The organism is Achromobacter insolitus, from assembly GCF_002209555.1.
Taxonomy (GTDB): Bacteria; Pseudomonadota; Gammaproteobacteria; order Burkholderiales; family Burkholderiaceae_B; genus Achromobacter; species Achromobacter insolitus.
This window is the reverse complement of sequence record NZ_NJIF01000001.1, coordinates 113,504-226,654: the sequence shown is the minus strand read 5'-3', so window position 1 is coordinate 226,654 and position 113,151 is coordinate 113,504. Positions and strand designations below refer to the sequence as shown.

109 protein-coding genes and 1 tRNA gene (2 of these 110 only partly in view) are annotated in these 113,151 nt (G+C 64.7%); 72 read left to right on the top strand and 38 right to left on the bottom strand.

Annotated elements, in window-relative coordinates; translation table 11 throughout:
* The 3 genes from polA to CEY08_RS01065 form a co-directional block, all read left to right on the top strand.
* Positions 1-640: the 3' portion of a DNA polymerase I gene (gene polA, locus CEY08_RS01075; RefSeq protein WP_076815629.1), read on the top strand. 2,078 nt of this gene lie to the left of the window's left edge; 640 of the gene's 2,718 nt are visible here — the last part of the coding sequence; the start codon falls outside the window, past its left edge; its stop codon occupies positions 638-640.
* Positions 641-750: 110 nt separating this feature from the next.
* The gene (locus CEY08_RS01070) at positions 751-1,590 is read left to right on the top strand and encodes a ZIP family metal transporter (protein WP_042792596.1); all 840 of its coding nucleotides are present in this window, start codon (positions 751-753) and stop codon (positions 1,588-1,590) included.
* Positions 1,591-1,661: 71 nt separating this feature from the next.
* Positions 1,662-2,450 carry a dienelactone hydrolase family protein gene (locus CEY08_RS01065; RefSeq protein WP_076817929.1) on the top strand — a complete coding sequence of 263 codons (789 nt, stop codon included), beginning with the start codon at positions 1,662-1,664 and terminating at the stop codon, positions 2,448-2,450.
* A 77-nt stretch (positions 2,451-2,527) separates the two neighbouring features.
* Here CEY08_RS01065 and CEY08_RS01060 read toward each other — a convergent pair whose 3' ends face one another.
* Positions 2,528-4,189 (bottom strand): Na/Pi cotransporter family protein, encoded by a 1,662-nt coding sequence (locus CEY08_RS01060; protein ID WP_042792597.1) that lies wholly within the window; start codon positions 4,187-4,189, stop codon positions 2,528-2,530.
* A gap of 182 nt (positions 4,190-4,371) precedes the next feature.
* Between CEY08_RS01060 and CEY08_RS01055 the strand changes: the two genes are divergently transcribed.
* Positions 4,372-5,763 carry an L-serine ammonia-lyase gene (locus tag CEY08_RS01055; protein WP_042792598.1) on the top strand — a complete coding sequence of 464 codons (1,392 nt, stop codon included), beginning with the start codon at positions 4,372-4,374 and terminating at the stop codon, positions 5,761-5,763.
* A gap of 64 nt (positions 5,764-5,827) precedes the next feature.
* Here the strand turns inward: CEY08_RS01055 and htpX are convergent, their stop codons facing one another.
* On the bottom strand, positions 5,828-6,709 hold the full coding sequence (htpX, locus tag CEY08_RS01050) for a protease HtpX (RefSeq protein WP_042792599.1): 882 nt from the start codon (positions 6,707-6,709) through the stop codon (positions 5,828-5,830).
* 152 nt (positions 6,710-6,861) lie between these two features.
* On the opposite strand from htpX, the gene CEY08_RS01045 reads away from it, so the two are divergent.
* Positions 6,862-7,716, top strand: coding sequence for a DMT family transporter (locus tag CEY08_RS01045; RefSeq protein ID WP_042792601.1), 855 nt, complete (start codon positions 6,862-6,864; stop codon positions 7,714-7,716).
* 37 nt (positions 7,717-7,753) lie between these two features.
* Positions 7,754-8,605, top strand: a complete 852-nt coding sequence (locus tag CEY08_RS01040; protein ID WP_042792602.1) for a sulfurtransferase — start codon at positions 7,754-7,756, stop codon at positions 8,603-8,605.
* Positions 8,606-8,639: 34 nt separating this feature from the next.
* Here CEY08_RS01040 and CEY08_RS01035 read toward each other — a convergent pair whose 3' ends face one another.
* A complete protein-coding gene (locus tag CEY08_RS01035) occupies positions 8,640-9,566 on the bottom strand; it encodes a LysR family transcriptional regulator (protein ID WP_076815627.1) in 927 nt (308 codons plus the stop codon).
* 114 nt (positions 9,567-9,680) lie between these two features.
* Here CEY08_RS01035 and CEY08_RS01030 point away from each other — a divergent pair, with 114 nt between their 5' ends.
* On the top strand, positions 9,681-10,913 hold the full coding sequence (locus CEY08_RS01030; RefSeq protein WP_164794424.1) for an MFS transporter: 1,233 nt from the start codon (positions 9,681-9,683) through the stop codon (positions 10,911-10,913).
* On the opposite strand, the gene CEY08_RS01025 is transcribed toward CEY08_RS01030, so the two are convergent.
* Together CEY08_RS01025 and CEY08_RS01020 are read right to left on the bottom strand one after the other, a co-directional pair.
* Positions 10,891-11,460 carry a phosphonate degradation HD-domain oxygenase gene (locus CEY08_RS01025; protein WP_063961840.1) on the bottom strand — a complete coding sequence of 190 codons (570 nt, stop codon included), beginning with the start codon at positions 11,458-11,460 and terminating at the stop codon, positions 10,891-10,893. The genes CEY08_RS01030 and CEY08_RS01025 overlap by 23 nt on opposite strands.
* Before the next feature lie 38 nt (positions 11,461-11,498).
* Positions 11,499-12,362 (bottom strand): LysR family transcriptional regulator, encoded by an 864-nt coding sequence (locus tag CEY08_RS01020; protein ID WP_042796856.1) that lies wholly within the window; start codon positions 12,360-12,362, stop codon positions 11,499-11,501.
* Between the two features lie 147 nt (positions 12,363-12,509).
* Here CEY08_RS01020 and CEY08_RS01015 point away from each other — a divergent pair, with 147 nt between their 5' ends.
* From CEY08_RS01015 to CEY08_RS00995, 5 genes are all read left to right on the top strand, one after another.
* The gene (locus CEY08_RS01015; protein ID WP_063641671.1) at positions 12,510-13,583 is read left to right on the top strand and encodes a putative 2-aminoethylphosphonate ABC transporter ATP-binding protein; all 1,074 of its coding nucleotides are present in this window, start codon (positions 12,510-12,512) and stop codon (positions 13,581-13,583) included.
* Between the two features lie 7 nt (positions 13,584-13,590).
* Positions 13,591-15,351, top strand: a complete 1,761-nt coding sequence (locus tag CEY08_RS01010) for a putative 2-aminoethylphosphonate ABC transporter permease subunit (RefSeq protein ID WP_088607559.1) — start codon at positions 13,591-13,593, stop codon at positions 15,349-15,351.
* 25 nt (positions 15,352-15,376) lie between these two features.
* On the top strand, positions 15,377-16,198 hold the full coding sequence (gene phnX, locus CEY08_RS01005) for a phosphonoacetaldehyde hydrolase (protein ID WP_076815624.1): 822 nt from the start codon (positions 15,377-15,379) through the stop codon (positions 16,196-16,198).
* Between the two features lie 98 nt (positions 16,199-16,296).
* The gene (locus tag CEY08_RS01000) at positions 16,297-17,319 is read left to right on the top strand and encodes a putative 2-aminoethylphosphonate ABC transporter substrate-binding protein (protein WP_042792606.1); all 1,023 of its coding nucleotides are present in this window, start codon (positions 16,297-16,299) and stop codon (positions 17,317-17,319) included.
* An 88-nt stretch (positions 17,320-17,407) separates the two neighbouring features.
* Positions 17,408-18,538 carry a TIGR03364 family FAD-dependent oxidoreductase gene (locus CEY08_RS00995; RefSeq protein WP_076815622.1) on the top strand — a complete coding sequence of 377 codons (1,131 nt, stop codon included), beginning with the start codon at positions 17,408-17,410 and terminating at the stop codon, positions 18,536-18,538.
* A gap of 73 nt (positions 18,539-18,611) precedes the next feature.
* Here the strand turns inward: CEY08_RS00995 and CEY08_RS00990 are convergent, their stop codons facing one another.
* The 3 genes from CEY08_RS00990 to CEY08_RS00980 all read right to left on the bottom strand — a co-directional run bounded on the left by CEY08_RS00990 (position 18,612) and on the right by CEY08_RS00980 (position 22,187).
* On the bottom strand, positions 18,612-19,760 hold the full coding sequence (locus CEY08_RS00990) for an aromatic ring-hydroxylating oxygenase subunit alpha (protein WP_063641668.1): 1,149 nt from the start codon (positions 19,758-19,760) through the stop codon (positions 18,612-18,614).
* A gap of 243 nt (positions 19,761-20,003) precedes the next feature.
* Positions 20,004-21,014 carry an acyltransferase gene (locus tag CEY08_RS00985; protein ID WP_042792609.1) on the bottom strand — a complete coding sequence of 337 codons (1,011 nt, stop codon included), beginning with the start codon at positions 21,012-21,014 and terminating at the stop codon, positions 20,004-20,006.
* Positions 21,015-21,218: 204 nt separating this feature from the next.
* On the bottom strand, positions 21,219-22,187 hold the full coding sequence (locus CEY08_RS00980; protein ID WP_063641667.1) for a Bug family tripartite tricarboxylate transporter substrate binding protein: 969 nt from the start codon (positions 22,185-22,187) through the stop codon (positions 21,219-21,221).
* Positions 22,188-22,341: 154 nt separating this feature from the next.
* Here CEY08_RS00980 and CEY08_RS00975 point away from each other — a divergent pair, with 154 nt between their 5' ends.
* From CEY08_RS00975 to CEY08_RS00920, 12 genes are all read left to right on the top strand, one after another.
* Positions 22,342-23,196 (top strand): IclR family transcriptional regulator, encoded by an 855-nt coding sequence (locus CEY08_RS00975; RefSeq protein WP_042792611.1) that lies wholly within the window; start codon positions 22,342-22,344, stop codon positions 23,194-23,196.
* A 92-nt stretch (positions 23,197-23,288) separates the two neighbouring features.
* Positions 23,289-23,555 (top strand): exodeoxyribonuclease VII small subunit, encoded by a 267-nt coding sequence (locus CEY08_RS00970; RefSeq protein WP_042792612.1) that lies wholly within the window; start codon positions 23,289-23,291, stop codon positions 23,553-23,555.
* A gap of 7 nt (positions 23,556-23,562) precedes the next feature.
* Positions 23,563-24,474 carry a polyprenyl synthetase family protein gene (locus CEY08_RS00965; protein WP_042792614.1) on the top strand — a complete coding sequence of 304 codons (912 nt, stop codon included), beginning with the start codon at positions 23,563-23,565 and terminating at the stop codon, positions 24,472-24,474.
* Between the two features lie 53 nt (positions 24,475-24,527).
* Entirely contained in the window at positions 24,528-26,390 is a 1,863-nt protein-coding gene (gene dxs, locus CEY08_RS00960) for a 1-deoxy-D-xylulose-5-phosphate synthase (RefSeq protein ID WP_042792615.1), read from the top strand.
* A gap of 192 nt (positions 26,391-26,582) precedes the next feature.
* Entirely contained in the window at positions 26,583-27,380 is a 798-nt protein-coding gene (gene folE2 / locus CEY08_RS00955) for a GTP cyclohydrolase FolE2 (protein WP_063641665.1), read from the top strand.
* Positions 27,381-27,387: 7 nt separating this feature from the next.
* The gene (locus tag CEY08_RS00950) at positions 27,388-28,311 is read left to right on the top strand and encodes a DUF817 domain-containing protein (protein WP_042792617.1); all 924 of its coding nucleotides are present in this window, start codon (positions 27,388-27,390) and stop codon (positions 28,309-28,311) included.
* A gap of 210 nt (positions 28,312-28,521) precedes the next feature.
* Entirely contained in the window at positions 28,522-28,896 is a 375-nt protein-coding gene (rpsF, locus tag CEY08_RS00945) for a 30S ribosomal protein S6 (protein WP_006393715.1), read from the top strand.
* A 51-nt stretch (positions 28,897-28,947) separates the two neighbouring features.
* Positions 28,948-29,271: a primosomal replication protein N gene (gene priB, locus CEY08_RS00940; protein ID WP_042792618.1), complete on the top strand. Its 324-nt coding sequence runs from the start codon at positions 28,948-28,950 to the stop codon at positions 29,269-29,271.
* Positions 29,272-29,380: 109 nt separating this feature from the next.
* Entirely contained in the window at positions 29,381-29,653 is a 273-nt protein-coding gene (gene rpsR / locus CEY08_RS00935; protein ID WP_006218308.1) for a 30S ribosomal protein S18, read from the top strand.
* A 14-nt stretch (positions 29,654-29,667) separates the two neighbouring features.
* On the top strand, positions 29,668-30,123 hold the full coding sequence (gene rplI / locus CEY08_RS00930; RefSeq protein ID WP_042792619.1) for a 50S ribosomal protein L9: 456 nt from the start codon (positions 29,668-29,670) through the stop codon (positions 30,121-30,123).
* Positions 30,124-30,249: 126 nt separating this feature from the next.
* Complete coding sequence (locus tag CEY08_RS00925; RefSeq protein ID WP_063641664.1) at positions 30,250-31,089, top strand: RIO1 family regulatory kinase/ATPase domain-containing protein; 840 nt, start codon at positions 30,250-30,252, stop codon at positions 31,087-31,089.
* Entirely contained in the window at positions 31,086-32,468 is a 1,383-nt protein-coding gene (locus CEY08_RS00920) for a replicative DNA helicase (protein WP_042792621.1), read from the top strand. Before CEY08_RS00925 ends, CEY08_RS00920 begins: the two co-directional genes overlap by 4 nt.
* Positions 32,469-32,532: 64 nt before the next feature.
* On the opposite strand, the gene CEY08_RS00915 is transcribed toward CEY08_RS00920, so the two are convergent.
* The 5 genes from CEY08_RS00915 to CEY08_RS00895 form a co-directional block, all read right to left on the bottom strand.
* Positions 32,533-33,510 (bottom strand): bile acid:sodium symporter family protein, encoded by a 978-nt coding sequence (locus CEY08_RS00915; RefSeq protein WP_042792622.1) that lies wholly within the window; start codon positions 33,508-33,510, stop codon positions 32,533-32,535.
* A 122-nt stretch (positions 33,511-33,632) separates the two neighbouring features.
* Entirely contained in the window at positions 33,633-34,613 is a 981-nt protein-coding gene (gene pdxA / locus CEY08_RS00910; protein ID WP_084738680.1) for a 4-hydroxythreonine-4-phosphate dehydrogenase PdxA, read from the bottom strand.
* Positions 34,614-34,676: 63 nt separating this feature from the next.
* A complete protein-coding gene (locus CEY08_RS00905; RefSeq protein WP_063641661.1) occupies positions 34,677-34,985 on the bottom strand; it encodes a hypothetical protein in 309 nt (102 codons plus the stop codon).
* Positions 34,986-35,027: 42 nt separating this feature from the next.
* Entirely contained in the window at positions 35,028-35,486 is a 459-nt protein-coding gene (locus CEY08_RS00900) for an Lrp/AsnC family transcriptional regulator (protein WP_042792624.1), read from the bottom strand.
* Positions 35,487-35,590: 104 nt separating this feature from the next.
* Positions 35,591-36,196 carry a hypothetical protein gene (locus CEY08_RS00895; protein ID WP_076815618.1) on the bottom strand — a complete coding sequence of 202 codons (606 nt, stop codon included), beginning with the start codon at positions 36,194-36,196 and terminating at the stop codon, positions 35,591-35,593.
* Positions 36,197-36,380: 184 nt separating this feature from the next.
* Here CEY08_RS00895 and CEY08_RS00890 point away from each other — a divergent pair, with 184 nt between their 5' ends.
* Positions 36,381-36,626: a hypothetical protein gene (locus CEY08_RS00890; protein WP_042792626.1), complete on the top strand. Its 246-nt coding sequence runs from the start codon at positions 36,381-36,383 to the stop codon at positions 36,624-36,626.
* Between the two features lie 199 nt (positions 36,627-36,825).
* Positions 36,826-37,098 (top strand): hypothetical protein, encoded by a 273-nt coding sequence (locus CEY08_RS00885; RefSeq protein ID WP_063641659.1) that lies wholly within the window; start codon positions 36,826-36,828, stop codon positions 37,096-37,098.
* An 8-nt stretch (positions 37,099-37,106) separates the two neighbouring features.
* Here CEY08_RS00885 and CEY08_RS00880 read toward each other — a convergent pair whose 3' ends face one another.
* Entirely contained in the window at positions 37,107-37,670 is a 564-nt protein-coding gene (locus tag CEY08_RS00880) for a DedA family protein (RefSeq protein WP_063961846.1), read from the bottom strand.
* The gene (locus CEY08_RS00875) at positions 37,667-39,106 is read right to left on the bottom strand and encodes an aminotransferase-like domain-containing protein (RefSeq protein WP_076815616.1); all 1,440 of its coding nucleotides are present in this window, start codon (positions 39,104-39,106) and stop codon (positions 37,667-37,669) included. Before CEY08_RS00875 ends, CEY08_RS00880 begins: the two co-directional genes overlap by 4 nt.
* Before the next feature lie 169 nt (positions 39,107-39,275).
* On the opposite strand from CEY08_RS00875, the gene CEY08_RS00870 reads away from it, so the two are divergent.
* From CEY08_RS00870 to CEY08_RS00855, 4 genes are all read left to right on the top strand, one after another.
* Positions 39,276-39,656: a hypothetical protein gene (locus CEY08_RS00870; RefSeq protein WP_076815614.1), complete on the top strand. Its 381-nt coding sequence runs from the start codon at positions 39,276-39,278 to the stop codon at positions 39,654-39,656.
* A gap of 20 nt (positions 39,657-39,676) precedes the next feature.
* Positions 39,677-39,753: transfer RNA gene (locus CEY08_RS00865), tRNA-Met, on the top strand.
* Positions 39,754-40,014: 261 nt separating this feature from the next.
* Positions 40,015-40,359 carry a hypothetical protein gene (locus CEY08_RS00860; protein ID WP_063961848.1) on the top strand — a complete coding sequence of 115 codons (345 nt, stop codon included), beginning with the start codon at positions 40,015-40,017 and terminating at the stop codon, positions 40,357-40,359.
* 301 nt (positions 40,360-40,660) lie between these two features.
* Positions 40,661-41,932 carry a TIGR03862 family flavoprotein gene (locus tag CEY08_RS00855; protein ID WP_076815612.1) on the top strand — a complete coding sequence of 424 codons (1,272 nt, stop codon included), beginning with the start codon at positions 40,661-40,663 and terminating at the stop codon, positions 41,930-41,932.
* Between the two features lie 12 nt (positions 41,933-41,944).
* On the opposite strand, the gene CEY08_RS00850 is transcribed toward CEY08_RS00855, so the two are convergent.
* A complete protein-coding gene (locus tag CEY08_RS00850; protein ID WP_042792631.1) occupies positions 41,945-42,352 on the bottom strand; it encodes a hypothetical protein in 408 nt (135 codons plus the stop codon).
* A gap of 64 nt (positions 42,353-42,416) precedes the next feature.
* Positions 42,417-42,776, bottom strand: a complete 360-nt coding sequence (locus tag CEY08_RS00845) for a hypothetical protein (RefSeq protein ID WP_042792632.1) — start codon at positions 42,774-42,776, stop codon at positions 42,417-42,419.
* Between the two features lie 179 nt (positions 42,777-42,955).
* Here CEY08_RS00845 and CEY08_RS00840 point away from each other — a divergent pair, with 179 nt between their 5' ends.
* From CEY08_RS00840 to CEY08_RS00820, 5 genes are all read left to right on the top strand, one after another.
* Positions 42,956-43,087 (top strand): entericidin A/B family lipoprotein, encoded by a 132-nt coding sequence (locus tag CEY08_RS00840; protein WP_042792633.1) that lies wholly within the window; start codon positions 42,956-42,958, stop codon positions 43,085-43,087.
* 484 nt (positions 43,088-43,571) lie between these two features.
* A complete protein-coding gene (locus tag CEY08_RS00835; protein ID WP_042792634.1) occupies positions 43,572-44,003 on the top strand; it encodes a BPTD_2524 family lipoprotein in 432 nt (143 codons plus the stop codon).
* A 3-nt stretch (positions 44,004-44,006) separates the two neighbouring features.
* Positions 44,007-44,420: a hypothetical protein gene (locus CEY08_RS00830; RefSeq protein ID WP_042792635.1), complete on the top strand. Its 414-nt coding sequence runs from the start codon at positions 44,007-44,009 to the stop codon at positions 44,418-44,420.
* 97 nt (positions 44,421-44,517) lie between these two features.
* Complete coding sequence (locus tag CEY08_RS00825) at positions 44,518-45,810, top strand: aspartate carbamoyltransferase (RefSeq protein ID WP_063641653.1); 1,293 nt, start codon at positions 44,518-44,520, stop codon at positions 45,808-45,810.
* Positions 45,811-45,952: 142 nt separating this feature from the next.
* Positions 45,953-47,389: a diguanylate cyclase gene (locus CEY08_RS00820; RefSeq protein WP_063641652.1), complete on the top strand. Its 1,437-nt coding sequence runs from the start codon at positions 45,953-45,955 to the stop codon at positions 47,387-47,389.
* 75 nt (positions 47,390-47,464) lie between these two features.
* On the opposite strand, the gene CEY08_RS00815 is transcribed toward CEY08_RS00820, so the two are convergent.
* Positions 47,465-48,364 (bottom strand): recombination-associated protein RdgC, encoded by a 900-nt coding sequence (locus CEY08_RS00815; RefSeq protein ID WP_063641651.1) that lies wholly within the window; start codon positions 48,362-48,364, stop codon positions 47,465-47,467.
* Between the two features lie 150 nt (positions 48,365-48,514).
* On the opposite strand from CEY08_RS00815, the gene CEY08_RS00810 reads away from it, so the two are divergent.
* Complete coding sequence (locus CEY08_RS00810; protein WP_042792637.1) at positions 48,515-48,724, top strand: hypothetical protein; 210 nt, start codon at positions 48,515-48,517, stop codon at positions 48,722-48,724.
* 420 nt (positions 48,725-49,144) lie between these two features.
* Here CEY08_RS00810 and CEY08_RS00805 read toward each other — a convergent pair whose 3' ends face one another.
* The 3 genes from CEY08_RS00805 to CEY08_RS00795 all read right to left on the bottom strand — a co-directional run bounded on the left by CEY08_RS00805 (position 49,145) and on the right by CEY08_RS00795 (position 53,186).
* A complete protein-coding gene (locus CEY08_RS00805; protein WP_042792638.1) occupies positions 49,145-50,806 on the bottom strand; it encodes an MFS transporter in 1,662 nt (553 codons plus the stop codon).
* Between the two features lie 195 nt (positions 50,807-51,001).
* Positions 51,002-52,381, bottom strand: coding sequence for a sensor histidine kinase (locus tag CEY08_RS00800; RefSeq protein ID WP_088607596.1), 1,380 nt, complete (start codon positions 52,379-52,381; stop codon positions 51,002-51,004).
* A gap of 115 nt (positions 52,382-52,496) precedes the next feature.
* A complete protein-coding gene (locus CEY08_RS00795) occupies positions 52,497-53,186 on the bottom strand; it encodes a response regulator transcription factor (RefSeq protein ID WP_013392535.1) in 690 nt (229 codons plus the stop codon).
* 227 nt (positions 53,187-53,413) lie between these two features.
* Here CEY08_RS00795 and recA point away from each other — a divergent pair, with 227 nt between their 5' ends.
* Both recA and recX read left to right on the top strand, forming a co-directional pair.
* On the top strand, positions 53,414-54,478 hold the full coding sequence (recA, locus tag CEY08_RS00790; RefSeq protein ID WP_042792639.1) for a recombinase RecA: 1,065 nt from the start codon (positions 53,414-53,416) through the stop codon (positions 54,476-54,478).
* Between the two features lie 134 nt (positions 54,479-54,612).
* Complete coding sequence (gene recX / locus CEY08_RS00785) at positions 54,613-55,293, top strand: recombination regulator RecX (RefSeq protein WP_088607556.1); 681 nt, start codon at positions 54,613-54,615, stop codon at positions 55,291-55,293.
* 27 nt (positions 55,294-55,320) lie between these two features.
* Here recX and CEY08_RS00780 read toward each other — a convergent pair whose 3' ends face one another.
* A complete protein-coding gene (locus CEY08_RS00780; protein WP_042792641.1) occupies positions 55,321-56,238 on the bottom strand; it encodes a LysR family transcriptional regulator in 918 nt (305 codons plus the stop codon).
* A gap of 141 nt (positions 56,239-56,379) precedes the next feature.
* Between CEY08_RS00780 and metE the strand changes: the two genes are divergently transcribed.
* From metE to ppa, 13 genes are all read left to right on the top strand, one after another.
* Complete coding sequence (metE, locus tag CEY08_RS00775; protein WP_076812097.1) at positions 56,380-58,677, top strand: 5-methyltetrahydropteroyltriglutamate--homocysteine S-methyltransferase; 2,298 nt, start codon at positions 56,380-56,382, stop codon at positions 58,675-58,677.
* A 127-nt stretch (positions 58,678-58,804) separates the two neighbouring features.
* Entirely contained in the window at positions 58,805-62,776 is a 3,972-nt protein-coding gene (locus CEY08_RS00770; RefSeq protein ID WP_076812099.1) for a Pls/PosA family non-ribosomal peptide synthetase, read from the top strand.
* 210 nt (positions 62,777-62,986) lie between these two features.
* Positions 62,987-63,589, top strand: coding sequence for a DUF2889 domain-containing protein (locus CEY08_RS00765; RefSeq protein WP_042792643.1), 603 nt, complete (start codon positions 62,987-62,989; stop codon positions 63,587-63,589).
* Positions 63,590-63,599: 10 nt separating this feature from the next.
* On the top strand, positions 63,600-64,760 hold the full coding sequence (gene sucC, locus CEY08_RS00760; protein WP_063641647.1) for an ADP-forming succinate--CoA ligase subunit beta: 1,161 nt from the start codon (positions 63,600-63,602) through the stop codon (positions 64,758-64,760).
* A 100-nt stretch (positions 64,761-64,860) separates the two neighbouring features.
* Positions 64,861-65,742: a succinate--CoA ligase subunit alpha gene (sucD, locus tag CEY08_RS00755; protein ID WP_006388410.1), complete on the top strand. Its 882-nt coding sequence runs from the start codon at positions 64,861-64,863 to the stop codon at positions 65,740-65,742.
* Between the two features lie 355 nt (positions 65,743-66,097).
* Positions 66,098-66,796 (top strand): TerC family protein, encoded by a 699-nt coding sequence (locus CEY08_RS00750; protein WP_042792645.1) that lies wholly within the window; start codon positions 66,098-66,100, stop codon positions 66,794-66,796.
* Positions 66,797-66,908: 112 nt separating this feature from the next.
* Positions 66,909-67,628 (top strand): TerC family protein, encoded by a 720-nt coding sequence (locus CEY08_RS00745; RefSeq protein WP_042792646.1) that lies wholly within the window; start codon positions 66,909-66,911, stop codon positions 67,626-67,628.
* Complete coding sequence (locus CEY08_RS30255) at positions 67,615-67,737, top strand: hypothetical protein (protein WP_042792647.1); 123 nt, start codon at positions 67,615-67,617, stop codon at positions 67,735-67,737. The genes CEY08_RS00745 and CEY08_RS30255 overlap by 14 nt, the downstream gene beginning before the upstream one ends.
* A gap of 9 nt (positions 67,738-67,746) precedes the next feature.
* Positions 67,747-68,694 (top strand): hydroxymethylbilane synthase, encoded by a 948-nt coding sequence (gene hemC, locus CEY08_RS00740; protein WP_076812101.1) that lies wholly within the window; start codon positions 67,747-67,749, stop codon positions 68,692-68,694.
* Positions 68,694-69,512, top strand: coding sequence for a uroporphyrinogen-III synthase (locus CEY08_RS00735; protein WP_076812102.1), 819 nt, complete (start codon positions 68,694-68,696; stop codon positions 69,510-69,512). The genes hemC and CEY08_RS00735 overlap by 1 nt, the downstream gene beginning before the upstream one ends.
* Before the next feature lie 37 nt (positions 69,513-69,549).
* The gene (locus CEY08_RS00730; RefSeq protein WP_063642305.1) at positions 69,550-70,743 is read left to right on the top strand and encodes a uroporphyrinogen-III C-methyltransferase; all 1,194 of its coding nucleotides are present in this window, start codon (positions 69,550-69,552) and stop codon (positions 70,741-70,743) included.
* Positions 70,744-70,748: 5 nt separating this feature from the next.
* Positions 70,749-72,368, top strand: a complete 1,620-nt coding sequence (locus CEY08_RS00725; protein ID WP_076812105.1) for a heme biosynthesis HemY N-terminal domain-containing protein — start codon at positions 70,749-70,751, stop codon at positions 72,366-72,368.
* A 32-nt stretch (positions 72,369-72,400) separates the two neighbouring features.
* Entirely contained in the window at positions 72,401-72,931 is a 531-nt protein-coding gene (gene ppa / locus CEY08_RS00720) for an inorganic diphosphatase (RefSeq protein WP_042792650.1), read from the top strand.
* Between the two features lie 259 nt (positions 72,932-73,190).
* Here ppa and CEY08_RS00715 read toward each other — a convergent pair whose 3' ends face one another.
* The 4 genes from CEY08_RS00715 to CEY08_RS00700 form a co-directional block, all read right to left on the bottom strand.
* Complete coding sequence (locus CEY08_RS00715) at positions 73,191-74,009, bottom strand: IclR family transcriptional regulator (protein ID WP_088607555.1); 819 nt, start codon at positions 74,007-74,009, stop codon at positions 73,191-73,193.
* A 15-nt stretch (positions 74,010-74,024) separates the two neighbouring features.
* A complete protein-coding gene (locus tag CEY08_RS00710) occupies positions 74,025-74,807 on the bottom strand; it encodes an SDR family NAD(P)-dependent oxidoreductase (RefSeq protein WP_232033753.1) in 783 nt (260 codons plus the stop codon).
* On the bottom strand, positions 74,786-75,997 hold the full coding sequence (locus CEY08_RS00705; RefSeq protein ID WP_063961857.1) for an ABC transporter substrate-binding protein: 1,212 nt from the start codon (positions 75,995-75,997) through the stop codon (positions 74,786-74,788). Before CEY08_RS00705 ends, CEY08_RS00710 begins: the two co-directional genes overlap by 22 nt.
* A 67-nt stretch (positions 75,998-76,064) precedes the next feature.
* Positions 76,065-76,463 (bottom strand): cupin domain-containing protein, encoded by a 399-nt coding sequence (locus CEY08_RS00700; RefSeq protein ID WP_042792653.1) that lies wholly within the window; start codon positions 76,461-76,463, stop codon positions 76,065-76,067.
* A 173-nt stretch (positions 76,464-76,636) separates the two neighbouring features.
* Here CEY08_RS00700 and CEY08_RS00695 point away from each other — a divergent pair, with 173 nt between their 5' ends.
* From CEY08_RS00695 to CEY08_RS00665, 7 genes are all read left to right on the top strand, one after another.
* Positions 76,637-77,416 carry an SDR family NAD(P)-dependent oxidoreductase gene (locus tag CEY08_RS00695; protein WP_076812106.1) on the top strand — a complete coding sequence of 260 codons (780 nt, stop codon included), beginning with the start codon at positions 76,637-76,639 and terminating at the stop codon, positions 77,414-77,416.
* Positions 77,417-77,426: 10 nt separating this feature from the next.
* The gene (locus tag CEY08_RS00690) at positions 77,427-78,188 is read left to right on the top strand and encodes an ABC transporter ATP-binding protein (RefSeq protein ID WP_042792655.1); all 762 of its coding nucleotides are present in this window, start codon (positions 77,427-77,429) and stop codon (positions 78,186-78,188) included.
* Between the two features lies 1 nt (position 78,189).
* Entirely contained in the window at positions 78,190-78,882 is a 693-nt protein-coding gene (locus tag CEY08_RS00685; RefSeq protein ID WP_042792656.1) for an ABC transporter ATP-binding protein, read from the top strand.
* A 12-nt stretch (positions 78,883-78,894) separates the two neighbouring features.
* Positions 78,895-80,772, top strand: coding sequence for an ABC transporter permease (locus CEY08_RS00680; RefSeq protein WP_076812110.1), 1,878 nt, complete (start codon positions 78,895-78,897; stop codon positions 80,770-80,772).
* A complete protein-coding gene (locus CEY08_RS00675) occupies positions 80,772-81,074 on the top strand; it encodes a Dabb family protein (protein WP_076812113.1) in 303 nt (100 codons plus the stop codon). Before CEY08_RS00680 ends, CEY08_RS00675 begins: the two co-directional genes overlap by 1 nt.
* A gap of 177 nt (positions 81,075-81,251) precedes the next feature.
* Positions 81,252-81,947 (top strand): fumarylacetoacetate hydrolase family protein, encoded by a 696-nt coding sequence (locus tag CEY08_RS00670; RefSeq protein WP_042792659.1) that lies wholly within the window; start codon positions 81,252-81,254, stop codon positions 81,945-81,947.
* A gap of 41 nt (positions 81,948-81,988) precedes the next feature.
* Positions 81,989-82,120 (top strand): entericidin A/B family lipoprotein, encoded by a 132-nt coding sequence (locus CEY08_RS00665; protein WP_042792660.1) that lies wholly within the window; start codon positions 81,989-81,991, stop codon positions 82,118-82,120.
* Between the two features lie 65 nt (positions 82,121-82,185).
* Here CEY08_RS00665 and CEY08_RS00660 read toward each other — a convergent pair whose 3' ends face one another.
* From CEY08_RS00660 to CEY08_RS00650, 3 genes are read right to left on the bottom strand one after another with little or no spacing between them, the layout of a single operon-like run.
* Positions 82,186-83,892: a PhoH family protein gene (locus tag CEY08_RS00660; protein WP_076812116.1), complete on the bottom strand. Its 1,707-nt coding sequence runs from the start codon at positions 83,890-83,892 to the stop codon at positions 82,186-82,188.
* A 60-nt stretch (positions 83,893-83,952) separates the two neighbouring features.
* The gene (locus CEY08_RS00655; protein ID WP_042792662.1) at positions 83,953-84,417 is read right to left on the bottom strand and encodes a peroxiredoxin; all 465 of its coding nucleotides are present in this window, start codon (positions 84,415-84,417) and stop codon (positions 83,953-83,955) included.
* Positions 84,414-84,875 (bottom strand): Mth938-like domain-containing protein, encoded by a 462-nt coding sequence (locus CEY08_RS00650; RefSeq protein WP_042792663.1) that lies wholly within the window; start codon positions 84,873-84,875, stop codon positions 84,414-84,416. The genes CEY08_RS00655 and CEY08_RS00650 overlap by 4 nt, the downstream gene beginning before the upstream one ends.
* 334 nt (positions 84,876-85,209) lie before the next feature.
* Between CEY08_RS00650 and alaC the strand changes: the two genes are divergently transcribed.
* The 4 genes from alaC to CEY08_RS00630 all read left to right on the top strand — a co-directional run bounded on the left by alaC (position 85,210) and on the right by CEY08_RS00630 (position 89,809).
* The gene (gene alaC / locus CEY08_RS00645) at positions 85,210-86,397 is read left to right on the top strand and encodes an alanine transaminase (protein WP_042792664.1); all 1,188 of its coding nucleotides are present in this window, start codon (positions 85,210-85,212) and stop codon (positions 86,395-86,397) included.
* Between the two features lie 168 nt (positions 86,398-86,565).
* Positions 86,566-87,870 (top strand): homoserine dehydrogenase, encoded by a 1,305-nt coding sequence (locus CEY08_RS00640; RefSeq protein ID WP_076817557.1) that lies wholly within the window; start codon positions 86,566-86,568, stop codon positions 87,868-87,870.
* Between the two features lie 129 nt (positions 87,871-87,999).
* Positions 88,000-89,409: a threonine synthase gene (thrC, locus tag CEY08_RS00635; protein WP_076812119.1), complete on the top strand. Its 1,410-nt coding sequence runs from the start codon at positions 88,000-88,002 to the stop codon at positions 89,407-89,409.
* A 178-nt stretch (positions 89,410-89,587) separates the two neighbouring features.
* On the top strand, positions 89,588-89,809 hold the full coding sequence (locus CEY08_RS00630; protein WP_042792666.1) for a YgdI/YgdR family lipoprotein: 222 nt from the start codon (positions 89,588-89,590) through the stop codon (positions 89,807-89,809).
* A gap of 83 nt (positions 89,810-89,892) precedes the next feature.
* Here CEY08_RS00630 and CEY08_RS00625 read toward each other — a convergent pair whose 3' ends face one another.
* On the bottom strand, positions 89,893-90,915 hold the full coding sequence (locus tag CEY08_RS00625; RefSeq protein ID WP_042792667.1) for a class 1 fructose-bisphosphatase: 1,023 nt from the start codon (positions 90,913-90,915) through the stop codon (positions 89,893-89,895).
* Between the two features lie 9 nt (positions 90,916-90,924).
* Entirely contained in the window at positions 90,925-93,630 is a 2,706-nt protein-coding gene (pepN, locus tag CEY08_RS00620; RefSeq protein ID WP_076812124.1) for an aminopeptidase N, read from the bottom strand.
* A gap of 149 nt (positions 93,631-93,779) precedes the next feature.
* On the opposite strand from pepN, the gene CEY08_RS00615 reads away from it, so the two are divergent.
* A complete protein-coding gene (locus tag CEY08_RS00615) occupies positions 93,780-94,424 on the top strand; it encodes a DUF4136 domain-containing protein (protein WP_082884685.1) in 645 nt (214 codons plus the stop codon).
* A 90-nt stretch (positions 94,425-94,514) separates the two neighbouring features.
* Here the strand turns inward: CEY08_RS00615 and CEY08_RS00610 are convergent, their stop codons facing one another.
* Positions 94,515-94,898, bottom strand: coding sequence for an H-NS histone family protein (locus CEY08_RS00610; protein ID WP_076812128.1), 384 nt, complete (start codon positions 94,896-94,898; stop codon positions 94,515-94,517).
* A gap of 797 nt (positions 94,899-95,695) precedes the next feature.
* On the opposite strand from CEY08_RS00610, the gene tldD reads away from it, so the two are divergent.
* From tldD to glcF, 6 genes are all read left to right on the top strand, one after another.
* Complete coding sequence (tldD, locus tag CEY08_RS00605; RefSeq protein ID WP_013392574.1) at positions 95,696-97,156, top strand: metalloprotease TldD; 1,461 nt, start codon at positions 95,696-95,698, stop codon at positions 97,154-97,156.
* Positions 97,157-97,481: 325 nt separating this feature from the next.
* Positions 97,482-98,555 carry a 3-deoxy-7-phosphoheptulonate synthase AroG gene (aroG, locus tag CEY08_RS00600; protein ID WP_042792671.1) on the top strand — a complete coding sequence of 358 codons (1,074 nt, stop codon included), beginning with the start codon at positions 97,482-97,484 and terminating at the stop codon, positions 98,553-98,555.
* A gap of 100 nt (positions 98,556-98,655) precedes the next feature.
* Positions 98,656-100,065 carry an FAD-binding oxidoreductase gene (locus CEY08_RS00595; protein WP_076812132.1) on the top strand — a complete coding sequence of 470 codons (1,410 nt, stop codon included), beginning with the start codon at positions 98,656-98,658 and terminating at the stop codon, positions 100,063-100,065.
* A 214-nt stretch (positions 100,066-100,279) separates the two neighbouring features.
* Complete coding sequence (locus CEY08_RS00590) at positions 100,280-101,779, top strand: FAD-linked oxidase C-terminal domain-containing protein (protein WP_042792673.1); 1,500 nt, start codon at positions 100,280-100,282, stop codon at positions 101,777-101,779.
* Between the two features lie 12 nt (positions 101,780-101,791).
* Positions 101,792-102,898, top strand: a complete 1,107-nt coding sequence (gene glcE, locus CEY08_RS00585) for a glycolate oxidase subunit GlcE (RefSeq protein ID WP_076812136.1) — start codon at positions 101,792-101,794, stop codon at positions 102,896-102,898.
* A gap of 6 nt (positions 102,899-102,904) precedes the next feature.
* Positions 102,905-104,149 carry a glycolate oxidase subunit GlcF gene (glcF, locus tag CEY08_RS00580; RefSeq protein WP_076812148.1) on the top strand — a complete coding sequence of 415 codons (1,245 nt, stop codon included), beginning with the start codon at positions 102,905-102,907 and terminating at the stop codon, positions 104,147-104,149.
* A 36-nt stretch (positions 104,150-104,185) separates the two neighbouring features.
* Here the strand turns inward: glcF and CEY08_RS00575 are convergent, their stop codons facing one another.
* The 5 genes from CEY08_RS00575 to CEY08_RS00555 all read right to left on the bottom strand — a co-directional run bounded on the left by CEY08_RS00575 (position 104,186) and on the right by CEY08_RS00555 (position 109,335).
* Positions 104,186-105,625: an NAD(P)(+) transhydrogenase (Re/Si-specific) subunit beta gene (locus CEY08_RS00575; protein WP_042792676.1), complete on the bottom strand. Its 1,440-nt coding sequence runs from the start codon at positions 105,623-105,625 to the stop codon at positions 104,186-104,188.
* Positions 105,622-105,939 carry an NAD(P) transhydrogenase subunit alpha part 2 gene (locus CEY08_RS00570; RefSeq protein ID WP_042792677.1) on the bottom strand — a complete coding sequence of 106 codons (318 nt, stop codon included), beginning with the start codon at positions 105,937-105,939 and terminating at the stop codon, positions 105,622-105,624. The genes CEY08_RS00575 and CEY08_RS00570 overlap by 4 nt, the downstream gene beginning before the upstream one ends.
* A 4-nt stretch (positions 105,940-105,943) precedes the next feature.
* Positions 105,944-107,062 (bottom strand): Re/Si-specific NAD(P)(+) transhydrogenase subunit alpha, encoded by a 1,119-nt coding sequence (locus CEY08_RS00565; protein WP_042792678.1) that lies wholly within the window; start codon positions 107,060-107,062, stop codon positions 105,944-105,946.
* A 339-nt stretch (positions 107,063-107,401) separates the two neighbouring features.
* Positions 107,402-108,277, bottom strand: coding sequence for an N-formylglutamate amidohydrolase (locus tag CEY08_RS00560; protein ID WP_076812151.1), 876 nt, complete (start codon positions 108,275-108,277; stop codon positions 107,402-107,404).
* Positions 108,278-108,345: 68 nt separating this feature from the next.
* Complete coding sequence (locus CEY08_RS00555) at positions 108,346-109,335, bottom strand: Bug family tripartite tricarboxylate transporter substrate binding protein (RefSeq protein ID WP_042796860.1); 990 nt, start codon at positions 109,333-109,335, stop codon at positions 108,346-108,348.
* A 297-nt stretch (positions 109,336-109,632) separates the two neighbouring features.
* Between CEY08_RS00555 and gcvA the strand changes: the two genes are divergently transcribed.
* The 3 genes from gcvA (at position 109,633) to CEY08_RS00540 (ending at position 112,688) form a co-directional block, all read left to right on the top strand.
* Positions 109,633-110,562, top strand: coding sequence for a transcriptional regulator GcvA (gene gcvA / locus CEY08_RS00550; RefSeq protein WP_063641632.1), 930 nt, complete (start codon positions 109,633-109,635; stop codon positions 110,560-110,562).
* Positions 110,563-110,569: 7 nt separating this feature from the next.
* Positions 110,570-111,763, top strand: a complete 1,194-nt coding sequence (gene mnmA, locus CEY08_RS00545; RefSeq protein ID WP_279627089.1) for a tRNA 2-thiouridine(34) synthase MnmA — start codon at positions 110,570-110,572, stop codon at positions 111,761-111,763.
* Between the two features lie 106 nt (positions 111,764-111,869).
* On the top strand, positions 111,870-112,688 hold the full coding sequence (locus tag CEY08_RS00540; RefSeq protein WP_063641630.1) for a sulfite exporter TauE/SafE family protein: 819 nt from the start codon (positions 111,870-111,872) through the stop codon (positions 112,686-112,688).
* A gap of 163 nt (positions 112,689-112,851) precedes the next feature.
* Here the strand turns inward: CEY08_RS00540 and CEY08_RS00535 are convergent, their stop codons facing one another.
* Positions 112,852-113,151, bottom strand: partial view of a glutathione S-transferase gene (locus tag CEY08_RS00535; RefSeq protein WP_042792679.1) — the 3' portion only. 309 nt of this gene lie beyond the right edge of the window; the window shows 300 of its 609 coding nt (coding positions 310-609); its start codon lies off the right edge, out of view; it ends in the stop codon at positions 112,852-112,854.

Here is a 113,151-nt window from a genome sequence, read left to right as displayed (position 1 = left end):
CGTGTCGGACGACGCCAATCTGCAGCGCGCCTTTGCCGCCGGCGAGGACATTCACCGCGCCACGGCCTCGGAAGTGTTCGGCGTTGCGCTGGCCGATGTCTCCACCGAACAGCGCCGCGCCGCCAAGGCCATCAACTTCGGCCTCATCTACGGCATGGGCGTGTTCGGGCTGGCATCGAACCTGGGCATCACGCGCGACGCCGCGCAGGCCTACATCGACCGTTACTTCGCCCGCTATCCCGGCGTGGCGATGTACATGGAGGACACCCGCCGCCGCGCGCGCGAACAGGGATACGTGGAAACCGTCTTCGGACGCCGGTTGCAATTGCCCGAGATCCGCGGCGCATCCGGTCCGCGCCGCCAGGCAGCCGAGCGCGCGGCCATCAATGCGCCCATGCAGGGCACGGCGGCCGACCTGATCAAGATGGCCATGGTGGCGGTGCAGGACTGGCTGGAAGCCGAAAACCTGCAGACGCGCATGATCATGCAGGTGCACGATGAACTGGTGCTCGAGGCGCCGGACTCCGAACTGGAACTGGTCAAGGAAGCGTTGCCGCGCCTGATGTGCAATGTCGCCACGCTGCGCGTACCGCTGGTGGCCGAAGTGGGCATGGGCAAGAACTGGGAGCAGGCTCACTAGGCACGGGGGCCTGCCGTACAGAGGGATGGGCCGCCGCGCGCGGCCCATTTCCGTTTTTGGTATTGCAACAATATAATGTTGCGCTTCCCCGCCTTAAACACGTCCCCCAAATGTTGCTGCTCTGGGTTTTGCTCGCCACCGTCACCGGCGGGCTTATCGCCGTACTTGTCGCCAGCTGGCTGGCCTACAAGGTCTTCGCGCAATATCTGCACCACATGGTCAGCCTGTCGGTGGGCGTGCTGCTGTCCGTCGCCCTGCTGCATCTGCTGCCCGAGGCGTTCGAGACCGGCGTGGCCGATGCCCACGTGCTTTTCGGCTTGATGCTGGCGTCGCTGATCGGTTTTTTCGTGCTGGAGAAAATTGCGCTGCTGCGGCACAGCCATCATCACGAAGGCGATGGTCATCACCATCACAAGGGACATGACCGCCATGAGGCGGGCCGGGGCGGCGTGCTGATCCTGATAGGCAGCTCGCTGCACAACCTGTGCGACGGCGTGCTGGTGGCTGCGGCTTTCCTGACCGATCCGCTGCTGGGCGTATTGACTGCGGCGTCCATCATCATCCACGAAGTGCCGCACAAGCTGGGCGACTTCGTGGTGCTGCTCAATGCAGGCCTGGCGCGGCGCCGCGCGTTCTCCCTGATTCTCTTCACCAGCTTGTGTTCAGCCGTGGGCGGCATAATAGGGTACTTTGTGCTGCAGCAGGCGCAGCAATGGGTGCCGTATGTGCTGGTGGTTGCGGCAAGCAGCTTCCTGTATATCTCGGTGGCCGACCTGATGCCGCAGATGCACGAACGGGTATCCCTGGCCGACGCCGTCCCGCAGTTGCTGCTGGTCGGCGTGGGCGTGGTGCTGATCTACAGCGTCACCACGGTGATGCACCATGGGCATGACCATGGGGCCGAAGTTGGCCATGGCGCGCCGCAAGTGGAGCATACGCACCGGCATTGAGACCGGCCGGGGCCATGCAGGCGCTGGTGGGATATCCGGCTTGGTTGATCATCCCTACACAGGAGTTCTTCATGAGTTTTTCCGCCGCAGCCGGCAATGTCGCGCCCACCGTGATCCACACGGACACCCGGGGCCTGGTCCACGGGGATTTCAAACTGCCCGTGGCCGATGGTTCGATCGATGCCTATTACGCCGCGCCCGAAGGAAAGGGCGACCTGCCCATCGTGCTGGTGGTCCAGGAAATCTTCGGCGTGCACGAGCACATCAAGGATCTGTGCCGCCGGGTCGCCAAGGCGGGCTATCTCGCCGTGGCCGCCAATCTCTATGAACGCCAGGGCGATGCTTCGGTCTATACCGACATCCCGAAACTTATCGCCGAACTGGTCAGCAAGGTGCCGGATGAACAGGTCTATGCCGACCTCGATGCCAGCGTCGCCTGGGCGGCCGCGCACGGCGGCGATCCCAAGCGGGTGGCGGTGACGGGTTTCTGCTGGGGCGGCCGCCTGACCTGGATGTACGCCGCGCACAATCCCGACGTCAAAGCGGCCGTGGCCTGGTACGGCAAATTGAGCGTCGGCCACGGGCCGCTGATCAAGCGCTTCGCCTTCGACGTGGTCAATGCGTTGCATGCGCCGGTGCTGGGCCTGTATGGCGGCAAGGACGCCAGCATTCCTTTGGCCGACGTCGAGACCATGAAAGCCAAGTTGGCCGCCGGCAACGACAACGCGCGGCGTTCGGAAATCGTGGTGTATCCCGAAGCCGACCACGCCTTCCTGGCGGACTATCGCGCCAGCTACAAGGCCGAGGCCGCGCAGGATGGCTGGAAGCGCATGCTTGAGTGGTTCAAGCGTTATTTGTAGGATCCGGGGCGCAGCGAAAGCTGCCCGGGAGCGCGGTGAAAAAAGCCGACCACATAAGGTCGGCTTTTTCGTTCTGCTCAGTTCCCCGCTTCACGCAAGCGGCTGGGCAGCAGTTCGCCGTGCCGCGCCAGCAGGGGGTAGGCCGCTGCGCCGACCAGATGGGAATTGATGCCCTTCATGTCGCGCAGGATGTCCAGGTAGAGCGCGCCCACCTCGGCGGCGTCGACTTCGCCGCCCTTGATTTTCTGCAAGTGCGTGTCCGCGGCATTGGTTTCGATCGAGCGGAAGCGGGCCTTTTCACCCGCCAGCGCGCGGGCCTGGCGCAGGTCGTCGTTGACGAACAGGGCCGCGGCCGTGCGCTGGTTCGCGATCAGCTGGCCCAGCGTGTCGTCCAGGCTGGCACGCTGCTCGGGCGAGAAGACCCAGCCCTGCTTGCGCAGCTTGGCCACGTGGCTGAGCAGGCCGTGGTGGGCAATGTCGCCGGCATGGCCGATATTGCTGGTGAAGGCCAGGATGTCGTCCAGGCGCTGCACGTCTTCACGGGTCATGTTCTCCTGGTCCAGCGTGGCCAGGTAGGTCGTGATGGCGTTCTCCAGTTTGTCCAGCGCGACGTCGAGCTGCCGCGCCTGCACCATGCGGTGGCGGTTGTCGCGCTTGAAGCCGGCGCGGGCATAGAGCAGCAGGGTTTGCAGCATGTCGGCCATGCGCAATGCTTCGCGTGCGGCGTTGCCCAGGGCCACGGCGGGCACGTCGTGGGCCCACTCGTCCAGGTACTGGGGACGCGACGGGTCGTTCGGGTCGGCGCGCTTGGGCAGCCAGCGTGTCAGCAGGGCGGCATAGGGTGTCAGCAGCGGCAGGAACACCAGCGCGATGACCGCGTTGAACAGCGTGTGGAAATTGGCCACGGCGCGGGCCGGGTCCGCCGCCAGTTCGCTCATCATCGGCTGCAGATAGGGCAGCAGCATCAGGCCGGCCAGCACGCCCAGCACCCGGGTCAGGAGGTTGCCCAGCGGCAAGCGGCGGGCAGCGGGGTCATCGCCGGTTACGCCTTCGATCATGGGATTGATGGCGGTGCCCAGGTTGGCCCCCAGTACCAGGGCAAAAGCAACATGCGGGGCCACCATGTGATGGCTTGCCAGCGACATGACCAGCACCACTACGGCCACGCTGGAGTGCGCGGCCCAGGTGAAGGCAGCCGCCAGCAGCACGGTGGCCACCGGCTGGGTCGCCAGCGCGTCCAGGATCATGCCCAGCATGGGCGCGGTCTGGAAGGGCTGGAACAACTCGACCAGCTGATGCAGGGACAGCAGCAGCAGCCCCAGGCCGATGAAGACGCGGCCCAGGTCGCGCGTGCGGCCCGGCGGATAGCGGCGGAACATCCAGACCCCCACGAGGATCAGGATGGGGGCGAGCGAGGTCAAGTCAAAGGACAGCAGTTGGACGATGAGCGTGGTGCCGACATTGGCGCCCAGCATGGCGGCCAGGGCCGGCGCCAGCCCGACGACGCCACCCGCCGCGAAACCGGTGATCATCAGGCCCGTGGCGGTGCTGCTCTGCAGCGCGGCGGTAATGCCCAGCCCTGCGGCGAAGGCCCGCAGCCGGGTGCCCAGGGCCTTGCCCAATGCCGCGCCGAGCGCGGCCCCAAAGGCGCGTTGCACGCCTGTCTGGACCATGTGCACGCCCCACAGGAGCAGGGCGACGTAGCCGGCGAAGTCAAGCAGGGTAATAAGTCCGGACATCCTGGCGTGTTTCCATTCTTTTTATGACAAGAAATAATTCTGTAATGATCGCATGCGCGGCACGGGCGGGGGAACCTGTCCCTTCAATACAGCATACGCCTTACGCAACAGGAGGCTAGCTGCGCGCGGGCTGGCCTGCGCGTATCATTGCCCCATCAATCGCTGATGTACTGGAGTTTTGCGTGGCCGTTTCCGTTTTCGACCTGTTCAAGATAGGCATAGGTCCGTCTAGCTCCCATACGGTGGGGCCCATGCGGGCTGCCCTGTTGTTCGCGCAAGGCCTGGAGCGTGACGGACTCATGCCCAGTGTGGCCTCCGTGCGCGCCGAGCTCTACGGATCGCTGGGCGCCACGGGCAAGGGCCACGGCACCGACAAGGGGGTATTGCTGGGTTTGATGGGCGAAGCGCCCGACACCGTGGATCCCGCCGCCATTGCCGGCATGATCGCGTCGGTGCGCGCCAGCCGCCAATTGCCGCTGCTGGGGCGCTATCCGGTTCCTTTCGTGGAAAAGGAACACCTGATGTTCTACCGCCGCGAAGCCATGGCGGAGCATCCTAACGGCATGAAGTTTCATGCTTTTGACGCCGACGGGGCATCGCTGCGCGAAGCCCGCTATCTGTCGGTGGGCGGCGGTTTCGTAGTGACGGCTGGCGCCTCCAACAGCCAGGTCATCGCAGCGCACGATCAACTGCCGTATCCGTTCCGCATGGGCCGCGAGCTGATGGCCATGTGCAGCGAAAGCGGCCTGTCGGTGGCGCAGCTGATGATGAAGAATGAACTGACCTGGCGCGACGAGGCCGAGGTGCACGCCGGGCTGGACCGCATCTGGCAAGTCATGCAGGACTGCGTGTCGCGCGGTTGCGGCATCAATTACCCCGAAGCCGACGGCGAACTGCCCGGCCCGTTGCGCGTGCGCCGCCGCGCTCCCGAGCTGTACCGCAACCTGACCCAGCGGGCCGAACGCACCTTGTCCGATCCCTTGTCCGTCATGGACTGGGTCAATCTGTACGCCATGGCGGTCAACGAAGAAAATGCAGCCGGCGGCCGCGTGGTGACGGCGCCGACCAACGGCGCCGCCGGCATTATCCCGGCCGTGCTGCACTACTACGACCGTTTCGTGCCCGGGTCCAATCGCGACGGGGTGCGTGATTTCCTGCTGACCGCGGCCGCCGTGGGGCTGCTGTACAAGTACAACGCCTCATTGTCGGGCGCCGAAGTCGGCTGCCAGGGCGAGGTCGGCGTGGCCTGCTCGATGGCGGCGGGCGGCCTGGCGGCGGCCTTGGGCGGCACGGTCGAACAGGTCGAGAACGCGGCAGAAATCGGGATGGAGCACAATCTGGGCCTGACCTGCGACCCGGTGGGCGGGCTGGTCCAGATTCCCTGTATCGAGCGCAATGCGATGGCCTCGATCAAGGCCGTCAACGCCGCGCGGATGGCGCTGCGGGGCGATGGCCAGCACTACGTGTCGCTGGACTCCGTCATCAAGACCATGCGCGAAACCGGCGCCGACATGAAGACCAAGTACAAGGAAACCGCGCGCGGCGGCCTGGCGGTGAACATCGTCGAGTGCTGAAGGGCGCGGCTGTCTTTGCGGAGGGCGTCCAGGCAACCGGCCGCCCTGCCGCGGGCCTGGCTGGTTAGATCACGCGCGCATTCTGCAGCGCGGCGATACGGGCCGGAATCGGCGGGTGCGAGGCGAACATGGCGGCCAGGCCGCCCTTGCCGGTGATGCCCGAGGCTTCGAAGGACTTGGGCAGTTCGCCCGGCTCCAGGCCGCCCAGGCGGGCCAATGCGCGGATCATGGGTTCGCGGGCGCCCATCAGGTGGGCCGAGCCGGCGTCGGCGCGGTATTCGCGCTGGCGCGAGAACCAGGCCACGATGATCGAGGCCAGGACGCCGAAGATGATTTCACAGACCAGCACGGTGATGTAGTAGCCCGGGCCGATGCCGCGTTCGTTCTTGAACACGGCGCGGTCGATGAAGTAGCCGACCACGCGCGCGAGGAACACCACAAAGGTGTTCACCACGCCCTGGATCAGGGTCAGCGTGACCATGTCGCCATTGGCGATGTGGGCGACTTCGTGGGCCAGCACGGCGGCGACTTCTTCTTCGCTCATGCTTTCCAGCAGGCCGGTCGACACGGCGACGAGGGAGTCGTTCTTGAATGCGCCGGTGGCAAATGCGTTGGGGGCGCCTTCATAGATGGCGACCTCCGGGCGGCCGATGCCGGCGCGGTCGGCCAACTGGTGCACGGTGTCGACCAGCCAGGCTTCGCGTTGGTTGCGGGGCGAGTTCGGGTCCAGAACCTGGGCGCCGGTGCTCCATTTGGCCATGGGCTTGCTGATCAAGAGCGAGATGATCGCGCCCGTGAAACCCACCACCGCCGAAAAAATCAGCAAGGCATTCAGGTTCAGGCCATTGGCGGTGATGTAGCGGTCCACGCCCAGGATGCGCAGCGTGGCCGACAGCACGAGCATGACGGCCAGGTTGGTCAGGACGAACAAGACAATGCGTTTCATGTTTTTTGTGTTCCTCTGCGAGCAGGATATGCCGGGATTCGACATCGCGGCGGCCCGCCAGTTCCCCGACTCGCCGGCGCCGCTTCCGGTGACGGAGAGTATAGTATCGCTTTCCCTTATTCCTCCTCACTTTTCCCTTAGCGTAGACCCCCATGCAGGCACTTTGGATGTTGCTGGCGTCCGCCATGTTCGCCATCATGGGTTCGTTCGTGAAACTCGGCACCGAGCACGGCGCCTCGTTGCCGCAAGTCGTGCTTTTTCGCGGACTGCCCTCGGTCATCCTGCTGCTGATCTGGGCCCGGGCCGGCCGCCAGTCCATCATTCCCGTCAGCTGGAAACTCCACCTGTGGCGCAACCTGTCCGGCGTCACGTCCATGTGGCTGGGGTTCTTCGCCATCGCCCATCTGCCCCTTGCCACCGCCACCAGCCTGAACTACACGGCGCCGCTGTTCATCGCCTGTTGGATGCTGGGGTGGGGCGGCGCGCAGCGCGACCCCGTGCGCATCCTGGCGGTGGCATTGGGTTTCCTGGGCGTGATCGCGGTGCTGCGCCCCAGCATCAACGAGGACCAGTGGCTGGCCGCGCTGTTGGGGATGACCGCTGGCGCCATGTCCGCCATCGCCATGATGCAGATCCGCCAATTGGGCCGGGTCGGCGAACCGGAATGGCGCACGGTGCTGTTCTTCTCCGTGGCGGTTTGCGTGTCCAGCCTGGCCGGGCTGGCGTTCGAAGGGTGGGGCCAGGCCGATTGGACGGGCTACCTGTCGCTGCTGGGCGTGGGCCTGTCGGGCCTGTTCGGTCAGTTGGCCATGACGCGCGCCTTCGGCCTGGGCTCGGCGCTGCTGACGGCGGCGCTGCAGTACAGCACCATCATCTTCGCGGCCCTGCTGGGCATGGGATTCTGGGGCGAACAGCTGGACGCCCTGGCCTGGGCCGGCATGGGCCTGATCATTTTCGCGGGTCTGCTGTCGATATGGCGCACCATGCGCGACCCCAAGCCGGCCTGATCCACGGTCGCCACCTTCCCTCACAGGAGCACACCGAATGACGATGACCCTGATTTCCGCCGCCGACCTAGCCAAGCGCCTGGACGCGCCCGACGTGCGCGTGTTCGATGTGCGGCACGATCTGAGCAACCACGCCGCGGGCCGCCAAGCTTACGATGCCGGCCATATTCCCGGCGCGCGCTACCTGGACCATGAAACCGAGCTGTCCGCGGCCCGCACCGGCAAGAACGGCCGCCATCCGTTGCCCTCGCGCGCCGAACTGGCCGCGCTCATGGCTGCCCACGGCGTGACGCCCCAGACCCTGGTGGTGGCGTATGACGGCAGCGGCGGCATGTACGCGGCGCACCTGTGGTGGATGCTGCGCTGGATGGGACACGATCAGGTGGCCGTGCTGGATGGCGGCTGGCAGGCATGGACCGCGGCCGGGCTGCCCACCACGACCGTACCGGCTGCCCCCGTGCGCGCAGGCCAGCCGGTCGAACCCGGCCCCTCGCTGGCGGCTGCCGTGGATGCCCGGACGGTGCTGGAGAATATCTCCCGCCCCGCGTTTACCGTGATCGATGCGCGCGCGGCCAACCGTTACCGCGGCGAAGTCGAACCCATGGACCCGGTGGCCGGCCATATCCCTGGCGCCCTGAACCGCCCCAATGGCGAGAATCTCCAGCCCGACGGCCGTTTCAAGCCTGCCGAACAGTTGCGCGAGGAGTTCGCCAGCCTGCTGGACGGCCGAGATCCTGCGGCCATCGTGCACCAGTGCGGGTCCGGCATCACGGCTTGCCACAATCTGCTGTCCATGGAGATCGCGGGCCTTTCTGGTTCGCGGCTGTACCCGGGATCCTGGAGCGAATGGTGCAGCGACCCGTCCCGCCCGGTGGCCAAGGGCGCATAGGTCCTCAAAGCCAGGGAGCATGCCCTGGCTTTTTTTATCGGCGTCCTCGACCGCCCGGCTCGGCTCGCGCATTGCCGTCGGCGAACACCCTGGCTCCAAGAAAGTCCACCAGCGCCCGCACTTTAGGTGACGGCTGCCTGCTGGCGGGCCAGAGCATGTGAAAGACGTTAGTGCGTTCCACTTGCCCCGCCAGGACTTGCACCAGGCTGCCATCCGCCAAGGGTTCGCGGATGGCGAAGTCCGGCAGGTAGGCGATGCCCAGGCCTTGCAGCGCGAAGCAGGCGCGTGTCTCGATGTTGTTGCAGATCATGGAGACAGGCAGTTGCAGTTCGGGTTCGCCGGGTCCTTGCCGCACGCCCCAGCTCTCCAGCTTGCCGCTGCTGGGAAAGCGATAGTGCAAGCAGCTGTGATGCAGCAGGTCGGCCGGCGCCTTGGGGGCGCCCCGGCTGGCTAGATAGGCGGGCGAGGCGACCAGCAGAATTCGGAATGTGCCCAGGCGGCGTGCAGACAGGCGGGAGTCGGCGGGTTCACCCGTGCGCACCACGGCGTCGAAACCTTCTTCGATGACATCGACCATGCGGTCAGTGAAGTCCAGGTCGAGTTCGATTTCGGGATAGGCGCGCATGAACTCGCCCAGCACCGGCAGCACCAGCCCGCTGACCAGCGGCAGGCTGACGCGCAAGCGTCCTCTCGGGGCGGCGGCTGCGTGTGACAGTTCCAGTTCGGCCGCCTCGATCTCGGCCAGGATGCGGCGGCAGCGCTCCAGGAACAGGATGCCCTCGGCCGTCAGCGTGACGCTGCGCGTACTCCGGTGGAACAGGCGCACGCCCAGCTTGTCCTCGAGCCGCGCCACGCTCTTGCCAATAGCGGATGCCGACACGCCGAGAAGTCGGCCTGCGGCCACGAAGCTGCGTGTTTCTGCCACCTGTACGAACACGACAAAGCCATTGAGGCTTTCCATCTATTTCCTCGATTGCGGACATTTGGTTCAGCATAAGAAGGAAATGTAGCCTACTTTTTCTTTAATCGCGGGGCTTTTATCGTCTCGGCACCAAGCTTCAACGAGATGCCTGACATGAAGAAATCGACGAATTCACCGCGCCCGCAAACTGCGTACGCGCATCCCGCAGCCCCTCGCGACCGGCTGCCGCTGGGCTCGCTGCTGGCGCTGGCCATGGCGGGCTTCATCACCATCCTGACCGAGGCGCTGCCTGCCGGACTGCTGCCGCAGATGGCGCAGGGCCTGGCCGTATCCCAGGCCAGTATCGGCCAGACCGTGACTATCTATGCGATCGGCTCGCTGGTGGCGGCGATCCCGCTGGTCGCCGCCACCCGGGGCGTGCGGCGGCGGCCGTTGCTGCTGATGGCTATTGCCGGATTCGTGTTGGCCAATACCGTGACTGCGCTGTCATCCGGCTATGTGCTGACGCTGGCTGCACGCTTCCTGGCGGGCGTGTCGGCGGGGCTGTTGTGGGCGCTGCTGGCCGGTTACGCCGCCCGCATGGTGCCCGCGCACCAGCAGGGGCGGGCGATTGCTGTGGCGATGCTGGGGGCGCCGCTGGCGCTGTCGCTGGGCGTGCCGGCCGGAACCTTCCTGGGTGCGCTTTGGGGCTGGCGCGCGGGCTTCGGCATCATGAGCGGATTGGCGTTGATGCTGATGGTCTGGGTGCGCCTGCGGGTGCCGGATTTCGCGGGACAAGCCCGGGGCCGGCAACTGCCGCTACGACGCGTATTCCTGCTGCCCGGCGTGCGTCCGGTGCTGTTCGCGGTGCTGGCTTTCGTTCTGGCGCACAACATCCTCTATATCTACATCGCGCCGTTCCTGGCATCGCTAGGGATGGCCGCAAGCACCGAGCTGGTGCTGCTGGTGTTCGGACTGAGTTCCCTCGTCGGCATTTGGGTGGTCGGGACGCTGATCGACCGCCATCTGCGGGTGCTTACCCTGGCCTGCATCGCGCTGTTCGGCCTGGCCGCGTTCGCGCTGGGTACCGGGGGCGGCATGCCGGCCATGCTTTATCTATCGGTTGGCGCTTGGGGCGTGGCGTTCGGCGGCTCGCCGACGCTGTTCCAGACTGCGTTGGCCAAGACGGCGGGCGAGGCCGCGGACGTTGCGCAGTCCATGCTGGTGACCGCGTGGAATACGGCGATTGCCGCGGGCGGCGTGGTCGGTGGCGCGTTGCTCGAACGCGTGGGAGTGGCCGCATTCGTGCCGGCGCTGCTTGCTCTGCTGGCGGCGACGCTGGCGGTCGTCTGGACCGCCAGGACGCACGGCTTTCCCGCCAGCCCTACCAAATGGCAGCCAGCTTGACCCGCCCGGAGACGCTCTCGGCGATCTCCAGGAAGTGGTCCAGGGGCGGTGTGGCCAGGCCGGGAACCTTGGCCATGTCGTCCCAGCGCCTCAGGCGAATCGCATCCGGCGCGCCCGGCATGCTCGCGAATTCCACCGCCTGGCTCGCATCGAAACTGCCCCCCTGCAGCGCCAGGCTGCGTTTCGAATCCTCCGAAAGCGACGCTTCATATTGCGGTTCCACATAGCAGAGGTAACGCTTGGCCTCCACATGCAGCCGGATCGGATCGAGCACCGCCGAGCTGAACAGGCCGCGCAGGAAGGGCAGCACGAAATACTGGTGTTTGTCGTCGATACCGCGCAGCGTAGGGGTGCCCGGCCTGTCGGCGATGAGGTGGCCCAGGTCATGCAGCAGGCTGGCGGTGATCAAGTGCGCGCTTGCGCCGTGGCGTTCGGCCAGCGCCGCGGTCTGCAGCGCGTGTCGCAGATGACTGACGGATTCGCCGTCATAGGAGCGGTGCCCGCGCTCCAGGAAAATCTGCTCGATATCTTGCAAGGTCAAGGCCATGGTTGTCTCCTGAGTGGCCGCATAGGGGAGGGCGGCGCTCAGCCGGCGGCTGGCGCCATCTCCAGAAAGCGCGCGATAAGCTGCACCGGTTGGCGCTCGCGCAGGCAGTACAGGTATTCGTGCATCACGATGTCGGCGCCCTCGATGTCCAGGGCCGCCAGATCGGGATGGGACGGGATTTCGCGCGAGGGAATCAGGCTGATCCCCAGCCCGCACAGAATGGCCTGGCGGATCGATTCGCGGCTGCCGATTTCCAGCGTGCGGCGCACGCTGACGCCAGCCGCAAGCAAGGCGTCCTCCGTCAATTGCCGCGTCATGGAGCCGGGTTCGCGCAACAGCAGCGCGTGATCGGCCAGGTCCGCCAGGCAGAGGCGACCATGGCGCGCGAGAGGGTGATCGCGGTGCGTTACGACACGGATGGGGTCGGCGGCGATCATGCGCCGGTACAGGTGCTTGTCATCCATCAGAAAAGACGACGTGGCAATCTCGATCCGATAGTCATGGAGCGCTTGCAGCATGCTCTGCGAGTTGCCGATGGCCAGGGTCAGATCGATACCCGGGTAGCGCTGGTTGTAGGCGCGCACCGTGTCCATGATGTAGTAAGGGCCGGTGGCGCCGATGCGCAGATTGCCCTCGCGCAAGTCACTGGCGTCGCGCAGGCGGAAATCGATCTCGGTTTCCTGCTGGACCAGCTTTTCCACCATCGGCATCAGGCTGTGGCCGGCATCGGACAGGCGCATGCCGCGGCCCTGGCGGTGGAACAGCTCGACGCCGTAGCGGGACTCCAACTGGCGCAATTGCCCCGTCACCGTGGGCTGGCTGACTCCCAATTGGGCGGCAGCCTTGGTGACGGTGCCGCAGCGGGCCACGGCGTAGAAGGATTTGAGTTCGGCGACAAGCACGGTGCAGGGGGCGGAATAGGGGCGCAATGCGCAAGACCGCCAGTACACCAAAATAATTTGATGTTTTTATTACTGCATTTGCGCGAAGTGTCATAAACACTCAATACGCGTCTTCCATACTGCCTTCGTTCCCAAACCGGAGGCCCCATGGCCGAACGCGATACCGCATTTCTCTCTGTCAGGCATCTTGTGAAGCGCTTCGGCAGCCATACCGCGCTGTCGGACGTCTCGCTCGACATCCGTGCCGGGGAACTGGTGTGCCTGCTGGGTCCCTCGGGCTGCGGCAAGACCACCTTGCTGCGCGCCATCGCGGGCCTGGAACGCCAGGACAGCGGCACGATCGTGCTGTCCGGCCGCGATATCTCGCACGCCGAACCGCAGGCGCGCGACTACGGCATCCTGTTCCAGTCCTATGCGCTGTTCCCCAACCTGACCGTGGCCCAGAACGTGGCCTACGGCCTGAGCGGCAAGCGCGCGCATCGCAACCACGTCGCCAACCGCGTCGAGGAAATGCTGACGCTGGTCGGGCTGGCCGGCGCGGCTGGAAAGTATCCGGGACAGATCTCGGGCGGGCAGCAGCAGCGCGTGGCCCTGGCGCGCGCGTTGGCGCCGTCGCCCTCCCTGCTGTTGCTGGACGAACCCATGTCGGCCCTGGACGCCCGCGTGCGCGAGCATCTGCGCATCGAACTGCGGGCCTTGCAGAAGCGCCTGTCCATCACCACGCTGATGGTCACGCACGACCAGGAAGAGGCCATGGTGATGGCCGATCGGATCGCCGTGATGAATGGCGGAATCATCGAGCAATACGGCACGCCCCGAGAACTCTATCGCCAGCCCGGCTCGGCCTTCATCGCCGATTTCGTGGGCGAGGCGAACTGGCTGCCGTTCGAGCGCGTCGATGCGCACCGTGCCCGCGTGGGCCGGCAGGAGCTGGATGTGGATGAGGCGCTGGGCGCCGCCAGCGGCAAGTTGTTCGTGCGGCCGGAAGCGGTGCGCGTCAGCACCGCGCGTCCGGACCAAGCCAACGCTATGCTGGCCGACGTGCTGGACGGCGTGTTCCTCGGCCGTGGCTACCGCCTGGCCCTCCGCCTGGAAGGCGTGCCCGGCAGCACGGTGCATTCCATCGTGCCCCCCGAAATTGGAGACGCCCTGCTGGGCCCTCACGCTGCCAGCCGCTGCTGGGTGGAGCTGCCGCGCCATGCGATACGCGCCTACGCTTGACCCCGCCATGAGCCATTCCTCCAAGCCGGGCCCCGCGGCTGCGGGCAGCTTCGCTGCGCCCCTGCCGGCGCTGGGCCGCCGTCCGCTGCCGGCATGGATCGGCGCCTGCGGCCTGAGTGCGGGGCAGGGCGCCCTGGCGCTGGGCCTGCTGCTGTTCCTGGCGCTGCCGCTGGCCGCGATCCTGATCAAGTCCGTGACGGACAGCGATGGCGCCTGGGCTGGCCTGTCGGTACTTGCGGGCATCATCGGCGGCGACGGATTCATGAGCATGGTCGGGCGCAGCCTGGCGGTGGGCGTCGTGACCACGCTGCTCGTCGTGCCGTGCGCCTACGGATTCGCCTACGGCCTGACGCGCACGCGCCTGCCGGGCAAGGGGCTGCTGCGCACCATCGCCTTGCTGCCTTTGCTGGCGCCGTCCCTGCTGCCGGGCATCGCGCTGGTGTATCTGCTGGGCAACCAGGGCCTGCTCAAGGGCCTGACCGGCGGCGCGACCATCTACGGTTTCTGGGGCATTGTCGTGGGCGAGGCGTTCTACACCTTTCCGCACGCGCTCATGATCCTGTTGACCGGCCTGGCCCTGGCCGACGGCCGCCTCTACGATGCGGCGCGCGCCATGGGCGCAGGCCCTTGGCGAACTTTCCTGACCGTGACGCTGCCGGGTACCCGCTATGCCGTGTTTTCGGCCTGCTGCGTGGTATTCACGCTGACCGTGACGGACTTCGGCGTGCCCAAGGTGGTTGGCGGCGATTACAACGTGTTGGCGATGGAGGCCTACAAGGCCGTGGTCGGCCAGCAGAACTTCCCCAAGGGTGCTGCCATCGGCATCCTGTTGCTGCTTCCCGCGATCCTGACCTTCGCCCTGGACCGGCGGTTGCGCGCCCGCCAGGGCGCCCAGATGAGCGGCCGGGCCCAGCCCTATGCCGCAGGCGTCCACCGCCGCCGCGATGCTGCCTTCCTGGCGCTGGCCGGCGTGCTGGCGGCATTCCTGCTGCTGATTATCGGTGTGGCGGTGTGGGCCTCGTTCGTGAAGATGTGGCCCTACAACTTGTCGATGTCGCTGCGTTCGTATGACTTCGACAATATGGACGGCGGCGGGTGGCTGGCCTGGCGCAATAGCCTGAAACTGGCGTTCTGCACCGCGCTGGCCGGCACGGCCGTGGTTTTCACGGGCGCCTGGATGATGGAAAAGGTGCCGGCCCGCAGCTCGGTCACGCGGGGCCTGCGCGGCATGGTCGGCATGTTGGCGCTGATGCCCATGGCCGTGCCGGGCCTGGTGCTGGGCCTGGGCTATATCTTCTTCTTCAATAGCCTGTCGAACCCGCTGAACGTTCTGTACGGCACCATGCCGCTGCTGGTCCTGTGCACCATCGTCCATTTCTACACCAGTGCGCATCTCACGGCGGCCACGGCGCTCAACGCGCTGGACCCCGAGTTCGAAGCTGCCTCCGCCTCGCTGAAGGTGCCGCGCCTGACGACCTTCCTGCGCGTGACGCTGCCGATGTGCCTGCCCGCCGCGCTGGATGTGGCCCGCTATCTATTTGTTTCCGCCATGACGACGGTCTCCGCGGTAGTGTTCCTGTACAGCCCTTCGACGGTCTTGGCCGCGGTCGCGGTGCTGAACATGGACGACGCCGGCTTCATCGGCCCTGCCGCCGCCATGTGCACCGTGATCATGGCCAGTTCGGCCGTCGCCGCCTTGGTCCTGCACCTGGCAAGCCGCGCGCTGGTGGCGCGCAGCCAGGCCTGGCGCCGCCCCGTGGCCCATTGAACGAATTTATTGAAGGATGACTCTCATGACTGTTTCGCCTTTGCCCGTCCGCCTGGAAGCGGTGATCTTCGACTGGGCCGGCACGCTGGTCGACTTCGGCTCCTTTGCGCCCACCAAGGTGTTCGTGGATGCGTTCTCGCAGTTCGGCGTGGAAATGTCGCTGGCCCAGGCGCGAGGCCCGATGGGCATGGGCAAGTGGGACCACATCCGCACGCTCTGCAACGATCCCGTGATCGCCAGCCAGTACCAGGCGCAGTTCGGCCGCTTGCCTGGCGATGACGATGTGACCGCCATCTACGAGCGCTTCCTGCCGATGCAGCTGGAAAAGGTCGCGCAATACTCCGCGGCGATACCCGGAGCGGCCGAGCTGCTGCGCGCCCTGCGCCAGCGTGGCCTGAAGATCGGCTCGTGCTCGGGCTATCCCGCCAGCGTCATGCGCCGCGTGGTCGAGCGCGCCGCCTCCGAAGGGCTGGAGCCCGATTGCATCGTCGCCAGCGACGACGTGCCGCGCGCGCGCCCGGCCCCCGCGATGGCCCTGAAGAATGTGATCGAGCTGGGTATCACCGACGTGGCCGCCTGCGTCAAGGTCGACGACACCGCGCCCGGCATCGAGGAAGGGCGCCGCGCCGGCATGTGGACGGTGGGCCTGCTGCTGTCGGGCAACGCCGCCGGCCTGACGCTGGAGGAATACCTGAGCCTGGACGAAGCGGGTCGCCAGCAAGCGCGCACCGCCGCCAGCCAGGAACTGTCGCCCGTCGCGCCGCATTACCTGATCGACACCGTTGCCGACCTGCCCGCCGTGATCGCCGACATCGAATCCCGCCTGTCCGCGGGCCAGCGTCCCTAACCGTTCTTCTCCCTGATTGCACCGCTTGCCGGGGCCGGTTCCGACCCGCCCCGGGGGCCTCCCTCAGCCTTTTTTCCGCTTACCCACGGAGTCACTTCATGAATCGCTACAAGCTGCTTGCACTGGCCGCCGCCCTGACGGGCGTGATGGGCGCCGCCTCCGCCGAGACCACCCTGACGGTCTACACCGCGCTCGAAGCCGACCAGATCAAGGCCTATCAGGCCGCGTTCGAGAAGGCCAATCCCGACATCAAGATCCAGTGGGTGCGCGATTCCACCGGCATCATTACGGCCAAGCTGCTGGCCGAGAAGAACAACCCCAAGGCCGACGCGATCTGGGGCCTGGCCGGCACCTCGCTGGGCCTGATGGACAAGGAAGGCATGCTGCAGCCCTACGCTCCCAAGGGCCTGGACCAGATCGCCGCCAATATGCGCGACGCCAAGGCCGAACCCACCTGGGTCGGCATGGACGGCTTCGCCGCCGCCATCTGCTTCAACACCATCGAAGCCGAAAAGCAGAAGCTGCCCAAGCCCACTTCGTGGCAGGACCTGACCAAGCCTGTGTACGCGGGCAAGATCGTGATGCCGAATCCGGCTTCGTCGGGCACGGGCTTCCTGGACGTCAGCGCCTGGCTGCAGATCTTCGGTGAAGAAAAGGGCTGGGCCTACATGGACGCCCTGCACAAGAACATCGGCTCGTACACGCACTCGGGTTCCAAGCCCTGCAACATGGCCGCCGCGGGCGAGTTCCCGATCGGCGTGTCGTTCGATTACCGCGCCGCCAAGCTGAAGGCCGACGGCGCGCCCGTCGAAGCCGTGTTCCCCTCGGAAGGCCTGGGCTGGGAAGTGGAAGCCACCGCCATCATGAAGGGCACCAAGCATCTAGAAGCCGCGCGCAAGCTGGCCGACTTCTCCGCCAGCCGCGAGGCCAATGAACTGTACAAGGCCAACTTTGCCGTGCTGGCCATCCCGTCGATCGCCACGTCCAATCCGAACCTGCCGGCCGACCTGATGCAACGCATGATCAAGAACGACTTCACCTGGGCCGCGACCAATCGCGACCGCATCATCGCCGAGTGGACCAAGCGCTACGACGGCAAGTCCGAGCCGAAGAAGAAGTAAGGCTGTTTGACCGCGGCGGCGTCGGCCGCCGCGCCTCGGGGCACCCGCGAGGGCAGCCTCAACGCATTCCTCTTGCACTGTTCCACAGATGAAAAATTTCGACGTAGTCGTGGTGGGCGCCGGCATGCTGGGCATCGCCCACGCCTGGGCCGCCGCCAAGCGCGGCCTCTCGGTGGCCGTCATCGAACGCAGCCGCCAGGCTCACGGCGCCACCATTCGCAACTTCGGCCAGGTCATCGTGACGGGCCAAGCTCCCGGCATGATGCTGTCTCACGCCCAGCAGGCGCGTGAGCTGTGGCTGGAACTGGCGGACCGCGCGGGCTTTCATGTGCGCGCCAATGGCGCCCTGGTGCTGGCGCGCAATGCCAACGAGGCGGACGTGCTGCAAGAGTTCGCCGAGACGCGCATGCGCCAGGAAGGGTATCGCGCCGAACTGCTCTCGGGCCGCGAGGTGGCCGGGCTGTATGGCGGTCGATTGGCGCATCATTGCGCGGCCCTGCAAGGCCATGACGACCTGCAGATCTACTCGCGCGAGGCGCTGCCGGCCATTACGCGCTATCTGGCGGAGTCGCTGGGCGTGGAGTTCATCACCGGCACGCTGGCTCGGGCCGTCGAAGGCGGATTGGTGTGCACCTCGGCGGGCGAATTCAAGGGCAGCCACGTGTTCGTCTGCCCCGGGCATGACTACCTGACGCTGCTGCCGGAGCGCTTTGCGCCGATGAATCTGGAGGTCACGCGCCTGCAGATGTTGCGCGCGGCATTCGAGACTCAACCTTTCGCGCTGGACCGACCCTTGTTGACCGGCCTGTCCTGCGTGCACTACGGCGCGTTCTCCGACCTGCCGTCGGCGCTGGCGCTGCGCGACCTGATCCAGGCGCGAACGCCCATGCTGCTGGAAAACGGCATCCACCTGCTGATCAGTCCCACTCCCTATGGCGAATTGATCATCGGCGATTCGCACCGCTATGGCCAGGACGCGCCGCCGTTCAATGACGAGGCGGTCGACAATGCCATGCTGGACCTGGCGACCCAGGCCCTGGACGCGCGCTTGCGGGTGCTGGAGCGCTGGCAGGGAGTCTATGGCGCGCACGGCCCGGCGCCGTTCTCGGTCATGCCGGTCGATGCCGCCATGACGGTGGCGGTGATGCACTCGGGTGTGGGCATGACGGTGGGCCTGGCCATCGGCGAGCGCACGGTCGCGGGCGTGCTGGGTCGCTGATTCCGGCAGTTGGAAAAAGAAAAGGCCTCGCGTACGCGAGGCCTTTTGCATGGGAGCGGCGTCGAAGCGGGCTTCAGACGCGTTCCTGCATGATACGGCGATACCATTCGTGGAAGTGCTGCATGCCGTCTTCCATGGGCGACTGGTACGGTCCGGTTTCGTTCACGCCTCGCAGCATCAGCGCCTTGCGGCCCGCGTCCATGCGTTCGGCGATCTCATCGTCTTCGATCGCCGTTTCCATGTAGGCGGCGCGCTGGGCCTCGACGAATTCGCGCTCGAAGGCGGCGATTTCCTCGGGGTAGTAGAACTCGACCACGTTCACCGTTTCCTGGGGACCCTTCGGATACAGCGTGGAGAGCACCAGCACGTGCGGATACAGCTCGATCATGTGGGTCGGGAAGTACGTGACCCAGACCGCGCCGAAATCGGGCGCATCGCCTTCGCGGAACGCCAGCAGGCGGTCATGCCATTGCTTGTACACGTCGGAGCCCGGCTGCGCCAGGGCGTTGTGCACGCCGACCTTCTGCAGGCTGTACCAGTCGTTGAATTCCCAGCTCAGGTCGTCGCAGGTGACGAATCGGCCCAGGCCCGGATGGAACGGACCGACGTGATAGTCCTCGAGGTAGACCTCGATGAAGGTCTTCCAGTTGTAGTTGCACTGGTGCACTTCGACGTGATCCAGCACGTAATCGCCGAAGTCGAATTCCGGACGCGAGAACAGCGGCGCCATGTCGGAGGCCGGATCGCGCGGGCCTTCGAACAGCAGGCCATGGCAGTCACGCAGGCGGAACTTCTGCAGGTTCATGCAGGGCGTGGTGGCGAACTGGGGCGCGCCCAACAACTCGCCCTGGTTGTTGTACGTCCAGCGATGCAAGGGGCAGACAATATTGCCGCCGGTTGCCTTCAGATTGCCATGCGTATTGCAGTTGCCGGCCACATTGCCGGCCTCGCCGCCAAGCATCAATGCCTGACGGTGGCGGCAGACATTTGAGATGAGTTCGACGCCTTGCTGGTTGCGAACCAGCACGCGCCCTCCGTCTTCCTGAACCAACGTACGCCAATCCCCAATTTCGGGCACCACTTTCTGGTGGCCGACGTATTGTGAGGATTGCTTGAAAATGAGTTCTTGCTCGCGGGCAAAGAGGGCTTCGTCAAAATACGCGCTGACGGGTAGCTGGGTGCGAGCTGGCACTACATGTGCCATCCGACCGATGTCGGTCATGATTCCCCCCGCTCGGATAAAAAAGCCAGGACGGAGGAGCTTTTGCCGGGCGGCTTTGAAATCCGCTGGCTGCGTTCCGTGCTGGCGCGAAGAAAAATCGGTGTCTGGCCGATCAAGTAAGCCGTGAATTGTACCCCAAGCCCTTACCCTGCGCCCGTGAAGAACTGCGAAGCTTGGTGAAGTTATGCCGAAGCCGGCTTAACCATGCGGTGCGCGGCATAACCCCTTGAAGATGTAGGCCTTTCAGACGAATCTGCGCGTCGCGGGATGCCGCCTCAGCAGCCAGCAGCTGGCCGCCGACAGCGCGAACACGACTGCGGCCTGCAAGGGCAGCGTCCAGGCGTCCGCGCGCGCGCCGGTAAGCGCGCCGGCGCGGCGCGCCACGTCCAGGAACAATGGATGGATCAGGTAGATGCCGAAAGTCAGCGGGGCCAGCGAGGCCATCCGCGGCAAGCGCGGCGACGAGACGATCCACTGGAACGCGGCCAGCGACATGAACGGCACGGTGAGGCTGAAGTAGTCGTAGAAGTAGGTGTCGAGTGCGCGATTGCTGGACATCGCATAGACGCCCAGCGCGGTGGCCGCGACGCTGGCTGCCAGCATCAGACCGGGACGCGGGATGCGCATCTGGCCGTCGAAGATCAGGCGGCCCGCCACGAAGTAGCCCAGGTAGGGCAGGAACCAGGTCAGGAAAAAGCCCGCGGGCGCGCCCAAAGCGCGACGGTACAGTGCGTCCAGGATCGCCACCCCCAGGATGCCCACCACCCACAGCGCGCGGGCGCGCGGCGTGCTGCGCGCATACAGGATCCGGACCAGCGGCGCGAACAGATACAGGCCCACGATCATGTACAGGTACCACAAGTGATAGTAGGGCTCGCCTTGTACCAGCTTGCGCGGCCAGAACGAAAAATCGATGCGGCCGTCGTCCCACCAATCCAGCGCCGTGCGCCACGCCAGGTAGAAGAACGTCCAGAACAGCAGCGGCGCGCAGATTCGAGCCATGCGCCGGCTGTAGAACTGGCGCGCATCTTGCGGCTTGTCGGGATCCAGCAGCAGGGCGCCGCTGACCATGACGAACACAGGCACGCACCAACGCGCCGCCGAGTCGTACAGGTTGGCGGCCAGCCAGGCTCCGCCACCGTAGACGGCGGGGTTGCTGACGATCATGGCCGCGCTGTGCAGCAGCACGACGGCCACCGCCGCCAGCCAGCGGGCGGCGTCCAGGCGCGCATATTTCTCTTCGATGTACGGCATCGGGCTCCCGTTGCGGTGTTTGCCTTTTCACCATAGCAGCGGGGAGCGCCCCGGTTCTGTATCCAGGGGTTAGAGGGCATATCGGCTGCGCACGAAAAACCGGCAGGGGCCACTGGGGCCGCTGCCGGCGGGAGCCTTGCGGCTCGGCGCATTCGTCGACGGGCCGGGGCCCGCCAACGTTTTGTCACGAAACGGCCGGCATTGTCATTGCAAAACGATATTGGCCTGCTTGATCAGCTGCGCCACGATGGGCTGTTCGGTCTGGATCTGCTTGTCCAGTTCGGCCGCCGTGCCCGAGCGCGGATCGATGCCCATGTCCAGCATGCGCTTTTTGATCGTTTCGTCCTGCAGCGTTTCGACAAGCGCTTGCTGCAGTTTTTCCATGACCGGGGCGGGGGTACCCTTGGGGGCCACGAAGCTGAACCAGGCGGTCATGTCGAAGGCCGGATAACCTTGTTCGGCAAGCGTCGCCAGCTTCGGCTGCGTGGGCAGGCGCCCGGGGCTGGTAATGGCGAAGACCTTGACCTTGCCGGCATCGGCCTGCGGCATGCCCGTGGCCACCATGTCGAAGAACAGGTCCACGTCGCCGCTGACCAGGGCCGGCAGGGCCTGGGTCGCGCCCTTGAACGGCACGTGCAGGATGTCGATGCCGGCGCGCTCCTTGAAGAGTTCGCCCGCCAGGTGCGAGGACGTGCCGGGGCCGAAGGTGGCGAAGGTCAGCTTGCCCGGGTTCTGCTTGGCGTAGGCCACCACGTCCTGGGTGCTGTTGAACGGCCGCTTGGGGCTGGACAGCAGCACCAGCGGCCCCACGCCGACCATGCCGATGCGGGCGAAGCCGTCGGGGTCGTAGGGCAGTTCCTTGTATAGATAGCGGTTCGTGACCAGGGTGGAGTTGGTCGCCATCAGGATGGTGTAGCCGTCCGGCGCTTCCCGCGAAACAAAGGCCGCCCCGATCGAGGTGCCTGCGCCCGCCTTGTTCTCGACGATCATGGGCTGGCCCAGCGTCTTGGCCATGCGTTCGGCCAGTATCCGGGTCAGCACGTCGGTGGCGCCGCCGGCCGGGAAGGGCGAGACGACCTTGATCGGGCGGGCCGGATAGGTCTCGGCCTGGGCGCCCAGGGCCGCCGCGCTGAGCAACAGGGTGGCCAGCAATTTGAAGCTAGTGCGAATCATGTTTTCCCCTTGAAATCGCGTGCATGAGTGGAGGGTCGGGCCGGGCTTGGCGTTGCGGGCAACGCTTGCCAGGTCTCGTGCCTTGCTTTAAATTCCGTTAAATGAAATTTAATTTTGTTATTCGAAATAAACTATAAAAACGAAGCGAATAGAAATGCAATCTTTTTCTGACTCCAAGCGCATCGCGCATCCCGCCGCCAAACCGGACGGCAAGGTCGAGCTCAGCCTGCCCGCGCGCCGTAAGCGTGTTGCCGGCTCGGGCGAGGGCGCCAACTCCCCCGACTTCATTACAGCGCTGGCGCGCGGACTCGATGTGCTGCGCTGCTTCCGCCATGGCGTGGCGGCTCTGGGCAACCTGGACCTGGCGCGCCTGACCGGCTTGCCCAAGCCCACGATCAGTCGTATTACCTACACCCTTACCGAATTGGGCTACCTGCGCTATCACCCGGACACCGGCAAGTATTCGCCCGGCTACGGCGTCCTGGCCCTGGGTTTCGGCCTGCTGGCGGGGCTGGAGGTGAGGGAGCTGGCCAAGGCCTCAATGACCGAGCTGGCGCGGGCTACCGGCGGCGCAGTGGCGCTCGGTGCCTTCGACGGCGACGCCATGACCTACGTCGAAGCCATCCACGGCTCTTCGGCGCTGTACCTGCGTTTGCCGGTCGGTTATCGCGCCAGCCTGGACAGCGCCATGGGCCGGGCCTATCTGGCCAGCCTGCCGCCCCAGGCTTGCGCCGACGCGCTGACCCGCCTGGGCGAGGCGGCGCCGGACGCAGAGGCCATCGAGCGCGCCCGCGCGGAACTGCGCGATACGGGCTGCTGCTACGCGATCGGCGAATGGCAGTCGGGGATCAACGCCGTCGCCGTGCCGTTCTCGTCCATCACCGGCGAAGGGGTCTTCGTCATGAGCTGTGGCGGACCCGCAAGCCTGTTGCCGGAGGCGGACCTGCGCACGCGCGTGGCGCCCTTGTTGCGAGCCGCCATCGTGGGGTTGGCGGGCGCCGCGAGCTGAGACGCGCGGCGCATGGCGGCAAGCCCGACGCTCTTGCGGGTATCTCGTACAATTCACGGATTGATCCACCCCTAGCGCCCTCGGAGACCCGTTTGGCCAAGCCTTCACAAGCCGATCCGCAGATCGATGACCGTCCCATGCCCCAGGATTTCGAAACGGCGTTGGCCGAACTCGAATCGCTGGTAGCGGCCATGGAAGACGGCTCGTTGCCCCTTGAGCAGTCGCTTGCCGCCTACCGGCGCGGCGTGGCGCTCACGCGGGTCTGCCAGGAACGCTTGGCGCAGGCCGAACAGCAGGTCAAGGTCCTGGAGGGCGACTTGCTGCGTCCGCTGGACCCGGCGGCGCTGGATGACGAATAAGAACCCGATGAAGCAAATTCAACTCGCCTTCCCGGAATGGTTGCAGGGCCGCGTGCAGCACGTCGAGGACGTTCTGGACGATCTCTTGCCCCCGGCTGACGCGTTGCCCTCCCGGTTGCACGAAGCCATGCGTTACGCCGTGCTCGGCGGCGGCAAGCGGGTGCGCGCCGCGCTGGTCTACGCCGCGGGGCAGGCATGTCCCGTCAGCGGCAGCGTGCTGGCTGTGCAGGCATCGCTGGACCGCGCCGCGGCCGCGGTGGAACTGATCCACGCCTATTCGCTGGTGCACGACGATCTGCCCTGCATGGACGACGACACGCTGCGCCGCGGGCGGCCCACTACCCACGTGCAATTCGACGAAGCCACTGCCATGCTGGCCGGCGACGCGCTGCAGCCACTGGCCTTCGATCTGCTCGCCTCGATGCCGATCGCGCCGGCCCTGATCGTGCAGGCGACCCAGTCACTGGCGCGCGCCGCGGGCAGCCAGGGCATGGCGGGCGGGCAGGCCATCGACCTGTTCAGCGTCGGCCACGCGCTGTCGCGCGACGAACTGCAAACCATGCACAGCATGAAGACGGGCGCCATGCTGGCGTGCAGCGTGGCGTTGGGCGGCATCGTGGCGGGCGCAAGCTCCGCCTCGCGCCAGGCGCTGGACGCCTATGCGCAGGCGGTGGGGCTGGCTTTCCAGGTCGTCGACGACATCCTGGACGTGACCGCGGATAGCGCCAGCCTGGGCAAGACGCCCGGCAAGGACGCCGCCGAGAACAAGCCCACGTATGTATCGCTTCTGGGGCTGGACGGCGCGCGCGCGTTTGCCCAGGAACTGCGAGAGGACGCGCTGGCCGCCCTGGCTCCGCTGGGCGAGGCTGGATCGCGCCTGGCTGAACTGGCCGACTTCATCGTCCTACGAGACCGCTGAACCGGGACCAGCCCGGGCTGGAGGCAGGCCGGGCCAACGAACCACATAAAAGCATGACGACAGATTTACTGGACCGCATTCAATCCCCGGCTGACCTCAAGCGCCTGGATCGCCGCGAGCTGAAGAAACTGGCGGACGAGCTGCGCGGCTTCGTGCTGGAGTCGGTATCCAAAACGGGCGGGCACCTGTCGTCCAACCTGGGCACCGTCGAACTCACGCTGGCCCTGCATCAGGTATTCGACACGCCGCATGACCGTATCGTCTGGGACGTGGGCCACCAGTCCTACCCGCACAAGATCCTGACGGGGCGTCGCGCCGGCATGGCCAAGTTGCGCCAGCAAGGCGGGATTTCCGGCTTTCCCAAACGCAGCGAGTCCGAATATGACGCCTTCGGCACCGCGCATTCGTCCACATCGATCTCGGCTGCGCTGGGCATGGCGGTGGCGTCGCGCAATGCCGGCGTGCAGCGCCAGCACATCGCCGTCATCGGCGACGGCGCGATGTCCGCGGGCATGGCCTTCGAAGCCATGAACAATGCCGGCGTCACTCCCAATATCAACCTGCTGGTGATCCTGAACGACAACGACATGTCGATCTCGCCGCCGGTGGGGGCGCTGAACCGTTATCTGGCGCGCCTGATGTCGGGCCGCTTCTACGCGGCCGCCAAGAATGTGGGGCGGGCGGTGTTGCAGCACGTGCCGCCGGTGCTGGAATTGGCGCGCCGCTTCGAGGAACACGCCAAGGGCATGGTCACGCCGGCCACGCTGTTCGAGGAATTCGGCTTCAACTACGTCGGCCCGATAGACGGACACGACCTGGACGCGCTGGTGCCCACCCTGCAGAATCTCAAGGCGCTGGAAGGCCTGCAGTTCCTGCATGTCGTGACCCGCAAGGGCCAGGGCTACAAGCTGGCCGAGGCTGACCCGGTGCTGTATCACGGGCCCGGCAAGTTCGATCCGGCGGTCGGTATCCAGCAATCGAAGGCGCCGGGCAAGCGCAGTTTTACGCAGGTGTTCGGCCAGTGGCTGTGCGACATGGCCGAACAGGATTCGCGCCTGGTCGCCATTACGCCCGCCATGCGTGAAGGCAGTGGGCTGGTGGAATTCGAAAAACGCTTTCCGCAACGCTATTTCGACGTGGGCATCGCCGAGCAGCACGCCGTGACCTTTGCCGCCGGCATCGCCTGCGAAGGCCAGAAACCGGTGGTCGCGATCTACTCTACCTTCATGCAGCGCGGTTACGACCAGTTCATCCATGACGTGGCCTTGCAGAACCTGGACGTGACTTTCGCGTTGGATCGTGCCGGTCTGGTAGGGGCGGACGGCGCCACCCATGCCGGCAACTACGACATCGCCTTCCTGCGCTGCGTACCCAACATGGTCGTGGCCACGCCTTCGGACGAAAACGAAACGCGGCTGCTCCTGTCGACCTGTTATCAGTTTCCCGGTCCGGCATCGGTGCGCTATCCGCGCGGTGCGGGTTGCGGCGCGGCCGAAGAGGCAGGCCTGGGCACGGTCGAACTCGGCCGCGGCGTGGTGCGCCGCGAAGGCCGCAAGATCGCTATCCTGGGCTTTGGCACCCTGGTCCAGGCAGCGCTTGGCGCCGCCGCCCAGCTCGACGCCACGGTGGCCGACATGCGCTTCGTGAAACCCATCGACCGGGAGCTGATCCTGGACCTTGCCAGCCGCCACGACGCGCTGGTTACGCTGGAAGACGCCTCCATCATGGGCGGGGCGGGCAGTGCCGTGCTGGAGACGCTGAGCGCGGCCGGCGTCGCGATCCCGGTGCTGCAGTTGGGCCTGCCCGACGAATTCATCGATCATGGCGAGCAGTCCGCCCTGTGGGCGGGTATCGGCCTGGATGCCGCCGGCATCGAGCGTTCGATCCGCGCCCGCTATGCCGACCTGCTGGGCTGATTCCGGTCCCATCCCGCGGTGCCGGGCCTGGTCCGGCGCCGCGGGAATGAAACACACTGTTCCGGCCCCGCTAACCTACGAATAGAAGGGTTTTCCCTGGCGGTTGGCGGACTATGGGCGATAATGGCCCCCTCTCATCAGATTCCTAGGCCGTGCGTATTCGCGACTGACCGCCTAGACAGGTAAGCCGAAATGAATTCTCCGATCGACCCCGCCATCGTGATGCCCGACGTCCAGAGCTCGGCGGACACGCGGCACATCCCGATCCAGCGCGTGGGCATCCGTGGCGTGCGCCACCCCATGTTGATTGAAAGCGGCGACGGCTCGCCCCAGGGCACCGTGGCCAATTGGACGCTGACCGTGGCGCTGCCGCCCGAAGAAAAGGGGACGCACATGTCCCGCTTCGTGGCCTTGCTGGAAAAGTACCGCAGCATTCCCATGACGCCGACCCTGTTCCGCGCCATGGCTGCCGACATGCTGCCGCTGCTTCACGCCGAGCGCGGTGACATCACCGCCGCCTTCCCGTACTTCATCAACAAGTCTGCCCCGATTTCCGGCGTGCAAAGCCTGCTGGACTACGAAGTGCAGTGGATCGCCCGCGCCCACGGCGACGAGGTCGAGTTCGAACTCATCGTGCAGGTGCCCGTCACCAGCCTCTGTCCCTGCTCCAAGGCCATCTCCGAGTACGGTGCGCACAACCAGCGCTCACACGTTACGGTGTCCGCCATCCTGAACGCCGACATCGGCATGGACGGCGTCATCCGCCTGATCGAAGAAGAGGGCTCCTGCGAGCTGTGGGGCCTGCTCAAGCGCCCGGACGAAAAGTACGTCACCGAGCGCGCCTACGACAACCCCAAGTTTGTCGAGGACCTGGTCCGCGACGTGGCTGCCCGCCTGAACGCGCATCCCGGCATCGCCCGCTATCGCGTGGAAGCCGAGAACTTTGAATCCATTCACAACCACTCGGCCTACGCCGTCGTCGAAGGTTGAGCTTGCCGTGAGCCATCCGGCGGCCAATGACTGGCCGCTCATCGCGGGGCTGCAGGATTGGGAATCGCGGCTGGCCAGCAATCTGGCCAGCCGCGGCCGTTTTGGCGTCGCGCTCTACGAGTTCTTTCGTTTCGGCGTGAAGCAGGCCTGGGCTTGCCTGTTCGGCGGCCTGATGTGCGCGCTGCTGCTGGGCACCCACTGGTGGTATCCCAAGGACGCCTGGCTGGCCCGCTATGACTTCCTGACGCTGGCGGCGCTGGGCATACAGGCCTTGCTCCTGGCGCTGCGCATGGAAACCTGGAGCGAAGCCCGCGTGATCCTGCTGTTTCATGTGGTGGGCACCGGCATGGAAGTGTTCAAGACGGCCGCCGGCTCGTGGCTCTATCCCGAGGCCAGCATGCTGCGCATCGGCGGCGTGCCCCTTTTTACGGGCTTCATGTATGCGGCGGTGGGCAGCTACCTGGCGCGGGTCTGGCGCCTGTTCGACTTCCGCTTCCGCGCCCACCCTCGCGTGGCGGCCACGGTGGTGCTTTCCGTGCTGATCTACGTGAATTTCTTCGCGCATCACTACGTCATGGATTTCCGGTGGGTCCTGTTCGCGCTGACCGCCGTCCTGTTCGCGCGCACCTGGGTGTACTTTCGGATCTGGCGCGTCTACCGCCGCATGCCTCTGCTGTTGGGCTTCGTGCTGGTGGCCCTGTTCATCTGGTTCGCCGAGAACATCGGCACCTTCGCCAATGCGTGGCGCTATCCCAACCAGTCGCAGGGCTGGGAGCTGGTGTCCATTGCCAAGCTGGGCTCTTGGTTCTTGCTGATGATCATCAGCTATGTAATGGTCAGCGTGGTCAACCGTCCGCAGGAAATCGATGTTGCCGATTTGCCGCGGCCGGCAGGCCGGGACGGTGGAAACGGCCTGTCCCTTATTCCCTGAAGCCCTTTTCGGCTTGCACCTGGCCGCTCAATCGGTGATAATCGAGAGCTTTCTTGCTCGACCGCCCATGGTTTTTGGGTAGCGGGCTGCCCCTTGCGGGCCACGTCTACGATGCATTAATGATGCAAATCAATGATGCAAATCCACCCCTGATGGAAAGCGCGGGTGCAAGACGGTCGGCCGGCGAGACATCCTCAAGGAGTTTTACTCATGCGTCACTACGAAGTGGTGTTTATCGTTCACCCCGACCAAAGCGAGCAAGTGCCCGCCATGGTCGAGCGTTACCAAGCGCTGGTCACGGGCCAAGGCGGCTCGGTTCACCGCCTGGAAGACTGGGGTCGCCGTCAACTGGCCTACCCGATCCAGAAGCTCGTCAAGGCTCACTACGTCTGCCTGAACATCGAGTGCGGCCAAGCCACGCTGGATGAGCTGGAACACTCGTTCCGCTACAACGACGCCGTTCTGCGCCACCTGGTCATCAAGACCAAGAAAGCCCAGACCACGCCCTCGATCATGATGAAGTCGGTCGAGCGCGAAGAAGCCCGCAAGGCTTCGGCGGAAGCGGTCGCGGCTCAGGCCGAGTAAGCAGGGCTCACGCAGAGCCCATCCCATGAAGTCCCCTTGGTGCCTGGCAGGATGAACAAGCTGGAACTCAGCGCCCGCGTTCTCGAATGCGAGCCTCTGCGCCACACTCCCGCCGGATTGCCCGCACTGGAAATGGTGCTGGCGCACGAGTCGGAAGTCATCGAAGCTGGCCACCCGCGCCGCGTCGAACTGACTATCGCGGCCGTGGCACTGGGCGACCTGGCGTTGCTGCTGAAGGACACGGCCTTGGGGTCCGAATTGCTGGTGCAGGGGTTTTTGGCTCCCACCCGCAAGGATTCCGTAAAGGTCAAGCTGCATTTGCAGCAGGCACGCAAGGTCAGCGGCAGCGCAGGACGCGATCCGCTGGTGGCTTGAAGGGAATTGGGCAAAGGGCGCGATGAGCGCCTTCTGAATACGGATAGGTTATGGGGGTCAGGGCCCATCAAGGGTAAAACCAGCCCCCTCAAACAAAGAGGCACATATCATGGCTTTCTTCGGAAAACGCAAGGAAAAACGCAAATTCACGCAGCAGAACCCGCTCTTCAAGCGTCGTAAGTTCTGCCGCTTCACCGCTGCCGGCGTGGAAGAGATCGACTACAAGGATCTGGACACCCTGCGCGACTTCGTGCAAGAAAACGGCAAGATCATCCCGGCTCGTCTGACCGGCACCAAGGCAATCTACCAGCGCCAGCTGGACACCGCCATCAAGCGCGCGCGCTTCCTGGCCCTGTTGCCTTACACCGACAACCACAACTAATCCGGGGCACTGAAATGCAAGTTATTCTGCTCGAAAAAGTCGTCAACCTGGGTAACCTCGGTGAAGTCGTTCGCGTGCGTGATGGCTACGCCCGCAACTTCCTGATCCCCCAGCGCAAGGCCCGTCGTGCAACCGACGCCGCCCTGAAGGAATTCGAAGCGCGCCGCGCCGAACTGGAAAAGGCCCAGGCTGAAAAGCTGGCCGCCGCCCAAGCTCTGGGCGAGCGCGTTGCCGGCTTCCAGCTGAAGATCGTTCAGAAGGCTGGTGTCGATGGCCGTCTGTTCGGTTCGGTCACCAACGCCGACATCGCTGAAGGCCTGCGCAAGGCTGGCTTCGAAGCCGTCGAAAAGGCGCAAGTCCGCCTGCCCAACGGCCAACTGAAGTCGATCGGCGAGTTCCCGATCCAGGTTGCCCTGCACGCCGACGTTCTGGTCGACGTGACGGTCCTGGTCGAAGGCGAACTGTCCTAAGCCGGTACCTGCAGTAAAAAGAAGCCGGCCCGCGCGCCGGCTTTTTTTCTTTTTGCCCTTCGCGTATTGCGTGTAGTCTTCGGACTCCGCGACTCAGGCCCTGCGCCGCATTTCCCAGAGGACGTCTTGACTCAGCCCCCCGTTCACCATAACGCGCCACCCGGTCTGCGAGCCTGGCTGGACAGCGTGGATGCGTCGCGTGAACCTTCAGTGCGGGATGTGACGATCGATGGCGTGCGCTGCATCATCAAGCGGCGGCGGCCCAGCATCGGCCGGGGAGTGAGCTATGCGCTGCGCTATGTGCGCGCCCTGTTCCTGGGGGTGGGGTGCAAGATTTTCCTGGGCGAGTTTCCGCGACCGGGCGTGTTGTTGCGCAATGGGTTGGCGCACGAGTCGCAACGCCTCGCGCAACTGCTGAAGGCGGGCTGCCGTGTGCCCGAAGTCTGGTGGCAGGAGCAAGGGCTGCTGGTGCTGGAGTACGTGGGCGAGGACCTGGCGGACCTGATCCGCAACGAGGACACGACGTCCCGTCTGTGGCTGGCGCGCGCGGCCGCGGCCGATCTTGCTGCCTTCCATGCCCGCGGCCTGTGGCACGGCGGCGCGCAAATCCGCAACATCACGCTGCAGGATGGAGAACTCTGGCGCATCGATTTCGAAGAGAACATCGGTTCGACCCTGTCGCGCCCGCTGGCCCAGGCGTATGACCTGTTCCAGATGCTGGCCTCTCTGGTGTCTTTGCGTAAATTGCCCGACGACGTAGCCCGTACGCTGGGTAAACTGGCGCTCGAAGTCTATTTCGAAAGCAATCCCGATGCCGAGGTCCGAGCCCGCCTGACGCGCCTGGCGCGCGTGCTCTGCGGCATCGCGGCGCCCCTGCGCGTGGTGCTGGGCCGTCTGCCCTCGCGCGATATCCAGGGATTCTTCCGCGTCGCGGATATCCTGCAGCCGTTACTATTGAAGTCATGAACACACCTGCCGACTCCCAGCTCGAATACTTGCGCGTTCCCCCCCATTCCATCGAGGCGGAGCAATCGGTGCTGGGCGGCCTGCTGCTGGACAACGCAGCCTGGGACCGCATTGCCGACGTGCTGGTCGAAGAGGACTTCTACCGGCATGATCACCGGCTGATTTGGCACCATATCGCCCGGCTGATCGGGCTGGCGCGCCCAGCCGACGTCATCACCGTACACGAATCGCTGGTCAGCGCCGGCAAGGCCGAGGATGCCGGCGGCCTGGCCTATCTGAACGCGCTGGCCCACAACACCCCGTCGGCCGCCAACATCCGCCGGTATGGCGAAATCGTGCGCGAGCGCGCCATGCTGCGCAAGCTGGTCGCGATTGCCGACGAGATATCCTCGGCCGCCATGAGCCCGCAGGGCAAGGAAGCCCGCCAGCTATTGGACGAGGCCGAGTCCAAGGTTTTCCAGATTGCCCAGGAAGGCGCGCGCGGCGCCGCGGGCTTCCAGGAAATCCAGCCGCTGCTGACGCAGGTGGTGGAGCGCATCGACGAGCTCTATCACCGTGAAAGCACCTCCGACGTGACCGGCGTGCCCACCGGTTTCACGGACCTGGACAAGATGACCTCGGGCATGCAGGGCGGCGACTTGATCATCGTGGCCGGCCGCCCGTCGATGGGCAAGACCTCGTTCTCGATGAACATCGGCGAGCACGTCGCCATCGAGGAGGGGCTGCCGGTGGCGGTGTTCTCCATGGAAATGGGCGCTGTCCAGCTGGCCATGCGTATGCTGGGTTCGGTCGGCCTGCTGGATCAGCATCGCATGCGTACCGGCAAGCTGATCGCCGAGGACTGGCCGCGCGTGACCCACGCGGTGCAGCTGATGCAGGATGCGCAGGTGTACATTGACGAATCGCCGGCGCTCAGTCCGATGGAAGTGCGGGCCCGTGCCCGCCGCCTGGCGCGCCAGTGCGGTCAGCTCGGCCTGATCATCATCGACTACCTGCAGCTCATGTCCGGCAATGGTTCCGGCGAAAACCGGGCAACCGAAGTGTCGGAAATCAGCCGCTCGCTCAAGGGCCTGGCCAAAGAGCTCAATTGCCCCTTGATCGCGCTGTCGCAGCTGAATCGAAGCCTGGAACAGCGCCCCAACAAGCGTCCCGTGATGAGCGACCTGCGCGAATCCGGCGCTATTGAACAGGACGCGGACGTGATCCTGTTCATCTATCGCGACGAGGTCTACAACCCGGATTCGCCGGACAAGGGCACCGCCGAGATCATCATCGGCAAGCAGCGTAACGGTCCCATCGGCACCGTGCGCCTGACCTTCCAGGGCTCCAGCACTCGCTTCTTGAACTTCTCGGGCGCGCAGCCGCGCGATATGTACTGAGCCGTTCCCGCCCCAAGAAAAAAACCGCGCCCGGGCGCGGTTTTTTCTTGGCCAGGAAGGAGCTTCAGGCCTGTGCTTCGGGGCGTTTGCCGAAGCGCGCCGCCAACACCCCGCACACCATCAGCTGGATCTGGTGGAACAGCATCAGAGGCAGGACGATTGCGCCGACCGCATGGCCGGCAAACAGTACCTGGGCCATTGGAATGCCGCTGGCCAGGCTCTTCTTCGATCCGCAGAACAGCAGCGTGATGCGGTCTTCGACATTGAACCCCAGCATTCTGCCGGCCAATGCCGACAGGCCCAGCGCCAGCGCCAGGATGACGGCGCAAGCTACCACCAGGCCGGCCAGCGCGGGAATCGGAGTCGAGCTCCACAGGCCTTCGTTGATGGCTTCCGAAAAAGCGGTGTAGACGACCAGCAGGATGGAACCCTGGTCAACGAACTTCAGCATGGCCTTGCGCTTGTGTACCCAGGCGCCGATCCAGCGGCGGGCGAACTGGCCCAGCACAAAGGGCAGCAGCAGTTGCAGCATGATCTTGCCGACGGCGTCGAACGAAATCGGCGCGCTGCCGGCATTGGCGACCACCGTACCCACCAGGAGCGGCGTGATGAAGATGCCCAGCAGACTGGAGGCGGAGGCGCTGCACACGGCGGCAGGCACGTTGCCGCGCGCCATCGAGGTAAAGGCAATGGCCGACTGCACCGTGGCGGGCAGGCAGCACAGGAACAGGATCCCCAGATAAAGCTCCGGCGTGACCAGTGGCTCCAGCACCGGCTTGAGCGCCAGGCCCAGCAGCGGGAACATCAGGAAGGTCGCGGAAAAGATCGTGAGATGCAGCTTCCAGTGCGTCAGGCCGGCGATGATGGCCTCGCGCGACAGGCGCGCGCCGTGCAGGAAGAAAAGCAGGCCGACCGCGATGTTGGTGATCCAGCCGAATACGACCACGCCCTGGCCGTGGGCAGGCACGATGCTGGCAATGATGACGGTGCAGATCAGGTAGAGGGTGAAGCGATCGGGAAGAAGACGAGCAAGGCGTGACATGGGGGACGGGGGGGAGGGCGAACGAAAAGCGCCGTGGGCGCCGTAAACGGGGCGTATTGTAGTCCCGGAGACGCCCTGTTTCCTGACGGGCAGTTGTCAGCGCGGCAGTCCCTGCGTGGCGCTCAGGGCGTCATGGCCAGCGCGAGGTCGAAGGCGGCGACGAGCGAGGCATGGTCGGCCACACCCTTGCCCGCGATGTCGAAGGCGGTGCCATGGTCGACGCTGGTGCGCACGAAAGGCAGGCCCACCGTCACGTTCACGCCATGGTCCAGGCCCAGGTACTTGACCGGAATGAGGCCCTGGTCGTGGTATTGCGCCACGACGATGTCGAATTCGCCGCGCCGAGCGCGCATGAAGATGGTGTCGCCGGGCCAGGGACCGCTGGCGTCTATGCCTTGGGCGCGGGCGGCGGCGATCGCGGGTTCGATAATGTCGATGTCCTCGCGGCCGAACTTGCCGCCTTCGCCGGCATGCGGGTTCAGGCCTGCGACGGCGACGCGTGGCTGGGCGATGCCCATCTGCCGGCAGGCCCGGTCGGCCAGTTGCATGGCGGTCAGCTCGGCCTCCGGGGTAATGCGCGCGATTACCTCGGCCAGCGCCACGTGGATGGTCACCAGCAATACGCGCAGTTCGTCGTTGGCGAGCATCATCGCGAAGTCCCGCGTGGCGGACCGTTCGGCCAGGATCTCGGTGTGGCCGGGATAGTCGATGCCGGCCGCGTGCATGGACTTTTTGTTCAGCGGTGCGGTGACAATCGCGCGGATGCGACCAGCCTGCGCGTCGTCGATGGCTGCGCAGACGTAATCGTAGGCTCCGCGGCCGGCGGCCGCGCTGATCTGCCCCAGGGGTAGATCGGCGGGCAGGGCGGGGCTGCAGCCGATGACGTTGATGTGATCCGCGCCGGCCAAGGCCTGGCCGACATCCGTGATTTCGACGATCTCGAGCCTGGCGCCCAATTGCGCGGCGGCGCGGCGCAGTTGGACCGCGTCGCCGTAAACCACGCAAGGAGCATTCAAGCCTTGCGCACAAGCCTTGACGACGATTTCGGGGCCGATGCCGGCGGCATCGCCCATGGTGATACCCACGGGCAGGGAGGTCTTCACGGTGCTGGATACGGAGGTTGCGTTGCGGATCATGCTACACCCGATCGCGGGCGGATCGTTGCGTCAGCTTGCAGGCTTCTTGGGCGGCTCGATGACGTCGCATTCGAAGGTCACCGTGGCGCGCTTGGAGCCCAGGCCGGTCGCATGATTGGACGTGATCTTAGGCTTGACCAGCTTGCGGTCGATGGATTGGCAATACTGGTCGGCGCGTTGCAGCGCCTGGTTCTTGATTTCCACCCAGGTCAGCAACTGGGAGCCGGAGCTGTAGCTGACGCTGTAGGTATCCTTGCCGACGGATGTGACCTCGCTCATGCTGGAACAGGCGGCAAGCAGGGCAAGCAATGCGGCGGCGGGGACTAGGCGTGCAAACATGGGGCGTCCTGAAATAGCGATGATCTCCATTACACCATCATTTCAGGGCGCGCCCACCGCGCTGCGGCGGTCGAGCTTGCGGCTGAGAACGATGGAAGTCTGGGTCTGCTTGACCCCGTCGATCAGGCCAATGCGATCCAGTAGTTCGTCCAGTTGCTCGTGGGTCTCGCAGCGCAGGAAAATCAGATAGTCGTAGGGGCCGCTGACCGAGGATACCTCCTCGACTTCGGGCATTTTCTCGAGCTCGCGGATGACCGCGGCCGGGGTCTTGGGCAGCACGCTGATGAAGCAATAGGCCCGCACCGCGGCTTCTTCCAGCAGCCGTCCCAGGCGCACGCCATAGCCAGCCACGATGTGCTCGCGCTCGAGCCGGGCGATGCGCGCCACCACCGTGGTGCGGGCCAGGCCCAGCTTGCGCGCCAGGATGGCTGCGGGTTCGCGCGCATTGGCTTGCAGCAGGCTGAGCAGTTGCCGGTCGATGGCGTCGAGTCGTTCGTTCATACGGTGGTGGGCGACAGGGAGCGCATGGGCGCGAGTGCCGACGGTACAGGCCCCGGCCTGCCCGCGTCAATGCGGGCCGCCTGCGGGCTTGTCACGGGGCGGCGCTAGCCGTCGGATTCGGGGGGGATGCCGCCCTGATAGATTCGTCCGTCGAATTCAAAGCGCGTGATGGTCTTGCGCGCGGCATCGAAGATGCGGTCGCGGCTTGCATCGTCTAGTCCATCATGGTCGGCGAAGCTGAAACGGCACAGATCGATGTCGCTGTCATAGAAGGCCGAATGCACATAGCGGCTGACGTCGGCTTCGTGCGCAAAGTGCGCGAACTCTCGCAGTTGCTCCATTTCGTGGAAGGAGCCGTTGCGGCTGACCAGCAGCATGCCGAACTTGCGCTCTTCGTCCGCGATGGGCTCGGGGGTGGGCAAGGCATCGGGATGCTGGGTGTTCTGGTAATTGAAGCGGGCGCCCAATTCGTGCATGGCATCCAGCACGCGTTGCCACTGCGCTTCGTCCAGCGTGAGGCGGGCGGCAACGTAAAAGAGGCGCTGGCGGCCCAGCGAGCGCGGTTCGGGACCGCCGATATAGCTGTGCCACGGTATGGCAGCGTCCAGTCCGGCCAGTTCAGCCATGCGCGCGTCGCTGTATCCCAGCCGGTCCTGCAGGCGCCGCATGGATTGGGCATCCGGCGGGACGTAGTTCTGGATCGTCTTCATGAGCGGCCTCCGGTTGCACCGGGTCCGCCGGGGCGGGGAGCCGGTGACGTGCGCCGCCGTGCCTCTGCGGCTACGCTTCATGCTAGCGCGGTGCGCAAGGCTTGCCTAGCACGGGCTGGCAAGGCGCCGGGCCCGGGACGCCGTGCTAGGATTTGCGCCGACTTCAATGCCAGGAGGCTTTCACATGGACATCCAGGAACAAATCGCCGTCATCGTGCATACCATTTCGCATCAGGGCGGCCGTATCGATGCGCTGAATTCGACCTTGCTGTCGATGCTGCATCTGGCCAAGGCCTCGCCCGGCCTGCGCGAAGCCATAGAGGCCCAGCTGGAACAGAACTATTCCAGCCTGCTGGCCCGCTCGGAAAATCCGCAGTATGTGGCCGGCTTCGAGAGTGTGCGCGACATGATTCTCGGTGCCCTGAAGTAATCCGCCGTACGGCCTGTCGTTGACGAGAGTTACCCACAACTTCTGTGGACAAGCCTTGGGATAGCGCGGGCATAGATGTTCAATTTCCTTTAATTACAAAGACTTGCATGGGGCGGTCAAAGCTGGCTCCAATTGCTCGCGCCGGCATCGGCTTTCGCGGGCCGACACAGCGTCTTCAAGCCGGGTAATATGCGGCCCCATGCGGAATCAGTATTCATTGGAATGCCGGGGCGGATCGATCGCGGTTCGCGTCTCGGAAGCGGCAAAGCTGGCGGCGTTCGACCCCGGCAAACTCTCCCCCGAGGCACGCCAGAGCTGGGAGCGAATGGGTCATGGCTTCAAGGCCTGGCACGACTTCGATCAGCGCCATCCCATCCTGCGCCGCCTGGCGCGCTTGCCTCTGCTGGGCCGCTGGTACCGCAATGCCCGCCGCCGCTACGTGCTTCGGGCCAGCGGCAAACTGGTGGTCTGAGGCCGCGACTATTTCCGGCGCCGGCCCAGCAGGTGATAGGCAACCCAGATTGCCGCGCCGATCGCAATCGCCATCGCCAGTTTGGTCTCCACGCCGTGCAAGCGTCCCAGCATGGATTCGATCGTTTGTCCGAATAGATAGCCCAGGGCGCTGAAGCATATGGCCCAGATGGCGGCAGCGATGGCGTTGAGCACGAGGAAGCGCAGGGGCGGCACGTTCGACACGCCCAACGCCACCGGGCCGACGGTGCGCAAGCCATAAAGGAAGCGCAGGCTCAGGATGAAGCCATGCGGATAGCGGTCGATGGCAGCCAGGGCTTTTTCGAATGCGGGTTTCTCGCGGATCCGTCGGACAAAGCGATGGTCGCGATAACGGCGTCCCAGGAAGAACAAAGCCTGGTCCGCGAAGAAAGAACCGGCGAAGGCACACAGCATCACATAGGGCAAGTGCAACAAGTGCTGGTGCGCCAGGAATCCCGCGAACACCACCACGCTCTCGCCTTCGAGCAGCGTGCCGGCCAGCACCGCCCACAGCCCGTAGTCGACGATGAACTGATGCAGGGTGGGATTCATCGGGGCCGTTCACCCACGATGCGTGCCAGCGTCAGCAGGGCGCCGGTAATCTCGGGCGTGGTGCGTTGTCCGCAACTGATGCGCAAGAAATGGTTGTAGCGCGTGCCATTGGAAAACATGGCGCCCGGCGCAACCCGGATGCCCTGGCGCAGGGCGGCTTCGAACACATCCATGCCGGAACGTCCGTCGGGCATTTCCACCCATAGCAGCATGCCGCCCCGCGGCATGCTCAGGCGGGTGCCGGAAGGAAAGTGCGCGGCGATGGTCTCGGCGGTCTGGTCCCGCTGCATCTTCAGGTATCGGCGTAGGCGCGATAGGTGACGATCATAGGCGCGCGAGCCCATGTACTCCGCCACGGCGATCTGCGCGAGCGGTTCATTGGGGCGGCTTTGCGCGAACTTCAGCATGGCAATGCGGGCCTTCCAGCGGCCGCCCAGCAGCCAGCCCAGCCGCATGCCAGGGGCCAGGGTCTTGTGCATGGACGAGCAATAGATGACGTTGCCGGTCGCGTCCCAGGATTTGGCCGCAGCCAGCGGCAAGTCGTCATCGGTCAGCGCGCCGTAGGTGTCGTCTTCGATCAGCGGCACTTGCTGGCGTTCACACAGGGCGACGAGCCTGGCCTTTTCCGCGTCGGGCATGACGCAGCCCAGGGGATTCTGGAAATTGGGCACCACCACCACGGCGCGGATGTTGCCGTGAGTCTGGAACGCCAGGTCCAGCGCTTCGATCGACAGCCCGTGTTGCGGGCTGGTGGGGATCTCCAGCGCCCGCATGCCCAGGCTTTCGAGGATCTGCAGCAGGCCGAAGTAGGCGGGCGACTCAACCGCGATCGTGTCGCCGGGCCGCGCCACCGCGCGCAGGGCCAGGTTCAGCGCCTCGATGCAGCCGTGCGTGACGATGACGTCGTCGGGCGTGGCGTTGATGCGGTTGGCCAAGGCCCGGCGAGCGAGCACGGCGCGCAGGTCCGGATGTCCTTGCGGCGGGACCGGGTTGACCAGCACCTGCGGTGACTGGCGCAGCGCGCGCGTCATGGCCTGCTTCAGTTCTTCTAGTGGGTAGGCTTCTGGCACCGCGGCGGCCAGCGCGAAATTGGCGCTGACCGGGTGCGCTTCGCACTTGGCCACGAAGTCCGAGACCCGGTCGTGGATGCCGACGTACTGCGCGGCGCCGAGTGTCTGGCGGATGTCCGGTTCGTCTACGGGGGGGATGCTGTTGCGCCGGGGCTTGAGCACGAAGTAGCCCGAGCGGGGGCGCGCTTCGATCAAGCCGTCGTCTTCCAACTGACGGCAGGCCTGCAGCGCCGTCGACAAGCTGACGTGGTGGGTACGCACCAGGTTGCGGACCGACGGCATGCGTTGCGCGGGCGCGAGCACGCCCGTCTGGATGGCGCGCCGGTAGTGGTTGGCCAAGCGTAGATAGAGCGGTTGCGGATCCATGCGCCGATCATGCTCCCTGAGGTTGGAATGAGGCTAGGCACAGATTCAAGCAAAGTACACCATAACAGCATGAAAATCGAGGATCTGCATCGGTACAGAAACCTGAATAGTGTGACTGTTGCGCATAGCAGCGCGGGCGTAGCCTGTCGTTGTCCGACAGGAGATGACGATGATGGCGACTTACGCTCCCGATACCCAGGCCCGCCGCCTGGAACTTGCCGCCGGCGCCAGCCGGAAATTGGTCTTGAGCGCCGGCGCGACGCTAGTGTGCGTGAGCGGAAGCGTGCGGATAGAGGAGCCGGCAACTGGTCCGGAAGCCGCGGGCGGACTGCCTGGCGCGGTATCGGTGCGCATCAATGCGGGTGAAGGGCACGGGTTGGGTTACGGCGCCGTGGCGCAGGTTACGGCCCTAGGGCCTGCGGAAGTCATCTGCCTGGAACGAACTGGCGTCTTCGCCCGGTTCTTGCGCGCAGCCGCCGCATTTTTTCAGTTGAATTCAGCCAAAAGCAGGAAAAACTCGCTGGGTGCGCTGCACAAGATTTCAAAATGATGTATGATTCACACATCAGACGCGGGGTGGAGCAGTCTGGCAGCTCGTCGGGCTCATAACCCGAAGGTCGTAGGTTCAAATCCTGCCCCCGCAACCAGTTTCAAGCAGGACCCGGATAGTCCCGCAGCATGACGAAAATGCTGTCCTGGATAATCCCTTGCAGAAAAAAGCCGCGATTCCCATCGCGGCTTTTTTTTCGGCCATGACCCATCCTGGCTGTGGGATTGCCGGCGCCGCTTGCTCTGCGTCAAACCTTTGTTCCAGTCCGGACTTTCCCGGGTGTTCGCGGCCGCACAGGCCTGCGGCCCTGCGCTACCATGGGGCACGCGCGCTAGGTTGCCGCACTCGAGGAGGGGCCATGGGAACTGCAAAATACGATCATCCCGGCTATGTTGCCGATACTGGCGCTGACGGCAAATACCACGTGGGCATCTGGTGCCCTCATGGCTATCCTGCCCATATCCACATTGGCCGGCCAGCGGAACGCGGCGATCCCCAGGCGCTGCTGCGCCTGCGGATACCGGACGGGGTGTTCCAGTCCCTGCCCGATGACCCTGAAACCCTATGCCGCCGCGCGCTCGGCCAAGCGCTCGGGGCCGGCCTGTTGCCTTCCGTCTCGGTGGATGGCGAATACCAGGAGTTGCGCTTCCAGATGGACGCCGAACCCTGGTCTGGCCCGATGCAGTCCGCGGTAAACGCCTGACGTTGCGCAGCCGCCTGGCCGACTGCACGCTAATTCGGGTCAAATTACCCACAGCTACTGTGGACAAGCCTTGGGATAGCCTTTGCGCATGTCGGGTTTTCCCTGGCAGAACAAGGACTTGGCACTGTCGGTCAATAAACGCCCCATCGGGGCGTTTATTGCGTTCGGGCTGCGCAGCCGGCTGTGCGACAATCTTTTCCCTCCTGGGCGCGCTCGCGCCTTGTCCGCCATTCCCGCCCGATCTGTTTTCCATGTCTAGTGCTTCGCCTATCCCCTCCCTCGGCCTAAAGGCGCCGGCGCCATGAGTCGGCTTCCGCTGCGCGTTGCCGTCATCGGTGGAGGTCCTGCCGGCTTGATGGCCGCCGAACGCCTGAGCGCGCAAGGCGTGCAGGTGGACGTGTTTGACGCAATGCCCTCGGTAGGGCGCAAGTTCCTGATGGCGGGCCGGGGCGGCTTGAACCTGACCCACAGCGAACCGGCCCAGCCGTTCCTGGCGCGTTATGGCGACCGCTCGCTTCATGTCGCCCCGTGGCTGCAACTGCTGGATGCGGCCCGCCTGCGTGAATGGACGCATGGCCTGGGTATCCAGACCTTCGTGGGATCCTCCGGGCGGGTGTTTCCCCAGGAGATGAAGGCGGCGCCCTTGCTGCGGGCGTGGTTGGCCAGGTTGCGTGCGGGCGGTGTGCGCCTGCATATGCGGCATCGCTGGTTGGGGTGGTCTGGGGATTCGCGACCCAGCGCCGAGGTGCTGCGTTTTGAGACGCCCGAGGGCGAACGCGTCTATGCGGCTGACGCCGTGGTGCTGGCCTTGGGTGGCGGCAGCTGGGCCAAGCTGGGGTCGGATGGCGCCTGGGTGGGCGGCCTGCAAGCGCACGGCGTTGCCGTAGCGCCGCTGCGTCCTGCCAATTGCGGGTTTGACGTGGCGTGGTCGGACCATTTCCGGGAGCGTTATGCAGGGCAGCCCGTAAAGTCCGTGGCCATGGCTTGCAAGACCGCTGCGGGAGAGGCGCTGGCCAGGCAGGGAGAATTCGTCGTTTCGGAAAGTGGCATAGAAGGCAGCCTGGTCTACGCCTTGTCGGCACCGCTGCGCGACCGGATCGAGGCCGATGGGCATGCCATCGCCCTGTTGGATCTGGCCCCGGATTGGCCGCAGGAAAGGGTGATGGCGGCGGTGACGCATCCGCGCGGGTCGCGTTCGATGTCCAGCCATCTGCAAAGCCGGTTGGGGCTGACCGGAGTCAAGGCGGGGCTGCTGCGTGAATGCGCCACGGCAGAAGACTTCCGGGACTCCGAGCGCCTCGGTTTTCGCATCAAGGCCCTGCCGCTGCGCCTGTTGCGCGCGCGTCCCATTGACGAGGCGATCAGCACCGCGGGCGGCGTGTCGTTCGATGCGCTGGATTCCCGCCTGATGTTGCGCGGGATTCCCGGCGTATTCTGCGCGGGGGAAATGCTGGATTGGGAAGCGCCGACAGGCGGCTACCTGCTGACGGCCTGCATGGCCAGCGGCGTGGCCGCGGCTTCGGGAGTAATGGCGTTCCTGCGGTCGGCCGGGCGCTTATCGCCCGAAGCCTGAGCCCGCACGGGCTCAGGAGCCCGAAGAATAGGGCGCCAGCCCCAGCGGCGCGCGCGGCGCGAGGTCGCCGACGACATGGCCCACTACGGGTGCGCCGCCATCGGGCTGCGTGATGATGCCAATGACGCGGGTAATTGCGCTGGCGGGGATATCGGTGCCGTGCGCAGGGTCTTGCACCAATTGCCAGATGGTGGCTTCCGCGGGAACGGTGTCCGGATCGATCTGCTCGGAACTGTCCAGGCAGCTGCGGGCAAAGGCAGACCAGTCAGACGCATTGCAGGGCAACCCATGCGCGGTGGCCAGCCGGGCCAGCGCCAGGGGAGCGTCCGCCTGGCTTGCGGCATGCTGGGCAGCGGCGCCCAGGGAGACATCCAGCGACAGCAATCGCAGAAACTCTACGACATTGTCGGTATTCGTCATGGTGCGGTCTCCTGCTGTCTGTTCTGGTTATGGCCCTGGGGCGTGATGCCAAGCCGGTCGATGTTCAGGCTGGGCCTTGGCCCAACATTGATACCAAGGATTGTTTCAGACGGGCTGAAAAAATAGGTACCGTATGGGATACCCCGTCGCGGTCGACGCCCTCTTTGAGTTCGACCGATTGTCCGAGGAAAATATCCGGCGCCGCGCCAATTTCGTTGTAGCGAGCCAGCAATTCGTTGACGTTGCGCTGGGCGTCGGCCAGCGTGCTGCTTTCAGCCAGCTTGCCGGCAGCATGCGCCTGCAAAATCCGATGGAGATCGTCGATAAAGAGCGCCAAAGCCGCCTGCCCGCGGCATTGCGGCTGTTCCCAGCCCCAGCCCTGAGGGGCGGAACCAGTGTTTTGCGATGCGTGTTTCTTGGTCATTTGCGAATCCTAATCGATTAGCGGCAATTGCGCGACAGGCGGACGCAAGCCTTTTCAACGCTGTTTGATCGCTGCCGGACTCGCGCGCAGCGGTTGCGGTTGCTGGGGTGCGGCTATGCCCAAATATGGGTCTTTGCGGTATGCTGGCTTTACTTTCCAAGCCCAGACAGGAGATGTCTATGAAGAACAAAGTCTTTCTCGTCATGTTGCTTTCGATCGCCGCCCTCTCGGCGGGTTGCAACACCGTCGCGGGGGCAGGCAAGGACATCCAGAGGGGCGGCGAGAAGATAGAGGGCGCTGCCACCAAGTAGGCCCTCACTCCATGCGCCGCCACGCCGGCCAAGGCCGCGAGATCTGCCCAGCAGCCCCGCGGCTTTTTTTTGCCATTCAAGAAACGGCGGGGCGGCAGGTACCCCGTTTTGCCGCCGGGCCGCCCCAAGGCAAAACGCGCCCCCTCGGGGGGCAGCAAGCGCGCGTCGCGCGCGCAGCGTGGGGGCCAGTTTTGCCGCCGGGCCGCCCCAAGGCAAAACGCGCCCCCTCGGGGGGCAGCAAGCGCGCGTCGCGCGCGCAGCGTGGGGGGGCCGTTTTGCTGCCGGGCCGCCCCAAGGCAAAACGCGCCCCCTCGGGGGGCAGCAAGCGCGCGTCGCGCGCGCAGCGTGGGGGCCAGTTTTGCCGCCGGGCCGCCCCAAGGCAAAACGCGCCCCCTCGGGGGGCAGCAAGCGCGCGTCGCGCGCGCAGCGTGGGGGCCCCTCCACTGGCATAATTCCGGAGTTGAATTCGATCGTGGGAAGTGTCATGCGCAAGTCTTTGTGGGTGGGAATGGCGTTTGCGGCTCTGCTGGCCGGTTGCGCGAGCAAAGGGGTCTACGAGTCCGATGCCGTGGTGACGGAGACATTCACCGTCAACACCAACTACGAAGCCGCTTTCCGCCGTGCAGGCGAGTACGTGCGCACCTGCCACGTGCAGGTGCAGCATGCCTACAACGTCGCCTATGCCTGGCGCCACGTAAAGGGCGAAAAGGGCGCGCCTGACGAGGTGCAGCTTTATAAAGTGTCGGAACCCGCCAAAGTGCTGGAACTGATATCCGCCGAAAGCGCCAGCCCCTCGACCTCCAAGGTAACCGTCACGGTGTTGGGCGAAGGCCGCTGGGACGCGGCCGAAATCGCCGCTGCCAAGACCTCCATTCAGAGTGCCACGCCGGTCTGCCGCAAGGGCGGCGAAGGCTGATCGATGGACGCTCGCTCCCAGCAGATCCGAGCCAGCGGCCTGTCGTTCTCGCTTCTGGCGGGGGCGTTCCGCTTTCTGGGATGGCTCAATGGGGGAGCGGCGCTGCTCCTGACGGGCTTTTCCCTGGGCGTGGTGGGAGGCGATATCGCGGCGCCGGACCTGCAATTGCCGCTGGCCTTGCTGTTGGGTGGCCTCCTTGTCGGCTGCCTGGGATTATTGTTTGCCTACCTGGCGCAGGTCAGCCTGTTGCGCCAGGGCTACAACGGACATCTGACGCGCGGCCATTGGCCCGCCCAGCTTTTGGCCATGTTCTGCTACCTGGTAAGCGCGCTGGCCTTCTGCGCCGCCTGCTGGCTCGCGGCCGGGCAGGCCGTCACGGACACCCCCCAGACGACTACGGCCTACGCCAGGCGGTAATTCGGGGTAAACCCGTGTGCGCAAAATTGTTGGACTTGAATTTGTGTTGAGAATAATATGCGCAGTGCGTATATAAATCTCCTGTTCGGGGCCCGTCATGACCATTTCCCAGCAAGCCTTCCTGCGCGACGCCATGCGGCGCCTGAATCTCACCCGCGATGTGTTCGCGACCCGCATCGGGGTCAAACGCCGAGCGCTGGATACCTGGCTGTTGCCCGAAGGGTCCCAGGAATTCCGCGCCATGCCGGAAGTGGTGCAGCGTTTCGTCAGCGAAATCGTTCAGAACGGCGTCTTGCTGGAAAAATATACGCAAAGCGTACAAGAAGGCCCGCTGCGTGACCGTATCGCGGTCGAGGGCAAGCACCAGCTGCTATCGGTGGACCAATTCACGCGAGAATCCGTCGAGGATCTGTTCCGCGTGGCCGACATGATGCAGCCCATCGCCCGTCGCCAGAAGGTGTCCCGCGTGCTGGAAGGAGCGGTGCTGGGCAACCTGTTCTTCGAAGCCAGTACCCGCACGCGCGTCAGTTTCGGTTCCGCGTTCTGCCGCCTGGGGGGATCGGTCTGCGACACCACCGGCTTCACGTTCTCGTCCATGGCCAAGGGCGAGTCGATCTATGACACCAGTCGCGTCATGAGCGGCTACGTCGACGCCATGGTCATCCGCCACCCGGACCAGGGGTCGGTCGCCGAGTTTGCGCGCGCCACCAATATCCCCGTGGTCAACGGCGGCGATGGCCCGGGCGAGCACCCCAGCCAGGCCTTGCTGGACCTGTACACGATCCTGACGGAGTTCTCGCGCCTGGGCAAACTGCTGGATGGCGCCCATATCGCCATGGTCGGCGACCTGAAGTACGGCCGCACCGTCCATTCCCTTATCAAGTTGATGGCGCTGTACAAGAACGTGAAGTTCTCGCTGGTGTCGCCCAAGGGGCTGGAAATGCCGTCCTACATCATCGAGCAGGCCAGCCGCAACGGCAACATCATTGAACAGAAGAGCTCGTTGGCCGAAGGCCTGGCCGGCGCCGACGTGATCTACGCGACGCGCGTGCAGAAAGAGCGTTTCGCCAATGAAGAAAACGAAGGCTATACGCCTGACTTCCAGATCAACCGCGCCATCATCGATGCCTACTGCGGTCCGGACACGATCGTGATGCATCCGCTGCCGCGCGACAGCCGCCCCGGCGCCAATGACCTGAGCGTGGACTTGAACCACGATCCGCGCCTGGCCATCTTCCGCCAGACCGATAACGGCATCCCCATCCGCATGGCGATCTTCGCGGTATTGCTGGGTGTCGAGGGGCTGGTCCAGCATTCCCTGCGTGACGTTACCTGGCAGCATCCGTCGCACGTCGGACCGGACGATTCCACTTTCCACGGCCTGGACTAAGGGCGGCGGCGTCGGGCCGAATACCCCTATGGCGCCGGCCGTGGGGCGGTTCCGGCCCGGTATTTTCAAGCATAATCCGCGCTGGCTTTTCCTGTCGCGTGTCGTTTCCGGACACTCCATGGAGCCTTTGGGCGGATTTCTTATGTCTTCAAGCAGTATCGACGTCCCGTTACTTCCCGGGCAGCGGCCGGGCGCATCCAGCCAGGCGTGCTACCTGAGCGCCTCCAATGAGCAGGCCTGGGTAGCGGTGTACCAGTCAGTCGACGCCTATACGCGCGGGCAGGTTGCCGCGGTGGTTGGCGACAGTCTTTCCGAACTGGTCGACGCTTTTTATTCCACGCTGCTGGCCGATGCCGAGGCAGGCCCGCGCCTGTCGCATGAAATCGTGTCTAGCCGCCTGCATGCAGGCATGACGCGCTGGCTCAAGGGATTGCTGTGCGTGCGCGACCAGGGCGACATTGGCGTCCTGATGGCGACGCAGAAGAAGGTCGGCGAAGTGCATGCCCGCGTCCATATCCCCATCCACCTGGTGATGGCCGGGGCCCGCATCCTGAAGAACGAAATCGCGCTGCGGCTGCGCGCCAGCGATCTGGACGGCATGGCCGCATCGATCGCGACCCAATACGTATGCAATCTGTTCGACCTGGCGGTCGAGCAGATGAGCCGCGCCTTCATGCGCGACATCAATCGCGGCGCCCGCAACGACGAGGCCTACCGTCTTTTCGCCTTGGGCCAGAACATTTCCACGGAACGCGAGCGGCAACGCGCCGCTTTGCTGGAATGGAGCCAGGCGGTGTTGATCGGCCTGCATTACCGAGCGCCTGGGCAAAGCCTGCCGCGGCTGGCGGCTTCGGAATTTGGGTTATGGCTGCAGCACAAAGGCGGTGCGATGTTCGAAAGCGCGCCAGGCCTGCAGCAAATCACCGACGCGGTTGCGCAACTGGATAGCGTGGTGCTGCCCCAGCTCATGCGGGGCGAGGAGCAGGGGCAGGCCGCGGTGATGCCAGATCTCGTGCGCGAATTACAGGAGCTTGTGGCGCGTATCAAGCATCTGCTCAATGGCCTGTTCGACATGGTGGCCGAGATCGAGAGCGGTAGCGACCCATTGACCAACGTGCTGAACAGGCGTTTCTTGCCCTCCGTCGTGGGCCGTGAGATTTCGATTGCGCGGCGCCAGCGCAGCGAGTTCTCCGTTTTGTTGCTGGACATCGACCATTTCAAGGCCATCAATGACCAGCATGGCCACTCTGGCGGCGACCAGGTGCTGCGTCAGTTTGCCGAGGTTCTGCACCAGTCGTGCCGGTCCAGCGACTTTGTCTTCCGTTACGGGGGCGAAGAATTCCTGGTGGTGCTGGTCGACGCCGCGCAGGAAGCCGCGTTGGCCGCGGCCGAGAAGCTGGGCGCGGAGATCCGCCGCCATGTCTTCAACATCCCTGAGGCTGGGCCGCTGCACATTACTGCCAGCATCGGCGTGGCGACGTTCGACGGCCATCCGGACTATGCCTACCTGATCGATCGGGCCGACAAGGCGCTCTACCAGGCCAAGCAGGCCGGCCGGGACCGCGCCGTGGCGGCCTGAGAAAACCGCCGCTTCAAAAAGAAAGGCCGCCCGGTGGGGGCGGCCTGCATGCCGGGCGCGCTGGCGCCGGCTGTTTTACACCTTCTTTTCGCCGCCCAGGGCTTCGACCAGCTCGGCCATCATCTTGGCCAGTTCGCCCGTCATCAGCATCATGTCGGAGTCGAACTTTTCGTCGTCGTTGGCAGCCACGCCTTCGTTGCCTTCCTTCAGCACGTCCAGGGGCGCGACACGCTTGACGTCCAGGCCTTCGGTCAGCACGAAGGAGATGCGGTCTGCCCAGGTCATGGCCAGGCGGGTGCACTGCTTGCCCGACTGGATGTGGCGGCGCACATCATCGGCGTCGATCGAATGCTTGACGTAGCGGATGGCCGCCCCGCTTTCACCGGAGGAGCGTAGCTCTGTGTCCTGGTCAATGGAGAAGTTGGCCGGAGCTTCGTCCTCGGCCAACCAGCCGGTCATGGCGGAGGCCGGCGATTGCGCGACGTACAGGTTTTCGAGCGGGAAGGGATCCACGCACTTGGCCAGCAGGCCGATGACTTCGTCGGCCTTGGCCGAGGCGGCGGCATCGATGACCAGCCAGTGGTTTTGCGGGTCGATCCAGACGCGGGTATCGCGGTACACGCTGAAAGCGCGCGGCAGGAGCTCGTCGGTGACGCGTTCCTTGATTTCCTTCATCTGCTTGCGGCCCGGCTTGTAGCCTTGCTGCTCTTCGATTTCCTGGGCGCGGGCCTTGGCGACCTGGTTCACCACGGTACCGGGCAGGAGCTTCTTTTCGGCCCGCAGGCTCAGCAGGATCTGGCCGTTGACCACATGGGCCAGACCACCGTTCTCGCGCGGAGGAACCCAGCCCAGGCTTTGCATTTCGAGGTTGTTGCCAGTTTGGTAGGCATGCCGCGCGAGCGTTTCTTCAAGCTGGTCGCCGACCAGCGTCCACGGCGAGGAGAGGCGATAAATCTTGAGATTCTTGAACCACATGAGCGTCGGCCAAAAGGGTTGATTCTATACGACGCGGGCGCTTTGCCGAAGTGCGGCAATACCGCAGCGCGACGCGACACCTTCTGTCACTGACAGCGGCAGGGCTATGCGCTAATGTCCGCGGCAGCAATGTCGAACTGGAGATAAAAAATGAAGATCATCGGCGCCATCCTGATTGTCCTGGGCGTTGCCGCCCTGGCTTACAAGGGCTTCAATTACAAGTCCGAGGAGACCGTGCTGCAGATCGGCTCGGTGAAGGCCACGGCCGAGACCGAAAAGTCGGTGGCGATTCCCGCGTGGGCGGGGATTGCGGCCATCGTGGCCGGCGTGGTGGCAATCGGCGTAGGCATGCGCCGCTGAGCGCCAACGGCCCCCTAAGGGCCGCTTGCGCGACCTGACGATGGCGGCCGCTATGCGGCCGCCATTTGCTTGTGCCTGGACAAAAAAAAGCGGCCCGGCTCAATGAGGGCCGGGCCGGTACGGGAGCACGCAATACCGCGTCATAAAAGGCTCGCGGGGAACGCGGTATCGGTGTCAGAACACTGGCCCTGCAATCGTCCGACAGGGGGATCAATCGTCGGTCGATCTGGCGCAAGGCCGTAATCTGAGCACTCAGTCTAATGGCGCGGGTCTGACATGGTCCTGAAAGTCCGGACTTCTTTGTTGCCTTGGGAAGCCAGGGGCTGCAACTGCCTTGATCCGGCGCAAAAAAAAAGCTCCATGCGGAGCTTTTGAAAGGCCGGGCGGGCGCAGCAGTCCCGTCCGGCGGGGGATGGTCGATTAGGCGTTGATGTCGTTGTCCTTGGATTCGCGCACGAACAGCGTGCCGATGACCAGGGTCATGACTGCAATGATGATCGGATACCACAGGCCGTCGTAGATGTTGCCGGTTGCGGCAACCACGGCGAAAGCGACCGGGGGCAGGAAGCCGCCGAACCAGCCGTTGCCGATGTGGTAGGGCAGGCTCATCGACGTGTAGCGGATGCGCGTCGGGAACATTTCCACCAGCATGGCGGCGATCGGGCCGTACACCATGGTCACGTAGATCACCAGGATGGTCAGCAGCACCACGACCATGACGTTGTTGCTTTGGGCCGGATCGGCCTTGGCGGGATAGCCGTGGCTGCGGATGGCGGAGGTCAGCGACTTGTCCAGTTCGGCGGCCTTGGCCTTGAAGTCAGCGGGGGCCAGGGCCTTGCCGTCGAACGAGGCGAACTCGTCGTTGCCGATCTTGACCTTGGCGACCGAGCCGGCAGGCGCCGCTTCGTTCTTGTAGTTGACCGAGTTGCGCGCCATGAACGACTTGACCACGTCGCAAGAGCTGGTGAACGAGGCGGTGCCCACGGGGTTGAACTGGAACGAGCAGGTGGCAGGATCCGCGATCACGGTGACCGGAGCCGAAGCCTGGGCCTTTTCCAGCGCCGGATTGGCGAAGTGCGTGATGCCCTGGAAGATCGGGAAGTAGGTCACCGCGGCGATCAGGCAGCCGGCCATGATGATGGGCTTGCGGCCGATCTTGTCCGACAGGGCGCCAAAGACCACGAAGAACGGAGTGCCGATCAGGAGCGCGATGGCGATCATGATGTTGGCGGTATTGGCGTCGACCTTCAGCGTCTGCGTCAGGAAGAACAGGGCATAGAACTGGCCCGTGTACCAGACCACGGCCTGGCCGGCGGTCAGGCCCAGCAGCGCCAGGATCACGACCTTCAGGTTCTTCCATTGGCCGAACGATTCGGCGATGGGCGCTTTCGAGCCCTTGCCTTCATCCTTCATGCGCTGGAAGGTCGGCGATTCGTTCAGTTGCAGGCGGATCCACACCGAGATGCCCAGCAGGACGACCGAGATCAGGAACGGAATGCGCCAGCCCCAGGCCTTGAAGTCGTCTTCGCCCATGAACGTGCGGATGCCGAGAATGACCAGCAGCGACAGGAACAGGCCCAGGGTCGCGGTAGTCTGGATCCAGGACGTGTAGAAGCCGCGGCGGCCATGGGGCGCGTGTTCCGCGACGTAGGTCGCGGCGCCGCCGTACTCGCCGCCCAGCGCCAGGCCTTGCAACAGGCGCAGGACGATCAGGATGGCGGGAGCCGCCAGGCCGATGCTGGCATAGCTGGGGAGCACGCCCACAAGGAACGTGGAGAGGCCCATGATCACGATCGTGACCAGGAAGGTGTACTTGCGGCCGACCAGATCGCCGAGGCGGCCGAACACCAGCGCGCCGAACGGACGCACGGCGAAACCGGCGGCGAACGCCAACAGGGCGAAGATGAAGCCCGCGGTGGGATTCACGCCCGAGAAGAAGTGTTGCGCGATGATGGCTGCGAGCGAGCCGTAGAGGTAAAAGTCGTACCACTCGAAAACCGTGCCTAGCGACGACGCAAAGATGACGCGACGCTCATCCTTGGTCATCGGGCGCGGATCCGCGGATGGACCGCGGCCTGCCATGGTTGTTGTGCTCATGATGTCTCCTCGGTTTTTGTGGCCGGCGGTGGTCCGCCGTGCTCCGCCCGCCGCCGGTGAGCCGACATTGAGCTATACGCAACATTGGGGGGCGAGGCTGACGAGGTTCTGACGAGATCCTTACTTGAATCTTAAAATTGAAACAATGAGTAACTTTAGCCAGGGACGCTAGGGATAGTCCTAGGGGGCGGTTGGGGAGTCCGGGGCCTCGGTATACAGCGGAAAAACCACGCGCACCCGCATGCCAGGCAGGTCTGAGTGCGCCGTGGGGTGATCGCTGATTTCGACGCTGGCCTGATGCTTCTGGGCGATTTCCCGCACGATTGCCAGGCCCAGGCCACTGCCGTCGGACGCGGTACCCAGCACACGGTAGAAACGGTCGAATACGCGTTCCCGTTCTTCGGGCGGGATCCCGGGGCCGGAATCCTCGACCTCCAGCACCGCATGCCCGCCGAGGCTTTGCACGCGCACCGTGATGTGGCCGCCGCGCGGCGTGTAGCGCAGCGCGTTGTCGACCAGGTTGTTGAGCAGCTCGGCCAGCAGCAGCGGATTGCCGTTGATCTCCACCGGGTGGTCCGAACCCTCGAAGCCCAGGTCGGTACTCAGCGATAGCGCCTGCGGCACCCAGTGCATGGCCTGTTCATAGGCAATGGTGTTGAGGTCCGTGCGGGTCAGGCCGATGGCGCTGGGGTTTTCAGCCCGCGCGAGCAACAGCAGCTGGTTTACCAGGCGCGTGGCGCGTTCCGAGCCGGTCACGAGCTGGCGCAGGCTGGATTGCATTTCCTCGGGGCTGGCGTCGCGCAGCGCCAGCTCGGCTTGGGTGCGCAGGCCGGCCAGCGGCGTTTTAAGCTGGTGCGCGGCGTCCGCGACGAAGCGGCGTTGCGCCTGCACGTTGGACGAGAGCCGGTCCAGCAAATCGTTCATCGCGGCCACCAGGGGTGCGATTTCGGTGGGCGCGGCGCGTTCGTCGATCGGCGAGAGATCGTCCGGGCGGCGTGCCCGCAGGCGCTGCTGCAGCGCGTTCAGCGGTGCGACGCCCCGCGACAGCCCGAACCACACCAGGAGCACGGCGACGGGCAGCACCACGAACTGCGGGATGATCACGCCTTTGATGATGTCGTTGGCCAGTTGCGTGCGTTTTTCGACAGTCTCCGCAGCAATCAGCAGGGCCGGTTGCGTATCGGGCAGGTGCAGATCCACCCAGGTGAACGCGAGCCGGATCCCGAACCCGCGCAAGGTCGCGTCTTCGTACTGCACTTCGCCGGGGCGGGGCTGGCCCACGGTGGAAGGCAGGGGCAGGGCGCGGTCGCCGCCCAGGTATTCGCCCCGGCTGCCCAGCGCCAGCCAGAACACGCTGTCGGTCTCGTCGGCGTGCAGCACCTCGCGCGCGGTGTCGGTCATCTTCAGCACCGCCCGGCCGTCCTGCGCGTGGACCTGCAGGGTCAGCACGTGGAGATTGTTGGCCAGCGCCCGGTCATAAGGCACGTTGGCAATGTTCTGCGCCACCACATAGGTAATGGCGACGCTCATGGGCCACAACAGGAATAGCGGCGCCAGCATCCAGTCCAGGATTTCGCCCAGCAGGGAACGTTGCGGCGGTGCGAAGCTCGGGCCCTTGGCCCCGGCCCGCATCACATCCAGTGCTTCCTGGTTCAGCGCTTCCGGCGGCGCCGCTTCAGCTTGCGAGGTACGCCGCACCCTGGTCCCGCTCAAGACAGTAGCCCAGGCCGCGCACGGTCACGATCTTCACGCCGCTGGGCTCCAGCTTCTTGCGCAGGCGGTGGACGTAGACCTCGATGGCGTTGGTGCTGACTTCCTCGCCCCATTCGCACAGGTGGTCGACGAGCTGGGTCTTGCTGACCATGCGGCCGCTGCGGGTCAGGAGGATTTCGAGCAGGCTGACTTCGCGCGCCGACAGGTCCAGGGTCTGGTCGTCGACCATGGCCACGCGGCCCGTCTGGTCGAACAACAGGCGGCCGTGCTTGATCATGGTGGCGCCGCCGCCGGCGCCGCGCCGGGTCAGGGCCCGTACGCGGGCCTCGAGCTCGGACAGCGCAAAGGGCTTGGCCATGTAGTCGTCGGCGCCGAGGTCCAGGCCCTTGACGCGTTGTTCGATGCTGTCGGCGGCGGTCAGAATGAGCACGGGCAGTGCGGAATTGCGCGCGCGCAGGCGGCGCAGCACCTCCAGCCCGGCCAGTTGCGGCAGGCCGAGGTCCAGGATGAGCAGGTCGAAGGCCTGGGCCGCCAGCGCGGAATCGGCCGCCAGGCCGTCGCGCACCGCATCCACGGCGTAACCGTTGTGGCGCAACGAACGGGACAGGCCGTCGGCCAGGATGCTGTCGTCTTCGGCGATCAGGATACGCATGGGCTACAGTGAAATAAGACCGCGCGGCGCAAAGGGGACGAAACGCCGGGTTCGTCGGGCATTCTGGCATATGGCGCCAACCTTGCCACTCAGGGTATACGTGCAAAATACTGGCACACTGTATTTTTGTACAGTACAATCCGATGCCATAATCTGATCCGTAGCTCAAAGCACCGCCAGACCCGCAATCCCCCTCGACACCAGATACGTTACAGACAGGACTCTACATGGACGACAAAACCACCAAGGCCGCCGCATCGGAAAAGGCCAAGGCGCTTGCCGCCGCGCTTTCGCAGATCGAAAAGCAGTTCGGCAAGGGCTCGATCATGCGCTACGGCGACAACGAGGTTTCGCACGACATCCAGGTGGTTTCCACGGGCTCTTTGGGCCTGGACATCGCGCTGGGCGTTGGCGGCCTGCCGCGTGGCCGCGTGGTCGAAATCTACGGTCCGGAATCCTCGGGGAAGACCACGCTGACGCTGCAAGTGGTCGCTGAAATGCAAAAACTGGGCGGCACCTGCGCCTTCGTCGACGCCGAACACGCGCTGGACGTGCAGTACGCTTCCAAGCTGGGTGTCAACCTGTCCGACCTGCTGATCTCCCAACCGGACACGGGCGAGCAAGCCCTGGAAATCACCGACGCTCTGGTGCGCTCCGGTTCGGTTGACCTGATCGTCGTCGACTCGGTGGCCGCGCTGGTGCCCAAGGCTGAAATCGAAGGCGAAATGGGCGACTCGCTGCCCGGCCTGCAGGCCCGTCTGATGAGCCAGGCGCTGCGCAAGCTCACCGCCACCATCAAGAAGACCAATTGCATGGTCATCTTCATCAACCAGATCCGCATGAAGATCGGCGTGATGTTCGGCAACCCCGAAACCACCACCGGCGGCAACGCGCTCAAGTTCTACGCCTCCGTGCGCCTGGATATCCGCCGCATTGGTTCGATCAAGAAGGGTGACGAGGTCGTCGGCAACGAAACCCGCGTCAAGGTCGTGAAGAACAAGGTTGCGCCGCCGTTCAAGCAGGCTGAGTTCGACATCATGTACGGCGCCGGTATTTCGCGCGAAGGCGAAATCATCGACCTGGGCGTGGCCGCAAACGTCGTGGACAAGTCCGGTGCCTGGTACAGCTACAACGGCAACCGCATCGGGCAGGGCAAGGACAATGTCCGCGAATACCTGAAAGAGCACAAGGACCTGGCCATCGAAATCGAAAACCGCGTCCGCGAAAACCAGGGCATCGTCAGCCGCGCGGCCGAATTCGTGCCCACCGCGGAAGATACTGCCGAAGAGTAATCGGATCGGTGGCGGGCCTGGCGCGGCGGATTCAGATCCGCCGCTACCGGCCCGCATATCTTGTCGGGGCAGCCCGAACATGTGCGGCAGGCGCCAGGACGGGCCTGCCGTTATGCATAGCAAGCAGGATACGCATGAGCTGGAAACCGCCGCCCGCTTCAGCCGAACGCCTACGCGCCAAGCTGGACGATGAATTCGAAACCGTGGCCAAGCCCCAGGGCTTGCGCCGCACGTCGGATGTGCGCCGCGAGCAGGAAGCGGAATCCGGCGATGCGCCGGATTCATGGAGCCGCAGCTCGGAAGCGGGCAGTGCGCGGCGCGTGCGCCGCGCCGCTGCGGCCGAGGACGGTCCGGATGCCGATGGACAAGCCCGCAAGGGGCCTTCGTTGAAGATGCGGGCCGTGGGCTATCTGTCGCGGCGCGAACATGCCCGCGAGGAATTGGCGCGCAAGCTTGCCGCCCACGCCGAGGATCCGGCCGAGGTCGAGGCCGTGCTCGACGCCCTGGAAAAAGAAGGCTGGCTGTCCACCGAGCGCTTTGCGCAAAGCCTGGTCCATCGGCGCGCCTCGCGCCAGGGGGCGGCCCGTATCGTGCAGGAGCTACGCCAGCACGGCGTGGACGACAACCAGGTCGCGGAATTGCGCGAACAGTTGCGGGCCACTGAATACGATCGCGCGCTCGAAGTATGGAAAAAGCGCTTCAGCGCCAAGCCGGAAGACCGCGCGGCCTACGCAAAGCAGGCACGCTTTCTGGCCAGTCGCGGTTTTGCGCACGACGTGATCCGCCGCATCCTGGGCGAAAGCGACGGCGACTGAACGCCTCCGCAGCGGAGGCCTCGTGTCTTACTTTGCCGACTTGATCCCGGAAAGCGTCTTGAAGCAGACGTCGCGGGTGATGGTCAGGAATTCGTCGATATACGAGGCATCCGTGTCCTCGCTGCGCACCGTCGCGTACAGCGTGCGCCATACGCCTTGTGGCCCCAGCCGGCACTGGCGCAGCCATCCCTGGTTCATATATTCCGTCAGTGCCCAATTAGGCAGCGCGGCCACGCCGCGGTTGCTGGCGACCAGCTGCGCAATGATGGGCGTGAGCTCCGCGCGACGGATCGCGGCCGGTTCCACGTCGGCCGGATCGAGAAACGCCGTGAAAACGTCCAGGCGCTGTTTGTCCACCGGGTAGGTGATGAGCGTCTGGTCGGCCAATTGGTCCGGCATGATGAATTTGTTGCCCGCAAGCGGGTTGGATTCCGAGACGGCCAACACCAGCTCGTACTTGAACAGCGGCAGGTACTCCACTGCGTCCAGGGGCTGCGGGTCGGACGTGATGACCAGGTCCAGGTCGCCACGCACCAGAGCGGGCAGCGGAGCAAAAGAAAAAGCGGCGGACAGGTCCAGCGCCACGTCCGGCCACTGGGCGCGGAAGGCATCCAGTGCCGGCATCAGCCATTGAAAGCAGGAGTGGCAGTCGATGGCCAGATGCAGCCGGCCCGTGCGGCCCGCGGCCAGTCTTTGTAGATCTCGTTCGGTAGCGCGGATGCGCGGCAGCACCTCATCCGCCAGCGCCAGCACCCGTAGGCCCGCCGTGGTCAACCGCGCAGGCCGCGTGCGCCGGTTCAGTAAAGGAGTGCCCAGCCGGGTTTCCAGGTCGCGCAATTGGTGTGAAAGGGCCGACTGCGTAAGGTGCAGGCGTTCCGCCGCTTCCTGCAGGCTGCCGCCGTCGCGGATGGCGGTAAGCGTTTCAAGGTGACGGATTTCAAGCATGGAGGACGCGGCCGATTGGGAATAAGCTCATATTGTATGAGATTTACTCATTTTATGAATGTAGACATTGATTTTGATTCATTTTGATTTGGCCTCAGAATAGCTTTCACTTGAACAAATTTCGTCTAATGGTGGTAAATCATGACTGCTATTCATAATTTGGGTTTTCCCCGCATAGGCGCCCAGCGCGAACTGAAGCGCGCAGTCGAAGCCTATTGGGCCGGCCAGCGGACCGCTGAAGAACTCGAACGGACCGGGCGCGAGCTGCGCGCCAAGCACTGGAAGCTTCAGGCTGCCGCAGGTTTGAAGTTCGTGCCGGTGGGCGACTTTGCCTGGTATGACCAGATCCTCGAATGGACCGCGCTGCTGGGTGCTGTTCCGGCCCGCTTCGGCCAGAAGGATAGTGAGCCCGTCACGTTGGACACGCTGTTTCGCATGGGCCGTGGCCGCGCCCCGTCCGGCAAGCCGGCCGCCGCCTGCGAAATGACCAAGTGGTTCGACACCAACTACCACTACATCGTGCCCGAACTGGTGCCGGGCCAGACTTTCCGCATTGCGCGCGAATCGCTGTTCGAACAGGTCCAGGAAGCGCAGGAACAAGGCTACGCCGTCAAGCCTGTGGTGCCGGGCCCGCTGACCTGGCTGTATCTGGGCAAAGGCGACGCCTTTGCCGCTGGCGCCGCCGACGCGGGCAAGCTGCAACTGCTGGCGGCGCTGCTGCCGGTATACGAAGAAGTGCTGGCGCGCTTTGCCAAACTCGGCGTGCAGTGGGTGCAGATCGACGAACCCATCCTGGCGCTGGATCTGCCGCAAGCCTGGCGCGACGCATTCAAACAGGTTTATGAGCAACTGTCCGCCAGCCCGGTCAAATTGCTGGTGGCGACCTATTTCGACGGTCTGAAGGACAACCTGCCCACTGCGCTGGGCCTGCCCGTGGCGGGGCTGCACGTAGACCTGGTTCGCGCGCCCGAGCAGTTGGCCGAAGTGGTTTCCGGCCTGGGCGCCGAACAGGTGCTGTCGGCCGGCGTCATCAACGGCCGCAACATCTGGCGCACCGATCTGGACGCCGCCATCGCCACGCTGACCCCGATCAAGCAGCAACTGGGCGATCGCCTGTGGCTGGCGCCCTCGTGCTCGCTGCTGCATGTGCCGGTGGACCTGGCCTATGAAACCGATCTGGACGCCGAACTCAAGAGCTGGCTGTCGTTCGCTGCACAAAAGCTGGAAGAACTGAGTCTGTTGGGCCGTGCCCTGGATGGCGCGACGCAAGCGGGGGCGCAGGAAGGGCTGAGCAGGCAGCGCGCGGCGCTGGCCGCCCGCCGTTCGTCCGCCCGCATCCATAATCCTGCCGTCGCCCAGCGCATGGCTGCCGCCGCCGATGTATCGCGTGACCGCGCGCCGTTCGCCGGCCGTATCGCGCGTCAGCAGGAACAACTGGGGCTGCCCGCCTATCCGACCACCACGATCGGGTCGTTCCCCCAGACCGCCGAGATACGGGCCTTGCGTCGCGACTGGAAATCAGGCGCGTTGACGGACTCTGCCTACGAGACCGCCATCCGCAAGGAAATCGAGGAAGTCATCCGCTTCCAGGAAAAGGTTGGCCTGGACGTGCTGGTGCATGGCGAACCCGAACGCAACGACATGGTGGAATACTTTGGCGAATTGCTGGCCGGCTTTGCCTTTACCAAGAATGGTTGGGTGCAGAGCTACGGTTCGCGTTGCGTCAAGCCGCCCATCATTTTCGGCGACGTTGCCCGCCCCGCGCCGATGACCGTGGGTTGGTCGTCCTATGCGCAGTCTCTGACCGACAAGCCGGTCAAGGGCATGCTGACCGGGCCGGTCACCATCCTGCAATGGTCGTTCGTGCGCGATGACCAGCCGCGCGAGCAGACCTGCCGTCAGTTGGCGCTGGCGCTGCGTGACGAAGTGGTGGACCTGGAGGCTGCGGGCATCAGCGTCATCCAGATCGATGAGCCTGCCATCCGCGAAGGCTTGCCGCTGCGTCGCGCTGAATGGCAGGCGTACCTGGACTGGGCCGTGGATTGCTTCCGCCTGTCGACCGCCGGCGTGCGCGACGAGACGCAGATCCACACGCATATGTGCTATTCGGAGTTCAATGACATCATCGAATCCATCGCCGCCATGGACGCCGACGTGATTACGATCGAGACGTCGCGTTCCAACATGGATCTGCTCAAGGCGTTCGAGGACTTCCGTTACCCGAACGATATCGGCCCCGGCGTGTACGACATCCATTCGCCCAACGTGCCTGAAGTGGAGTGGATGGTTGGCCTGATGGAAAAGGCCGCTGCCCGGCTGCCCAAGGAGCGTTTGTGGGTCAATCCTGACTGCGGCCTGAAGACGCGGGCCTGGCCTGAAACCGAAGCCGCGCTGATCGGCATGGTGCAGGCTGCCCGGGCCTTGCGCCAGTCGGCCTGAGCCGGCCTGATGACTGCAAGCCACAACATGGGAGGCGGAACGGGCTTTTTTTTCAATCCTGCTTGAACGAAATCTTGCGGCATGGGTCAATACGCAAAAATCCCATTGCTGGATCCTTGCCGTTCCTATGATTCTCCAAGGCCTCTATCGGCCGGACCTGCTGCGTGCAGAGACGTTGCCCGATATTCTGGAAGCCACGATCCGCCGGCGTCCCGCCGCCGTCGCCATTCATTGGCTGGATCACATCCTCACTTATGACATGCTCGGACAGCGCGCCGACCTGGCCGCGCATCACCTGATCGCGGCCGGTGTGCGGCCCGGGCATATTGTGGGCCTGTGCCTGCCGCGCGGAGCCGACCTGCTCGTGATGCAGGCGGCCATCGCCAAGGCTGGGGCGGCGTGGCTGCCGTTCGAATCCGACACTCCACCAGACCGCATGCTGGCCTGCCTGCAGGACGCAGGCGCGAGCGGCCTCATCGCGGGCGCGGAGGTCAGGCTGGACGGCATGCAAACCTGGACGACCTGGGCGTTGTCGGAACGCGTGGAAGGTGTGTTGCGCAGGCGCGAAGGGCTGTTGCCCGAGCATCCCGCCTATGTCATCTATACCTCCGGCTCCACCGGCAAGCCCAAGGGCGTGCCCATCAGCCACGCCAGCATTTGCCATTTCCTGCGCAGCGAGAACGAAGTGCTGGGCGTGCGCCAGGAAGACAAGGTCTACCAGGGCTTTTCGGTGGCCTTCGACATGTCGTTCGAAGAGATCTGGATCAGCTATCTGGTCGGCGCGTCGTTGTGGGTCGCGCCCAAGATGCTGACCACGGATCCGGAAGGCTTGCCGGACGCCCTGGTGCGCGAAGGAGTCACCGTGCTGCACGCGGTGCCAACCTTGCTTGCGTTGTTTGCGCATGATGTGCCCGGGCTGCGCATCGTGAACCTGGGCGGCGAGGTCTGTCCGGATTTCCTGGTGCCGCGCTGGGCCACGCCCGGCCGGCGCTTGTTCAACACCTACGGTCCCACAGAAACGACGGTGTCCGCGAGCCTGGCCGAACTGTTGCCCGGCCAGCCTGTGACCATAGGCACGCCGCTGCCCAACTACGGCATGCTGGTGCGCGGCGAAGACGGCGCGGTGCTGCCGCAGGGGCAGGTCGGAGAGCTGTGCATCACCGGTCCCGGTGTGGCTGGCGGTTATCTGGGCAGGCCCGAACTGACAGCCGAGAAGTTCCTGGCCAATCCGCGGCCTTCGGGGGATCACGACACCCGCATGTATCGCAGCGGAGACTTGGCCCGCATTGATGAGCATGGGCAGATCCATTGCCTGGGCCGCAGCGACGATCAGGTGAAGGTGCGTGGATTCCGCGTCGAGCTCGGGGAAATCGAGGCTGCCTTGTATCGCTTGCCCGGCGTGGGCGCCGCGGCGGTAGTCCTGCGCGATCTGGCGGGAATCGAGCAGTTGGTGGCTTTCCTCAAGCCCGAGGGCGAGGCGAGGCTGGACTCGCACGCCCTGCGCGCCGCGTTGAGCGCGGACTTGCCCGCCTACATGATCCCGGCCCGCTTCGAGCTGGTGGCCGATGTTCCCCGGCTGACCTCCGGCAAGATCGACCGCAAGGCGCTGAAGGCGCGCGAGCTCGATGCCGTGTCCGAACCTTGCGTAGAGGATGACGAACCCGCTACGCCGGGCGAGCACGCCTTGTTCGAAGCGTTGAGGCCGTTGTTCCCGGGGCAGCCGCTGCGGCTGGCCAGCGACTTTTTCCGCGACCTGGGCGGCCATTCGCTGTTGGCCGCGCGCCTGGTGTCGTCGCTGCGCAAGCATCCGCAGTTCTCCGCCCTGACCATGCACGAGCTTTATCAGCATCCCGGGCTGGGCGCGCTGGCGGCCCGGCTGGACGCGCTGGCGATGGCGGCGGAGTCTGTGGGCGTCCCCGGCACCGACCGCGATCCGGCGGCGGCGCCCGAATGGCGCCGCTGGAGCTGCGGGCTCGCGCAGCTGGCGGCCTTGCCGCTGCTGATCGGCGTGCGAATGCTGATCTGGCTGACGCCGTTCTTCACTTATCACTATTGGACCGGCGATGAGGGCGATTCGGTCTGGCGCGCGGTGGTCCTGTCCATCGCCAGCTATCTGGCCTGCAATCTGCTGAGCTTCGGAGTGGCCGTCGCCTGCAAATGGGGCATCCTGGGCAGGCTCAAGCCCGGGCGGTACCCCCTTTACGGCTGGTTGTTTTATCGCTGGTGGCTGGTGGACAGGGTGATGGACATTCCGCCTGCGCATTTGCTGGCCGGATCGCCTTTGCAGGTCTGGTACCTGCGGGCGCTGGGGGCGCGCATAGGCCGCGACGCTTCCATCAGCCGCGTCTCCGTGCGCGCGCCAGACCTGCTGTCGGTGGGGAACGGCGTCAGCATTGGCGCCGCGGTGAACCTGGAGAACTTTTCGGTGCGTGGCGGAGAGTGGTCCGTTGCGCCGATCACGCTGGCGGACAACGCCTACATCGGCTCGTATTCGGTACTGCAGGGCGATGTGGCAATGGGCGAGGGCGCTCGCCTGGACGGACTGTCTTCGCTGGCGCAAGGCGCCCGGGTTCCCGCAGGCCAGATCTGGAGCGGGGCCCCGGCGCGGCATGATCCGCAGGCCCGTGCGCCCGAGTTGCCGCCGCGGCCCCGGCGCCAGGGAATCTGGAGCCGGCTGGACTGCGTGGCCTACGCGGGCGGGGGCACGCTCATCGCCGCCTTGTTCTTCATGCCCGTGTTCCCGAGCTTTGTGCTGATCGACTGGATCGATGCGCGTTGGCTGGATCTGATGGGCGCGCGAGTGCCCTGGCCTGAAGCGTTCCTGAGCTACTTGCTGCTGGCCTTGCCCGCCAGCGCCTTGCTGCTGCTCCTGACCGTGCTCGTGTCCGCGCTGCTGCGCTGGACGCTCTTGCCCCGGCTGGCCAGCGGGCGGTGGCCGGTCTATGGGCAGATCTATCTGCGGCGCTGGCTCACCAACCAGATCCAGGAGTCCAGCCTCAGCGTGCTGCATGGCCTGTACGCGTCGATCTACGCCGGCAACTGGTACCGGCTGCTGGGCGCGAAAGTGGGGCGCGGGACGGAAATCTCCACCGCCATGGGCGTGGTGCCGGACATGTTGACCCTGGGGCGCGACAGCTTCATCGCCGACGGCGTCATGCTGGGCGACGAGGAAATCGACGGCGGCTGGATGACGATGCGTCCCACCGTCATCGGCAACCGCAGTTTCGTCGGCAACGGCGCCTACGTGCCCGACGGATCGGTGTTGCCCGATGACGTGCTGATCGGCGTGCAGAGCCGCGCGCCTGCCAATGCCCGCATGGCCAGCGGGCAGACCTGGCTAGGCAATCCACCGCTGGCGCTGCCCGCGCGTGAGCAGACGGCTGGTTTTCCGGCGCATCTGACGTTCCGGCCAAGCCTGGCCCGCAAGGTCCTGCGGGGCAGTGTCGAAGGCCTGCGGATGATCCTGCCCCTGGCCGTGGTGATCGCCGTGGGTTACCTGACCGTGATGAGGGTCATCCCCATGGCCGCGCGCGAAGGGTTTATCTCCGCCTTTGACGAGCTGATGCTGGCCGGCGTGCTGTACGGCGTGGGGGCCTTTCTGTTCCTGGTGGCGTTGAAATGGGCGTTGATCGGACGCTACAAGCCTCGTGCCGAGCCAATGTGGACGCCGTTCGTGTGGAAGAGCGAAGCGGTCACCAGCCTGTACGAATCCATCGCAGTTCCCAACTTCTTCAACTTCCTGCGGGCGACGCCCTGGCTGCCGCTGGCTCTGCGCTGCATGGGCGCGCGTATCGGCAAGCGCGTCTTCATGGACACCACCGACATCACCGAATACGACTGCGTGTCGGTCGGCGACGACGCGGTGCTGCACGCCTGGTCCGGGCCGCAAACCCACCTGTTCGAAGACCGGGTCATGAAGATCGGCATGGTCCGCATCGGCGCAGCCGTCAATGTGGGGCCGCGCAGCACCATTCTCTATGACACCCGGGTCGAGCCGGGCGCGCGTCTCGGTCCGTTGACGCTGGTGCTCAAGGGCGAGGCCATCCCGGCGGGCCAGGCCTGGATAGGCAGTCCGGCCACTCCCTGGACGCAGCGGTAGTTCCGGCGTGGCGGCGGGGCCAGACTGGGCGTGGGCGGGATCAATGGGTTTTCCAGCTATGGCCCCATATTTTCCCGCGTGCGGGCCGGGCCCTGCGGCGAGGCGTCAGGCGGCGGACAAGGCGCTTGATCGAGAGCTGCCTGCGCTATACTTTGAAGGTTTTGTTGCCGCGCACCATGCGCAGGCATCTTCGCCCCGCAGGCCCCCAGCATGCCCTTGCCACCGCCGGACTATCCTCGCCAACCATTGCACACGCGTTCCATACGCGTGCAGTCGTATGCGCGCGAAGACGGGCTCTGGGACCTGGAAGCCGAGCTGATCGACGTCAAGGCGTACGATTTTCCCAAGCGCGACGGCGAGATGTTCAAGGCCGGACAACCTATCCATCACATGCATCTGCGCATCACCATCGACGAGAATTTCTCGATCGTGGCGGCGCAGGCCGTCTATGACGCAGCTCCTTATGGCGAGCATTGCATGGCCATCGAACCGGCTTACACTGATCTGATCGGAATGAACCTGCTCAAAGGGTTCCGCCGGCAGGTCAAAGAGCGGTTCGGGCACGTGGAGGGCTGTACGCACATGACCGAGCTGTCGCAGGTGCTTCCCACCGCGGCGGTCCAGACCATGGCCAATCGCCGGCGGCAGGAAAACAACCCGAACCGGCGTCCATTCCAATTGGACGGCTGCCATGCGCTGAGCACCCGCGGCCCGGTGGTGGCTGAGCACTATCCCAAGTGGTACACGGGGGGTAGCGCTGAGGCATCGGCCGATTCGTCCTCCGATTCACCTTCTTTTTCTCATACGTCCTGACAGGTAACACATGAAAATCCACGAGTATCAAGGCAAGGAACTGCTGAAGCAATTTGGCGTCCCCGTGCCGCGCGGGATTCCCGCTCTTTCCGTCGACGAGGCCGTGGCTGCCGCTGAAAAGCTGGGTGGACCGGTTTGGGTCGTCAAGGCACAAATCCACGCGGGCGGCCGCGGCAAGGGCGGCGGCGTGAAGCTGGCCCGCTCGCTGGACGACGTGCGCAAGCTGGCCTCGGAAATCCTGGGCATGCAGCTGGTCACGCACCAGACCGGCCCGGAAGGCCAGAAGGTCCGCCGCCTGTACATTGAAGACGGCGCCGACATCCAGAAGGAATACTACGTGTCGCTGGTCACCGACCGCGCCACCCAGAAGGTCGCTTTCATCGCTTCCAGCGAAGGCGGCATGGACATCGAGGAAGTGGCGCACTCCACTCCCGAGAAGATCATCACCGAGTACATCGATCCGCTGACCGGCCTGTCGGCCGAGCAAGCCACCAAGATCGCCAACGCGATCGGCCTGCCCGCCGACTCCACCGCCCAGGCCGTGGACGTGTTCCAGAAGCTGTATCGCTGCTACATGGAAACCGATGCCTCGCTGGTCGAAATCAACCCGCTGAACCGCGACAGCAAGGGCAACATCATCGCCCTGGACGCCAAGTTCAACTTCGACTCCAACGCGCTCTTCCGTCATCCGGAAATCGTCGCCTATCGTGACCTGGACGAAGAAGATCCCGCCGAAATCGAAGCCAGCAAGTTCGACCTGGCCTATATCCAGCTCGACGGCAACATCGGCTGCCTGGTGAACGGCGCCGGCCTGGCCATGGCCACCATGGACACCATCAAGCTGTTCGGCGGCGAGCCGGCCAACTTCCTGGACGTTGGCGGCGGCGCCACGGCCGAGAAGGTCACGGAAGCCTTCAAGATCATGCTCGCGAACAAGAGCGTGAAGGCCATCCTGGTCAACATCTTCGGCGGCATCATGCGCTGCGACGTCATCGCCGAAGGCGTGATCGCCGCTTGCAAGGCCGTCAACCTGAACGTGCCGCTGGTCGTCCGCATGAAGGGCACCAACGAAGAACTCGGCAAGAAGATGCTGGCTGACTCCGGTCTGCCGATCATCAGCGCCGACACGATGGCTGAAGCCGCCACCCGCGTCGTAGCCGCCGTCAAGTAAATATGCCCCCACGCCGCGCCCTTCGGCTTGCCGTCCCCCACGGGGGCGCTTTCCACCTCGGGGCGGCCTGGCGGTACAAAGAAAATCCAAGGATTCACAAATGTCGATTCTGATCAACAAGGACACCAAGGTCATCACCCAGGGCATCACGGGTAAGACGGGCCAGTTCCACACCCGCATGTGCCGTGAGTACGCGAACGGCAAAGCCGCCTTCGTGGCCGGCGTGAACCCCAAGAAGGCCGGTGAAGACTTCGAAGGCGTGCCGATTTTCGCCTCCGTGAAAGACGCCAAGGCTGACACCGGCGCGACCGTTTCCGTCATTTACGTGCCGCCCGCCGGCGCCGCCGCCGCTATCTGGGAAGCCGTCGAGGCCGAACTGGATCTGGTGATCTGCATTACCGAAGGCATCCCGGTCCGTGACATGCTGGAAGTCAAGAACCGCATGAAGGCCAAGGGCAGCAAGACCCTGTTGCTGGGCCCGAACTGCCCGGGTCTGATCACCCCCGACGAAATCAAGATCGGCATCATGCCCGGTCACATCCATCGCAAGGGCCGCATCGGCATCGTCAGCCGTTCGGGCACCCTGACGTACGAAGCCGTGGCGCAGGTCACCGAGCTGGGCCTGGGTCAATCCAGCGCCGTCGGCATCGGTGGCGACCCCATCAACGGCCTGAAGCACGTCGACGTCCTGAAGATGTTCAATGACGATCCCGACACCGACGCCGTCATCATGATCGGCGAAATCGGCGGTCCGGACGAAGTCAACGCCGCGCAGTGGGCCAAGGACAACATGAAGAAGCCCGTGGTCGGCTTCATCGCTGGTGTTACCGCCCCTCCCGGAAAGCGCATGGGTCACGCCGGTGCCCTGATCTCCGGCGGCGCCGACACTGCCGACGCCAAGCTGGAAGTCATGGAAGCTTGCGGCATCCGCACCACGCGCAACCCGTCCGAAATGGGCAAGCTGCTCAAGTCGGTGCTGTAAAAAGCATCAGGTCGTGGTGTCCGAACGCCTCTGGCGTCCGGCGCCCGGCCTGCTGGCGGACGCCCTGGCGTTGGTGCCAAACCCCTGGTTTCCAGCGCACGTATCCGCCTGCTCCAAGCCCGCCACGGCGGGCTTTTTTTCGTCTTTTTTTCGGCAATCCTAGGGAAATCCCGTGTCCATGCCGCGGCCTGGCAAACATACGGAAAGCTGAACGAAACTATAATGAAAGAAATTCCACGCGTACCAAGCAAGAATGCCGCCGGGCTCGCACCAAGGCGGTCAGTACGTTTTTTTCGTCTTATTTCACCCATTCATTTGGTTCGTCCTAGGGGGATCACACCTAGGAAAGAGAGGCATGGAACTTAGTTCAGCGGCATTCTGGATAGCGTTGCTCCAGATCATTTGGGTCAACATTCTGCTATCGGGCGACAACGCCGTGGTTATTGCGCTGGCGGCGCGTTCGCTGCCTCCGGCCCAACAGAAAAAAGCGATCGTCGTCGGCTCCGCCGCAGCGATCATCATGCGTATCGTGCTGACGCTAGTGGCTGCCAAGCTGCTGTTGCTGCCGTGGCTCAAGCTGATCGGCGCGCTGCTCCTGGTCTACATCGGCGTGACGCTGCTGTTGCCCGAGGGCGAGGAAGACGGCGGGGGCAAGACGCAGGGCAATCTGCTGACTGCAATCCGCACTATCATGATTGCCGACTTGGTCATGAGCCTGGACAACGTGGTGGCCGTCGCTGCCGCTGCCATGGGCGATACGACCTTGCTGGTGTTGGGCCTGGCCATCAGTATTCCGCTGGTCATCTTCGGCAGCACGCTGCTTCTGAAGGTCATCGAACGCTTTCCGGTCATCGTCTGGGTGGGCGCGGCGCTGCTGGGTTTCATCGCAGGCGAACTGCTGGTGGGCGATCCGGCCCTGCAGGAACCCGTGGCGCGCATCGACGCCGCCCTGGGTGTGACGCAGCACAGTTTTGCGCTGATGTCGGGCGCGCTGGGCGCGGTGCTGGTGCTGGCAATCGGCAAAGTTTTGCTGATGCGCCAGAAAGCTGACTGAAAGCTGAATTATACTAATAAGTTGTACTGAATAAGCTCGCCGCGCCATGCGCGGCGAGCCTCGCCGGACCGGGACCGGCCACTCTTTTCATAAATGCCTTCGGGGGTTCATAGTGCTTGAGTTTTTCCAGACGCTGAGTTGGGCAGCGGTATTCCAGATCATCCTCATCGACATCCTGCTCGGCGGCGATAACGCCGTCGTGATCGCGCTGGCTTGCCGCAATCTGGCGCCCAAGCAGCGCATGCAAGGCATTCTGTGGGGTACCGCCGGTGCGATTCTGCTGCGTGTGGTCCTGATTGCCTTCGCCCTGACGCTGCTGTCGATTCCCTTCCTGAAGGTCGTGGGCGGCCTGTTGCTGGTCTGGATCGGCGTCAAGCTCTTGATTCCCGAGGATGATGCCCATGGCAACATCAAGGGCGGAACATCCATCGCCGCGGCGATCAAGACCATCATCATCGCCGACTTCGTGATGAGCCTGGATAACGTGATCGCCATCGCCGGCGCGGCCCAGAACGCCCACGCCGACCACCAGATCGGCCTGGTCGCCTTCGGCCTGATCGTCAGCGTGCCCATCATCATCTGGGGCAGCACCCTGGTTCTCAAGCTCATCGACCGCTATCCGCTGGTCGTCACCTTCGGCGCTGCCTTGCTGGGCTGGATCGCCGGCGGCATGTTGATTACCGACGTGGTTGTCGAACGTCAATTCGGCGTGCAGCCCACTGCGGTTAAAATCGGCGCAGAAATCATTGGTGCCTTGCTGGTTGTTGTCCTTGGACGGTGGCTGGCAAGCCGCAAAACCGCTTCCAAGGAATCAGCACATGAGTCTGCGTAGATCCACCGATCCCCAGCAATCCGAATCGGGCCTGAGCCTTCTTCAGGGCCTGTTCGTGCTGGCCATCCTCGGGGTGGTCGCGACGGTCATCGTTTCCAATTTCGTTTGATGCCGTCTCGTGTCTCTACCGCAACGCCTGGTCATCGCGACCCGCGCCAGCCGGCTTGCCCTGTGGCAAGCCGAGCATGTGCGCGACCGGCTGCGCACGCTGTACCCGGCGTGCGCGGTTGAGCTTCTCACCCTGACGACCCGAGGCGATCAGATCCTCGACCGCACGCTCTCCAAGGTGGGCGGCAAGGGGCTCTTCGTCAAGGAACTCGAAAACGCGCTGCTCGACGGCCGGGCCGATCTGGCCGTGCACTCCTTGAAGGACGTGCCGGTCGATCTGCAGGCGCCGTTCGAGCTTTGCGCCGTCCTCGATCGCGCGGATCCGCGCGATGCCTTCGTTTCCAATACCCATGACTCGCTGGCCGATCTGCCGGCAGGCGCCATTGTCGGCACGTCCAGCCTGCGCCGCGAGTCCCAGATCCGCGCGCGCTACCCCAAGCTGGTGGTGAAGCCATTGCGCGGCAATCTCGACACCCGCCTGGGCAAGCTGGACAAGGGCGAATACGACGCCATCGTTCTGGCGGCCGCAGGACTGGAGCGCCTGGACTTGAGCGCGCGCATCCGCAGCCTGCTCGAACCCGCCGACAGCCTGCCGGCGGCCGGGCAGGGGGCCCTGGGCATCGAGATCCGGGACGACCGCGACGACATGCGCGCGTGGCTGGCTCCCCTGGTCAGCGCGGACACCACTTCCTGTGTGGTGGCCGAGCGCGCCGTCTCCCGCAAGCTGGGCGGGTCCTGCCAGGTGCCCCTGGCGGCGTATGCCGAGATCGCCGGGGGCACTTTGTCGCTGCGCGCCCTGGTGGCGTCGCCCGATGGTGTGCGCGTGGTCCGTACGGCCCGCAGCGGCCCGGTGGCCGATGCCCAGTCCATCGGCGAAGCCGCGGCCCAGGCGCTGCTGGATGCAGGCGCGCAGGACATCCTGCGCGAACTGCTGCAAGACGAACCCAGGTCCGACTGATGGCCGGGGCGTCCGCTGCCGCCGAACTGCCGCGGGTCGCCATTCTGACGCGGCCCGAGGGCCGTAACGAGGCATTGGCCGGCCGCCTGCTTGGCGCCGGCTGGACGCCCTGCATGCTGCCGGCCCTGGAAATCCAGGCGCTGCCCGTCGCGGCTGGCGGCCCGCCGCGGCCCGCCGACTACGACCTGGTCGTCTTCGTCAGCGGCAACGCGGCCAGACTGTATCTGGATCAGTGGGCGCAGTCGGACGGGACGGTTTCCTGGCCCACGGGCGTCATGGCTGCCACCGTCGGACCAGCCAGTGCCCAGGCCTTGCGCGAGTCCGCCTGTTTTGGCGCGAATACAACAGTTTTGCATCCCCCGGAAAGCGCGCCCAGCCACGATTCCGAGGCCCTCTGGGAGGTCTTGCTCGGCTTGCCGCAACTGCCTGGCCGCGTGTTGCTGGTGCGCGGCACCCAGGGCAGGGACTGGCTGGGCGACAAGCTCGAGGCGCACGGCGTGGCTGTGACCCGCCATGCGGCTTACCTGCGCCGTCCCGCCCGCTGGGACGCCGATCAAGTCGCCAGCCTGCGGCGCTGGGCCGACGCGGGAATTCCGGCCACCTGGCTCATCACCAGCGGGGAGGGCGCCGATGCGGTGCGGGCCGGTCTGCAGGAGGCGGGGCTGGCGGCCTGGTGGGCGCAATGCAACTTTGTGCTGACGCATCCCGCCCTGGAGCGCCGGATCCCGCAGGGCTGTCATCAAGGCAGGGCGCGGCCGATGGTAAAAATCTGCTTGCCCAACGACGAGTCGATATTCCAGGCTTTTGTTGCTGCTTGATTCGTTGCATCGGACTGACACCGAATACAATCGCGTCATGACAGACAAGACTCCCGCTACCGATCCGGTCGTTCCGACGGCCGCCCCGGGTGCAACTGCGCCCGCATCGGCCCCGGCCGATTCCGTCAAGGCCCGCCCGGCCAAGCGCGGCAGTGGACCGCTGGTTCCCGCGCTCATCATTCTCATCCTGCTGGCTGGCGGTCTGGGTTATGCCCTCTGGATGCAGCGCACCCAGTTCGTATCCGCCGGCCGCGAGGTCGCCACGCGCATCGATACCCTCACCACCGACCTCGCGCAGGCCCGCAAGGACACCCGCGAAGCCCTGGCCTTGGCGCAAGCCCAGGCTGGCCGCGTCGGTGAGCTCGAAGACACCGTGCGCGAGACCCAAAGCCAGTACAACGCCCTGCAACTGGCTTGGCAGAACTTCAACGACAGCGCCAGCGACGAATTGCTGGCGAACGACGTCGAGCGCCTGCTGACCATCGCAAACCAGCAACTGCGGCTGGCCGGCAACGTCTCCAACGCGATCGTGGCGCTCGAAACGGCGCAATCGCGCCTGGCGCGCGCCGACCGTCCGCGTTTCTCCAGCCTGCAGCAAGCCATCAATGGCGACCTGGATCGCCTGCGCGCGGTCTCCACCGTGGATATCCCTGCCCAGTCGGCCCGCATCGACCGCCTGGTGGCGCTCATCGGCAAGGCGCCTCTGCTGGTTCCGGATGCTGCCGCGCCTGGCGTGGCGCCGGCTGGCGAAAGCGCTCCTGCGGCCGCGCCGGCCCCCACGGTCGATCCGCTGGCCGGCCTGCCGGCCGACGCGCCCTGGTGGCAGCGTTGGCGCGCCGAGATGGCCTCCTGGCCCGGCCGTGCAGGCGCCGCACTGGCCCACGAGCTGGGCGGCCTGATCACCATCCAGCGCGTGGACGAACCCGCGGCCTTGCTGTTGTCGCCTGAACAGGCCGATCAAGTGCGCGGCACGCTGCGCCAGCGTCTGCTGACGGCGCAACTGGCCATGTTGATGCGCCAGCCCGCCGTCTGGAAGAGCGAGCTCGACAACGTCGGCGTCACGCTCGCCAAGTATTTCGACAACCGTTCCCCCGATACCGTCGCCGCACAGACGCTGGCGCGCGAACTGGCGCAAACCGACATCGCCGTGCGCATGCCGGAAGTGGCCGACAGCCTGAATGCCGTGGCTGCGCTGCGCGCAGCGGGCTTCAAGACCAGCGGACAGGACTGAGGCTTATGCGTACCTGGTTCTGGACACTGCTGCTCGCCGTTGTCGCCGTCGCCCTGGCGGTGGTCCTGCGTTCGCATTCGGGCAACGTGCTGTTGCTGGTCTGGCCGTGGCGCATCAGCATGTCGCTGACGCTGGCGGTCTTGCTGATCGTCGCGGCCTTCATCGTGCTCTATGTGGGCCTGCGCTTGCTGGCATGGCTGCTCGCCATTCCGGACCGCGTGCGGGCCTGGCGCGGCAAGCGCGCCCAGGCGCGCGATCACGAACTCCTGGAGCGGGGCTGGATCGGCCTGCTGGAAGGGCGCTACACCACCGCTGAAAAGGATCTGACCAAGCTGCTGGACCAGACCAAGGTCCAGACGCGCCGCGTCCTGGCGGCCCTGTCCGCGGCCCGTGCCGCGCATGGCCTGGGCGAATTCGATCGCCGCGACCGCCTGCTGGCGACGGCGCAGGAACAAGCCGGCACGGACGCCGGCCTGATCGAGGCAACCGCCACGGTGTCGGCCGACATGCTGCTGGACCAGGGCCGCGCCGAGCGCGCGCTGGCGGTGCTGGAGCCGCTGGCCGACGGTGGCGCGCGTCATCTGCACACCATGCGCTTGCTGCTGCGCGCCCACACGGCCCTGCATCACGACGAGCAGGTCTTCACGCTGGCGCGCGGCCTGGTGCGCCGCAATGCGTTGGCCCGCGCGGAAGCCGACCATCTGATCGACGCCTCGGGCGCCGCGCGCCTGCGCGCCGCCGCGGCGGGCGGCAACGATGCCTGGCGCGCCATCTGGAAAGACCTGAAGGCCGAAGAGCGCCTCTTGCCGGAAATCGCGCTGGCGGGCGCCGCCGCGTTCGAAGCGGCCGGCGAAGCCAGCGAAGCGGCCCGCGTGCTGGAAGCCGCGGTTGCCGTGAAATTCAATCCGGCCTTGGTGGCGGCCTACGCCCGCTGCGAAGCCGAGCAGGTTTCGCGCCGGCTGGCCCGTGCCGAGACCTGGCTGCAGCAGCGTCCCACCGATCCGGACCTGCTTACCGCGCTGGGCATGCTGTGCCTGAATGGCCAGCTCTGGGGCCAGGCTGAACGCTATCTGCTGCGCAGCCTCAGCCGCCGCAGCGATGCGCAGACGCACGCGCTGCTGGGCAGCCTGTATGACCGTCTGGACCGTCCCGCGGACGCTGTGCGCCACTGGCGGCTGGCGACGGCGGCCAGCATGGCGCTGCCCGTGCTGGCGGCGGATGCCGCCTTGCCCGCGGCGGACACCGGTTCGGATCCGTATCGCGTGGACGCCGAAGGCGGCTATGCGGTGGGCTTGTCCGATACCGATAGCGATGCCGATCTGGGCGGGGACTACCCCGCGCTGCCGCCGGCGGTGGCGGCTTCGGCCTCCGACTACGTGCTGGATCCCGACGCGCGCGTGAATAAAGAGCAACGCGAACGGGCGCTGGCTCCCGAAGATGCCCCGCTGGCCGGCGGCACCTCGGACATCGACGAGTACTTCGACAGCGCGCCGATTCCCGCGGCGGCTTTCGATGATCCCGTGCCCACGTATGCGCCGGCACAGCCCGCCGCGGCCAAGCCCGCGCCGGCCGGCGCGCCCGTGCCGGCGACCAAGCCGCCGTTCAAGGACGACGGCTCGATTTGAACAATCCTTCAGACACACAACAAGGTTGAATCATGAGTCTTGATCGCGTCTCCCCTGGCAAGAAGCTGCCGGAAGACTTCAACGTCATCATCGAAATCCCCATGAACGCCGACCCGGTCAAGTACGAGGTCGACAAGGACACGGGCGCGATTTTCGTTGACCGCTTCATGCTGACGGCCATGCACTACCCGTGCAACTACGGCTACATCCCGCAAACCCTGTCCGAAGATGGCGACCCCGCCGACGTGCTGGTGCTGACCCCGTTCCCGATCCAGATCGGCGCGGTCGTGCGCTGCCGCGCCATTGGCGTGCTGGAAATGGACGACGAGTCGGGCGGCGACGCCAAGCTGCTGGCCGTGCCTATCGAAAAGCTGTACCCCCCGTACCGCAACATCAAGACCTACGAAGACCTGCCGGCGGAAGACATCTCCCGCATCCAGCATTTCTTCGAGCACTACAAAGACCTGGAAAAGGGCAAGTGGGTCAAGGTCAAGGGCTGGAAGGGCCTGGAAGCCGCGCACGAAGAAATCGTGCGCAGCGCCGAGCGCTACAACAAGGCCTGATTCAGGTCGGGACCCGGCCGGCGGGTCCGGCGGGTTTTTGCCGCTGGGCCGCCCCAAGGCAAAAGCGCCCCCTCGGGGGGCAGCAAGCCAAAGGCGCGGCGTGGGGGCGATTTCTTCCGCCGGGCCGCCCCAAGGCAAAAGCGCCCCCTCGGGGGGCAGCAAGCCAAAGGCGCGGCGTGGGGGCGATTTCTTCCGCCGGGCCGCCCCAAGGCAAAAGCGCCCCCTCGGGGGGCAGCAAGCCAAAGGCGCGGCGTAGGGGCTACTTCGACTTGGCCGCTGTCTTGATGCGGCGCGGCCGCGACGGCATGATGCCGATCGCCGCCGCGCCGTTGCTTTGCGGGGCCTGCAGGTTATGTGACACCTGCGCCGCCGCGACCTGGATGCGCGCCTGCAAGATCTCCAGCCGCTCGGGGGTAGTGCGCGCCTCCGCGGCGATGAACACCAGGCTGCCCACCACCTTTTGCTCGGGACTGAAGATGGCGGATCCTATGCCTATCAGTCCGGGGTCGACTTCGCCGTGCGACACATACACGCCGGCGGCGCGCAGGCGCTTGAGGTTGGCGCGGAACTCGTCCCAGTCCTCGCCCAGTCCGGCTTCGCGGATTTCGGCGGCATGCCACAGCATCAGGTTGCGCAGTTGGTAGGGCGGCAGGTTCGCCAGGATGGGCTTGGCCGTGGCGCCATGGAACATGGTGTAGGGCCGGCCGCGCGCATAGCTGGATTCGATGGAATCGTCGGTCCAGTACCGATCCACGCACATGACCTTGTCGCCGTAGTAGTTGCACAGCATCAGGTTGGCGTGCAGCTCGTCGCCCGTGGCGCGCATGACCTCGCGCGCCGCGCGCATCAGCGGATCGTGTTGGCGCAGATGGCGGTCCAGTTCGATGATGCGCGATCCCAGCACATAGGCGCCGCCCGAGGTAGGCGCGAGCAGTCCGCTTTCGGTCAGCGACTTCAGATAGCGGTACGCCGTGGCGCGCGAGCAGTCCAGATGCGCCATGACGTCTTCCTGGAACGCGGCGGTGGTGTCGTCGCGAAATAGGTCGAGGATGGACAACATGCGGTCTGGAGTGCTCATTGCGGGAGGGCGTGCCTAGTGAATGTGGAAGCCGCCATTGACGTCGACCACGATGCCGGTTGAATAGGAGGACAGGTCCGAAGCCAGGAAGAGTATGGCTTGGGCGACTTCGGCGGGCGAGCCGAAGCGCTGCAGCGGAATGCCCTGTTTGAGTTCTTGCTCCCAATTTTCGCCGAATTTGCCCACCGTCATGTCCGTTTCGATGATGCCGGGCGCCACGCAATTGGCGCGCACGCCGCGTGGCCCCAGTTCACGGGCCAGCGCCTTGGTGAAGCTGATGACACCCCCTTTGGACGCGGCGTAATGCGAACCTCCCAGCAGGCCGCCGCCGCGCAGGGCGGCGGTGGATCCCAGGTTGACGATGGCCGGACGCCGCGGGCTATCCAGCAGTGCGGGCAGGGCCGCATGCGTGACGTTGTAGGTGCCGGTCAGGTTCACCTCCACCATGCGGCGGAATTCATCCTCGGGCAGGTCCCAGATGCGGGTGGCGGCGACGATGCCGGCATTGTTGACCAGCACATCGATGCCGCCGAGCGCTTGCTTGGCGCGGGCAACAGCGGCTTCGCAAGAGGCCGCGCGCGACACGTCGCAATGCAGGTCGATGCGGCCTGCGGCCAGCATTGCGTCGGCGCCATCCGGGTAGGTCTGGTCCAGCACGGCGACCGTGGCGCCCTGCGCGATGAAGAGGTCGACGATTGCCGCGCCAATGCCGCGGGGGTTGGCCCCCCCCGTGACAAGGGCGCGCTTGCCGGCCAGCAGTCCAAGCGCGCCGTCCATCACGATTTCACCAGCGGGCACGCACCGTCCTTCAGCGGACGGAAGGCCTGTTCGGCGGGAATCTTGCGCACCAGGTTGTAGTAGTCCCAATCGCGCTTGGATTCCGACGGCTTCTTGACCTGGAACAGGTAAAGGTCGCGCATGATGCGACCGTCTTCGCGAATGCGGCCGTTCTCGGTCATGAAGTCATTGATGGGCGTTTCATGCATCTTCTTGAGCACCGGTTCGGAGGCGTCGGTACCCGCAGCCTTGACGGCATTCAGGTAGTGCATGGCGGCGCTGTAGTTGCTGGCCTGGACCATGGACGGCATGCGGCCCGTCCGCTTGAAATAGCGTTCGGACCATTGCCGCGCCTTGTCGTCCTGGTCCCAATAGAAAGGTTCGACCAGGTTCAACCCTTGTGCGTATTCCAGCCCCACGCTGCGCACGTCCACGATGCTCATGAAGAGGGCGGCCACCCGTTGCTTGCTGCCCATGATGCCGAATTCGAACGCCTGCTTGATGCTGTTGATGGTGTCGCCGCTGCCGTTGGCCAGGCCGATCACCTGGGCCTTGGAAGCTTGCGCCTGCAGCAGGAACGAGGAAAAGTCCGCGCTTGCGATCGGGTGGCGCACGCTGCCGACCACCTGTCCGCCCTTGGACTTGACCACCGCCATGGCATCGCGTTCCAGCGAATGGCCGAAAGCGTAGTCGGAGGTGATGAAGTACCAGCTCTTGCCGCCGTCTTCCATGACGCCATTGGCCACGCCGGTAGCGTAGGCGTAGGTGTCGTAGGTCCAGTGCATGCCGTTGGGCGAGCAGGCTTTGCCGGTCAGGTCGGCCGATCCCGCGCTGGTGAAGATCACCACGCGCTTCATCTGGCGGGTCAGGTCCTGCACGGCCAGCGCGATCGCGGAGTTGGGCACGTCCAGGATCAGGTCGACCTTGTCGTTCTCGTACCAGCGGCGCGCGGTCGCCACGCCGATGTCCACCTTGTTCTGGTGGTCGGCCGAGATCACCTCGATGGGCTTGCCGAGCACCGTGCCGCCAAAATCCTCGACGGCCATTTTCACGGCTTCCACGCCGAACTTGCCGGACAGGTCGGCCATCATGCCGGACTGGTCGCCCAGCACGCCGATCTTCACGACGTCATCCGACACTTGCGCCTGGGCGGACACGGACAGGGCGCCCAGCACGCAGGCGGCCAGGCTGTTTTTGAAACGGGTCTTCATGGGTATGTCTCCTCGGGGGCTTCGTTCTTGTGCGCCGCCCTGTGCCGGACGGTCGCATCGGGGTGGGCTATTCCAGCGTCTGGCCGGCGTAGGCGTCGATGAACATATTGGGTTTCAGGAAAAAGCTGAGCACCAGGGCGCCGTTGGGTGCCCGCGCCACGTGCCGGTTGCCGCGCGGGCGCCACACGTAGTCGCCGGCGCAGACTTCGCCCTCGGCGTCGACGATCGAACCCTCCAGCACAAAGGTCTGTTCGACCTCTACGTGCTCATGCAAGGGCAGTTCGGTGCCGGGCTGCCAGCGGAACAGGGCGGTCAAGAGTCCGGTCTCCTTGTCCTGCATCAGCACCTTCATCTCGATGCCTTCCACTTGCGTGGGCTTCCACGGCAGATCGGCAACCTTGAGGAAGCGCGATGCCAAGGGCGGCAATGCGTTGGCTGCGGGGCAGCCGGGGGTTTCTAGGGCCATGGTGTCTCCTACCAGAACTCTTTATGAGAGATAAAGAAAAAATCTTGTTATTGAGTGTTTAAAAATAGTCGCGTATATTGAGATTTATGTCAATCACGTTTTCGCGAGTCGGAAGCGTGCAGCGACACAGGCCGGGCCAAGAAATCCGGCACATAAAAAACAAGGAGACAAGCTTGAAACACGACTATCTGGACCGCACGTTCGGTCTGGCGGGGCGCGTCGCGCTGGTGACTGGCGCTGCAAGGGGGCTGGGCTATGCGATCGCGCGGGCACTGGGCCAGGCGGGCGCCCAGGTGGTAATCAATGACCTGTCGGCCGAGGCTTGCGTCGCGGCATGCGAACGCTTGGCGGCCGAAGGCATCAAGGCCCATGGGGCGCCATTCGACGTCGCCGACGAGAAGGCCGTGTCCGAGGCCGTTGCGCAATTGGAGGGCGCGGGGCTGGCGATCGACGTGCTGGTCAGCAACGCGGGCAACCAGAACCGCAAGCCCGTGGTGGAGATGAGTTCCGCCGAATGGCAGATGCTGCAGAACGTGCACGTCAACGGAGCCTTCCATTGCGCGCGGGCCGTGCTGCCCGGCATGGGCAAGCGTGGGTTCGGCCGCATCGTGCTGATGTCTTCGGTGGCGGGACAGGCCACCATGCCGAATATCGCGGCCTACGCTACCGCCAAGGGCGCGATTGCGGCGTTCACCCGCGCGCTGGCGGTCGAGTACGGCGCCAGCGGCATCACCTGCAACGCATTGGCACCTGGTTTCGTGCGCACCGATTTCACGCAGGGACTGCAGGACAATCCACAGTTCCAGTCCTTCCTGGCCTCGGCGGTGCCCGCCGGGCGCTGGGCCGCACCGGAAGATATCGCGCCCGCGGTGGTCTATCTGGCCTCGCCGGGCGCGTCGTTCGTCAACGGACTTGTCCTGGCGATCGATGGCGGCCTGTTGGCCCGCATGTAGGAGCGCGTCCATGAACTCCCCAGCGGTCCTGTCCGCGCAGGGCCTGATCAAGCGGTTCGGCGGCTTCAACGCCGTCGACGGCGTGTCCCTGTCTCTGCGCGAAGGTTCCATCCATGCCTTGATCGGCCCCAATGGCGCAGGCAAAACCACCTGCTTCAATCTGCTGACCAAGTTCCTCACGCCCGATGCAGGCGTCATCCACTATCGCGGCCGAGACATCACGGCGCTCGCGCCGGAGCAGATCGCGCGCCTGGGCATCGTCCGTTCGTTCCAGATATCCGCCGTGTTCCTGGGACTGACGGCGTTGCAGAACATGCGTGTGGCGCTGATGCGCCAACACGGCGATGGATGGCGCTTCTGGCGCAGCCGCAGCAGCATCGACCGCCTGAACGGGCGCGCCATGGAACTGCTGGATGCAGTCGGCCTGACCGGCCTGGCGCACACCACCGCGGCACTCTTGCCCTATGGGCGCAAGCGCGCGCTGGAGATCGCGATGACCCTGGCGCTGGAGCCAGAGATCATGCTGCTGGACGAGCCCATGGCGGGACTGGGCCAGGAAGACGTGACCCGCATTGCCGCGCTGATCCGGCGCGCATCGGCCAACCGCAGCATCCTGATGGTCGAGCACAACCTGTCGGTGGTGGCGGACCTGTCCGACACCATCACGGTGCTCGCGCGCGGGGCGGTGCTGGCCCAGGGCGACTATGCCACGGTGTCGAGCGATGAGCGCGTCATCACCGCATACATGGGTTCGGACGAGGAGGCGCACTGAGATGCTGTCGATCAAGGACCTCAACGCCTGGTACGGCGAATCCCATGTGCTGCATGGCGTGGACATGGAAGTGAAGCGCGGTGAGCTGGTCACCATCCTGGGCCGCAACGGGGCGGGCAAGACGACCACGCTGCGCGCCATCATGGGCATCATGGACAAGCGGCGCGGCTCCATCCGCCTGAACGGCCAGGAAACCGTGGGCATGGCCCCGCACCGCATTCCGCGGCTGGGCGTCGTGTATTGCCCGGAAGAACGGGCCGTGTTCCGCAGCCTCAACGTGACCGAAAACCTGATGCTGCCGCCGCGCCTGGCCGACGGCGGCATGTCGCTCGACGAGATCTATACGCTGTTTCCCAACCTGCGCGAACGCAGTGCCAGTTCGGGCGGCAATCTCTCGGGGGGAGAACAGCAGATGCTGGCGATCGCGCGCATTTTGCGCACCGGCGCGCAGCTCATCCTGCTGGACGAACCCACCGAGGGCCTGGCGCCCGTCATCGTGCAGCAGATCGGGCATGCCATCCGCACCTTGAAGGAACGGGGCTTCACCATCGTGCTGGTCGAGCAGAACTTCCGCTTCGCGACCAAGGTGGCCGACCGCCACTACGTCATGGAACACGGCTGCGTGGTTGACCAGCTGTCGGCGGAAGAAGCGCGCAACGATCCCGAGCGGATCAAGCGCCGCCTGGGTGTCTGAGGGAGAATCCACGTGTTCGAAATTTTCGGCGTGCCGTCGACGGCACTATTCGGCCAGCTGCTGCTGGGCCTGATCAACGGATCGTTCTATGCGCTGCTGTCGATCGGGCTGGCGGTGATCTTCGGCCTGTTGAACATCATCAACTTCGCCCATGGCGCGCAATACACCGCGGGCGCGTTCCTTGCCTGGATGCTGCTGAACTATCTGGGCGTGAATTACTGGGCTGCGCTGGTGTTGGTGCCGCTCATCATGGCCGTGTTCGCCATCGTGGTCGAACGCCTGCTGATCTCGCGCACCTACCGCATGGATCACCTGTACGGGCTGTTGCTCACCTTCGGCATCGCGTTGCTGATCGAAGGCGGCCTGCGGCAGGCTTACGGCGTGTCGGGCTTGCCTTATACGATACCCAAGGCGCTGGCCGGTGGCGTCAACCTGGGTTTCATGTTCCTGCCCTGGTATCGCGGCTGGGCGGTGGCCGTGTCGCTGGTGCTGTGCCTGGCGGTCTGGGTGTTGATCGAGAAGACCCGTGTGGGCGCCATGCTGCGCGCGGCCACCGAAAATCCGACGGTGGTGCGCTCCTTCGGCATCAACGTGCCTCTGCTCATCACGCTGACCTATGCGCTGGGCGTGGCGCTGGCTTCGGTGGCGGGCGTAATCGCCGCGCCTATCTACCAGGTCAGTCCGATGATGGGATCCAACCTGGTGGTGGTCGTGTTCGCGGTAGTGGTGATCGGCGGCATGGGCTCCATCATGGGAGCGATCGTCAGCGGCTTCGGACTGGGCATCATCGAAGGCCTGACCAAAGTGTTCTACCCCGAAGCCGCCAATCTGGCGATCTTCATCATCATGGTGCTGGTGCTGCTGTGCAAGCCCGCCGGCTTGTTCGGCAAGCCTTTGCAGGTGCAGAACGTGCTGGCTGCCGAGGCAACCCGCGAGCCGGTGCAACTCAGCCGCCGCGGCATGCGCGTCGCGATGGCGGTGCTGGCGGTGGCTGCGCTGGTTGCGCCCTGGTTCATCTACCCGACCTTCCTGATGAAGGTGCTGTGCTTCGCGCTATTTGCGGCGGCCTTCAATCTGCTGGTGGGCTATGTGGGGCTGCTGTCGTTCGGGCATGCCGCGTTCTTCGGTGCAGCGGCCTACGCGACGGGTATCGTGATGAAGCTTCTGAGCGCGACTCCCGAACTTGGCCTGCTGGCTGGCGTGCTGACAGGCGGTCTGCTCGGCCTGGCCTTCGGTGCGGTCGCGATCCGCCGCCAAGGCATTTACTTCGCGATGATTACGTTGGCGCTATCGCAGCTGGTCTACTTCATTGCGGTCCAGGGCGGCTTTACAGGCGGAGAGGATGGCCTGCAGAGCGTGCCGCGCGGCAAGCTGTTCGGCATCTTCGACCTGGAAGGCGTGATGCCCATGTATTACTTCACCTTGGCAGTGTTCGCGCTGGGCTACGCCTTTGTGCTACGCGTGCTGAATTCGCCTTTCGGCGAAGTGATCCGCTCGGTGCGCGACAACGAACAACGCGCGCGCTCGCTCGGTTATTCCACCTCGCGCTACAAGCTCATGGCGTTCACGCTGTCGGCCTCGGTGGCGGGGCTGGCCGGCGGCCTCAAGGTATTGGTGTTTGGCGTCGCTTCGCTGACGGACGTGCATTGGCATGCCAACGGCGAAGTGGTGCTGATGGCGCTCCTGGGCGGCATCGGGACGGTGTTCGGTCCCCTGGCCGGCGCCTTTACCTTTGTCTCGTTGCAGAACTATCTGGCGCCGCTGGGCTCCTGGGTGCTTATCGTCCAAGGCGCGATTTTCATACTTTGCGTCCTCTTGTTCCGCGACGGCATCATGGGACTGGTCTCGCGGGCCTGGCTGGCGCTTACCCGCACGAAAAAGGAATCCTGATGTTCTTGCATGTCGTAATGCTGCAACTGTCCGGTGCCGCCGATGCGCGCTTCCATGACCGCGTGCAGGGCTATTGCCAGCGCATCCTGGCCGAATGCGATGGGGTGGTGGGATATGCCTTCCGGCCCAACGTCGCCAGCCGCTCGGACGGTCTGACGCATGCGGTGGTGGCGGCGTTCGTGGACGGTCCCGCGCACGACCGCTACCAGGTGTCGCCGGCGCATCAGGAAATGAAGACGTATATGGCTGGCTTCATCGAGCGCCTGGTGGTGTACGACGGGGAAATTCCTACTTTCAGCTGAACGTTCCCGGCCGCGCCTGCGCGCGCGGAAAGGGATAAACTCGCGGATGACTTTTCACCGTCTGGTCCGCCTCCCACGGAGGCCGCCTCCTGCCTCTTCCGGTAGCGGGTGCCTCGCGGGGCTGGCTATTTTCTTTTGCCGGATTCCGGCCACGTATTCTTCATAGGTCGATTGAACATGGACTACGTATTGCCCCCCCAGCCGCCCGTCGCGGTTCCCGTTGCCGGCAGCGCCGCGCTGTTTCCGGTGCGCCGCGTCTACTGCGTCGGCCGCAACTACGCCGAACACGCCAAGGAAATGGGCTTCACCGGCCGCGAGGATCCGTTCTTCTTCTGCAAGCCCGCCGATGCCGTCCTGAGCGTGGCCGACGGCGAAACCGGCAAGATGCCGTATCCGCCCAAGACGTCCAATCTGCACTACGAGATGGAATTGGTCGTGGTACTGGGCAAGGGCGGCCGCGACATTCCGGTGGAACAGGCCAATGATTGCGTGTGGGGCTATGCGCTGGGCCTGGACATGACGCGCCGCGACCTGCAAGGCGAAATGAAGAAGCAGGGCCGTCCCTGGGAAATCGGCAAGGCGTTCGACCTGTCCGCGCCGCTGGGCCCGATCCATCCGCGCAGCGTGGTCGGCACCCTGGAAAAGGGCGCCATCTGGCTGGACGTCAATGGTCAGCGCAAGCAGTCCAGCGACATCTCCCAGATGCTGTGGAACATACCCGAGAGCATTTCCTACCTGTCCGGCCTGTTCGAACTGCAACCCGGCGACATCATCTTCACTGGCACGCCGGAAGGCGTCGGCGCCGTGCTGCAAGGGGATGTGATCACCGGCGGCGTGGAAGGCCTGGGTGAACTTCGCGTCCAGATCGTCTAAAGTACGCCCCGGATTCGTTTCACCACCTCAGGAGCGCCAGCATGCGCAGCAAGATCGTGCTGACCGCCTTTGTCGTGTTCGGCTTCGTCCTCGCCGGTTGCAATACCGTCGCGGGCATGGGCAAGGACATGTCCAAGGCTGGCAACGCCATTACCAACGCCGCTGACAAATAGTCGTCACGCCGGCAAAAAAAAGCCCCTTGAGCGATCAAGGGGCTTTTCTCTTTGGTGGCAAGGAGTTACAGAACATCTCCGGCGTAGTCGGCCAGGCGCGAACGTTCGCCGCGTTGCAAGGTGACGTGCCCCGAGTGCGGCCAGCCCTTGAAACGGTCGACGACGAAGGTCAGGCCGGAACTGCCTTCCGTCAGGTAGGGCGTATCGATCTGGGCGATATTGCCCAGGCAGATCACCTTGGTGCCGGGGCCCGCGCGGGTGACCAGCGTTTTCATCTGCTTGGGCGTCAGGTTCTGCGCTTCGTCGATGATCAGGTACTTGTTCAGGAAGGTGCGGCCACGCATGAAGTTCAGGGACTTCACCTTGATCCGTGAACGGATCAGATCCATGGTGGCGGCGCGCCCCCAGTCGCCGTTGCCTTCGCCTTCGCCCATGTTCAGGACGTCCAGGTTGTCTTCCAGGGCGCCCATCCACGGCAGCATCTTCTCTTCTTCGGTACCCGGCAGGAAACCGATGTCTTCGCCGACCGGCACCGTGACGCGGGTCATGATGATTTCGGTGTAGCGCTTGGTCTCCAGCACCTGCGTGATGCCTGCGGCCAGCGCCAGCAGCGTCTTGCCCGTGCCCGCCTGGCCCAGCAGCGAAACGAAATCGCATTCCGGGTTCATCAGCAGGTTCATGGCGAAGTTCTGCTCGCGGTTGCGCGCGGTGATACCCCAGACGTTGTTCTTGCCGTGCGTGTAGTCGCGCAGAGTCGCCAGGACCGCCATCTTGCCGCTGACTTCGCGCACCTGGGCGTACAGCGGCATCTGGCCTTCGAAGTAGACAAACTGGTTGACCACGAACTGCGAGCAGAGCGGGCCATGGATGCGGTAGAAGGTGGTGCCGCCCTGTTGCCAGGATTCGACGTCCTTGCCGTGCTTGTTCCAGAAGTCCTCGGGCAGTTGCATCACGCCCGAATACATCAGGTCCGAGTCTTCCAGCACATGGTCGTTGAAGTAATCTTCCGCGGCCATGCCCAGCGCGCGCGCCTTCAGGCGCATGTTGATGTCCTTGGACACCAGCACGACATCCCGTTGCGGGTACTTTTCCTGCAACGCCCGGACAACGCCCAGGATCTGGTTGTCGGCCTTGCCCATGGGCAGGTCGGAGGGCAGGGTGCTGTGGATGGCGGTCGTCTGGAACATCAGGCGGCCGGTGGCGTCCTTGTTACCCAGCTTGGCCAGTTCCAGCCCTTCATCGAGCTGGGTCGCGTCCTGCACCAGCGCGTCCAGGGAACGGCTGACCTGGCGCGCGTTGCGCGCCACTTCCGACATGCCTTTTTTCTGGTGATCCAGCTCTTCGAGCGTCATCATCGGCAAGAAGATGTCGTGCTCTTCGAAGCGGAACAGCGAGCTGGGGTCGTGCAGCAATACATTGGTGTCCAGAACGAACAGCTTGCGCGGTTCGTTCTGGGCGCGGGCCTTGGCGCGCTTGGCTGGAGCGGGCGCGGGCTTGGCGCGGCGCGTTTCGGCGCGTGCGGCAGGGGCTGCGGGCGCCGGTGGCGGCACCTGGCGAGCAGGCGCGGGAATCTGCGCCTTGCGGGCCGGCGCTGCCAGGCCTTCGAGTTCGGGCTGGACGAGAAGCTCGTCCTCGTCATCTTCGGCCAGGACTGTCTGGGTATTGGACCGCGCAGCGGCGGTCTTGGGGCTGCGGGCCTGCGCCCGGGCGGATTCGCCCGAGGGGAAGGTCAGGATGGCTGCGGGACGGGTGGGCAACTTCGGAAGCGGCATATTTGTCACTCTCCAGTGTGGGCCGGCTATAGCGCCTGACGGGTAAACCTGTGCTGACGGCTAACCGATGCTTTTTGCTGCCTGCAGGACTTCCTTGGCGTGGCCCGGGACCTTCACCCCGCGCCACTCCTGCACCAGCACACCATAGGCATCGATCAGGAAAGTGCTGCGTTCGATGCCTCGCACCTGCTTGCCGTACATGTTCTTTTGCTTGATGACGCCGAACAGATTGCAGACGGTTTCGTCGGCGTCGGAAATGAGAGGGAAGGGAAGTTCGTACTTGGCCTTGAAGTTCTCGTGCGATTTCAGGGAGTCGCGCGAGATGCCGATGACCACGGCGCTGGCCGCCAGGAAATCGGCGTGCAGGTCGCGGAAGTCCTGGCTTTCGGTGGTGCAGCCAGGCGTATTGTCCTTGGGGTAGAAATACAGGATCACGGCGCGGCCCTGGCATTGCTCCAGGCTGATCGGACCTATGGTGCTTTCGGCGGTGAACAGCGGCGCGGGTTTGCCTATGGTCGGCGTCATTTCTGGGATTCTCCGTTGGGGGGGATGAGGGCCACGACCACGCGCCGGCCCTCCGCCATCAGGATGTTGTAGGTACGCGAGGCGGCGTGGGTGTCCATGATCTCGACCCCGATGCCGGCCGCCAGCAGGGGGCGCAGCACGTCGGGGCGCAGGAACTGCTGACGCGCGCCCGTGCCCACCAGCAGCACTTCCGGCGCGTTCGCGGGACGGGTAGGGCTGGCTTCTGGTTCGTCCAGAAATGCCATGGGGTCGCGGACGGGCTCGGACAATCCGGCCGCCTGGCGCAAGAGGGTGGGGGTGATGTCGGCCGGCGACTCAACGGGCCAGTGGGTAACTTCGCCTTCGGGGCCGAATGCGACCGAGGAGGAAAAACGTACCTGGTTGACCTCGATGTAGCCATCGCCATAGGCGGTGACGGTATTCAGAGCGGCCGTCGCAGGATCGGTATGCAGCTTCAATAAAAACTCCGGCTTTATGTTCCCGATAATAGCGCATCAGGATGACGCCATGTTGCAGGGTATCCACGCCCCCCGGAGGCGCCGGTTTAGCGGGTTTGGGCAACGAGCAAAATGGAGAGCGAGGCAGCCCCCCCGGAATGCGGACTTTTACGGGGGGCGGACGCGGAAAGCGGCCCCGTTTTTTTCCCATTTGCCGCACGGGCGTCCTTGCGCTAGATTACAGGGTTTTGCTGCGCTGCAATCTTGTGCTCCCGCGGCGTTTCGAACCCATTTCCCCTTCGCGCATTCGCGCCCTGGTTTTTTTGCCCTTTTATCGCCCCTAAGGATTCCCATCATGAGGAAGTTCTCCCGCATCGAGCGTTTGCCCCCGTACGTTTTCAACATTACCGGCGAGCTCAAGATGGCGGCGCGTAGGCGCGGCGAAGACATCATCGACATGTCCATGGGCAATCCGGACGGCGCAACTCCCAAGCACATCGTCGACAAGATGGTGGAAGCCACAATCCGCCCGACGACGCACGGCTATTCGGTGTCCAAGGGCATTCCGCGCCTGCGCAAGGCGATCTGTGACTGGTACCAGCGCCGCTATGCGGTCGAGTTCGATCCGGACTCCGAAGCCATCGTCACCATCGGGTCCAAGGAAGGCCTGGCCCACCTGATGCTGGCCACCCTGGACCGCGGCGACACGGTCCTGGTGCCCAACCCCAGCTATCCGATCCACATCTACGGCGCGGTCATCGCCGGCGCCAACATCCGTTCGGTGCGCATGACGCCGGGCGTGGATTTCTTCGAGGAACTGGAGCGCGCCGTGCGCGAATCCATTCCCAAGCCCAAGATGATGGTGCTGGGCTTTCCCAGCAATCCGACCGCACAGTGCGTGGACCTGTCGTTCTTCGAACGCGTGGTCGCGCTGGCCAAGGAACACGATATCCTGGTCGTGCACGATCTGGCCTACGCCGACATCACCTTCGACGGCTACGTGGCTCCGTCCATCATGCAGGTGCCTGGCGCGCGCGATGTCGCGGTCGAGTTCTTCACGATGAGCAAGAGCTACAACATGGCGGGCTGGCGCATCGGCTACATGGTCGGCAACCGCGAGCTGGTCAATGCGCTCGCGCGCATCAAGAGTTATCACGACTACGGCACGTTCACGCCGATCCAGGTGGCGTCCATCGCCGCCCTCGACGGTCCGCAGGACTGCGTGAACGAAATCGTGGCACAGTATCAAAGCCGCCGCGACGTGCTCGTGCGCGGCTTGCATGAAGCAGGTTGGAATGTGGAAATTCCCAAGGCGTCCATGTACATCTGGGCGCAGATTCCCGAACCCTACAGGGCGATGGGCTCTTTGGAATTTGCCAAGCGTGTCCTGTCGGATGCGAAAGTGGCCGTGTCCCCCGGGATCGGCTTCGGCGAGTACGGCGACGAATACGTGCGCTTCGCCCTGATCGAAAACGAGCAGCGCACGCGGCAAGCGGTGCGAGGCATCAAAGACATGTTCCGCAAGGACGGATTGCTGAAGTAGGGCTCCCCCCGCAGCGCTGCGCGCTTCCCCCTGGGGGCGCCGCAGCGGACCGGCGAAGCCGGCTCCGCGCGGCCGCGCTTGGTGCTGCCAGGTATGGTGTCCCTTGCATAGCAGCTATGGAGAACTGAAATGAATTCCCCTCAACGCCCGCCCGCAGAAGGCGCCGCGATGAAACCCATGAAAGTCGGCCTGCTCGGCCTGGGCGTGGTTGGCGGAGGCACCTGGGCGGTGCTGTCGCGTAATGCAGAAGAAATCGCTCGCCGTGCCGGCCGCCGCATCGAGGTGACCCGCGCCGCCGTGCGCGACGTGGCCAAGGCGCGCGCCCGTGTCGGCGACGCCATTCTGGTCGATACCGATGTACGCGCGCTGGTGCGCGATCCTGAAATCGACATCGTCGTCGAACTGATCGGCGGCGATACGCTGGCGCGTGAACTGGTGCTGGAAGCCATCGCCAACGGCAAGCATGTCGTGACCGCCAACAAGGCCTTGCTGGCCAAGCATGGCAACGAAATTTTCGCGGCGGCCCACGAGCGCGGCGTGATGGTGACCTTCGAGGCCGCCGTCGCCGGTGGTATTCCCATCATCAAGGCAATCCGCGAGGGCCTTACCGCCAACCGCATCCAGTGGGTGGCCGGCATCATCAACGGCACCACCAACTTCATCCTGTCCGAGATGCGTTCGCGCGGCCTGCCATTCGCCGACGTGTTGGCCGAGGCGCAGCGCCTGGGCTATGCCGAAGCCGATCCCACGTTCGACGTGGAAGGCGTGGATGCGGCTCACAAACTGACCCTGCTGGCTTCGCTCGCTTTCGGCGTACCGGTCCAATTCGACCGCGCCTACATCGAGGGTATTTCGCAGCTGGCTGCCGAAGACATCGAACACGCGGAACGCCTGGGCTATCGCATCAAGCTGCTGGGTGTCACCAAGCGCCGCCCCGATGGCATCGAACTGCGCGTGCATCCCGCGCTGGTGCCCGCAGAGCGCCTGCTGGCCAACGTCGAAGGTGCCATGAACGCCGTGCTGGTCAAGGGCGATGCCGTGGGCCCCACGCTGTACTATGGCCAGGGCGCGGGCGAAGAGCCCACCGCCTCGGCCGTGGTGGCTGACCTGGTCGACGTGACCCGCCTGCACACCGCCGATCCGGGCAACCGCGTGCCGCATCTGGCTTTCCAGCCGGACGCCATGTCCGATACGCCGATCCTGCCGATCGAAAAGGTCAGCACCTCGTACTACCTGCGCCTGCGCGTGGACGATCAGCCGGGCGTGCTGGCCGATATCGCGCGCATTCTGGCCGACCGTTCCATTTCCATTGGATCGATGATCCAGCAGCCGTCCCACATCGGCGGCGCCGACATCATCTTCCTGACGCACGAAGCAGTCGAAGGCAATGTCAATCGGGCGATCGAGCGTATCGAGGCCCTGCCGTTCGTCCGTTCCAAAGTCACGCGCCTGCGCGTGGAAAACCTGACGTGAGCAAGCCGCACCCCCGAAGCGCCTGCGGCGCTTCCTCCTCCAGGGGGCGCCGCTGGCGGACCGGCAAAGCCGGTTCCGCGGCGGCCGGGGTCCGGGAGCAACGGCGTAGCGCATAGCGGAACCATCGACATGAAATACATATCTACTCGTGGCGGCATGACACCGCTGCAATTCTCGGACATCCTGCTGGAAGGCCTGGCGCCGGACGGCGGCTTGGCCGTTCCGGAGCAACTGCCCCAGGTCTCGGCCGACACGCTGGAGTCCTGGCGCGGCCTGCCGTATGCCGACTTGGCGTTCGAAGTGCTGTCGATGTTCGCCACCGACATCCCGGCCGACGATCTGCGCCGCCTCACCCGCGCGGCCTACACGCAGCAAATCTTCAATAGCGAGGACATCGTCCCGCTGCGCCCGCTGGACGGCGGCCTGTCGCTGCTGGGCCTGTCTGAAGGTCCGACGCTGGCCTTCAAGGACATGGCCATGCAGTTCCTGGGCCAGGTCTTCGAGTATGTGCTGTCCAAGCGTGGCACGACCCTGAATATCGTGGGCGCAACGTCCGGCGACACGGGTTCGGCGGCCGAGTATGCCTTGCGCGGCAAAAAGGGCGTGGCGGTATTCATGCTGTCGCCCCACGGCCGCATGAGCGCGTTCCAGCGCGCCCAGATGTACTCGCTGCAGGACGAGAACATCCACAACATCGCCGTGCGCGGCGTCTTCGACGAGGCCCAGGACATCGTCAAGGCCTTGGCGGGCGACCTGGAATTCAAGACCAAGTATCGCCTCGGCGCGGTCAATTCCATCAACTGGGCGCGCATCGCCGCCCAGGTGGTGTACTACTTCCATGGCTGGCTGCGCGCCACCAGCAAGGCTGGCGAGCAGGTTTCGTTCGCGGTTCCCTCGGGCAACTTCGGCAATATCCTGTCCGGACATATCGCGCGCAGCATGGGCCTGCCCATCCGCCGCCTGGTGCTGGCCACCAACGAGAACAATGTGCTGGAAGAGTTCTTCCGTACCGGTGTCTATCGTCCGCGTCCCGCCGAGCAGACCTATGCCACCTCCAGCCCCTCGATGGACATTTCGCGGGCCTCGAACTTCGAGCGCTTCGTGTTCGATCTGGTGGGCCGCGATGCCGCCCGCGTCAAAGCGTTGTGGGCCAGCATGGCGCGCGATGGATCGTTCGATCTGTCCTCGCTGAAACCGCAATTCGAGGAGCGCTATGGCTTCGTGTCGGGCGCGAGCTCGCATGACGACCGTCTGGCTACCATCCGCTCGGTCTACGACGCAACCGGCGTGTTGATCGATCCGCATACCGCCGATGGCGTCAAGGTCGCGCGCGACTTCGTTGAACCCGGCGTGCCGATGCTGGTGCTGGAAACCGCCTTGCCGGCGAAGTTCTCGGAAACCATCGAACAGGCGCTGGGCCGTCCGGCCACGCCGCCGGGCAACCTGGCCGATCTGGAATCCCTGCCGCAGCGGGTTGAAACCATGGATTGCGACGTGGCCACAGTGCGCCGTTACATCGAGGCCCACGCCAAGGTGTAAAGGCCGCTTGCGTCTTGTGTGCGTGTGCAACCCCTCGCAGGCCCGGCTTGCGAGGGGTTTTTTGCCTTTTGGGGGGCGACCTCATTACCTTCGCATGCATTTTGACCACAACCCGTCACGAATGCGGGGACAGGGTCAGATACAGTGAATTTACGATTCACTTTCGGAGAACACGCCCATGAAACTGAAGACCATGACGCTCGCCCTGGCCGTGACCGGATTCGGGGTGCTGGCCGGATGCTCGTCTCCGTCGGTCATTCAGCAGCGGGACGGCAGCTCGACCGTGACGCCCGATACGCCCAAGTACGATGAGGAATCGGGCATGTACGAGTATGACAAGGACGGCAAGAAGGTCCAGATCAACAAGGACGACGTGAAGTCCATTGAACAGGTCAAGTGACCGTCGCCCTGATCATTTGTCCATGAAAAAAGCCCCGGCGCGTAAGGCGCCGGGGCTTTTTTCATGGATGCAGCGTCGCAGTTTTACTGCTTGGCGGCTTCTTCCGCGTGGTAGCGGCCGACGCGGTCGACTTCGTTCTTCGAGCCCAGGATCACGCTGACACGCTGGTGCAGCTTGTCCGGCTGGATCTCCATGATGCGCTGGGTGCCATTGATTGCGGCGCCGCCAGCCTGTTCGACCAGGAAGCTCATGGGGTTGGCTTCGTACATCAGCCGCAGCTTGCCGGCCTTGCCGGGTTCGCGGGCGTCCCAGGGGTACATGAAGATGCCGCCGCGGGTCAGGATGCGATGCACGTCGGCCACCATGGAGGCGATCCAGCGCATGTTGTAGTCCTTGCCCAGCGGGCCGGTCGTGCCGGCCAGGCAGTCGTCGACATAGCGCTTGACCGGGGCGGCCCAGTGACGCATGTTCGACATGTTGATGGCGAATTCCTTGGTGTCTTCCGGCACGCGGATGTTTTCGTGGGTCAGCACCCAAGAGCCCATTTCGCGGTCCAGCGTGAAGCCAACCACGCCATTGCCTATGGTCAGCACCAGCATGGTCTGCGGGCCATAGACGGCATAGCCGGCGACGACCTGTTTGTCGCCCGGTTGCAGGAAGTCCTGTTCGCAAACGGGGGCGCCGGACACATTGTGCGGCGCGTGCAGCACCGAGAAGATGGTGCCGATGGAAACGTTCACGTCGATGTTCGACGAGCCGTCCAGGGGATCGAACAACAACAGGTATTCGCCCTTGGGGTAGCGGTTCGGGATCAGATGGATGGTTTCCATCTCTTCCGAGGCCATGGCGGCGAGGTGACCGCCCCATTCATTGGCTTCGAGCAGAATCTCGTTGGACAGGACGTCCAGCTTCTTCTGCACTTCGCCCTGGACGTTTTCGCTTTCGAGGCTGCCGAGGACGCCGCCAAGCGCACCCTTGCTCACTGCGTGGCTGATGGCCTTGCAGGCCCGCGCCACGACTTCGATGAGGAGCCGTACTTCCGGCGCCAGGGCTTGGGCGGAGCGTTGCTGCTCCACCAGGTATTGGGTCAATGTTTTGCGTTTCAAAGGGATCTCCTATGCTGCGAATTCTAAAGCCTTGGATACGATTTCCTGCACATTGCGCGACAGGCCTTCATGTGCGCGCACCCGCTGCAGGGCAGCCTGCATGGGCGTGCGCAGCGCGGGCACGAAGCGCGACCAGTTGTCCAGCGCACGCGCCAGCCGAGCGGCGATTTCAGGGTTGAGGGCATCCAGCGACAGTACCTGTTCGGCCCAGAAGGCATAGCCCGTGCCGTCGGGATGATGCATGCCGCGCGCGTTGTTCAGGCAGAACTGGAAGATCAGCGCGCGTGCGCGGTTCGGGTTGCGCAAGGTGAACGCAGGATGCTGCATCAGCTCGCGCGCGGTCTGCACAGTGGTCGAGCGAGCCGCGGCCTGCAAGGCGAACCACTTGTCCACCACCAGGGCGTTGTCGCGCCATTTGTCGTAGAACGCGGCCAGTGCCGTCTGGGGAAAATCGCCTTGGCCGAAATTGATCAGGGCGGACAGCGCCGCCATGCTGTCGGTCATGTTGCCGGCCTTGTCGTACTGCTGCTCGGCCAGGCGCTGGGCGTCGAGCTCTCCCGCCGCCATCAGATGGCTGAGCGCCAGGTTCTTCAAGGCGCGCTTGCCGGCCGGGACTGGCGCCGGGCTGTATTCACCGGGGGTCTGGTTGGCGTCGAACGCCTGGCGGAACTCGGCGGCCAATTGGCGTCCCAGTTCGGCGCGCAGGAAATCGCGCGCCACCGCCAGGGCGGGCGGGTCCACTTGCTGCATGCGCTCGGCCAGGGTCTTTTCGGACGGCAGGGCCAGGGCGCGGGCGCGATAGGCGGCGTCGAGCGCGGGATCGGTCAGCAATGCGCGCCAGGTTTCGATGAAGGCGGCATCCGCATGCAGGGTTTTGCCCGCCTGGCGGGCTTCGGCCAGGGCCAGGATCTGGCGTGTGGCAAACTCCTGGCCAGCTTCCCAGCGCGCGAAGGGGTTGCTGTCATGCGCCGACAGCAGGGCCAGTTCTTCGTTGGTCCAGCCGTAATCGACGATGACGGGAGCGGAGAAATCCCGCAGCAACGATGGCACGGGGCGCTCGGCGATATCTTCGAACACCCATTGCTGGCTTTGCTGGGTCAGTTCCAGCAGCGCGGTTTCCTTGGTCTCGCCAGCGTGGCGCAACGGCAGCGCCTGGCCGCGCTGGTCCAGCAGGCCGATGGAGAACGGGATGTGATAGGGAGCCTTTACGTAGTCGGCTCCAGCTTTCTTTTCCACGCCGACCAGCGGGCATTCCTGCGTAAGCGTCACGGTGCAGCGGCGCGTGGCGGCGTCGTGGTCCAGTTTCACGGTCACGCGAGGCGTGCCGGCCTGGCGGTACCAGCGGCGGAACACGGACAGGTCGCGGTCTGGATGCTGGCGCACATAAACCGATTCCATGGCGGCCACGAAGTCGTCGCAGGTCACGGCCTGCCCATCGTGGCGGCGGAAGTATTCATCCATGCCCGCGCGGAAGCCTTCCTCGCCCAGCAGCGTGTGCTGCATGCGGATGACCTCGGCACCTTTCTCGTACACGGTGGCGGTGTAGAAGTTGCCGATTTCCTGGTAGCTTTCCGGCCGGATCGGGTGGGCCATGGGCCCGGCATCTTCCGGGAATTGGGCGGCGCGCAGCGCCACCACATCGTCGATCCGCTTGACGGCGCGGGCGCTAGCGGCTTCGGCCGCATCCATGCCTTGGGCCATCATGTCGGCGCTGAATTCCTGATCGCGGAAGACGGTCAGGCCTTCTTTCAGGCTCAGCTGGAACCAGTCGCGGCAAGTGACGCGGTTGCCGGTCCAGTTGTGAAAGTACTCGTGTCCGATGACGGACTCGATGCCTTCGTAATTGGCGTCCGTGGCGGTATCCGCATCCGCCAGCACATAGGCGGCGTTGAAGATGTTCAAGCCCTTGTTTTCCATGGCGCCCATGTTGAAGTCATGGACGGCCACGACCATGAAGCGGTCCAGGTCCAGCTCCAGGCCGAAGCGGCTTTCGTCCCAGCGCAGCGCGCGCACCAGCGAATCCAAGGCCCATTCGGTCTTGGATTCCGAGCCCGGATCGCTGTAGACCTGCAGCAGGACGTTGCGGCCGCTGGCGGTCTTCACGGTGGTTTCGCGGTGCGTGAGGTTGCCGGCCACCAGCGCGAACAGGTAGCAGGGCTTGGGGAAGGGATCTTCCCATTCGACTTCATTGCGGCCATCGGGCAACTGGCGGCTAGCGAGCAGGTTGCCATTGGACAGCAGCACGGGGTATTCCGGCTGGGCGCGCAAAGTCACGCGGTAGCGCGACATGACGTCGGGCCGGTCCGCAAACCAGGTGATGCGGCGAAAGCCCTCGGCTTCGCACTGCGTAAAGAAATTGCCGCCCGAGACGTACAGGCCCATCAGCGTGGAGTTGGCCGAAGGCTTACAGCGGCTGACGATTTCCACGGTGGCGCTGGCCGACAGACCATACAACGCAAGGCTATGTTCGGACAGACGGTAGCTGTCCGCGGGCAGGGGAGCGCCATTCACGCCTACCGAGACGAGTTCCAGGTCTTCTCCATCCAGGACCAGGGCGGCGTCGGCGCTGGCTCCGGGCTTGCGCTGCACTTGCATCGTGCAACGTACTTCGGTCGCGTCCGGCGCGAGGTCGAAGGCGAGGGCGACTTCGGGAATGTCGTAGGGGTAGGGCTGGTAATCCTTGCGATATACGGTTATGGGCGTGTCGGTGCGCATGGGATTGCAGTCCTGTATGAACGAGGAGTCTATTGTAGTGGCTGGGCATGACGTGCTGCCCTGGGCCTTATGGCGTACCGTAAACTTTTTGTAGCGGTACGGGTCAAAGTCAGTATCATGGCGCCGTCGCGCGCGGGAAGGGTCGCAAAATGTCGAGATTGTCCATGTTCAATGTACGCCGCTGGGCAGGCCTGCTGGCCGTGGCGGGGGCGCTTGCCTTGACGGGGTGCGCGGCTCCCACGGTTTCCGCGCGGGTGACCTCCTTTCAGCAATGGCCCTCGGGCGTTGAAGGGCAGACATATCAATTCGTGGCTGCGGACGCCTCCCAAAACAACAACCTCGAATATCAGTCTTATCAGGACATGGTGCGGGCAGGCATAGGCGCCACCGGCCTGGTAGAGGCCAGGCCGGGAGCCAAAGGCCGTTTCGACGTGTCGTTCAACTACGGCACGACGCAAACCCAGATAATGGTGCAGCGTCCCTACGATCCATATTTTTACGGCGGCTACGGTTACGGGTATGGCGGTTTCTATGGCCCGCGCCCGTGGGGAGCCGGATACGGCTATTGGGGACCGGACTGGGTGGACGTACCCATGGTCGTTCAGCGCAATACGCTCACTCTGCATATCTACGACACTCAGCGCGGCGGCGCGGAGGTATACCGTTCCAGCGCTTTCATATTGAGCGAGCGTGATGATTTCCTGCGGACGATGCCGTACCTGGTGCGCGCAATATTTGATAATTTTCCCGGCAATAATGGCGCGGAGCGCGAAATACGTTTCCCGGTGCAGTGAGCCCCCACGCTCTTTCTGAACCAGCTTCTAAATAAAAATCGGCGCACCAGAATGGTGCGCCGATTTTTATTTCTTACTAGCGGATAGGTTTTATTCTTTGATGAGAAAACTGTCGCGGGTTGCGCCCGCGGCTTCTTCCGCGGCGAGCCAGCGGGGAGCCTTGCCACGGCCGCTCCACGTTTCCCCTGTTTGGGGATGGCGGTACTTGGGCGCAACGGCGCGTTTGGCGGCGTTGGCCGGACGGGCGGCGGCGCCGGCCTTGCGGCGGCCACCGGTGGCGGCGCGGGCGGGTTTGCCGGCGCCATAGGCTGCGATGATCTCTTCAGGCGTAATGTCGTACTCGCGCATCGACGTGATGATCTGCGTGATCACCGGCTTGCGGCGCTTGGTTTGCAGGACTTCAGCCTTCTTTTGTAGCTTGTTGATTTCCTTTTCGATCTTTGCTTGCAGTGCTGCGTAGGATTCTCGGGCCATGGTTTATTCCTGATTATGGAACTGCTGTAATCGCCGGCGAAGTTATGTGTAATTGTTGTGCTTCGCATAATACAGAAATTGCGGCTTGACTTCCCGGTTTTCAGACTAATTACTTTGTATCAAAAGGGTTGGGCGCCAGTTTCAGTTAGCAGCGGGCCGGCGCTGACCAAGTTTTGGGAAGGATATTCTCGAATTTGGGACAACTTGAAACAATTGGGTTATTGGTTCACGAGGCGGACAAATAGCCCCGTAGAGCCTTGCAAACACGCGATTTGTTTCGCATCCCACGCAAATCCGCGGTTCTTGAGCTTGCTCGGCCGCAGCCCCAGCCTGCATTCCAGTGCACGTTAAGAGGTCTGATGACACGATGGGCAGGAACGAATCAATTGTCTTGTGGTCTGATTTTCAACCGCGCATGCTGCATAAGATCTAATAGGAGCCTGCTCGCTCCTCTATTCCGTATATTTCATTTTCATGTCAGGTTGTATGACGAGTTTGGCGTTTGCATCCGTGCTATCGGTCGCCGGTATGGCGGCGCGCTCGTAATGTCCGGGCGAGGTTCGGAAAAAGGGGCATATCGAGCACGGTCTGCGCTGCTTTGCTTAACTTGATATGTAATATTTCGCCCCCACCCATTCGCTATAGATAATGCCCGCGGCATTTTTCGCCACCGTGCCTTTCTTGCGGCTTTCGAGCAGCCAGCCGCCCAGGCGACGCCAGGCCGCGTCGGCGTTACGATATGATCTTGAGCATCACCGCGAGCGCGCGCCTGCGCGCCGCCTCCTGAATAGAGTCCCATGAAAATCATCGATCCCGCCATTGCTTCCCTTGCCACCGCCAAATCCCTGCTGCTCGACCCCTGGGGCCTGACCGAGGCGGATATGGCGCGTGCCTTGGGAGAGATTTTCACGCACAAGGTCGACTACGCCGACCTGTACTTCCAGTACACGCGCAGCGAGGGCTGGAGCCTGGAAGAGGGGATCGTCAAGACGGGCAGTTTTTCGATCAGCCAGGGCGTCGGAGTGCGCGCCGTCAGCGGCGAGAAAACCGCTTTCGCCTATTCGGATTCACTGTCGCCGGAGGCGCTGTTGTCGTCCGCGCACGCCGTGCGTGGCATCGCGCGCCGCGGCGCCGGCAAGGTAAAGGTGGCGGCGCAGGTCGAAGCTGAAATCGGCCGTAGCCTCTACGCCGATATTGACCCTGTGGCCACGCTGAGCGCTCCCGAAAAGGTCGCGCTGCTGGAGCGCGTGGAACGCATGGCGCGCGCGCGCGACCCGCATGTGATCCAGGTCATGGCGGGCCTCGGCGCCGAGTACGACGTGGTGCTGGTGGCGGGCAGCGACGGCCGCCTGGCCGCTGATGTGCGCCCCTTGGTGCGCCTGTCGCTGACCGTCATCGCCGAGCGCAACGGCCGCCGCGAGATGGGCCACGCCGGTGGCGGCGGACGTCTGGGCCTGGCTTATTTCACGGACGAAATGCTGCAGGGCTACGTCGAGCGCGCGGTCCACGAAGCCATGGTGAACCTGGAAGCTCGCCCGGCGCCGGCGGGCGAGATGACTGTCGTCCTGGGCTCCGGCTGGCCCGGCATCCTGTTGCACGAGGCCGTTGGCCACGGGCTGGAAGGCGACTTCAACCGCAAGGGTTCCAGCGTGTTCTCCGGCCGCATCGGCGAACGCGTCGCCTCCAAGGGCGTGACGGTAGTGGACGACGGCACCATTCCGGACCGTCGCGGCTCGCTCAACATCGATGACGAAGGCAACGCCACCCAGCGCAACGTGCTGATCGAGGACGGTATCCTGCGCGGATATATGCAGGACACCCTGAACGCGCGCCTCATGAAGACCGCGGCCACGGGCAACGGCCGGCGTGAATCGTTCGCTCACCTGCCCATGCCGCGCATGACCAACACCTATATGCTGGCTGGCGACAAGCCGGCCGAGGAAATCGTGTCGTCCGTCAAGCGCGGGCTGTATGCGGTCAACTTCGGCGGCGGCCAGGTCGATATCACCAATGGCAAGTTCGTGTTTTCGGCGTCCGAGGCCTACATGATCGAAAACGGCAAAGTGACCTATCCGGTCAAGGGCGCGACCCTGATCGGCAACGGTCCGGACGCCATGAACCGCGTCACCATGATCGGCAACGACCTGCAGCTGGATTCCGGCGTCGGCACTTGCGGCAAGGACGGCCAGAGCGTGCCGGTGGGCGTAGGCATGCCGACGGTGCGCATGGAAGGCCTCACGGTCGGTGGCACGGCGTAACCGCGCCGCATCGAGCCCCCGCTCGATGCCTCACATCGCATTCGCTGCGCGGGCCAACTGCCCCCAATAAAAATTCTGACGGCCGGAAAAATCTGTGCTAGAGTCGTTCCCCATGAAATTCGCGTCCCCCGCTTTTTATTTTTATTTTTATGGTTTTCTGAAGCCGCTGGCGGAGGAAGGGACGCGCTCAATCTGAAGTTTGGAAAGAATCCCCCCAAAAAAGCCGCCAGCGAACTGGCGGCTTTTTTTGCGCCGCCAGTTGAGGAAACTACCGAGGAAACCCCCTCGGGCCTCTCTCCGTGGCGGGCAACCCAGGAGCAGTACCGTGTCACACAATACCGACGACCTTCGCATTCGAGAAATCAAAGAGCTGAACCCGCCCGCGCACGTCATGCGCGAGTTCGCCTGCACCAAGGAGGCGTCCGACACTGTGTTCGCCGCCCGCCAGGGGATGCACCGCATCCTCCATGGCATGGATGACCGGATGATCGTCGTGATCGGTCCTTGCTCCATCCATGACACCCGGGCGGCCATCGAATATGCGAAGCGCCTGAAGCCCGTGCGCGACCGGCTGAGCGCCGACCTGGAAATCGTGATGCGCGTTTACTTCGAGAAGCCGCGCACCACGGTAGGCTGGAAGGGCCTGATCAACGATCCGGACCTGGACGGCAGCTTCGATATCAACAAGGGCGTGCGCGTCGCCCGCGAATTGCTGCTGGACATCAACAGCCTGGGACTGCCGGCGGGTTGCGAGTTCCTGGACATGATTACGCCGCAGTACATCGCGGATCTGGTCTCCTGGGGGGCGATCGGGGCTCGGACGACGGAAAGCCAGGTGCATCGCGAGCTGGCTTCCGGACTGTCGTGTCCGGTGGGGTTCAAGAACGGCACCGACGGCAATGTGAAGATCGCGGTGGATGCGATCAAGGCTGCATCGCAGCCGCACCATTTCCTGTCGGTGACCAAGGGCGGGCATTCGGCCATCGTGTCGACCGCCGGCAATGAGGACTGCCACGTTATCCTGCGCGGCGGCAAGACGCCGAATTACGATGCGGCCAGCGTCGAGGCGGCCTGCCAGGACATGTCCAAGGCCGGCCTGGCGCAGCGCATCATGATTGACGCCAGCCACGCCAACAGCAGCAAGAAACCCGAAAACCAGCCCTTGGTCATCGAAGACGTGGCGCGCCAGATGGAAGCGGGCGACAGCCGCCTGGTGGGCGTCATGGTCGAAAGCCACCTCCTGGGCGGTCGCCAGGACATGGTGCCCGGCACGCCGCTGGTATACGGTCAGAGCATCACGGACGGCTGCATCGACTGGGACGCGTCCGTCGCCGTGCTCGAACGCCTGGCCCACGCTGTGCGCGAACGCCGCCGGGTCGCCCTGACCTCTGGCAAGTAAGTCCCGGCAGCGCCGCGGATCGCCTGCGTTGGCGGTTTGCGGCGCAGGGCGCGCGGCGGCGTAGAATATTCAGGTTAACGAACCCGAGAACACGCTGACCATGAACGCTCCCTTGCACGCTGAAACGTTGCGCCGCCCGGTGCCGGCCGCCTGTCTGGATGCCTTGCGCGCGCGCTTTGGCGACCGCTTGTCCGAAGCCGCCGCCATGCGCGAACACCATGGCCGCGATGAATCCCCTTATCCGGCCATGCCGCCGGATGCCGTGGTCTTCGCGCACACGACCGAGGAAGTGGCCGAGATCGCCAAGGTGTGCAACGAGCATCGCGTTCCGCTGATCCCCTATGGCGCCGGGTCTTCCCTGGAAGGCCATATCCTTGCCATCCAGGGCGGCATCAGCCTGGATCTGTCGCAGATGAACAAGGTGCTGGCGGTCAACGCCGAGGATCTGACCGCCACCGTGCAGGCGGGCGTGCTGCGCAAACAGCTCAACGAGGAAATCCGCGACACCGGGCTGTTCTTCCCGATCGATCCCGGCGCTGACGCCAGCCTGGGCGGCATGGCTGCCACGCGCGCTTCGGGCACCAACGCGGTGCGCTATGGAACCATGCGCGAGAACGTCATGTCGCTGACGGTGGTGACGGCGGACGGCCGCATCATCCGCACCGCGGGCCGCGCCCGCAAGTCCTCGGCGGGCTACGACCTGACGCGCATCTTCGTGGGCAGCGAGGGGACGCTGGGCATCATCACTGAAGTGACGGTGCGCCTGTATCCCCAGCCGGAAGCCGTGTCGGCCGCGGTCTGCAATTTCCCCACGCTGGATTCAGCGGTGCAGAGCGTGATCGAAATCATCCAGATGGGGGTGCCGGTCGCTCGCGTCGAATTCATGGACGCGGCCAGCGTGCGCGCGGTGAACCTGCACAGCAAGCTGACCCTGCGCGAAACCCCGCTGCTGGTGTTCGAGTTCCATGGCAGCCCCGCCGGCGTGCAGGAGCAGGCCGAAACCGTGCAGGCGATCACGGCGGATCATGGCGGCATGGACTTCGAATGGGCCGAACGTCCTGAAGACCGCAGCCGTCTGTGGACCGCCCGCCACAACGCCTATTTCGCGGGCCTGCAATTGCGCCCGGGTTGCCGCGCCAGCACCACCGACGTATGCGTGCCGATCTCGCGCCTGGCCGATTGCGTGCGCGATACGGTCGAGGAACTCGACCGCGCCAGTTTTCCCTACACGATTGTGGGCCACGTCGGTGATGGCAACTTCCACGTGCTGATGCTGCTGGATGCGGACAGCGCCAAGGAATGGGAGGAGTCCGAGACCATCAACCATAACCTCGTGCGCCGCGCGATCGCTGCCGATGGCACCTGCACGGGCGAACACGGCGTGGGCCTGCACAAGATGCAGTTCATGGCCGAAGAACACGGCGAAGACGCCCTGGATCTGATGCGCAGCCTGAAGCATGCGTTCGATCCGAACAACATCCTCAATCCAGGCAAGATCGTGTCCTGGTAAGTCTGGCGGTTTAGCGCCGCCGACATCCGAAGCCGACGGCATGCCGTCGGCTTTTTCGTTGGCTGCGGCGAGAGCTGGAGGGGCGCAGCATCGTCCCGGCGCGCCTGGCGTCACTGGCGATTACGGCTGGTTACTTATCTGGTGTCCCCAGAGTGCACGGATGCGGGTAAATCCCGGTCTGCTTAGGATGGGCGCTCGCGCTATTGTTGCGCTCATGAATTCATTGGTCGAAACCGGCCTGGCACAAGTGCAGGCGCCGTATTCCTTGCAGCAGCTCATCGAGGCGTTGTCGGCCGCCTTGCCCACGCACTGCGTGTTGTTCCGCGAAGAGGATACGCGCCCCTACGAGTGTGATGGTCTCTCTCTTTATCGCGCGTTGCCCGCGGTTGTTGCGCTACCCGAAACCGAAGAACAGGTGCAAGCGGTCATGCGCATCTGCAAGCGGCTGAACGCACCCGTGGTTGCGCGAGGCGCCGGGACCGGTTTGTCCGGAGGCGCCATGCCGCACAGCCGGGGCGTCTTGCTCGGCTTGTCGAAATTCAACCGCATCAAGCACATCGACCTGGCCAGCGCGACGGCCGTCGTGCAGCCGGGGGTGCGCAATCTTGCGATCTCGGAGGCGGCCGCGCCTTACGGGCTGTACTACGCGCCTGATCCTTCCAGCCAGATCGCCTGTTCCATCGGCGGCAACGTGGCGGAGAATTCCGGCGGCGTGCATTGCCTGAAGTACGGCTTGACCGTGCATAACGTGCTGCGCGTGCGGGTCGTGACCATTGATGGCGACGTGGTCGAACTGGGTTCGGAGGCGCCTGATGCGCCGGGCCTGGATCTGCTGTCCGTCTTCATCGGTTCGGAAGGCATGTTGGGAGTGGTGACCGAGGTGACGGTCAAGCTGATCCCGAAGCCCGCCTGCGCACAGGTGGTCATGGCCAGCTTTTCCAGCGTTGAGGCGGCGGGCAATGCGGTGACGCAGGTGATCGCAGCCGGCATGATACCGGCGGGCCTGGAAATGATGGACCGCCGCGCGACGCACATGGTCGAGCCTTTTGTGCGTGCCGGCTACGACATGGACGCGCAAGCCATCCTGCTGTGCGAATCGGACGGCACGCCCGAAGAGGTGGAGCATGAGATCGCGCGCATGGAGGCCGTGTTCCGCGAGGCGGGCGCCACACGCTGCCAGGTGTCTTCGTCGGAGAGCGAACGCCTGAAGTTCTGGGCCGGTCGCAAGAATGCCTTTCCGGCTGCCGGCCGGGTGTCGCCCGATTACTATTGCATGGACGGCACGATACCGCGCCGTCATCTGGCGCGCGTGCTGGGCGCCATCGAGCAGATGGAAGACGAGTTCAGCCTGCGCTGCGCCAACGTCTTTCACGCGGGCGACGGCAACCTGCATCCGTTGATCCTGTTTGATTCGAATAAGCCGGACGAGGTGGAGCGTGCCGAAAAATTCGGCGCCGCCATTCTCGAGCTGTGCGTGCAGGTTGGAGGGACCGTGACTGGAGAGCACGGGGTGGGAATGGAGAAGATAAATCAAATGTGCGTGCAATTCTCTCGCGAAGAACTCGACGCGTTCCTGGCGGTAAAGCGGGCCTTCGATCCGCCCTGCCTGCTCAATCCTGAAAAAGTCATCCCCACGCTGGCCCGTTGCGCCGAATACGGCAAGATGCATGTCCATGCGGGAGAACTGCGCTTCCCCGATCTCGCCCGTTTCTAGGACCTGTCCCTTATGGATTTTGTCCTGTCGGAATTGTGCGACCAGGTCATGACGGCCCGTGCCGGCCACAAACCCCTGTTCGTGATGGGGGGCGGCAGCAAGGCGTTCTATGGCAATTACCGTCCGGTGACGCCGCAGGATGGCCATTGCCTGCTCGACATGACGCCGTATCGCGGCATTGTCAGCTACCACCCATCCGAACTCGTGGTGACCGTGCGTGCGGGCACGCCGCTGGCCGAACTCGAGGCGGCGTTGGCGGAGCACGGACAGATGCTGGCCTTCGAACCGCCGCATTTCTCGGCATCGGCCACAGTGGGCGGATGCGTGGCGGCGGGACTGTCGGGCCCGCGCCGCATGAGCGCCGGCGCGCTCAAGGACTTTGTCCTGGGCGCACAATTGCTGGACTCCGAAGGCCGCATTCTCTCGTTTGGCGGAGAGGTCATGAAGAACGTGGCGGGCTACGACGTGTCGCGCCTGCTGGCCGGTTCGCATGGCATCTTCGGCGCCATACTCGAAGTGTCCCTGAAGGTCGTGCCCAGGCCGATGGAAGAGCTCACGCTGACGCTGCCCGCCACGCAGGCGCAGGCGCTGGCAAGCTTCGCCCTGTGGCGCGGCAAGCCTCTGCCGATATCGGCCACCAGCTGGAGCGGCGACGATGATGGCGCCGAAGGCGAGATGGCCGTGCGCCTGTCGGGCGCGCCACCCGCGATCTCCAGTGCTCGCCAGTTGATCGGCGGAACGCCGATGGCGCCTGAGGCTGCGCAGGCGTGGTGGCGGTCGCTGCGGGAACAGACCCATGCCTTTTTTGCGCCAGGTCGGCCTCTTTGGCGTCTGGCGCTGCCTCCCACGGCCGCCGCGCTCGGCATGGGGCCAACGCTGCTGGAATGGGGCGGGGGGCAGCGTTGGCTGCAAGGCGATCATGACGCCGCCGCGCTGCGCGAAACCGCGGAACGGCTGGGAGGGCACGCCACGTTGTTCCGCACGGGGCAGGCCAGGCCGCCCACAGACGGTGTATTCCATCCGCTGGCGCCCGGGATCGCTTCGATCACGCGCCGCCTCAAACAAGAGCTCGATCCGGCCGGTCTGTTCAATCCCGGCCGCCTGGTCCTGGATCTATAGGGCATCATGCAAACCAATCTGGCATCCTGGGCACGCGACACCGATCTGGGCAAGGAGGCCGACGCCATCCTGCGGCGTTGCGTGCACTGCGGCTTCTGCACCGCCACCTGTCCGACCTACCAGGTGCTCGGCGATGAACTGGACAGCCCGCGCGGACGCATCTACCTGATCAAGCAGGTGCTGGAAGGCGCCGAACCCACGCAGTCCACGCAGCAGCACCTGGATCGCTGCCTGACGTGCCGCAATTGCGAGACCACGTGCCCGTCCGGCGTGCAGTATGGTCATCTCGTGGATATCGGCCGCAAGATCGTCGAAGAACGCGTGCCGCGCAGTTGGGCGGACAAGACCAAGCGGACCCTGCTGCGCAAGGCCATGCTCTCGCCGCTGTTCGGACCCGCAATGCGGCTGGGGCAGACCGTGCGCGGCATGCTGCCTGAAGCGCTGCGGCGCAAAGTGCCGGAACGCCGCGCGGCCGGGCCGCTGCCTCAAGTGGCAGGGCATGCGCGGCAGGTGCTGATGCTGGCCGGCTGCGTGCAGCCCGCCATGATGCCGACCATCGATGCCGCTACGATCCGCGTATTGGATGCGGTGGGCATCGGGGCCCGCATCGCGCCCGGCGCGGGCTGCTGCGGGGCCGTCAGCTTCCACCTGGATGCGCAGGACGATGCGTTGGCACAGATGCGTGCCAATGTCGACGCATGGTGGCCGCTACTGCAGGACGGGAAAGTCGAGGCCATCGTAATGAATGCGTCCGGCTGCGGGGCGATGGTCAAGGAGTATGCGCATCACCTGCGGCATGATCCTGCCTATGCGCAAAAGGCCGCTGAGATCGTGGCGTTGGTGAAGGATGTGGCCGAAATCGTAGCGCCGCATGCGGCCCAATTACGCGAGCGCCTGCCTGCGGGTACAAGGGCAGCCTTCCATCCGCCATGCACGCTGCAGCATTGGCAGGGGCTGCGGCCGTTGTCCGAGCAATTGCTGGCGGACCTGGGTTTTGCCTTGCAGCCTTTTGCCGACAAGCACCTGTGCTGCGGTTCGGCGGGAGCCTATTCCGTGCTGAATCCGGAGATCGCGCTGGAACTGCGCGACCGCAAACTGGGCGCCATTGCTGCGGGGGGACCGGACGTGATCCTGTCCGCCAACATTGGCTGTATCGGCCACCTGCAAAGCGGTACCGATACGCCTGTGCGGCATTGGATCGAGGTGGTTGACGAGCAGTTGCGCCAGCCTGCCGGCCAGCGCGGCGCATAAGCGCCGGACGCCTGCGGGGCATCCGGCTCCATCTTCTTATTCCACGGCCTTGACCATGTCTTCCAACACCTTCTTGGCGTCGCCGAAAACCATCATCGTGCGGTCCATGTAGAAGAGTTCATTGTCCAGGCCTGCATAGCCCGAGGCCATGGACCGCTTGTTCACGATCACGGTGCGGGCCTTGTAGGCTTCGAGAATTGGCATGCCGGCGATGGGCGACTTCGGGTCGTTCTTCGCGGCCGGGTTGACCACGTCGTTCGCTCCCAGCACCAGCACTACGTCGGTCTGGCCGAACTCGCTGTTGATGTCCTCCATTTCGAAGACCTGGTCGTAAGGGACCTCTGCTTCGGCCAGCAGTACGTTCATGTGACCGGGCATGCGGCCCGCGACCGGATGGATTGCATACTTGACGGTCACGCCCCGCTCGGTGAGCTTCTCGGCCAGCTCTTTCAGTGCGTGCTGCGCCCGCGCCACCGCCAAGCCGTAGCCCGGAACGATGGTCACGCTTTCGGCGTTGGTCATCAGGAATGCGGCATCGTCGGGACTGCCCGACTTGACGCTGCGCTGTTGCGCTTCGCCAGCCGCGGCTGCGCCTCCAGCTTGTCCGCCGAAACCGCCCAGGATCACGTTGAAGAACGACCGGTTCATCGCCTTGCACATGATGTAGGACAGGATCGCGCCCGATGAGCCCACCAGCGAGCCCGCGATGATCAGCATCGGGTTGTTCAGCGAAAAGCCGATGCCGGCCGCGGCCCAGCCCGAGTAGCTGTTCAGCATGGAGACGACCACGGGCATGTCGGCGCCGCCGATCGGGATGATGATCAGCACGCCCAGCACAAAGGCGATGATCGTCATGATGACGAAGGGCGTCCATTCCTGCGTGAGCATGAACCAGATGCCGCAAGCCAGCATCAGCAGCGCCAGCGCCAGGTTCAGCATGTGCTGGCCCGAGAACACCACGGGCGCGCCCTGGAACAGCCGGAACTTGTACTTGCCCGACAGCTTGCCGAACGCGATCACCGAACCCGAGAACGTGATGGCGCCCACGAATGTGCCGATGAACAGCTCGAAGCGGTTGCCAGTGGGGATCGGCATGCCGGCCGGCACGATGCCGAAAGCATGCGGTTCGGCCACCACGGCCACGGCAATGGCGACCGCCGCCAGGCCGATCATGCTGTGCATGAAGGCCACCAGCTCGGGCATCTTGGTCATTTCGACGCGCTTGGCCATCAGCGTGCCGATGGATCCGCCGACAAGCAGGCCCAGCACAACCCAGCCCAGACCGATGGTGGCGGCGCCGTCGCGGGCCAGGCCGACGATGAGCGCGGCCGTGGTCAGCACGGCGATCGCCATGCCGGCCATGCCGAAGACATTGCCCAGGCGCGACGTGGTCGGATGGGACAAGCCCTTGAGCGCCTGGATGAAGCAGACCGAGGCGATCAGGTAGAGCAGGGTGACGAGGTTCAGCGAGATCATTGCGCTTCCTCCTTGCCCGGCTTCCTGTCCTTCTTCTTGAACATCTCCAGCATGCGCCGCGTCACGAGAAAGCCGCCAAACACATTGACCGCGGCCAGCGCCACGGCGAAGACGCCCATGCCACGGGCCAGTCCGCCTTCGGTCAGCGCGGCAGCCAGCATGGCGCCCACGATGATGATGGCGGAAATGGCGTTGGTGACGGCCATAAGGGGCGTATGCAATGCGGGGGTGACGTTCCACACGACGTGGTAGCCGACATAGATGGCCAGCACGAAAATGATGAGGTTCATCAGGGTGGGGTTGATCGCTTCCATGCTGTTAGTTCCTCCGCGCCACGTTGCCGCCTTCGCACACCAGGCAGGCCGCGACGATTTCATCGTCGCGCTGGATTGCCAGCGCGCCGTCCGCATTGATGATGAGCTTCAGGAAATCCTGGATGTTGCGCGCATACAGCGCCGACGCGTCGGTCGCGACCAGTCCGGGCAGGTTGGTCAAGCCGATGATCGTCACGCCATGCTTTTCCACGACCAGGCCTTTCTCTGACAGCGGGCAATTGCCGCCGCGCTCGACCGCCAGGTCCACCAGTACCGAACCGGGTTTCATGGCCGCAACGGTTTCCGCAGACACCAGGGTGGGGGCGGGGCGGCCGGGAATCAGCGCCGTGGTAATGACGATGTCGGCCTGCTTGCAGCGCTCGGACACGAGCGCCGCTTGCCGCGCCATCCATGCGGGTGGCATGGGCCGGGCATAGCCGCCCGTGCCTTGCGCGATTTCGCGTTCCTCGTCGGTCTCGAAGGGCACGTCGATGAACTTGGCGCCCAGCGATTCGACCTGTTCGCGCGCGGCAGGGCGCACGTCGGATGCCTCGACGACCGCGCCCAGGCGCTTGGCGGTGGCAATGGCCTGCAACCCGGCGACGCCGGTGCCCAGCACGACGGCGCGGGCCGCTTTCAGCGTGCCCGCGGCGGTCATCATCATGGGAATCAGGCGGCCGTAGTGATGGGCCGCCAGCAGCACGGCCTTGTAGCCGGCCAAGTTGGCTTGCGAGGACAGCACGTCCAGGCTCTGAGCCCGCGTGATGCGGGGCGCGGCCTCCAGCGCGAAGCCGGTGAGCCCGGCGGCGGCCATCTGCTGTATGCCTTCGGCGTCGAAGGGATCCAGCATGCCGATCACCACAGAGCCGGATTTCATCTGGGGCAGTTCGGCCGCCGAAGGCGCGCGCACCTTCATGACGAGTTCTGCCCCCAGCGCATCCTGGGCGGTGCCGAGCGTGGCGCCCGCTGCCTCATAAGCCTCATCGAGATAGCGGGCGGCTGTGCCGGCCCCGCGCTCCACGACAACGGTGTGTTTGCCGCCTACGTACTTCTTGACGGTCTCCGGTGTTGCTGCGACACGAGTTTCCCCGTCTCGGGTTTCTTTTGGTATCCCGATGTGCATCTACGCCTCTCCTCAGAAGGTTCGCAGTAGTTATACACGGAATGTGGGCCCCGAGCCGCACTCGCTACGCTCGCTTGCTGCCCCCCGAGGGGGGCTGGCCCGCGTTGGGGCGGCCCGGCAGCGGGCCGGCACTGGAGTCGCATTGACTGCGCGCAATGGCTGCGGGTTCCTCCGATCGCAGACCGTTTTCTGTTTCGGCTTGCTCGTCGCTTCGGATCTTCTTGAGATCGGGCCGAAAAAAAGCCCCATGGCGAACCATGGGGCTGGGGTTTTGCAACCCAATTGCTCCAGCCGGTCTTGGCTTTGCGCCGGCCGGCACTTGCGCGCAAACGTCCGGCGTCAAGCCGTTTGCGCGCGAGTCCAGGTGATCAGCGCGGCGGTGAGTTCGCGCAGATCGGCTTTCAGGCGGCCGTAGTTCTCGGACGGACGCAGCGAGACCTCGTCCATGTAGAGTTTGCGGTTGATTTCGATCTGCAGGCTGTGACGGCCTTCTTCGGGGCGCCCGAAGGCGCGGACCAGTTCCACGCCCTTGTAGGGGTCGTTCACGGTCACGTCGTAGCCGCGTTCGCGCAGCCAGGCGGCGATGAACTCGCGGAATGCCGGGTCGCTGGTGCTGCCGTCGCGGTCACCCAACACGAAATCAGGATGCACCAGGCCCGGGCGGTCGGTGGCGTAGGCGCCGGCGACGCTGGGCATGGAATGGCAATTGATGTGCCAGACCTTGCCGAATTTCTTGTGGGCGGCGTCCAGCACCTGACCCAGCGCGGCGTGATAGGGCTTCCAGCACGCATCGATGCGGTGGCGGACTTCGTCCACCGTCAGCTTGCGGTTGTAGAGCGGCGTGCCATCGTCCAGCATGCGCCAGATCAGACCCTTGCCCAGCTTGACCTTGGGCGAGGCATTGATGGCGTCGGGCCACGCCTGGTTCAGCAACAGTTCGTCGATTTCGTCGGGCGAGCGATTGGCGTCGATGTAAGCGCGCGGAAACGCGGCGGCAATCATCGGCACGCCCATTTCGATGGCGTCGCCCCACAGGTCGTCAACCCAGGTGTCCTCGGCGGTGCGCAGTGCGCCAAAGTCCACCGCAGCCGCGAAATCGGGGGGGTAGGCGGTGCCGCTGTGCGGGGAGTCCAGCACGAGAGGAGCCGAGGGTTCCGAATCAGGATATTGCTGCGGGAGGTCGAGCCGGTAAGACAGGGGGTTGGTAATTCGCATATGGGGGTATTGCGTTCGTGAATCGGAGGTCCTCGCGCCCCGCGGGGGCGACGAGGACCGAAGACCGCTTAGTCGATCTTCACGTTGGCTTCTTTCGCGATGCGCTTGTTCTTGGCGATTTCAGCCGAGATCTGGGCGGCGAATTCGGCCGGAGTGTTGGCGGCAGGCGCGGCGCCCAGGGCTTCCAGGCGGCTCTTGACGTCGGCTTCGGCACTGACCTTCTGCACGGCGGCGTTCAGCTTGTCCAGCACGGGCTGGGGCAGCTTGGCGGGGGCCACCAGGCCGAACCAGGACGCGTCGTTCACGGCCGGCAGGCCGGCTTCCGCGAAGGTGGGCACGTCGGGCAGGCTGGCCACGCGCTTGGGCGAGGCGACGGCCATGGCGATCAGGCGGCCGGATTGCACGTGCGGCAGCGAAGAGGGCAGGTTGTCATACATGACGTCGACTTGGCCGGCCAGGGCGTCGTTGAGCGCCGGACCCACGCCGCGGTACGGCACGTGCATCAGGTTGGTGCCCGAAGCCATCTTGAACAGTTCGCCCATCATGTGCGAGACCGAGCCGTTGCCTGCGGACGCGTAGGTCAGCTTGCCCGGCTCGCTCTTGGCCAGCTTGATGAAGTCGGCGATGTTCTTGGCCTGGACCTTCGGGTTGATGGTCATGATGTTGGGCACGGCGGCCAGGTTCGAGATGGGCGTGAAGTCCTTCTCGCCATCGAACGGCAGGTTCGGGTAGATGGCCGGGTTGATGCCGTGCGTGCTGACGGTGGCGATGCCCAGCGTGTAGCCGTCCGGCGCGCTGCTGGCGACGAAGGCGCTGCCGATCGAGCCGCCGGCGCCGCCGCGGTTTTCCACCACGACGGTCTGGCCCAGTTCCTTGCCCAGCTTGTCCGCGAACAGGCGGCCGACGATGTCGGTGGTGCCGCCGGGCGGGAAGGGAACGATCAGGCGGATGGGCTTGGTCGGATACGCGTCTTCGGCGTGCGCGATGCCCGAGGTCAGTGGCGTGGCCAGGGTCGCGGCGGCGACACACAGGCCCAGTACTACGTTACGGCGTTGCATGAATTCCCCTAATGAATTGGAAAGCGGATGCGCAAAGGCAGACGCAAACGCAACGATTCTTTCCTGGCGGTCCCGTTTGCGCAAACGAAAGTTTCTCCGTAAGCTATGACTTTTTTTCATGCCTCTTTTCGCGGCGGCCCCGGAACAGCCCTGTTTTGCCGCGCGGCCTGAAACAATTTGCGTGCCCAACGCAAGCCTTTCCGGGAACGCGGAGCGTCTTTCCGCGGGGTCGCTCCCGGATATATGCCCCTTTGCCAGGGGGAAGGAGCCTGCGGCTACCGCGGGACGACATCATTTATGCGGCGTTTTTGTCCCTCTTTAACGGATCTCCAGGCGTTCGAAGTCGCCGCGAGACATAGCAGTTTCACGCGCGCGGCGCAGGAATTGTGTGTCACGCAGGGCGCGGTCAGTAAGCAGGTGAAACATTTGGAGGAGTTCGTCGGCATCGAACTATTCCTGCGGATCAGGCAAGGCCTGGTCTTGACCGAGGCCGGACGGAGCTATCTCACCAAAATCCAGGCGGGCTTGGGGCAGATCGAGGCCGCCACCGTGGAGCTGATCGCGCACCAGGGCCAGGGCGGCACGCTCAATCTGACCTGTATGCCGACCTTCGGCGCGCGCTGGCTGATCCCGCGCCTCACGGCCTTCATGCGTCTGCGGCCGGACATCCACGTCGAATTCCTGCCCCACCGCCAGGGCTATGACTTTTCCACGCCCGAGCTGGACGCCGCCGTGCGCTTTGGCGAGGGCATCTGGCCGGGTAGCGGGGCGGATTACATCGTCGGGCGCGAAATCCTGCCGGTCTGCAGCCCACGCCTGATTCCGGGCGGTTGCACCTCGCCGGCGGACCTGCTGGCTTATCCGCTTCTGCACCACACGTCGGCTCTGGAGGGCTGGCGCGACTGGTTCGAGCAGGCGGGCTGCGATACCCGGCGCAGCCTGGAGGGCGCGCGCTTCGATCAGTACGCGCTGTTGTCGCAGGCCGCCGCCGCGGGCTTTGGCGTGGCGCTGATTCCGCGCTGCCTGATCGAAGACGAGCTGCGTGACGGCAAGCTTGCCGTCGCCATCCAACTGCCGATCCGGGCGCGCATGGGCTATTACCTGTGCTATCCGGAGCAGAAGGCGAACCTGCCCACGTTGCAGGCATTCCGCACCTGGTTGATGGAAGTGTCCCGGGCCGCCGAGCCGCAACCCCAGGAAGACGCCCTGCCGTCCGATCTAAAATAGTCCGATCATGATTCAAACATCCACCCAGAACGGCCCTCACGCCGCAGCTTTGGCTTGCTCTTCCCCCGAGGGAGCTTCTGCCTCGCAGCGGTCCGAAGGCAAAAAAGGCCGCGTTGTCGTCGGCATGTCCGGCGGGGTCGATTCGTCGGTCACTGCCTGGCTGCTCAAGCAGCAAGGCTATGAGGTCGTCGGCCTGTTCATGAAGAACTGGGAAGACGACGATGATTCCGAATATTGCTCCACCCGGCAGGACCTGCTGGATGCCGCCAGCGTCGCGGACCTGGTTGGGGTCGAGTTCGAATTCGTCAATTTCGCCGCCGAATACAAAGACCGCGTCTTTGCGGAGTTCCTGCGCGAGTATTCCGCGGGCCGCACGCCCAATCCTGACGTGCTGTGCAATGCGGAGATCAAGTTCAAGGCCTTCCTGGACCACGCCATGGCGCTGGGCGCGGAGCACATCGCCACGGGGCATTATGCGCGGGTGCGCGAAGTGCCGGCCGAGGGGGGCGGCACGCAATTCCAGCTGCTCAAGGCTTTGGACGGCTCCAAGGACCAAAGCTACTTCCTGCATCGCCTGAACCAGGCGCAGCTGTCGCGCACGATGTTCCCGCTGGGCGAGATCCGCAAGACCGAGGTGCGGCGCATCGCGCACGAGATCGGCCTGCATAACGCCGCGAAGAAGGATTCCACCGGGATCTGCTTCATCGGCGAGCGGCCGTTCAGGGAGTTCCTGAATCGTTACCTGCCCACGGAGCCGGGTCCGATCATGACGCCGGAAGGGCAAAAGGTCGGCCGCCACGAAGGGCTGTCGTTCTACACGCTCGGCCAGCGCAAGGGCCTGGGCGTGGGTGGCGTGAAAGGACGGCAGCGCGAGGACGGCACGGCCGAGGCCTGGTACGTGGCGCGCAAGGACCTGGAGCGCAATATCCTTTATGTGGTGCAGGGGCACGATCACCCCTGGCTGCTGTCGGGCGAATTGCGGGCGCAGGATGCCAGCTGGGTCGCGGGCCATGCGCCGACGCCGGGCGCTTATGGCGCCAAGACGCGCTACCGGCAAGCCGATGCGGCCTGCCGACTGGACGGCGCCGGGGACGGCACCTTCCGTCTGGACTTCACCGAGCCGCAGTGGGCGGTGACGCCCGGGCAGTCCGCCGTGCTTTACGATGGCGAGGTTTGCCTGGGTGGAGGCATCATCCTGTAGCCGCCGCGCCGGCTTCTGCCGCGCGGCAGGCGTGGACTTTATTCAAAGCCCCTCGGGCGCAGCCCCTGGGGCTTTGTTCATTAGCAAGAAGAAAGAGGAGACAGTTGTGGATGTAACGATGGTGATTTGCCTGCTGGTGCTGGGCGGCGTGGTGGGTTTCGCCGCGGGCCTGCTGGGCATAGGCGGCGGGATGTTGCTGGTGCCTTTCCTGACGATGCTGTTCGCCTGGAAGGGCATGCCTTCCGATCTGGTGGTGCATGCCGCCATCGCCACGTCGATGACCTCGATCCTGTTCACCTCCATTTCCAGCGTCCGGGCGCACCAGCAACGCAAAACCATCAAGTGGGGCATCGTCTGGGCGATGGCCCCGGGCATCATCATCGGCGGCCTGCTATCTGGCGGCGCGGTCTTTGCCGCGCTCAGCACGTTGTGGTTGTCGCTGTTCTTTGCGCTCTTTGTCGGTTATTCCGGCTGGAGCATGCTGCAGAACAAGAAGCCCAAGCCCAGTCGCCAGATGCCGGGCGTGGTCGGCACCAGCGCGGCGGGGGCGGGCATTGGCTTCCTGTCCGGACTGGTGGGCGCGGGCGGCGGCTTTCTGTCGGTGCCGTTCATGGTCTGGTGCAATGTGGCGTTGCATAACGCCGTCTCAACCTCGGCGGCGCTGGGCTTTCCCATTGCGCTGGCCAATAGCGTGGGCTACGTGGTGTCAGGGCTGAATTCCGGCGAAACGCGCCCGGGCATGCTGGGCTATATCTACTGGCCGGCCCTGATTGCCCTGGTATGCACCAGCGTGCTGACGGCTCCCCTGGGCGCGCGGATGGCGCATCGCCTGCCGGTGCAGACCCTCAAACGCGTATTTGCCTGCCTGCTGTTCGCGCTGGCCGCCTACATGCTGTTCAAGGCCTGGCAGACGTTCAACGGCTGAGCCGGATATGGGGCTGCGCCGGCGAGAAGTGCCGCCGGGGCAGAAGCGGGGCCGCACGGGTGCGCAAGTGCCGCCAATGCAGAAGCGGGGCCGCACGGATCCGGCTCCGCCGGTCCGTAGCGGCGCCCCCTGGGGGGAGGCGCGCAGCGCCTCGGGGGGCGACTTACACCACCGGAACGGTGTCGATGAACGACTGGCGCTGCGACAGCTTGTCGTACAGGCGGGCCAGGTTCTGGTGGTTGGCGCGCCAGTCGAGCGAGGCGAAACGCAGGTCCAGGTAGCCCAGCGCGCAGCCGACGGCGATATCGGCCAGGCTGTAGTTGATGCCCATGCAATGGGCGTTGTCGCCCAGGCTCTTGTTCATTGCGTCCAGGCTGGCGTGGATCTTGGAGTACTGGCGTTCGATCCATTCGGGGCTGCGCTGAGCCTCGGGACGCTGGTTTTCCTTGACGATGGTCACACA

Coding starts and splice junctions, on each gene's coding strand:
- CEY08_RS00630 (WP_042792666.1), top strand. CDS start 89,588: ATGAAACTGAAGACCATGACGCTCGCCCTGGCCGTGACCGGATTCGGG.
- CEY08_RS00655 (WP_042792662.1), bottom strand. CDS start 84,417: ATGACGCCGACCATAGGCAAACCCGCGCCGCTGTTCACCGCCGAAAGC.
- recA (WP_042792639.1), top strand. CDS start 53,414: ATGGACGACAAAACCACCAAGGCCGCCGCATCGGAAAAGGCCAAGGCG.
- CEY08_RS00700 (WP_042792653.1), bottom strand. CDS start 76,463: ATGGCCCTAGAAACCCCCGGCTGCCCCGCAGCCAACGCATTGCCGCCC.
- CEY08_RS00995 (WP_076815622.1), top strand. CDS start 17,408: ATGAAAAATTTCGACGTAGTCGTGGTGGGCGCCGGCATGCTGGGCATC.
- CEY08_RS01070 (WP_042792596.1), top strand. CDS start 751: ATGTTGCTGCTCTGGGTTTTGCTCGCCACCGTCACCGGCGGGCTTATC.
- CEY08_RS00825 (WP_063641653.1), top strand. CDS start 44,518: ATGACCATTTCCCAGCAAGCCTTCCTGCGCGACGCCATGCGGCGCCTG.
- sucC (WP_063641647.1), top strand. CDS start 63,600: ATGAAAATCCACGAGTATCAAGGCAAGGAACTGCTGAAGCAATTTGGC.
- CEY08_RS00975 (WP_042792611.1), top strand. CDS start 22,342: ATGCAATCTTTTTCTGACTCCAAGCGCATCGCGCATCCCGCCGCCAAA.
- CEY08_RS00900 (WP_042792624.1), bottom strand. CDS start 35,486: ATGAACGAACGACTCGACGCCATCGACCGGCAACTGCTCAGCCTGCTG.
- CEY08_RS30255 (WP_042792647.1), top strand. CDS start 67,615: ATGAGTCTGCGTAGATCCACCGATCCCCAGCAATCCGAATCGGGCCTG.
- CEY08_RS00735 (WP_076812102.1), top strand. CDS start 68,694: ATGGCCGGGGCGTCCGCTGCCGCCGAACTGCCGCGGGTCGCCATTCTG.
- phnX (WP_076815624.1), top strand. CDS start 15,377: ATGACTGTTTCGCCTTTGCCCGTCCGCCTGGAAGCGGTGATCTTCGAC.
- CEY08_RS00615 (WP_082884685.1), top strand. CDS start 93,780: ATGTCGAGATTGTCCATGTTCAATGTACGCCGCTGGGCAGGCCTGCTG.
- rpsF (WP_006393715.1), top strand. CDS start 28,522: ATGCGTCACTACGAAGTGGTGTTTATCGTTCACCCCGACCAAAGCGAG.
- CEY08_RS01000 (WP_042792606.1), top strand. CDS start 16,297: ATGAATCGCTACAAGCTGCTTGCACTGGCCGCCGCCCTGACGGGCGTG.
- CEY08_RS00690 (WP_042792655.1), top strand. CDS start 77,427: ATGAACTCCCCAGCGGTCCTGTCCGCGCAGGGCCTGATCAAGCGGTTC.
- CEY08_RS01025 (WP_063961840.1), bottom strand. CDS start 11,460: ATGGCCTTGACCTTGCAAGATATCGAGCAGATTTTCCTGGAGCGCGGG.
- CEY08_RS00750 (WP_042792645.1), top strand. CDS start 66,098: ATGGAACTTAGTTCAGCGGCATTCTGGATAGCGTTGCTCCAGATCATT.
- CEY08_RS01030 (WP_164794424.1), top strand. CDS start 9,681: ATGAAGAAATCGACGAATTCACCGCGCCCGCAAACTGCGTACGCGCAT.
- CEY08_RS00830 (WP_042792635.1), top strand. CDS start 44,007: ATGGACGCTCGCTCCCAGCAGATCCGAGCCAGCGGCCTGTCGTTCTCG.
- CEY08_RS00860 (WP_063961848.1), top strand. CDS start 40,015: ATGGGAACTGCAAAATACGATCATCCCGGCTATGTTGCCGATACTGGC.
- glcE (WP_076812136.1), top strand. CDS start 101,792: ATGGATTTTGTCCTGTCGGAATTGTGCGACCAGGTCATGACGGCCCGT.
- CEY08_RS00685 (WP_042792656.1), top strand. CDS start 78,190: ATGCTGTCGATCAAGGACCTCAACGCCTGGTACGGCGAATCCCATGTG.
- priB (WP_042792618.1), top strand. CDS start 28,948: ATGAACAAGCTGGAACTCAGCGCCCGCGTTCTCGAATGCGAGCCTCTG.
- metE (WP_076812097.1), top strand. CDS start 56,380: ATGACTGCTATTCATAATTTGGGTTTTCCCCGCATAGGCGCCCAGCGC.
- alaC (WP_042792664.1), top strand. CDS start 85,210: ATGAGGAAGTTCTCCCGCATCGAGCGTTTGCCCCCGTACGTTTTCAAC.
- CEY08_RS00965 (WP_042792614.1), top strand. CDS start 23,563: ATGAAGCAAATTCAACTCGCCTTCCCGGAATGGTTGCAGGGCCGCGTG.
- CEY08_RS00575 (WP_042792676.1), bottom strand. CDS start 105,625: ATGATCTCGCTGAACCTCGTCACCCTGCTCTACCTGATCGCCTCGGTC.
- CEY08_RS00610 (WP_076812128.1), bottom strand. CDS start 94,898: ATGGCCCGAGAATCCTACGCAGCACTGCAAGCAAAGATCGAAAAGGAA.
- CEY08_RS00555 (WP_042796860.1), bottom strand. CDS start 109,335: ATGCAACGCCGTAACGTAGTACTGGGCCTGTGTGTCGCCGCCGCGACC.
- CEY08_RS00905 (WP_063641661.1), bottom strand. CDS start 34,985: ATGTTTGCACGCCTAGTCCCCGCCGCCGCATTGCTTGCCCTGCTTGCC.
- CEY08_RS00640 (WP_076817557.1), top strand. CDS start 86,566: ATGAAACCCATGAAAGTCGGCCTGCTCGGCCTGGGCGTGGTTGGCGGA.
- CEY08_RS00725 (WP_076812105.1), top strand. CDS start 70,749: ATGCGTACCTGGTTCTGGACACTGCTGCTCGCCGTTGTCGCCGTCGCC.
- CEY08_RS00820 (WP_063641652.1), top strand. CDS start 45,953: ATGTCTTCAAGCAGTATCGACGTCCCGTTACTTCCCGGGCAGCGGCCG.
- CEY08_RS00880 (WP_063961846.1), bottom strand. CDS start 37,670: ATGAATCCCACCCTGCATCAGTTCATCGTCGACTACGGGCTGTGGGCG.
- rplI (WP_042792619.1), top strand. CDS start 29,668: ATGCAAGTTATTCTGCTCGAAAAAGTCGTCAACCTGGGTAACCTCGGT.
- CEY08_RS00985 (WP_042792609.1), bottom strand. CDS start 21,014: ATGCCGTACATCGAAGAGAAATATGCGCGCCTGGACGCCGCCCGCTGG.
- thrC (WP_076812119.1), top strand. CDS start 88,000: ATGAAATACATATCTACTCGTGGCGGCATGACACCGCTGCAATTCTCG.
- CEY08_RS00850 (WP_042792631.1), bottom strand. CDS start 42,352: ATGACGAATACCGACAATGTCGTAGAGTTTCTGCGATTGCTGTCGCTG.
- CEY08_RS01065 (WP_076817929.1), top strand. CDS start 1,662: ATGAGTTTTTCCGCCGCAGCCGGCAATGTCGCGCCCACCGTGATCCAC.
- CEY08_RS00675 (WP_076812113.1), top strand. CDS start 80,772: ATGTTCTTGCATGTCGTAATGCTGCAACTGTCCGGTGCCGCCGATGCG.
- CEY08_RS00730 (WP_063642305.1), top strand. CDS start 69,550: ATGACAGACAAGACTCCCGCTACCGATCCGGTCGTTCCGACGGCCGCC.
- CEY08_RS01040 (WP_042792602.1), top strand. CDS start 7,754: ATGACGATGACCCTGATTTCCGCCGCCGACCTAGCCAAGCGCCTGGAC.
- CEY08_RS00800 (WP_088607596.1), bottom strand. CDS start 52,381: ATGCTGGCGCCGCTATTCCTGTTGTGGCCCATGAGCGTCGCCATTACC.
- CEY08_RS00665 (WP_042792660.1), top strand. CDS start 81,989: ATGCGCAGCAAGATCGTGCTGACCGCCTTTGTCGTGTTCGGCTTCGTC.
- CEY08_RS00815 (WP_063641651.1), bottom strand. CDS start 48,364: ATGTGGTTCAAGAATCTCAAGATTTATCGCCTCTCCTCGCCGTGGACG.
- CEY08_RS00855 (WP_076815612.1), top strand. CDS start 40,661: ATGAGTCGGCTTCCGCTGCGCGTTGCCGTCATCGGTGGAGGTCCTGCC.
- CEY08_RS00915 (WP_042792622.1), bottom strand. CDS start 33,510: ATGTCACGCCTTGCTCGTCTTCTTCCCGATCGCTTCACCCTCTACCTG.
- mnmA (WP_279627089.1), top strand. CDS start 110,570: ATGATTCAAACATCCACCCAGAACGGCCCTCACGCCGCAGCTTTGGCT.
- CEY08_RS00845 (WP_042792632.1), bottom strand. CDS start 42,776: ATGACCAAGAAACACGCATCGCAAAACACTGGTTCCGCCCCTCAGGGC.
- CEY08_RS00705 (WP_063961857.1), bottom strand. CDS start 75,997: ATGAAGACCCGTTTCAAAAACAGCCTGGCCGCCTGCGTGCTGGGCGCC.
- CEY08_RS00920 (WP_042792621.1), top strand. CDS start 31,086: ATGAACACACCTGCCGACTCCCAGCTCGAATACTTGCGCGTTCCCCCC.
- CEY08_RS00660 (WP_076812116.1), bottom strand. CDS start 83,892: ATGCCGCTTCCGAAGTTGCCCACCCGTCCCGCAGCCATCCTGACCTTC.
- rpsR (WP_006218308.1), top strand. CDS start 29,381: ATGGCTTTCTTCGGAAAACGCAAGGAAAAACGCAAATTCACGCAGCAG.
- CEY08_RS00770 (WP_076812099.1), top strand. CDS start 58,805: ATGATTCTCCAAGGCCTCTATCGGCCGGACCTGCTGCGTGCAGAGACG.
- CEY08_RS00885 (WP_063641659.1), top strand. CDS start 36,826: ATGCGGAATCAGTATTCATTGGAATGCCGGGGCGGATCGATCGCGGTT.
- CEY08_RS01015 (WP_063641671.1), top strand. CDS start 12,510: ATGGCCGAACGCGATACCGCATTTCTCTCTGTCAGGCATCTTGTGAAG.
- CEY08_RS01010 (WP_088607559.1), top strand. CDS start 13,591: ATGAGCCATTCCTCCAAGCCGGGCCCCGCGGCTGCGGGCAGCTTCGCT.
- CEY08_RS01045 (WP_042792601.1), top strand. CDS start 6,862: ATGCAGGCACTTTGGATGTTGCTGGCGTCCGCCATGTTCGCCATCATG.
- CEY08_RS00780 (WP_042792641.1), bottom strand. CDS start 56,238: ATGCTTGAAATCCGTCACCTTGAAACGCTTACCGCCATCCGCGACGGC.
- CEY08_RS00595 (WP_076812132.1), top strand. CDS start 98,656: ATGAACGCTCCCTTGCACGCTGAAACGTTGCGCCGCCCGGTGCCGGCC.
- CEY08_RS00890 (WP_042792626.1), top strand. CDS start 36,381: ATGGACATCCAGGAACAAATCGCCGTCATCGTGCATACCATTTCGCAT.
- CEY08_RS00565 (WP_042792678.1), bottom strand. CDS start 107,062: ATGCACATCGGGATACCAAAAGAAACCCGAGACGGGGAAACTCGTGTC.
- CEY08_RS00795 (WP_013392535.1), bottom strand. CDS start 53,186: ATGCGTATCCTGATCGCCGAAGACGACAGCATCCTGGCCGACGGCCTG.
- CEY08_RS00570 (WP_042792677.1), bottom strand. CDS start 105,939: ATGGAAGCGATCAACCCCACCCTGATGAACCTCATCATTTTCGTGCTG.
- glcF (WP_076812148.1), top strand. CDS start 102,905: ATGCAAACCAATCTGGCATCCTGGGCACGCGACACCGATCTGGGCAAG.
- CEY08_RS00805 (WP_042792638.1), bottom strand. CDS start 50,806: ATGGCAGGCCGCGGTCCATCCGCGGATCCGCGCCCGATGACCAAGGAT.
- CEY08_RS01035 (WP_076815627.1), bottom strand. CDS start 9,566: ATGGAAAGCCTCAATGGCTTTGTCGTGTTCGTACAGGTGGCAGAAACA.
- CEY08_RS00840 (WP_042792633.1), top strand. CDS start 42,956: ATGAAGAACAAAGTCTTTCTCGTCATGTTGCTTTCGATCGCCGCCCTC.
- CEY08_RS00835 (WP_042792634.1), top strand. CDS start 43,572: ATGCGCAAGTCTTTGTGGGTGGGAATGGCGTTTGCGGCTCTGCTGGCC.
- CEY08_RS00590 (WP_042792673.1), top strand. CDS start 100,280: ATGAATTCATTGGTCGAAACCGGCCTGGCACAAGTGCAGGCGCCGTAT.
- pepN (WP_076812124.1), bottom strand. CDS start 93,630: ATGCGCACCGACACGCCCATAACCGTATATCGCAAGGATTACCAGCCC.
- gcvA (WP_063641632.1), top strand. CDS start 109,633: ATGCGGCGTTTTTGTCCCTCTTTAACGGATCTCCAGGCGTTCGAAGTC.
- CEY08_RS00875 (WP_076815616.1), bottom strand. CDS start 39,106: ATGGATCCGCAACCGCTCTATCTACGCTTGGCCAACCACTACCGGCGC.
- CEY08_RS00870 (WP_076815614.1), top strand. CDS start 39,276: ATGATGGCGACTTACGCTCCCGATACCCAGGCCCGCCGCCTGGAACTT.
- CEY08_RS00810 (WP_042792637.1), top strand. CDS start 48,515: ATGAAGATCATCGGCGCCATCCTGATTGTCCTGGGCGTTGCCGCCCTG.
- CEY08_RS00715 (WP_088607555.1), bottom strand. CDS start 74,009: ATGAGCACTCCAGACCGCATGTTGTCCATCCTCGACCTATTTCGCGAC.
- CEY08_RS00990 (WP_063641668.1), bottom strand. CDS start 19,760: ATGACCGACATCGGTCGGATGGCACATGTAGTGCCAGCTCGCACCCAG.
- CEY08_RS01060 (WP_042792597.1), bottom strand. CDS start 4,189: ATGTCCGGACTTATTACCCTGCTTGACTTCGCCGGCTACGTCGCCCTG.
- dxs (WP_042792615.1), top strand. CDS start 24,528: ATGACGACAGATTTACTGGACCGCATTCAATCCCCGGCTGACCTCAAG.
- ppa (WP_042792650.1), top strand. CDS start 72,401: ATGAGTCTTGATCGCGTCTCCCCTGGCAAGAAGCTGCCGGAAGACTTC.
- recX (WP_088607556.1), top strand. CDS start 54,613: ATGAGCTGGAAACCGCCGCCCGCTTCAGCCGAACGCCTACGCGCCAAG.
- htpX (WP_042792599.1), bottom strand. CDS start 6,709: ATGAAACGCATTGTCTTGTTCGTCCTGACCAACCTGGCCGTCATGCTC.
- folE2 (WP_063641665.1), top strand. CDS start 26,583: ATGAATTCTCCGATCGACCCCGCCATCGTGATGCCCGACGTCCAGAGC.
- tldD (WP_013392574.1), top strand. CDS start 95,696: ATGAAAATCATCGATCCCGCCATTGCTTCCCTTGCCACCGCCAAATCC.
- CEY08_RS00980 (WP_063641667.1), bottom strand. CDS start 22,187: ATGATTCGCACTAGCTTCAAATTGCTGGCCACCCTGTTGCTCAGCGCG.
- CEY08_RS00670 (WP_042792659.1), top strand. CDS start 81,252: ATGGACTACGTATTGCCCCCCCAGCCGCCCGTCGCGGTTCCCGTTGCC.
- CEY08_RS00765 (WP_042792643.1), top strand. CDS start 62,987: ATGCCCTTGCCACCGCCGGACTATCCTCGCCAACCATTGCACACGCGT.
- CEY08_RS00895 (WP_076815618.1), bottom strand. CDS start 36,196: ATGAAGACGATCCAGAACTACGTCCCGCCGGATGCCCAATCCATGCGG.
- CEY08_RS00560 (WP_076812151.1), bottom strand. CDS start 108,277: ATGCGAATTACCAACCCCCTGTCTTACCGGCTCGACCTCCCGCAGCAA.
- sucD (WP_006388410.1), top strand. CDS start 64,861: ATGTCGATTCTGATCAACAAGGACACCAAGGTCATCACCCAGGGCATC.